Annotated in this window: 101 protein-coding genes and 5 pseudogenes (2 of these 106 running past the window's edge); 61 read left to right on the plus strand and 45 right to left on the minus strand. The window is 63.6% G+C overall.

From position 1 onward, the window contains the following. The 4 genes and pseudogenes from VSR68_RS09735 to VSR68_RS09750 all read left to right on the plus strand — a co-directional run. Window positions 1–7,293 carry the 3' portion of a hemagglutinin repeat-containing protein gene (locus VSR68_RS09735; protein WP_342939632.1) on the plus strand. The gene continues 1,911 nt to the left of window position 1, outside the view, so only the last 7,293 of its 9,204 coding nucleotides appear in the window; the start codon falls outside the window, past its left edge; it ends in the stop codon at window positions 7,291–7,293. 17 nt (window positions 7,294–7,310) lie between these two features. Further along, complete coding sequence (locus VSR68_RS09740) at window positions 7,311–7,640, plus strand: hypothetical protein (protein WP_342939633.1); 330 nt, start codon at window positions 7,311–7,313, stop codon at window positions 7,638–7,640. Window positions 7,641–7,989: 349 nt separating this feature from the next. Further along, a pseudogene (locus VSR68_RS09745) lies at window positions 7,990–9,775 on the plus strand (ShlB/FhaC/HecB family hemolysin secretion/activation protein). A gap of 128 nt (window positions 9,776–9,903) precedes the next feature. Continuing rightward, complete coding sequence (locus VSR68_RS09750; protein WP_342939634.1) at window positions 9,904–11,193, plus strand: MFS transporter; 1,290 nt, start codon at window positions 9,904–9,906, stop codon at window positions 11,191–11,193. A gap of 24 nt (window positions 11,194–11,217) precedes the next feature. Here VSR68_RS09750 and VSR68_RS09755 read toward each other — a convergent pair whose 3' ends face one another. Next, the gene (locus VSR68_RS09755) at window positions 11,218–12,246 is read right to left on the minus strand and encodes an AraC family transcriptional regulator (RefSeq protein ID WP_342939635.1); all 1,029 of its coding nucleotides are present in this window, start codon (window positions 12,244–12,246) and stop codon (window positions 11,218–11,220) included. 267 nt (window positions 12,247–12,513) lie between these two features. Here VSR68_RS09755 and VSR68_RS09760 point away from each other — a divergent pair, with 267 nt between their 5' ends. Together VSR68_RS09760 and VSR68_RS09765 are read left to right on the plus strand one after the other, a co-directional pair. Next, window positions 12,514–12,804: a hypothetical protein gene (locus tag VSR68_RS09760; RefSeq protein ID WP_342939636.1), complete on the plus strand. Its 291-nt coding sequence runs from the start codon at window positions 12,514–12,516 to the stop codon at window positions 12,802–12,804. Between the two features lie 367 nt (window positions 12,805–13,171). Then, on the plus strand, window positions 13,172–14,638 hold the full coding sequence (locus tag VSR68_RS09765; protein ID WP_342939637.1) for an HDOD domain-containing protein: 1,467 nt from the start codon (window positions 13,172–13,174) through the stop codon (window positions 14,636–14,638). Between the two features lie 80 nt (window positions 14,639–14,718). On the opposite strand, the gene VSR68_RS09770 is transcribed toward VSR68_RS09765, so the two are convergent. Together VSR68_RS09770 and VSR68_RS09775 are read right to left on the minus strand one after the other, a co-directional pair. After that, window positions 14,719–15,402, minus strand: coding sequence for an HAD family phosphatase (locus VSR68_RS09770; RefSeq protein WP_342939638.1), 684 nt, complete (start codon window positions 15,400–15,402; stop codon window positions 14,719–14,721). A 106-nt stretch (window positions 15,403–15,508) separates the two neighbouring features. Next, complete coding sequence (locus tag VSR68_RS09775; RefSeq protein WP_342939639.1) at window positions 15,509–16,675, minus strand: porin; 1,167 nt, start codon at window positions 16,673–16,675, stop codon at window positions 15,509–15,511. An 840-nt stretch (window positions 16,676–17,515) separates the two neighbouring features. On the opposite strand from VSR68_RS09775, the gene VSR68_RS09780 reads away from it, so the two are divergent. From VSR68_RS09780 to VSR68_RS09790, 3 genes are all read left to right on the plus strand, one after another. Next, window positions 17,516–19,249, plus strand: coding sequence for a PQQ-dependent dehydrogenase, methanol/ethanol family (locus tag VSR68_RS09780; RefSeq protein WP_342939640.1), 1,734 nt, complete (start codon window positions 17,516–17,518; stop codon window positions 19,247–19,249). 77 nt (window positions 19,250–19,326) lie between these two features. Then, complete coding sequence (locus tag VSR68_RS09785) at window positions 19,327–19,878, plus strand: c-type cytochrome (RefSeq protein WP_342939641.1); 552 nt, start codon at window positions 19,327–19,329, stop codon at window positions 19,876–19,878. Between the two features lie 15 nt (window positions 19,879–19,893). Next, window positions 19,894–20,559, plus strand: a complete 666-nt coding sequence (locus VSR68_RS09790; RefSeq protein WP_342939642.1) for an ankyrin repeat domain-containing protein — start codon at window positions 19,894–19,896, stop codon at window positions 20,557–20,559. 40 nt (window positions 20,560–20,599) lie between these two features. On the opposite strand, the gene VSR68_RS09795 is transcribed toward VSR68_RS09790, so the two are convergent. Continuing rightward, window positions 20,600–21,202 carry a TetR/AcrR family transcriptional regulator gene (locus VSR68_RS09795; RefSeq protein WP_342939643.1) on the minus strand — a complete coding sequence of 201 codons (603 nt, stop codon included), beginning with the start codon at window positions 21,200–21,202 and terminating at the stop codon, window positions 20,600–20,602. Between the two features lie 85 nt (window positions 21,203–21,287). On the opposite strand from VSR68_RS09795, the gene VSR68_RS09800 reads away from it, so the two are divergent. Continuing rightward, window positions 21,288–22,016, plus strand: coding sequence for a hypothetical protein (locus tag VSR68_RS09800; RefSeq protein WP_342939644.1), 729 nt, complete (start codon window positions 21,288–21,290; stop codon window positions 22,014–22,016). A gap of 25 nt (window positions 22,017–22,041) precedes the next feature. On the opposite strand, the gene VSR68_RS09805 is transcribed toward VSR68_RS09800, so the two are convergent. Beyond that, window positions 22,042–22,977 (minus strand): histone deacetylase family protein, encoded by a 936-nt coding sequence (locus tag VSR68_RS09805; protein WP_342939645.1) that lies wholly within the window; start codon window positions 22,975–22,977, stop codon window positions 22,042–22,044. A 296-nt stretch (window positions 22,978–23,273) separates the two neighbouring features. On the opposite strand from VSR68_RS09805, the gene VSR68_RS09810 reads away from it, so the two are divergent. The 3 genes from VSR68_RS09810 to VSR68_RS09820 are packed head-to-tail and all read left to right on the plus strand — an operon-like array spanning window position 23,274 to window position 24,347. Then, window positions 23,274–23,708, plus strand: a complete 435-nt coding sequence (locus VSR68_RS09810) for a YeeE/YedE family protein (RefSeq protein WP_342939646.1) — start codon at window positions 23,274–23,276, stop codon at window positions 23,706–23,708. A gap of 1 nt (window position 23,709) precedes the next feature. Further along, on the plus strand, window positions 23,710–24,141 hold the full coding sequence (locus VSR68_RS09815; RefSeq protein ID WP_342939647.1) for a YeeE/YedE family protein: 432 nt from the start codon (window positions 23,710–23,712) through the stop codon (window positions 24,139–24,141). 29 nt (window positions 24,142–24,170) lie between these two features. Further along, window positions 24,171–24,347, plus strand: a complete 177-nt coding sequence (locus VSR68_RS09820) for a hypothetical protein (RefSeq protein WP_342939648.1) — start codon at window positions 24,171–24,173, stop codon at window positions 24,345–24,347. Between the two features lie 225 nt (window positions 24,348–24,572). Here VSR68_RS09820 and VSR68_RS09825 read toward each other — a convergent pair whose 3' ends face one another. Beyond that, window positions 24,573–25,970: a PLP-dependent aminotransferase family protein gene (locus tag VSR68_RS09825; RefSeq protein WP_342939649.1), complete on the minus strand. Its 1,398-nt coding sequence runs from the start codon at window positions 25,968–25,970 to the stop codon at window positions 24,573–24,575. Window positions 25,971–26,305: 335 nt separating this feature from the next. Between VSR68_RS09825 and cyoA the strand changes: the two genes are divergently transcribed. The 4 genes from cyoA to cyoD are packed head-to-tail and all read left to right on the plus strand — an operon-like array spanning window position 26,306 to window position 30,151. Continuing rightward, window positions 26,306–27,175, plus strand: a complete 870-nt coding sequence (gene cyoA / locus VSR68_RS09830) for a ubiquinol oxidase subunit II (protein WP_428983491.1) — start codon at window positions 26,306–26,308, stop codon at window positions 27,173–27,175. A 5-nt stretch (window positions 27,176–27,180) separates the two neighbouring features. Then, entirely contained in the window at window positions 27,181–29,157 is a 1,977-nt protein-coding gene (gene cyoB / locus VSR68_RS09835) for a cytochrome o ubiquinol oxidase subunit I (protein WP_342939651.1), read from the plus strand. A gap of 2 nt (window positions 29,158–29,159) precedes the next feature. After that, on the plus strand, window positions 29,160–29,771 hold the full coding sequence (cyoC, locus tag VSR68_RS09840; RefSeq protein WP_342939652.1) for a cytochrome o ubiquinol oxidase subunit III: 612 nt from the start codon (window positions 29,160–29,162) through the stop codon (window positions 29,769–29,771). Further along, the gene (cyoD, locus tag VSR68_RS09845) at window positions 29,768–30,151 is read left to right on the plus strand and encodes a cytochrome o ubiquinol oxidase subunit IV (RefSeq protein ID WP_342939653.1); all 384 of its coding nucleotides are present in this window, start codon (window positions 29,768–29,770) and stop codon (window positions 30,149–30,151) included. Before cyoC ends, cyoD begins: the two co-directional genes overlap by 4 nt. 123 nt (window positions 30,152–30,274) lie before the next feature. On the opposite strand, the gene VSR68_RS09850 is transcribed toward cyoD, so the two are convergent. Continuing rightward, window positions 30,275–30,694, minus strand: coding sequence for a DUF934 domain-containing protein (locus VSR68_RS09850; protein ID WP_342939654.1), 420 nt, complete (start codon window positions 30,692–30,694; stop codon window positions 30,275–30,277). Continuing rightward, window positions 30,691–32,481 carry a nitrite/sulfite reductase gene (locus tag VSR68_RS09855; RefSeq protein ID WP_342939858.1) on the minus strand — a complete coding sequence of 597 codons (1,791 nt, stop codon included), beginning with the start codon at window positions 32,479–32,481 and terminating at the stop codon, window positions 30,691–30,693. The genes VSR68_RS09850 and VSR68_RS09855 overlap by 4 nt, the downstream gene beginning before the upstream one ends. Before the next feature lie 272 nt (window positions 32,482–32,753). On the opposite strand from VSR68_RS09855, the gene VSR68_RS09860 reads away from it, so the two are divergent. The 5 genes from VSR68_RS09860 (at window position 32,754) to VSR68_RS09880 (ending at window position 37,596) form a co-directional block, all read left to right on the plus strand. Continuing rightward, a complete protein-coding gene (locus tag VSR68_RS09860) occupies window positions 32,754–33,086 on the plus strand; it encodes a DUF2322 family protein (protein ID WP_342939655.1) in 333 nt (110 codons plus the stop codon). Window positions 33,087–33,413: 327 nt separating this feature from the next. After that, window positions 33,414–34,412, plus strand: a complete 999-nt coding sequence (locus tag VSR68_RS09865) for a 2-keto-3-deoxygluconate permease (protein ID WP_342939656.1) — start codon at window positions 33,414–33,416, stop codon at window positions 34,410–34,412. Continuing rightward, on the plus strand, window positions 34,409–35,680 hold the full coding sequence (locus tag VSR68_RS09870) for a four-carbon acid sugar kinase family protein (protein WP_342939657.1): 1,272 nt from the start codon (window positions 34,409–34,411) through the stop codon (window positions 35,678–35,680). Before VSR68_RS09865 ends, VSR68_RS09870 begins: the two co-directional genes overlap by 4 nt. A gap of 50 nt (window positions 35,681–35,730) precedes the next feature. Then, window positions 35,731–36,729, plus strand: coding sequence for a 4-hydroxythreonine-4-phosphate dehydrogenase PdxA (gene pdxA, locus VSR68_RS09875; protein WP_342939658.1), 999 nt, complete (start codon window positions 35,731–35,733; stop codon window positions 36,727–36,729). A gap of 99 nt (window positions 36,730–36,828) precedes the next feature. Next, window positions 36,829–37,596 (plus strand): DeoR/GlpR family DNA-binding transcription regulator, encoded by a 768-nt coding sequence (locus VSR68_RS09880; protein WP_342939659.1) that lies wholly within the window; start codon window positions 36,829–36,831, stop codon window positions 37,594–37,596. Window positions 37,597–37,650: 54 nt separating this feature from the next. Here VSR68_RS09880 and VSR68_RS09885 read toward each other — a convergent pair whose 3' ends face one another. Continuing rightward, window positions 37,651–38,436: an aldolase gene (locus tag VSR68_RS09885; protein WP_342939660.1), complete on the minus strand. Its 786-nt coding sequence runs from the start codon at window positions 38,434–38,436 to the stop codon at window positions 37,651–37,653. A gap of 41 nt (window positions 38,437–38,477) precedes the next feature. Further along, a complete protein-coding gene (locus tag VSR68_RS09890) occupies window positions 38,478–39,182 on the minus strand; it encodes a haloacid dehalogenase type II (RefSeq protein WP_342939661.1) in 705 nt (234 codons plus the stop codon). A 27-nt stretch (window positions 39,183–39,209) separates the two neighbouring features. Here VSR68_RS09890 and VSR68_RS09895 point away from each other — a divergent pair, with 27 nt between their 5' ends. Further along, window positions 39,210–39,416, plus strand: a complete 207-nt coding sequence (locus VSR68_RS09895) for a hypothetical protein (protein WP_342939662.1) — start codon at window positions 39,210–39,212, stop codon at window positions 39,414–39,416. A gap of 44 nt (window positions 39,417–39,460) precedes the next feature. Here VSR68_RS09895 and VSR68_RS09900 read toward each other — a convergent pair whose 3' ends face one another. Then, complete coding sequence (locus VSR68_RS09900; RefSeq protein WP_342939663.1) at window positions 39,461–39,961, minus strand: hypothetical protein; 501 nt, start codon at window positions 39,959–39,961, stop codon at window positions 39,461–39,463. Window positions 39,962–40,433: 472 nt separating this feature from the next. Here VSR68_RS09900 and VSR68_RS09905 point away from each other — a divergent pair, with 472 nt between their 5' ends. From VSR68_RS09905 to VSR68_RS09920, 4 genes are all read left to right on the plus strand, one after another. Continuing rightward, window positions 40,434–41,027 (plus strand): cytochrome b/b6 domain-containing protein, encoded by a 594-nt coding sequence (locus VSR68_RS09905; RefSeq protein WP_342939664.1) that lies wholly within the window; start codon window positions 40,434–40,436, stop codon window positions 41,025–41,027. A gap of 3 nt (window positions 41,028–41,030) precedes the next feature. Further along, the gene (locus VSR68_RS09910) at window positions 41,031–41,825 is read left to right on the plus strand and encodes a molybdopterin-dependent oxidoreductase (RefSeq protein WP_342939665.1); all 795 of its coding nucleotides are present in this window, start codon (window positions 41,031–41,033) and stop codon (window positions 41,823–41,825) included. A 54-nt stretch (window positions 41,826–41,879) separates the two neighbouring features. After that, window positions 41,880–42,494, plus strand: a complete 615-nt coding sequence (locus tag VSR68_RS09915) for a hypothetical protein (RefSeq protein ID WP_342939666.1) — start codon at window positions 41,880–41,882, stop codon at window positions 42,492–42,494. A gap of 86 nt (window positions 42,495–42,580) precedes the next feature. After that, on the plus strand, window positions 42,581–42,880 hold the full coding sequence (locus tag VSR68_RS09920) for a DUF4148 domain-containing protein (RefSeq protein WP_342939667.1): 300 nt from the start codon (window positions 42,581–42,583) through the stop codon (window positions 42,878–42,880). A gap of 48 nt (window positions 42,881–42,928) precedes the next feature. Here the strand turns inward: VSR68_RS09920 and VSR68_RS09925 are convergent, their stop codons facing one another. The 3 genes from VSR68_RS09925 to VSR68_RS09935 are packed head-to-tail and all read right to left on the minus strand — an operon-like array spanning window position 42,929 to window position 46,058. Next, a complete protein-coding gene (locus tag VSR68_RS09925) occupies window positions 42,929–43,564 on the minus strand; it encodes a PqiC family protein (protein WP_342939668.1) in 636 nt (211 codons plus the stop codon). Continuing rightward, window positions 43,561–44,856, minus strand: coding sequence for an MlaD family protein (locus VSR68_RS09930; RefSeq protein ID WP_342939669.1), 1,296 nt, complete (start codon window positions 44,854–44,856; stop codon window positions 43,561–43,563). Before VSR68_RS09930 ends, VSR68_RS09925 begins: the two co-directional genes overlap by 4 nt. After that, on the minus strand, window positions 44,853–46,058 hold the full coding sequence (locus tag VSR68_RS09935; RefSeq protein ID WP_342939670.1) for a paraquat-inducible protein A: 1,206 nt from the start codon (window positions 46,056–46,058) through the stop codon (window positions 44,853–44,855). The genes VSR68_RS09930 and VSR68_RS09935 overlap by 4 nt, the downstream gene beginning before the upstream one ends. A 411-nt stretch (window positions 46,059–46,469) precedes the next feature. Between VSR68_RS09935 and VSR68_RS09940 the strand changes: the two genes are divergently transcribed. Next, on the plus strand, window positions 46,470–47,495 hold the full coding sequence (locus VSR68_RS09940) for an SGNH/GDSL hydrolase family protein (RefSeq protein WP_342939671.1): 1,026 nt from the start codon (window positions 46,470–46,472) through the stop codon (window positions 47,493–47,495). 104 nt (window positions 47,496–47,599) lie between these two features. Here VSR68_RS09940 and VSR68_RS09945 read toward each other — a convergent pair whose 3' ends face one another. After that, on the minus strand, window positions 47,600–47,941 hold the full coding sequence (locus VSR68_RS09945; protein ID WP_342939859.1) for a BON domain-containing protein: 342 nt from the start codon (window positions 47,939–47,941) through the stop codon (window positions 47,600–47,602). Window positions 47,942–48,274: 333 nt separating this feature from the next. Beyond that, window positions 48,275–48,448 (minus strand): hypothetical protein, encoded by a 174-nt coding sequence (locus tag VSR68_RS09950; RefSeq protein ID WP_342939672.1) that lies wholly within the window; start codon window positions 48,446–48,448, stop codon window positions 48,275–48,277. A 252-nt stretch (window positions 48,449–48,700) separates the two neighbouring features. On the opposite strand from VSR68_RS09950, the gene VSR68_RS09955 reads away from it, so the two are divergent. The 3 genes from VSR68_RS09955 (at window position 48,701) to VSR68_RS09965 (ending at window position 51,292) form a co-directional block, all read left to right on the plus strand. Next, window positions 48,701–49,549 (plus strand): LysR family transcriptional regulator, encoded by an 849-nt coding sequence (locus VSR68_RS09955; protein WP_342939673.1) that lies wholly within the window; start codon window positions 48,701–48,703, stop codon window positions 49,547–49,549. Between the two features lie 88 nt (window positions 49,550–49,637). Beyond that, window positions 49,638–50,612 carry a cysteine synthase A gene (locus VSR68_RS09960; protein ID WP_342939674.1) on the plus strand — a complete coding sequence of 325 codons (975 nt, stop codon included), beginning with the start codon at window positions 49,638–49,640 and terminating at the stop codon, window positions 50,610–50,612. Between the two features lie 194 nt (window positions 50,613–50,806). Next, window positions 50,807–51,292, plus strand: a complete 486-nt coding sequence (locus VSR68_RS09965; RefSeq protein ID WP_342939675.1) for a YbaK/EbsC family protein — start codon at window positions 50,807–50,809, stop codon at window positions 51,290–51,292. 84 nt (window positions 51,293–51,376) lie between these two features. Here the strand turns inward: VSR68_RS09965 and VSR68_RS09970 are convergent, their stop codons facing one another. The 3 genes from VSR68_RS09970 to VSR68_RS09980 form a co-directional block, all read right to left on the minus strand. Then, entirely contained in the window at window positions 51,377–52,057 is a 681-nt protein-coding gene (locus VSR68_RS09970; RefSeq protein ID WP_342939676.1) for a hypothetical protein, read from the minus strand. Between the two features lie 483 nt (window positions 52,058–52,540). Next, the gene (fnr, locus tag VSR68_RS09975; RefSeq protein ID WP_342939860.1) at window positions 52,541–53,278 is read right to left on the minus strand and encodes a fumarate/nitrate reduction transcriptional regulator Fnr; all 738 of its coding nucleotides are present in this window, start codon (window positions 53,276–53,278) and stop codon (window positions 52,541–52,543) included. A 53-nt stretch (window positions 53,279–53,331) separates the two neighbouring features. Then, complete coding sequence (locus VSR68_RS09980; RefSeq protein WP_342939677.1) at window positions 53,332–53,736, minus strand: response regulator transcription factor; 405 nt, start codon at window positions 53,734–53,736, stop codon at window positions 53,332–53,334. Window positions 53,737–54,015: 279 nt separating this feature from the next. On the opposite strand from VSR68_RS09980, the gene VSR68_RS09985 reads away from it, so the two are divergent. From VSR68_RS09985 to VSR68_RS09995, 3 genes are all read left to right on the plus strand, one after another. Further along, window positions 54,016–54,486 (plus strand): universal stress protein, encoded by a 471-nt coding sequence (locus VSR68_RS09985; RefSeq protein ID WP_342939678.1) that lies wholly within the window; start codon window positions 54,016–54,018, stop codon window positions 54,484–54,486. 149 nt (window positions 54,487–54,635) lie between these two features. Then, on the plus strand, window positions 54,636–55,163 hold the full coding sequence (locus VSR68_RS09990; protein WP_342939679.1) for a flavodoxin family protein: 528 nt from the start codon (window positions 54,636–54,638) through the stop codon (window positions 55,161–55,163). Between the two features lie 111 nt (window positions 55,164–55,274). Continuing rightward, window positions 55,275–55,745, plus strand: coding sequence for a universal stress protein (locus tag VSR68_RS09995; RefSeq protein ID WP_342939680.1), 471 nt, complete (start codon window positions 55,275–55,277; stop codon window positions 55,743–55,745). 71 nt (window positions 55,746–55,816) lie between these two features. Here the strand turns inward: VSR68_RS09995 and VSR68_RS10000 are convergent, their stop codons facing one another. Continuing rightward, a complete protein-coding gene (locus tag VSR68_RS10000) occupies window positions 55,817–56,776 on the minus strand; it encodes a universal stress protein (RefSeq protein WP_342939681.1) in 960 nt (319 codons plus the stop codon). A gap of 184 nt (window positions 56,777–56,960) precedes the next feature. On the opposite strand from VSR68_RS10000, the gene VSR68_RS10005 reads away from it, so the two are divergent. The 11 genes from VSR68_RS10005 to VSR68_RS10055 all read left to right on the plus strand — a co-directional run bounded on the left by VSR68_RS10005 (window position 56,961) and on the right by VSR68_RS10055 (window position 70,734). Then, window positions 56,961–57,650, plus strand: coding sequence for a CBS domain-containing protein (locus tag VSR68_RS10005; RefSeq protein ID WP_342939682.1), 690 nt, complete (start codon window positions 56,961–56,963; stop codon window positions 57,648–57,650). A gap of 191 nt (window positions 57,651–57,841) precedes the next feature. Beyond that, window positions 57,842–58,588, plus strand: a complete 747-nt coding sequence (locus VSR68_RS10010; RefSeq protein ID WP_342939683.1) for a glucose 1-dehydrogenase — start codon at window positions 57,842–57,844, stop codon at window positions 58,586–58,588. A gap of 368 nt (window positions 58,589–58,956) precedes the next feature. Next, entirely contained in the window at window positions 58,957–59,406 is a 450-nt protein-coding gene (locus VSR68_RS10015) for an ester cyclase (RefSeq protein WP_342939684.1), read from the plus strand. Between the two features lie 553 nt (window positions 59,407–59,959). Then, window positions 59,960–60,337 (plus strand): DUF2306 domain-containing protein, encoded by a 378-nt coding sequence (locus VSR68_RS10020; protein ID WP_342939685.1) that lies wholly within the window; start codon window positions 59,960–59,962, stop codon window positions 60,335–60,337. Next, complete coding sequence (locus VSR68_RS10025) at window positions 60,334–61,455, plus strand: sensor histidine kinase (RefSeq protein WP_342939686.1); 1,122 nt, start codon at window positions 60,334–60,336, stop codon at window positions 61,453–61,455. The genes VSR68_RS10020 and VSR68_RS10025 overlap by 4 nt, the downstream gene beginning before the upstream one ends. A gap of 3 nt (window positions 61,456–61,458) precedes the next feature. After that, window positions 61,459–62,370, plus strand: a complete 912-nt coding sequence (locus VSR68_RS10030) for a LytTR family DNA-binding domain-containing protein (protein WP_342939687.1) — start codon at window positions 61,459–61,461, stop codon at window positions 62,368–62,370. A 326-nt stretch (window positions 62,371–62,696) separates the two neighbouring features. Beyond that, window positions 62,697–64,796, plus strand: a complete 2,100-nt coding sequence (gene tkt / locus VSR68_RS10035) for a transketolase (RefSeq protein WP_342939688.1) — start codon at window positions 62,697–62,699, stop codon at window positions 64,794–64,796. A 6-nt stretch (window positions 64,797–64,802) separates the two neighbouring features. After that, window positions 64,803–65,783, plus strand: a complete 981-nt coding sequence (gene gnd / locus VSR68_RS10040) for a phosphogluconate dehydrogenase (NAD(+)-dependent, decarboxylating) (protein ID WP_342939689.1) — start codon at window positions 64,803–64,805, stop codon at window positions 65,781–65,783. Between the two features lie 242 nt (window positions 65,784–66,025). Then, a complete protein-coding gene (locus tag VSR68_RS10045) occupies window positions 66,026–68,962 on the plus strand; it encodes a molybdopterin oxidoreductase family protein (protein ID WP_342939690.1) in 2,937 nt (978 codons plus the stop codon). Between the two features lie 43 nt (window positions 68,963–69,005). Then, complete coding sequence (locus VSR68_RS10050) at window positions 69,006–69,740, plus strand: 4Fe-4S dicluster domain-containing protein (protein WP_342939691.1); 735 nt, start codon at window positions 69,006–69,008, stop codon at window positions 69,738–69,740. Window positions 69,741–69,768: 28 nt separating this feature from the next. Beyond that, window positions 69,769–70,734 (plus strand): dimethyl sulfoxide reductase anchor subunit family protein, encoded by a 966-nt coding sequence (locus VSR68_RS10055; protein ID WP_342939692.1) that lies wholly within the window; start codon window positions 69,769–69,771, stop codon window positions 70,732–70,734. Window positions 70,735–70,747: 13 nt separating this feature from the next. Here VSR68_RS10055 and VSR68_RS10060 read toward each other — a convergent pair whose 3' ends face one another. The 3 genes from VSR68_RS10060 to VSR68_RS10070 all read right to left on the minus strand — a co-directional run bounded on the left by VSR68_RS10060 (window position 70,748) and on the right by VSR68_RS10070 (window position 75,361). After that, window positions 70,748–71,803 (minus strand): NAD(P)/FAD-dependent oxidoreductase, encoded by a 1,056-nt coding sequence (locus tag VSR68_RS10060; protein ID WP_342939693.1) that lies wholly within the window; start codon window positions 71,801–71,803, stop codon window positions 70,748–70,750. 177 nt (window positions 71,804–71,980) lie between these two features. Continuing rightward, window positions 71,981–72,532, minus strand: a complete 552-nt coding sequence (locus VSR68_RS10065) for a thioredoxin family protein (protein ID WP_342939694.1) — start codon at window positions 72,530–72,532, stop codon at window positions 71,981–71,983. Window positions 72,533–72,619: 87 nt separating this feature from the next. Continuing rightward, the gene (locus VSR68_RS10070) at window positions 72,620–75,361 is read right to left on the minus strand and encodes an MGH1-like glycoside hydrolase domain-containing protein (protein WP_342939695.1); all 2,742 of its coding nucleotides are present in this window, start codon (window positions 75,359–75,361) and stop codon (window positions 72,620–72,622) included. Between the two features lie 225 nt (window positions 75,362–75,586). On the opposite strand from VSR68_RS10070, the gene VSR68_RS10075 reads away from it, so the two are divergent. Both VSR68_RS10075 and VSR68_RS10080 read left to right on the plus strand, forming a co-directional pair. Then, the gene (locus VSR68_RS10075; protein WP_342939696.1) at window positions 75,587–76,531 is read left to right on the plus strand and encodes a pseudouridine-5'-phosphate glycosidase; all 945 of its coding nucleotides are present in this window, start codon (window positions 75,587–75,589) and stop codon (window positions 76,529–76,531) included. A 375-nt stretch (window positions 76,532–76,906) separates the two neighbouring features. Next, window positions 76,907–78,598 carry a pyrrolo-quinoline quinone gene (locus VSR68_RS10080; protein WP_342939697.1) on the plus strand — a complete coding sequence of 564 codons (1,692 nt, stop codon included), beginning with the start codon at window positions 76,907–76,909 and terminating at the stop codon, window positions 78,596–78,598. A 55-nt stretch (window positions 78,599–78,653) separates the two neighbouring features. On the opposite strand, the gene VSR68_RS10085 is transcribed toward VSR68_RS10080, so the two are convergent. Then, window positions 78,654–79,682 (minus strand): LacI family DNA-binding transcriptional regulator, encoded by a 1,029-nt coding sequence (locus tag VSR68_RS10085; RefSeq protein WP_342939698.1) that lies wholly within the window; start codon window positions 79,680–79,682, stop codon window positions 78,654–78,656. 150 nt (window positions 79,683–79,832) lie between these two features. Here VSR68_RS10085 and VSR68_RS10090 point away from each other — a divergent pair, with 150 nt between their 5' ends. The 3 genes from VSR68_RS10090 to VSR68_RS10100 all read left to right on the plus strand — a co-directional run bounded on the left by VSR68_RS10090 (window position 79,833) and on the right by VSR68_RS10100 (window position 83,135). Beyond that, window positions 79,833–80,375, plus strand: a complete 543-nt coding sequence (locus VSR68_RS10090) for a gluconokinase (protein ID WP_342939699.1) — start codon at window positions 79,833–79,835, stop codon at window positions 80,373–80,375. A 72-nt stretch (window positions 80,376–80,447) separates the two neighbouring features. Further along, window positions 80,448–81,794, plus strand: coding sequence for an MFS transporter (locus VSR68_RS10095; RefSeq protein ID WP_342939700.1), 1,347 nt, complete (start codon window positions 80,448–80,450; stop codon window positions 81,792–81,794). 111 nt (window positions 81,795–81,905) lie between these two features. Beyond that, window positions 81,906–83,135: a porin gene (locus VSR68_RS10100; RefSeq protein WP_342939701.1), complete on the plus strand. Its 1,230-nt coding sequence runs from the start codon at window positions 81,906–81,908 to the stop codon at window positions 83,133–83,135. A 115-nt stretch (window positions 83,136–83,250) separates the two neighbouring features. On the opposite strand, the gene VSR68_RS10105 is transcribed toward VSR68_RS10100, so the two are convergent. Next, window positions 83,251–85,983, minus strand: coding sequence for a UPF0182 family protein (locus VSR68_RS10105; protein WP_342939702.1), 2,733 nt, complete (start codon window positions 85,981–85,983; stop codon window positions 83,251–83,253). Between the two features lie 453 nt (window positions 85,984–86,436). Here VSR68_RS10105 and VSR68_RS10110 point away from each other — a divergent pair, with 453 nt between their 5' ends. From VSR68_RS10110 to VSR68_RS10125, 4 genes are all read left to right on the plus strand, one after another. Beyond that, window positions 86,437–87,702: an ABC transporter substrate-binding protein gene (locus tag VSR68_RS10110; RefSeq protein ID WP_342939703.1), complete on the plus strand. Its 1,266-nt coding sequence runs from the start codon at window positions 86,437–86,439 to the stop codon at window positions 87,700–87,702. Window positions 87,703–87,845: 143 nt separating this feature from the next. Next, the gene (locus tag VSR68_RS10115; protein WP_342939704.1) at window positions 87,846–88,721 is read left to right on the plus strand and encodes a branched-chain amino acid ABC transporter permease; all 876 of its coding nucleotides are present in this window, start codon (window positions 87,846–87,848) and stop codon (window positions 88,719–88,721) included. A gap of 20 nt (window positions 88,722–88,741) precedes the next feature. Next, complete coding sequence (locus VSR68_RS10120) at window positions 88,742–89,665, plus strand: branched-chain amino acid ABC transporter permease (protein ID WP_090874049.1); 924 nt, start codon at window positions 88,742–88,744, stop codon at window positions 89,663–89,665. Next, window positions 89,662–91,194 carry an ATP-binding cassette domain-containing protein gene (locus VSR68_RS10125; protein ID WP_342939705.1) on the plus strand — a complete coding sequence of 511 codons (1,533 nt, stop codon included), beginning with the start codon at window positions 89,662–89,664 and terminating at the stop codon, window positions 91,192–91,194. Before VSR68_RS10120 ends, VSR68_RS10125 begins: the two co-directional genes overlap by 4 nt. Before the next feature lie 21 nt (window positions 91,195–91,215). Here VSR68_RS10125 and VSR68_RS10130 read toward each other — a convergent pair whose 3' ends face one another. The 8 genes and pseudogenes from VSR68_RS10130 to VSR68_RS10165 all read right to left on the minus strand — a co-directional run bounded on the left by VSR68_RS10130 (window position 91,216) and on the right by VSR68_RS10165 (window position 97,194). Then, window positions 91,216–91,395, minus strand: a complete 180-nt coding sequence (locus tag VSR68_RS10130; RefSeq protein WP_342939706.1) for a hypothetical protein — start codon at window positions 91,393–91,395, stop codon at window positions 91,216–91,218. 181 nt (window positions 91,396–91,576) lie between these two features. After that, complete coding sequence (locus VSR68_RS10135; protein ID WP_342939707.1) at window positions 91,577–91,948, minus strand: DUF3564 domain-containing protein; 372 nt, start codon at window positions 91,946–91,948, stop codon at window positions 91,577–91,579. 47 nt (window positions 91,949–91,995) lie between these two features. Beyond that, window positions 91,996–92,340, minus strand: coding sequence for a cytochrome C (locus VSR68_RS10140; protein ID WP_342939708.1), 345 nt, complete (start codon window positions 92,338–92,340; stop codon window positions 91,996–91,998). 327 nt (window positions 92,341–92,667) lie between these two features. Continuing rightward, entirely contained in the window at window positions 92,668–93,315 is a 648-nt protein-coding gene (locus VSR68_RS10145) for a response regulator (RefSeq protein ID WP_152767206.1), read from the minus strand. Beyond that, a pseudogene (locus VSR68_RS10150) lies at window positions 93,312–94,523 on the minus strand (PAS domain-containing sensor histidine kinase); the annotation flags it as partial. The pseudogene VSR68_RS10150 and the gene VSR68_RS10145, both read right to left, overlap by 4 nt. Window positions 94,524–94,985: 462 nt before the next feature. Next, window positions 94,986–95,816 carry a universal stress protein gene (locus VSR68_RS10155; RefSeq protein WP_342939709.1) on the minus strand — a complete coding sequence of 277 codons (831 nt, stop codon included), beginning with the start codon at window positions 95,814–95,816 and terminating at the stop codon, window positions 94,986–94,988. Next, on the minus strand, window positions 95,813–96,334 hold the full coding sequence (locus tag VSR68_RS10160) for a universal stress protein (RefSeq protein ID WP_342939710.1): 522 nt from the start codon (window positions 96,332–96,334) through the stop codon (window positions 95,813–95,815). Before VSR68_RS10160 ends, VSR68_RS10155 begins: the two co-directional genes overlap by 4 nt. Before the next feature lie 20 nt (window positions 96,335–96,354). Next, on the minus strand, window positions 96,355–97,194 hold the full coding sequence (locus VSR68_RS10165) for a universal stress protein (protein ID WP_342939711.1): 840 nt from the start codon (window positions 97,192–97,194) through the stop codon (window positions 96,355–96,357). 231 nt (window positions 97,195–97,425) lie between these two features. Here VSR68_RS10165 and VSR68_RS10170 point away from each other — a divergent pair, with 231 nt between their 5' ends. From VSR68_RS10170 to VSR68_RS10185, 4 genes and pseudogenes are all read left to right on the plus strand, one after another. Then, a complete protein-coding gene (locus tag VSR68_RS10170; protein ID WP_342939712.1) occupies window positions 97,426–97,929 on the plus strand; it encodes a hypothetical protein in 504 nt (167 codons plus the stop codon). A 1-nt stretch (window position 97,930) separates the two neighbouring features. Then, window positions 97,931–98,695 (plus strand): beta-ketoacyl-ACP reductase, encoded by a 765-nt coding sequence (locus VSR68_RS10175; RefSeq protein WP_342939713.1) that lies wholly within the window; start codon window positions 97,931–97,933, stop codon window positions 98,693–98,695. Continuing rightward, window positions 98,692–100,527 (plus strand): annotated as a pseudogene (locus VSR68_RS10180) (alpha/beta fold hydrolase). Before VSR68_RS10175 ends, VSR68_RS10180 begins: the two are co-directional and overlap by 4 nt. 136 nt (window positions 100,528–100,663) lie before the next feature. Beyond that, a complete protein-coding gene (locus tag VSR68_RS10185) occupies window positions 100,664–101,704 on the plus strand; it encodes a zinc-dependent alcohol dehydrogenase family protein (RefSeq protein WP_342939714.1) in 1,041 nt (346 codons plus the stop codon). Window positions 101,705–101,844: 140 nt separating this feature from the next. Here the strand turns inward: VSR68_RS10185 and VSR68_RS10190 are convergent. Further along, window positions 101,845–101,997 (minus strand): annotated as a pseudogene (locus VSR68_RS10190) (zinc-dependent alcohol dehydrogenase); the annotation flags it as partial. 374 nt (window positions 101,998–102,371) lie between these two features. Between VSR68_RS10190 and VSR68_RS10195 the strand changes: the two are divergent. The 3 genes and pseudogenes from VSR68_RS10195 to VSR68_RS10205 all read left to right on the plus strand — a co-directional run. Further along, window positions 102,372–102,920, plus strand: a complete 549-nt coding sequence (locus tag VSR68_RS10195; protein WP_342939715.1) for a hypothetical protein — start codon at window positions 102,372–102,374, stop codon at window positions 102,918–102,920. A 749-nt stretch (window positions 102,921–103,669) separates the two neighbouring features. Next, window positions 103,670–104,572: a hypothetical protein gene (locus VSR68_RS10200; protein ID WP_342939716.1), complete on the plus strand. Its 903-nt coding sequence runs from the start codon at window positions 103,670–103,672 to the stop codon at window positions 104,570–104,572. A gap of 78 nt (window positions 104,573–104,650) precedes the next feature. Next, a pseudogene (locus VSR68_RS10205) lies at window positions 104,651–104,848 on the plus strand (amidohydrolase family protein); the annotation flags it as partial. Window positions 104,849–104,972: 124 nt separating this feature from the next. Here the strand turns inward: VSR68_RS10205 and VSR68_RS10210 are convergent. The 11 genes from VSR68_RS10210 to sctU all read right to left on the minus strand — a co-directional run. Next, window positions 104,973–105,428, minus strand: coding sequence for a CesT family type III secretion system chaperone (locus tag VSR68_RS10210; protein ID WP_342939717.1), 456 nt, complete (start codon window positions 105,426–105,428; stop codon window positions 104,973–104,975). 84 nt (window positions 105,429–105,512) lie between these two features. Further along, window positions 105,513–105,734 carry a hypothetical protein gene (locus VSR68_RS10215; RefSeq protein WP_342939718.1) on the minus strand — a complete coding sequence of 74 codons (222 nt, stop codon included), beginning with the start codon at window positions 105,732–105,734 and terminating at the stop codon, window positions 105,513–105,515. A gap of 80 nt (window positions 105,735–105,814) precedes the next feature. Then, window positions 105,815–106,057: a type III secretion protein gene (locus VSR68_RS10220; RefSeq protein WP_342939719.1), complete on the minus strand. Its 243-nt coding sequence runs from the start codon at window positions 106,055–106,057 to the stop codon at window positions 105,815–105,817. 2 nt (window positions 106,058–106,059) lie between these two features. Then, window positions 106,060–107,397, minus strand: coding sequence for a type III secretion protein (locus tag VSR68_RS10225; RefSeq protein ID WP_342939720.1), 1,338 nt, complete (start codon window positions 107,395–107,397; stop codon window positions 106,060–106,062). A gap of 144 nt (window positions 107,398–107,541) precedes the next feature. Then, window positions 107,542–108,525 (minus strand): hypothetical protein, encoded by a 984-nt coding sequence (locus VSR68_RS10230; RefSeq protein ID WP_342939721.1) that lies wholly within the window; start codon window positions 108,523–108,525, stop codon window positions 107,542–107,544. Beyond that, window positions 108,522–108,785 carry a type III secretion system export apparatus subunit SctS gene (gene sctS, locus VSR68_RS10235; protein WP_342939722.1) on the minus strand — a complete coding sequence of 88 codons (264 nt, stop codon included), beginning with the start codon at window positions 108,783–108,785 and terminating at the stop codon, window positions 108,522–108,524. The genes VSR68_RS10230 and sctS overlap by 4 nt, the downstream gene beginning before the upstream one ends. A gap of 29 nt (window positions 108,786–108,814) precedes the next feature. Beyond that, window positions 108,815–109,471 (minus strand): type III secretion system export apparatus subunit SctR, encoded by a 657-nt coding sequence (gene sctR, locus VSR68_RS10240; protein WP_342939723.1) that lies wholly within the window; start codon window positions 109,469–109,471, stop codon window positions 108,815–108,817. Further along, a complete protein-coding gene (sctQ, locus tag VSR68_RS10245; RefSeq protein ID WP_428983492.1) occupies window positions 109,449–110,657 on the minus strand; it encodes a type III secretion system cytoplasmic ring protein SctQ in 1,209 nt (402 codons plus the stop codon). Before sctQ ends, sctR begins: the two co-directional genes overlap by 23 nt. 89 nt (window positions 110,658–110,746) lie before the next feature. Further along, on the minus strand, window positions 110,747–111,310 hold the full coding sequence (gene sctP, locus VSR68_RS10250) for a type III secretion system protein SctP (protein ID WP_342939725.1): 564 nt from the start codon (window positions 111,308–111,310) through the stop codon (window positions 110,747–110,749). A gap of 8 nt (window positions 111,311–111,318) precedes the next feature. Then, window positions 111,319–113,403, minus strand: coding sequence for a type III secretion system export apparatus subunit SctV (gene sctV, locus VSR68_RS10255; RefSeq protein WP_342939726.1), 2,085 nt, complete (start codon window positions 113,401–113,403; stop codon window positions 111,319–111,321). A 52-nt stretch (window positions 113,404–113,455) separates the two neighbouring features. Further along, window positions 113,456–114,011, minus strand: partial view of a type III secretion system export apparatus subunit SctU gene (sctU, locus tag VSR68_RS10260; protein WP_342939727.1) — the 3' portion only. 533 nt of this gene lie beyond the right edge of the window; 556 of the gene's 1,089 nt are visible here — the last part of the coding sequence; its start codon lies off the right edge, out of view; the stop codon is at window positions 113,456–113,458.

Consider the following 114,011-nt stretch of genomic DNA (forward strand, 5'->3'; position numbering starts at 1 on the left):
ACGTTCGACGACAGCGGTGGCACGACCAGCGCAGACCAGATCGCGCTGCACGCGACGAACCTCGTCAACCATAGCGGCAGCATCACGCAGACGGGCACGGGTGCGACGACGATCGACGTGACTGGTACGCTGGACAACGCCAGCGGAACGCTCCAGACGAATGCCACGGACCTGACGCTCTCGCCCGCTGCACTCGTCAATGACCAGGGCACGATTGCGAGCGCAGGCACAGGCACGCTTGCGGTGAACACAGGCGTACTGTCGAACAACGCCGGTACGATCGCGACGAACGGTGCGCTGAACGTCCATGCGGGCGCGGCATCGAATCGCGGCGGCACGCTCGCGGGGCAGTCGTCGGCCACGCTGAACGTTGCGTCACTCGACAACAGCGCGGGCGGCTACGTCGGCGCGCAGTCGGTATCGGTCACGGGCGCGGGCACGCTGAACAATGCGGGCGGCACGATTCAGGCAAGCAGCACGCTGGGCGTTTCGGCGCAGTCGGTTGCCAACGACGGCGGCACGATCGCCAACGGTGGCACAGGCGCAACGACAGTCGCGGCAAGCGGCGCGATCTCGAACACGAACAGTGGGCTGATCGGCGGCAACGGCGATGCGTCGGTTTCTGGCGGCAATGTCGACAACTCGGGCGGCACGGTCGTCGCGGGCGGTGCGGCTTCCTTGCAGTCAGGCGGCGCGCTCGTCAACCGTGCTGGCCTGATTCAGGGCGCGGGTAACGTAATCGCGTCGGCGCAAGGCGCGATCGACAACACGGGCGGACAGATCGAAGCGGACGGCGCAACGGCGACGCTCGCCGTCGCGGGCGCATCGCTCGACAACACGAACGGACGCATCGCCAACACCGGCACGGGCGCGACGATCATCAGCGCGAGCGCCATCACGAACAGCAATGTGGGCGGAACAGCGGGCGCGGGCACCATCGGCGGCAACGGCGACGTGACGGTGAACGTGCAGACGCTGTTGAACACGAACGGCGCACAGGTGCTGTCGGGCCACGACCTGGCATTGAACGTCGCGCAACTCGCCGACAACACGAACGCGACGCTCTCGGGCGCGAACAACGTCACGCTCAACGCACCGGGCGCGGCTGTCATCAATGCGGGCGGCTCGATCCACGGCAACGGTGCGGTTGCACTCAACACGGCGTCGCTGGACAACACGAGCGGACGCATCGGCAACGACCAGGGCAGCGGCGGTAGCGTCGCGATCAATACGGGCACGCTTGCGAACCAGAACGGCGCGATCGGCAGCGACCAGAACCTGAGCGTCACGACGAATACGCTGTCGGGCGACGGCCGCATCATCGCGGGCAACGACGGCACGGTTACGGTCAACGGCGACTACACGCTCGATGCCGCCAACGTGATTCAGGCGAACCACGACCTGACGTTCACGACGGCGGGCAACTTCACGAACCAGGGCACGCTCGGCGCGGTGAACGCGCTGACGGTGAACGCCGCGAACGTCGACAACCAGGCGGGCGCGGACATCGACTCGTCGAACACGACGGTCAACGCGCAGAACGCGATCACGAACGAAGGCCGCATCGAGGGCGATTCGGTGACGATGCATAGTGCGTCACTGACCAACACCGCGACAGTAATCGGCAATACGGTCACGCTGATCGCCGGTTCGATCGCGAACACGGGCGCAGCGGCGGCGATCGCCGCAGCGACGGCCGTTAATCTGTACGCACCCGGCGACATCACGAACACGGGCGGCGCGACGATCTTCAGCCTCGGCGATATCAACATCGCGGCAGACGGCACGCGCGACGCCAACGGCCTGCTCGCGAACCGTTCGAACTCGCTGACGAACGACCAGTCGACCATCGAGGCGCAAGGCAACATCGAAGTCGCGACGCAAATGCTGACCAACACGCGCCCCGCGCCGCTCGTCACGACGGTGACATCCGATGTAGAAACCGTTCATCAGACCAAGCGCGACAAGTACATGGCCTGCGCGACGACGAACGCCGACAACCACTCGTCCTGTACGCAGGCCGTATGGGATTACGGCTATCAGGCGCCCGTGAACGCCACGTACAGCAGCGCCGACATCGTATCGACCGCGAGCGGCCCCAACGCCACTGACCGAGTGCTGGTCGTGAACATCAACGGTCAGCCGACAACCATCTACTACAACTCGATCACGACCAACGCCGACGGCACGATCACCGTCAGCTATTGGGACGGCTACAACCCGACCGTCAACTACGACCCCGCGACCGAGTACCCGACGCGCAACGACGCGCACCACGGATACCAGCGCGTCGAAGTTGCGCGCGATACGACCACCACCACGCAGCAGGACCAGGCGACGGGGACGCAGGCGCAGCAGGCGCAACTGGTCGCGGGCGGCAACATGATGCTTGCCAACGTCGGCACGGTGAACAACGGCTATAGCGCGATTGCAGCGGGCGGCTCGATCCAGATTGGCAGCAGTGAGCAGAACGGCACGCTCGACAGTGGCAGCAGCGGCACCTATGGTGGGACGACCGTCAACAACACAGGACAGACGCTCTACCAGTACCAGCGACAGGACATCGTCTCGACCTACGCCTGGAACGAGGACATCACGCGCGACGTGGGCCAGGTAGTCGAGCCGTCGATCGTGCTGTCGCCGGTTGCGATCGGCGGCACGGGCGGCACGATCGTCGCGAATAACGCCGTGCGGATCAGCGCGACGACCGTCAACAACACGAACGTCGCGGCAGCGAATTCGGCGACGGGCGCAACGGGCGGCACGCTCGGCGCAAACGGGGCCGTAGGCGGCGTGACAGGCGGCAGCACGCAGACTGTCAATCTCGCGACGGGCCAGACGCAGACCATCAACGCGCCGCAGTCGGTCGCGGGCGCGACTGGCGCGCTGAACATCACGTTGCCGAAGAGCGGCCTGTATACGTTCAACACGGCGCCCGGTGCGTCGTATCTGATCGCAACCGATCCGCGCCTGACCAGCTATACGAACTTCATGTCGAGCGACTACATGCTCGGGCAACTAGGCTGCGATCCGTCGAAGGTGGAGAAGCGCCTGGGCGATGGTCTGTATGAAGAGCAGATGATTCGCAATCAGGTCACGCAACTGACGGGTCGCGTCTATCTTCAAGGCTATACGAACAACGAAGACGAATACCGCGCGCTGATGACCAACGGCGTGAACGTCGCGAAGGCGTTCAATCTCGAACCGGGCATGGCACTGACGGCTGCGCAGATGGATGCGCTTACGAGCGATATCGTGTGGCTCGTCAACCAGACCGTCACGCTGCCGGATGGCACGACGCAACAGGTGCTTGCGCCTGTCGTCTATCTGGCCCATTCACATGCGAATGATCTACAACCGACCGGCGCACTGATCGCGGCCGATGACGTCGAGATTCATGCGACGGGCAGCGCCGTCAATTCTGGCGTCATCAAGGGCGGCTCGCAGACGGTGATCAGCGCGACCGACATCGTGAATCGTGGCGGCAAGATCGGCAGCAGCGGCGCGAACGGGACGACGGTCGTGTCCGCAACGAACGATGTGGTCAACGCATCCGGCCAGATCACGGGCAACCGCGTCGCTGTGCTTGCCGGTCACGACATCACGAACACGACGCTGGTCGACACGGTCGGTGTGAGTTCGTCAGTTGGCAATAGCAACGTCAACCAGACGTTGCTCGGCGCACAGGGCACGATTGCATCGACGGGTGACATGGTCGTATCAGCGGGTCACGACCTGAACGTGCGTGGCGCGAACATCAGCGCGGGCGGCAATGCGCAGATTGCGGCGGGTCACGACATCAACGTCGATACGGTCGAATCGCAGACCTCGCAGTCGGTCACGAAGAACGCGAACCATCATTGGGAAGCGAATAGCACGCTAAATGAAATGAGCGGCATCAGCGCGGGCGGCAGCCTCGCGATGCAGAGCGGCAACGACATGACGTTCAAGGGTGCTGCGGTCAGCGCGGGCGGCGACATGGCGGTTGTGGCGGGCGGCAATCTGACGGCGACGACGGTCACGAATACTGCGTCGTACAACAACGTCGCAACCGATGACAGGACGCGCAAGGAAGTCGACCGGAGTTACGACGAACAGGCTGTTGGCACGTCGTTCAAGGCAGGTGGTAGTGGCACGCTGGCCGCTTTAAGTACCGATGCGAGCAAAGGCAATGTGACGTTTACAGGCTCGTCGCTGTCGACGGATACGGGCGCGGCCAATGTCATCGCGAGCGGCAATGTCGCGATCAACGAGGCGCACGAAGAACACGACAGCTACACGGCGACGGAATCGAAGCGCGGCAGTTTCCTTCACGGTTCGACCACTGACACGATGCAGAGCACCCAGGCCAACATCAGCGTCGGCAGCACTGTATCCGGCGATTCCGTCAACGTCAGCGCCGGGAAGGATCTGACGGTGAAAGGCTCAACCGTCGCGGGCACGAATGACGTGAATCTCGCAGCGGCCGGCAGTGTGAATATCACCACGTCGCAGGATACGCAGACCTCGTCGAGCTACTACCGGAAACACGAGTCGGGCATTGGCACAGGCGGAGGCATCGGTATTTCAGTCGGCAGCAAGACACAGATGGATGCGGCCAATAACGCGCAGGTAACGAACAACGGCAGTCTTGTCGGCAGCATGGACGGCAGCGTCCATATGTCAGCGGGCAAAGACCTTCATGTGACCGGGAGCGATCTGATCGCGGCACAGAATGTCACCGGCACAGGTGCGATCGTCACGATCGACTCGGCCGTCGACACGATGCACCACGACGAGACGCACGAAGTCAAGCAAAGCGGTTTCACGCTTGCGATCAAGGCTCCCGTGATCGATGCGGTATCGAACACTGTCAATCAGGCGCGCGCGGCGAGCCAGAGTCAGGACGATCGCGCGGCGGCGTTGCACGGCATTGCGGCGGCGAGCGGCGCGCTCGACTCCATCGGTGCGGCGGGCGCGGCAATGGGCCAACTTGCCAACGGACAAACGCCATCGGTCAAGATCGAACTGAGCTATGGCAGCAGCCACAGCAAGAGCACGTACACGGAAGACGGCACCACGAACCGGGGTTCGACCGTAACGGCGGGCGGCACTGCCGCGTTTGTCGCGACGGGAAACGGCACGCCAGGCAGCGGGAATGTCACAGTTGCCGGTTCGAGCGTGAACGCTAACGACGTGATACTGGCGGCAAAGAATCAGGTCAATCTCGTCAATACGACTGATTCCGACTCAACGCGTAGCACGAATGAATCCAGCAGCACGAGCGTCGGCGTGTCGTATGGCACGCAGGGCTTTGGTGTCGACGCTTCGATGTCGAAGGCGCACGGCAACGCGAACAGCGATTCGGCGATGCAGAACAACACGCACGTCAATGGCGCAGAGCGCGTGACCATCGTGTCGGGTGGCGATACCAACATCATCGGCGCGAACGTGAACGGCAAACAGGTGTCGACCGACGTTGGCGGCAACCTGAACGTCGCGAGCGTGCAGGACACGATGACGAGCAGCGCGCATCAGCAGAGCGCGGGCGGAGGGTTCAGCGTCAGTCAGGGTGGCGGCAGTGCGAGTTTCAGCGCACAGAACGGCAACGCAAGCGGCAGCTATGCGGGCGTCAACGAACAGGCCGGGCTTCACGCAGGCTCGGGCGGGTTCGACATCAACGTGAAGGGCAACACGGACCTCAAAGGCGCGACGATTGCAAGCGACGCGGACGCATCGAAGAACACGCTGACGACGGGCACGCTAACCTGGTCGGACGTGGAGAACCATTCGGAATACAGCGCACACAGTTCAGGCATCAGCGCAGGCGCGGGCGTGGGTGACGGCGGCAACAACTACACGACGCATGGCCCAACGTGGGGCAAGAACACGGGCGGCGCGCTCCCCGTATTTGCGAACGATAGCGGTAGTGAAAGCGCGACGACGGCAAGCGGCATCACCTCGGGCACGGTCAACGTGACAGACGGCGCGCACCAGACGCAGGACATTGCGAGCCTGAACCGTGACACGTCGGCCACCAACGGTACGGTTGCGAAGACGCCCGATATGAGTAACCTCCTGGCTAACCAGTCCGACCTGATGGATGCGACGACGGCCGCAGGCGAAGCCGTGGCACGACGCATTGGTGACATTGCTGATTCACAGCAGAAGGCGGCGCAGGCGCAGGCCGACGCAGCGAAGAGTGCGGGCGACATGGACGCATACAACAAGTACCAGGCACAGGCGGATTCGTGGGGCGATGGCGGATCGAACCGGATTGCGTTGCATGTCGCTGGTGGCGCGCTCACAGGTGGTCTCAGCGGCATGGGCGCGATTGGCGGCGCTGTCGGCGCAGGCGTTGCGGCAAAGATGGCGGGCCAGCTCGACGAACTGGCGCACACGTTCAGCAACGGACAGGACATTGATCCGGGCCTGGCTGCCGGGAACCTCGCGACCAATGTCGTTGCTGGCGTAGCTGGCGGGCTCGTGGGCGGCGGTGCCGGTGCGGTGACGGCGGCCAATGTGGATCGTTATAACCGGCAACTTCACGAGGACAACAAGGCGCAGGAAAAAGTACTTGCGAAGAAGCTCGCCGATGGGAGTGGCGGTAAGTATACGGAGCAAGCCATTGAGAACCAGATGGCGTTGATGGACCTGACGGTGAACGACCAAACGGAACTCGGAAGCGTTCGCGTAGCGGTGGGCAGTAAGCCCGACGACGGAACTACCTGGGTACTGTATGGCGTGAATCAGGCGGGTCAACAGGTGTGGGGACAATCGCTTCCTTCGGGAGACGCTGACTTACAGAGCTACATTGCGAAGAATGCTAGCAGTATGAGCGGCGGAACACTTAGTTACGAGCCGACAACGCAGGCATATAAGCAATATTCTGCGGGGATTTCCGGGACCGTAATGCTTCCGCTAGTTGGTGCGGGCGGTGGCGTGAATGTGGGTGTCCAAACGGATGGCACGCTCGGGGGAACATCGCCGTATATTCAAGTGCAGGCAAACGGCATGGCGAGCGGTGGCGCGTATGCGGGCGTCGGTGGCGGCGTCGGCATCAGTCGCAGCAACGGGCCAATCACGACAGGCAGCAGCACCGGAGGCTATGCCGAAATGGATGCAGGATTTGGAGCATCGGGCGGCGCCAATCTTGCCATTAACGACGATGGCACTATTGGAGGCATCGGGGGTGCAGCACCCGTGAAGGTTTTCCCAGGAGTCGGTTATGGCGCTGGCATTGGAGCTGGTAAATCGACATCATCAACCTTGGTGCTCCCTTCACTCAACGATATTCTCGGACGTAAGAAATGAGACCACGACTCATATCGATGTTTCGTTACCTTTTGGAGTTTGTCGCCTTTTACGCGCTCGCATTTGTGGTCGAGCATTTTATCGATCCTGCAAAGGCCGCATTTCAAGCAGGTTTGGCAACGTTTTTTCTAACCTGTGCTTGCTTGATAAGTCGTCCTTCCGCACCGCATCAGCTATTTTGGCTGATGACACGTCCGGCGATTCTCCTCGTATCAGTCATCGTGGTGGGATTCGGGGCATTGGGAGGGCGAGAACCGGATCTCAGCGTCCTAGCACCAGGAGTCGGTTTATGTCTTATTGGCGCGGCCTTTGCCGACCGAGTGGAACGCGCACGACGGAATAAGTAGACAAGGCAAACGCAATATTGGGAAATAAGGATGATTCGACTTTTCGGCCTGCTGCTATTTGCTTTTTTTGTCGCTTCTTTGCTTCGCGACAGTTAAGGCATTTGTAGTCGTTGTGACCGTGTTCGTCTACGGCGGTCACTACTCCTGGGGTGTCGAGGATGTCCGGTTCATCCTGATTGTAGGCGCATGTTTGGGTGTAGTTTTTTCGATCTTCGTTGTTATCCAGTACATGCGCACGCGAAAGTAACGGCTAGAAAAACTTAACCTTCGCGTCGAAATAGAACACTACGGCGGCGGTCACACAGACCGCTTGCCGCACGACAAGCAGAATCAGGAACCCAGTTAAACAATGAAACTCAATAAGAGGCTGGCGGCTTTGCCGCTCACAGCCCTGGTATCGCTCGCGTCCAATGCGCAGCAGGCACCGACGCCCGCAGACACGGCCACAGCCGCACGCGCGAACGCCGAGCAGAACCAGCAGCTACAGCAGCAACGCGACGCACAACAGCGCGCGCAGACGGTCAACGCTCCAGCCGTGCGCTCCACGGCACCGAAGGCCGAAGGCTTTCCCGTACTGCCCACTGAGTCACCGTGCTTCCGTATCGACACGTTCGCGCTCGACGTACCGGCGACACTGCCCGATGCGATGCGCAATCGGGGGGCGTCTGCATTACCGCTCGATCCGTTCGCATTCGCGCACGAATGGCTCGATCACTACAAGGGCCAATGCATCGGCAAGGCCGGACTCGACGCGCTCACGAAGGGTCTGCAACAGGTCATTCTCTCGCACGGCTATGTGACGACGCGCGCCCTTCTGCCCGAACAGGACGTATCGACAGGCGCGCTGAAAGTTGCGCTCGTGCCTGGCGTCGCGCGACATCTGCGCTTTGCCGACCCAGACACACGCGGCACATGGAAGTCCGCATTTCCTGCACGCGATGGCGATCTGCTAAACCTGCGCGACCTCGAACAGGGCCTTGAACAGATGAAGCGCGTCGCATCGCAGGACGTGGACATGAAGATCGAGCCAACCGAAGCACCAGGCGAAAGCGACGTCGTGATTACCGTAAAGCGCTCGAAGCCCTGGAACTTCGTCGCGTCAGTCGATAACTCGGGCACGAAAGAAACGGGCAAGTGGCAAGGCAATATCAGTGTTGGGCTCGACAATCCGCTCGGGCTAAACGACGTGCTGACGTTTGGCGCGAACCAGGACCTGTCGTTTGGCAACAAGACGCTCGGTTCGCACGGCTTCAATGGCTCGTATTCCGTGCCGTGGGGCTACTGGACCGCGACACTGTCGGGCAACACGAACACGTACTATCAGAACATCGCCGGCGTGAACCAGACGTTCGTATCGAGCGGCAATGCGCAGACGGCGGCGCTGCGTCTCGCGCGCGTGCTCTCGCGCGGCCAGAACGATGTCTTTGGCGTGGAGTTCCAGCTATCGAAGCGCTTCGGCGAGAGCTTCATCGACGGCACGACCATGCCGATCCAGCACCGCAACAACACGTTCATCGAGGCGGGACTGACTGATCGCCATTACTTCGGCGCATCGCAGTTCGACGGCACGCTCGCGTACCGACAGGGCATTCACGACCTCGGCGCAACGGGCGACCCTGACCCGACGCTGTATTCCGCAACCGACGACAGCAAGCCGCGCCCGACCTACCTGTACAAAATGGTCGTGCTCGACGCAAACCTGTCGGTGCCGTTCGCTATCGCTTCACAGAACTTCCGCTACGTGACGACCTTTCACCGGCCAGTACACGAACGACACGCTGTTTTTCATCGACGACCTGACCATCGGCAGTCGCTACACGGTGCGCGGTTTCGACGGCGATACGATGCTTGCGGCAGAGAAAGGCTTTTACTGGCGCAACGAACTGCAATGGCCGATCGGGCAGACAGGACACGCGCTCTACGCGGGAATCGACTACGGACGCGTATTCGGGCCGAACACAGCATTTCTGGCTGGCTCGCAACTCGCGGGGGCGGTCATCGGCATTCGCGGCAGCGTGCCGGCGAAGTATGCTGCGCTCTCGTACGACCTGTTCGCGGGTACGCCGATCTACAAACCACCCGGCTTCCCCACCGCGCGCGTCACGATCGGAGCCCAGGCGACCGTACAGTTCTGATCCACCGTCGAACGTGATCGAAGGCGCAAGAATGCGCAATCCATCGCGGACACCATAGCGGCTGCTAAAGTCCTGCACAACACAGCCGTTAACGCAGTCACGCATTTCCAGCGCCTGCGACTCCACTCATGCCTCGCCCCGAAGAACAGCCGCCCCGCCAGCCCGCTCACATCGACTCACGGACCATCGCCGCCATCGTGGTCGGCAACGGCTTCGTCGCCTACGACTTCACGGTCTACAGTTTCTCGGCCGCGTTGATCGGCAGTCTGTTCTTTCCATCGGCGAACCCCGCGTCATCGTTTCTGCTGTCGCTTGCGACGTTCGGCGCGGGCTTCGTCATGCGTCCGCTCGGCGCGCTGATGATCGGCCATATCGCCGACAATCGCGGCCGCCGCGCCGGCATGAGCGTGTCGCTCGCTTTGATGACCGTCGGCACGTGGATGATCGCCTGTCTGCCGACGTACGCGACCATCGGGCCCATATCGACCGTGCTGATCGTCGTCGCGCGTCTGATGCAGGGGCTCGCCGCAGGCGGCGAAATCGGACCGGCATCGGCGTCGCTGATGGAGTCGGTTGCCTATCGGCATCGCTGCTTCATGGTGAGCTGGCGCGGCGCGAGCCAGGGCGCGGCGGCATTCGCGGCGGCGCTGATCGGCGCAAGCACCACGGCATTGCTGTCGCACGAGGCGATGCAGGCGTGGGGATGGCGCATCCCGTTCGTGCTGGGCGGCTTCATCGGGCCCGTCGGCTGGTATCTGCGCAGCCGGATGGCCGCCGCCGAAATGCCGGCCGCGCGCGAACCGCTATCAGCGCGCCTCTTCACCGAGCACGCGCGGCCGCTCTTCTGGGGCGTCCTGATGATGGCCGCGCCCACCGTCAGCATCTACGTGACGGTGTTCTACATGCCGTCGTACCTCGTGCGCACGCTGCATCGGCCCGCCGCGATCAGTCTGCTGACGGGCTGCATCTCCGGGCTCGTGATCCTCGTCGTCACGCCGCTCGTCGCGCGCATGGCCGACCGGCTCGCGAGCCGCAAGACGCTGCAATACGTGACGCTCGCGGTGTCGATCGCGGCGGCATGGCCCGTGTTTCGGGCGCTGCTCGACGGTGCAAGCGATATTGCCGCGCTGCTCATCATCACGGCCTTCGTCGCGTTCGCGCTGAACAACGCGGGCGCCGGCTCCGTGCTGATGATGGAGGCCTTTCCGCGCCACCGACGCGCAGCTGGACTCGCTGTGATCTACAGCGTCGGCGTGGTGGTGTTCGGCGGCTTCTCGCCGTTGATCGTCACGTGGCTCATCGACTCGACGGGCAACCCGATGGTGCCCGCGTGGTATCTGATCGCGGCGATGGCGCTCTCGCTAGCCGGGCTGACGCGCTTTCCCGAGCACGCGCAAGCTGCTCCGACACGGCGATGACGGCAGCCGCGCCACGCGCGCCGCTCACTCGCGCTCGCGTTGCAGCGATTGCGCGCGGGCGCGCAAGTCCTGCGGGCTCATGTCGAATGCGCGGCGAAACGCGCGCGTGAAGTCCGACGCGCTGTTGAATCCGAGCCCATACGCGATGTCCATCACCTGAAGCTGCGGGAAGCGCACGAGCTCGTCGGCGGCCTCGCGCAGCCTCTGGTTGCGTATGTACGCGCCCAGTCCGCCTTCGTGCTCGAACCAGCGGTAGATCGTCGCGCGCTTGAGTTGCAGCGTCTGCACGACGCTCGCAGGCGACAGATCGGGCCGATGAAGATTCGCGTCAACGAAGCGCCGCACCCGCGCGAGCACGGCGGCCTGCAGCGCGGCGCGTCCCGCGCCCGTCAGCGTCGCGTCCTGCCGGAACGCGGCGATCAGCAACTGGGCGCCCGTTTCGAGCGCGCGCGCCGCTTCATCGGGCTGGGCGTCACGAATCGTCGCCGCGACGTCCGCGAGATGATCGCGCGCCGCGCGGGCGAGCGGCGCGCCGAACGGCAGGGTCCGGCCGTGGATCGACTCGCCGTCCGCGAGGCCCGCATCGATCGCATGCTGGGGCACGAACAGCGTCAGCACGCGGCACGCGGGGCGCTCGACGTGAAACGGCTGATTCAGGTCCATCGCCACGATCCCATGCACCGAATCGGCCTCGCTGCGTTTTCGGTGCATGCCCGAGATGCGTCCCGTCTCGCCTTCCAGATACAGATGGAACGCATAGTCGCGGCGCGTATCCGTGGAGACGCGCGCGATCGAGCGTTCGAGCACCATTGCGTCGGTTTGCGAATCGGTGAAAAGCGCGCCGCCAACCCGGTAGCGGTCGATGTGCGCGCCGAACCCTTGCGTCAGCTGGTGCCGCGAAGGCGGCACGTCGACTACGTGTCCGACCCGCGTGCGCCAGGCCAGCACCTGTTGATCGGGCGCGAGCGCGTGCGTGCTGAAGCGGTCGATCAGCAGCGACGTATGCGGTTCGGTCTCCGGCGGCGGCCGGTGCGGATCGGGGCGCTGGGTCATGGTTCGGTGCGGCGGGTGCTGCGTTGCAATTCGAGGCGTATAACGAGCCGCCGGAATTTCTGTGGCTGCTGCAGAGAACTGAGACGCATGGTAAAGCCATTCTTAAAAGTCGCGCTATCGTTGAAAGAAAAAAGGCCGGACGGGTCGTGCGGCGTTGCCTTGCATTTCAAGCGAGGCATCGTGGGCGCGGCTGCGCAGCCCCGCTGTCGCCGAGGACAGTCGAGCGCGGCCCGTCTGACGGCTTACGGGGTAACGAGCGGGGGCTCAATGACGATCACGAAAGCGGAAAGCGCGACGGATGTCGCGGCACGACAGTCGGCCAGCCTGGCGGACGCGGAACTGGACCATCTCGAACGGATGGTGCAGTACATCGTTCGCCGCACGGAAGCGGACGACACGGACGACACGTCCCGGCTCGACTACGAATACTGGGGCAAGCGCCTGCGCGCGCTGACGCAGACGCACGATCTGGTGGCGACGCAACGACAGCGGATCATCGGCCTGCTCGATCTGCTGGAGCGCGAAATGCTGTACCGGTCGCGCCAGACGGCCGCGTGAGCGGATCTTCATCGCCGCACGCGATCGACCGCGCCGCATGAACAGGGCCGGTGCCGCCCCTGCGCGCGGGCGCCTTTCAATCTCCTCTCGCCTCGTTTCGCCGCGCCGTCACAGCGTGGCGCGAGTGCGCCATCGCTGATGATTCGAGTGCATCAGCTGCCCGACGGGCATATCGGGCCTAGCGCCTTATTTCGTCGATACGCTCGGGAAAAGCGTGCGAGCAACTGTCAAATGATGCGAAATCGCATCACAAATCGGCGACTTGCGGCGTTTCGCGTCCACGCTGCGCGGTGACGGACGGCGGGTTGTGTTTTAATCACGCCTGCCGCTGCTGTCTTCAACGTATCCGATTTCCAGCTTCCATCCGATGTCCGCTGTCGTCAAATCCGAATTGCTCGAAAAATTGTGGGTCCGCATGAGCGAACGCGGCGATTTCCCGCTGCTGTCGCAGGCGCTGCGCTCGACCGTTTCGGCGATGAGCGACGACGACCTCGACTTCACGTCGCTCGTGCAGGTCGTGCTCTCGGACGTCGGTCTCACGCAAAAGGTGCTGCGCCTCGCCAATTCGGCGATGTATGTCGCGTTCGGCGGCAACATCACGACCGTGACCCGCGCGCTGATGGTGCTCGGCATGGATACCGTCGGACATCTCGTCGTCGGGATGAAGATCGTCGATCACTTTCATCAAAGCGTGCCGCACCGGATCGACGCGAAGCTCGAACTCAACCGCGCGCTGCTGTGCGGGACGGTCGCGCGGTGCATCACGGAGGGCGTCGATCTGCGCATCGCCGAAGAGGCCGTCGTCTGCACGCTGATGCGGCAGATCGGCAGGCTGCTGGTCGCGTTCTATCTGGAAGGCAAGTGGGAGCAGCTGCGCCGCACAGCCGAGAGCGAACGGATCGACGACAGCGAAGCGTGCGTGCGCCAACTGGGCGTGAGTTTCGAGGACATCGGCGCGGAGGCCGCGCGCCGCTGGCGGCTGCCGGAGACGATTTTCGCCGGCATGCAGTCGCTCGGCGCGCCGTCCGACGAGCCTGCGTCGGACCATGTGCGCTGGCTGCGGGCCGTCAACAGCTATTCGACGGAAGCGGCCAACGCGCTTGCCGCCCACCAGTCGGGCGACGGCCTGGAAGCCGTGCTCGCCGAGCTTGCCGTCCGCTATAGCGACGAGCTGAAGGTCGATGCGCCGAGGCTCGAAGCGCTGAGCGCCGCGCTGATCGATGAAGAGAGCAGCGAGGGCCTGATGCAGGAAATCGCCGAGTTGCGCGCGCACGCCGATGCGATCGTGAGCACCGGCAACTCCGCGCATGCGCGGTTGAGCGCGGGTCTCGAAGACCTGCGCGCGCTGCCGTCCAGCAAGACGCTCGCGCCCGTGCTGACGCTCGCTTCCGAGGCGGTTCTGGCGGGGCTTTCGCTGTCGCGCACGCTCGTGTTCGTGCGCCAGGCCGACGCGCGGTATCACGCGCGAATCGGCTTCGGGCACGACATGGAGCGCATGCTGCCGACGCTGAATTTCGGCGCGGGGTTCCAGCCCGATGTGTTTCATCTCGCGATCGCGAACCCGGTGGGCATCTTCATCGAAAACGCGCGCGAACCGCGGATGGAGGCGCGCTTGCCGGACTGGTTCAAGGCGCATCTCGCCGACGCCCGTGCGTTCGTGCTGCTGCCCGTGAAGGCGAAGGACACGACGGTCGCGCTTCTTTACGGCGACTGGACCCAGACACAGCCCCTGCACAAGATCACGCAGACGGAGATGGCCATACTCAACGAGCTGACGCGCGAGTTGAGCCGGTTCTTTTCGGGTGCCAACCTCGAAGCCGTCGACATGCTTTGAGCGCGCGGGCCGCGAATTCAGGGGCCTCGCATCCGTTTGCCGATGCACGCGCGTGGCGTGTGATGAACTGCTAGCGCAAATCAGCGCGCCCAGCCAGCGAGCAGCGCCGGCAATTGCACCATGTCTTCGAACACGTCCGCGACACCGGCCGCGCGCAGCGCTTCCTTCGAGCTGTGGCCTTTCTCGCCCGGGCTGTAGCCGAACACGGTCGCGCCCGCCGCGCGGCCTGCCGTGGCGCCCGTTACCGTGTCTTCGATCACCGCGCAGCGCGACGGATCGACACCCAGACCCGCCGCCGCCGCGAGATACACGTCTGGATGTGGCTTGTTGCGCGGCGTTTCATGGCCGCTGAAGATGCGCCCTTCGAAGTGATCGAGCACACCGATTTTCGCCAGTTGCAGGCGCACCTTGTGGCGATCCGCGCCCGATGCGACGGCGATGCGTCCGTCCAGCCGAGCGTGCAGCGCGCCGACCGTCGCGGCGATGCCGTCTATTGCCGTCACGTCGCGTTCGAGCGCGGCATTGCGCCGTGCGCGGAACGACTCGATCCATGCCGCCGTGATCCTGACGCCCGTTTTCGCTTCGATCAGCGGCGCTTCGTCCATGACCGTCTTGCCGATGAAGATCGCCATCGCTTCGTCGAGGCTCAGATGCCAGCCGAGTTCGCCGAGCATCGTCGCGAGCACGGCGGTGGTAATCGTCTCCGAGTCGACGAGCACGCCGTCGCAGTCGAATAGCACGGCATCAAACGGAAAAGCAGACATCGTTGTCCCTTGTGGTCGGTCGAAACCCGCAAGCGTACCGCGACTCGGGACAGTGTGCTCCGAAAGCGGCCACGCGCCGTGCGGGCGCTGCGGCCGCGTCGAACGATCAGAACTTGTGACGCAGGCCGATGCGCGTCACGAACTGCGTGTTCGCGCCCGCATTGCCGATGAACGACGACGACGAGCCGATCTCCGCCTGCACGGGCACATTGCGGCCCGCAACGGTATTGCTGCCCGATGCCTTCTGATAAATCGCGAGCACGTAGACATCGGTGCGCTTGGACAGCGCGTAGTCGACGGCGCTGTTGATCTGATGCCACTTGCCTTCGAAACGGTCGTCGAGCTTCGAGAACGTATAGCCGAGGCCCGCCGACAACGCCGGCGTGAACGCGTACCGGCCGCCGATCTCATAGTTGTTCAGCTTCGACGATGCGCCCGTGAGCGGCTCGAACTTCGTGTGCGTCCAGTTCGCCCACACGAGGGCCGCTGCGATCGTGTAGCGCGCACCGACGCCGAACGTCTCGAGATCGCGCAGTCCGCCCGTGTTGACGTTCGCGATGCTCACGCTGAACGCGGGCGTTGCGCCGTTCGGATAGCGGATGTTCGTGTAAGCCGCGCCGATGCCGAACGGTCCCTGCGCGTAGTTGGCGCCGAAGCTGTATGCGCTCGACGAGCCTTGCGTGGTCGTCGTGCCGACGGTCGTGGTCGGCGTGCCGGCGAACAGCGTCGAGTTCGAGAAGCCGTACATCGCGCCGAACGTCAGACCCGCGAAGTTCGCGCTGCTGAATTTGACCGAGTTGTTGATGCGGCTCGACACCAGCTGGTCGAGATCGTTGATGTGATACGCGTAGTTGCCGGCAGGCGTCTGGCTGCCCATCGTGTAGTTGCTGCCGATGTACTCTGTCGAGAACGTGTACTGGCGGCCGAACGACAGCGCGCCGATGCTGTCCTTCGATACGCCGACGAACGCTTGCCGGCCGAACAGCGCGCCGCCCTGGCCCGATGTGCCATCGCCGCTGCTGAAGCCGCTTTCGAGCACGAACAGCGCCTTCATTCCGCCGCCCAGGTCTTCCGCGCCGCGCAGGCCCCAGCGGCTGCCCGAAGCGACGCCGTCGCCGTATTTGACGACGCTGTCGTGTCCCGTCGAGGTCGCGACCTTGTTCGCGTAGGTGATACCCGCATCGATCAGCCCGTACAGCGTGACGCTGCTCTGCGCGTGCGCTGCCGTGGCGAAACACCCGAGGGCCGCGACGGCCAGGAGGGTCTTCTTCATTCTTCTTCCTTTTGTTGTGGACGCATGTGTCTCGACTGACGAAACACGCGTGACGTCGGTGATGAAAAACGTGCGGCTGCTTTCATTGCGTTGTCCGCCTTGAATCTTTGACCGCATCGACCACTTACAAAGGCTTGAAACGTCGCGCCATGCGAGGGACTCATGCGCGCGCGATCGTTCGTCTCGATGCCTGTGTGTTCCTGCTGGAGCGGCGCGCCGTAAGACAGCCGCTGACGTAGTCGGCGCCACACATTGTTAGGATGCCGAAGCGCAGACGATAACGACGCATTGCTTCATCGACGTAGGCCGGACGAGGGTATTCCGGTTTTCGTGGAGCAGAGGGATGAATGGAGCGTCGAGCCGACCCGGGGATCTGCCCGTATGGCTTTAGAGCGGCGAATATACCGATTTGTCAGTATGCCGTAAACGCTTACGAGCGACTGTAGTCTTTTGTCAACACAGCCCACAGCGGCCCTACCAAAGAACGGCTTTCCGTGCCTGACGAACTCGCTGCGCGCGAATTCAGTCGGAATCCTCATATGTGAATCGAAGTTCTATTGCAGCGCAACGAAGCGCAAGTTTCATATGCGCCTGGTAAATCCGCATTGCTTGGCCTAGGCTTATTAGAGCCGGCCTCCGGGGCGAGAAAAGGCGTCACGGTTCTCCCCGATTTTGCGCAGCCGACCGTTCCGACGAAGCAAATCAACGCTTTTAATTTTTAAGCTTTTGTTGTTTGAGAAGGGTTGCGCGATTGTGCCTGTGCACGCCGTTTTGGGTGTGGAAGAACGACGAATTTCAGTGCCCGCAATTCTCAAGCAATAAGAAGCGGAGGAGACGCTCATGCCCACATCCCCCCGGTACTTCGCCGTCTTCGTTCCCTTGCTCGTCGCAGCTCTCGCGCCCGCCGCGTCGAACGGCGCCGACGAAGTGCAGAATGCTGCGACCACGACGTCGGCGCCCGTGCCTTCGACGTTCCAGCCCGTCGCCCAGGCGCAGCTCGACGGCGCGGCCAGCAATTCGTCCGACTGGCTGCATTCGAACGGATCGTATGCGCAGACACGCTTCTATCCCGGCACGCAGATCAACAAGTCGAATGTGTCGAAGCTGAGGCCCGTCTTCATCTTCCAGACGGCCGTCAACGAGTCGATGGAAACAGCGCCGATCGTAAAGAACGGCGTGATGTTCATCACGACATCGTTCAATCACGTGTACGCGGTGGATGCCGTCACGGGCAAGGAATTCTGGCACTACAAGCACAAGATGGGCTCCGTGACGACGTTCTGTTGCGGGCCCAACAATCGCGGCGTGGCGATTTCCGGTGACAGGCTCTACATGGGCACGCTCGATTCGAAGCTGGTCGCGCTCGATGCGAAGACGGGCAACGTGCTGTGGCAAAGCCAGATCGCCGATCCCGATCAGGGCTATTCGGAAACGATGGCGCCTGTCGTCGTCGACGGCAAGGTGCTGATCGGCACGAACGGCGGCGAGTACGGCATTCGTGGTTTCGTGAAGGCGTTCGATGCGAACTCCGGTCAACTGCTGTGGACGTTCTACACGATTCCGGACAAAGGACAGGAAGGCGTATGGGCGACGAAGGACGCAACGGGTCGCGACGAGCATCGCGACATCGACGCGGAGAAGAAGCAGCTCGCGGACAAGGGCGGCGACTTCTACAAGACGCTGGGCGGTGGTGTCTGGATGGCGCCCGCCGTCGACCGCAAGACACATACGGTGTACTTCGTCGTCGGCAATCCGTCGCCTGACCTGTATGGCGCGATCCGGCCGGGAGACAACCTGTACACGGATTCGCTCGTCGCGATCGATCTGGAAACGGGCAAATACAAATGGCACTTTCAGTACGTGCCGCACGACGTGTGGGACCTCGACGCCGCCAGTGCGGCGATCCTGGTCGACGTCCGCGATACCAACGGCAAGATGATTCCGGGCGTGATCCACGCGGGCAAGACAGGGCACGTGTATGTGCATGATCGCGCGACGGGTCGCCTGATCCGTTATTCGCAGGCCATGATTCCGCAGGAGAACATGTGGACGCTGCCGACGCCGCAAGGCGCACGGATGCTGCCGGGCGCGAACGGCGGCGTCGAATGGTCGCCGATGGCGTTCGATCCGCAAACGCGTCTGGCGTACGCGGCCAACCTGCATCAGCCGATGACGTATCAGGTCGAAGAAACGCCCTATCCGGGCGGCAGCAAGCTGTGGCTCGGCGGCGCGTTCAAGGTGATTCCGTCCGAAGAGCAATGGGGCAAGCTGTCGGCTGTCAACGTCGACACGGGCAAGGTCGTGTGGGACTTCAAGACGGCGCAACCGCTGATCGGCGGCGTGCTCGCGACGGCGGGCGGCCTCGTGTTCAACGGCGAGGGCAACGGCCTGTTCCGCGCGTTCGATGCATCGACGGGCAAGAAGCTGTGGGAGTTCCAGTGCGGAGCGGGCGTGAATGCGCCAGCCGTGTCCTATAGCGTGCATGGCAAGCAGTACATCGCCGTCGCGGCGGGCGGCAATACGCAACTCGACTACAAGCGCGGGAACGCCGTGCTTGTCTTCGCGCTGCCGTGATGGGGGGCGCGCGGGAGGTTCCATTCGCGCGGCGCGGCGGGTGCCTCGCGCGCCGCGCATGCGCGGCCCTGTTGTGCATGAGCGGCATGCTGTGGCCGCTCACCGATGCGCGTGCGGATGCCGAAGCCGGCAAGACGAAGGCGCAAACGTGCGTCGCGTGTCACGGGCCGATGGGTAATTCGACCGATCCGCAGTATCCCGTTCTCGCGGGGCAGACTGCGCGATATATGTATCTGCAACTGAAGGACTTCAAGGAAGGACGCCGCAAGGACCCGCGCATGTCGCCGATGGCCGCGAACCTGTCGCGCGACGATATGCAGGATCTCGCCGACTATTTCGCCGCGCAAAAGCCCGCGCCGATCGCGTTCAAGGCGGACGGCGCGGCCGTCGCTGCAGGGCAGAAAAAGTCTGCCGACGAGCTCTGCACGTCGTGTCATCTGGGCGGCTTCTCCGGACAGAACGAGATACCGCGCGTCGCGGGTCAGCAGTATCAGTACATCGTCAAGCAGTTGCAGGACTTTCGCTCGCACACCCGCACTAATGACGCGGGCAATATGGCGAGCGTCGCGCGCAATCTGACCGACGACGATATCCGTAACCTCGCCAGTTACATTGCGAATCTCCAGTAGCGCCAGGGAGGCGAGATGAGACAGACGGTCGGATATGTTGCACGTGCATTGCTCGTGTCGTGCGCGCTCGCATCGGCGCCGCCGTCGCCGGCGCTCGCTCAGGATCAGGGTGAAACGAATCGCCAACTGCTTGCTGCCGCGAAAGACGGCGATCGCGCGAGCGTCGATGCGGCGCTCGGACGTGGCGCATCCGTCGATTCGGAAAACCGGATCGGCGATACGGCTCTGATCACCGCGTGCAAGAAGGGCGACGTCGCTATCGCGCGCACATTGATCGAACATGGCGCGAACGTGAAGCATGCCGACGCGCCGGGCATCACAGCGTTGATGGCAGCCGCGTATGGCGGCTATGAAGAGATCGTCGCCTTGCTGCTCGCGCACGGCGCCGATCCGATGGCGACGGACCGCGTCGGCAAGACCGCGATGGAATACGCAGCGGGCCAGGGGCAGACCCAGGTAGTGAAGCAGTTGCTCGACGCCGGTATCGACGTGAACCGGCAGTACAAGAACGAACTCACTGCGTTGATGTGGGCCGCGGGCTACGACCGCGCCGACACCGTGAAGCTGCTGCTCTCGCGCGGCGCGAACGTATCGCTAAAGGACAATCGCGGAATGACGGCAATGGACATTGCCGCGCAGACGAAGTCGAATCAGGTCGCGGGCTTGTTGTCCGTGCACTAGCCGTCGTGTAGCTGTTGCTACTAAGGGCGCTCGACGGTTGCTAACCAGCGCCCTTATCCGCTTTCAACGCGCCTCGCACGAAGCCACGCACGGCGGCCAGAATCTTTCGCGCCTCAGCGGGATCTTCGGTCGCGCGCGCCAGAACCATCCCACCGATCATCGCCGCCAGCGCGCCCGTCGCCTCACGCGTTCGCTCGCCGCGCTGTTCCGCGCGGCTGCGCTGCCCGAGCCAGCGCAAATAGGCTCGCACGTTGTCGCTACACGCGATACGCGCAAGGTCGTCGGCGCGCGCAAGCTCCGTGCCGCACGCGGCAAGCACGCATCCACGGTCGGGATGCTCGCAATGGATGTTGCTGAGATAGGCGTCGGCAATGTCGGCCAATGCGGCTGTCTGCCCATCCTTCGCGGTGGTTGCCGTCCTGTCGAGCCAGGCGAGCGTTTCGTCCGTCGCGTGTGAAAGGGCCTCGGCGATGAGCGCCTCCTTCGATTCGAAATGCGCGTAAAAGCCGCCGTGCGTCAAGCCGACGCTCTTCATGATGGCTGCCACGCTCACGCCGTCCGGTCCGTGTTCGCGAATTGCGCGCGCGGCGGCTTCGACGATCCGGCCCCGCGTCGCCTGTTTGTGGTCTTCACTCCACGGCATGAATGCCTCCCTTTCTTTGGTTGACAAAATATGATGAGCGACATATTTTGTCAATATGATGGTCGTCATATTGTAGGAGGCTGCGATGATCGACGTGATAGGTGCGGTCGTGCTGGGGACAGTGTCAGCGCTCGTGGTATTCGTCTACCTGCATTTTTCTGCGTGGACCGCGAGGCAGCGCGCCGTCGCGGGCGGCGCGTTCGGCGTATGGTTCGCATTGGTCGTGGCATGCGGCGCGACAGGCGTGCTGGGTGCCGCGCGTGGAATAGGGCCGGCGGGACTGGGCATCGCGGTCATCGTTCCATTCGCGGTGCTTTCATACCTGAGCACGCGGCAAGGCGCGTTGCGCGATGCACTCGGCGCGATTCCCTTGCCTGTGCTGATCGGCGTGCATGCAATGCGATTGCTGGGCGTGTTGTTTGTCTTGCTCTTTTGGGAAGGCAGGTTGCCCGCACCGTTCGCACCTGCGGCGGGCTGGGGCGATGTGACGATCGGCGCGTTGGCGTTACCAGTCGCCTATATGGCCGCGACGCGGGCGCCGGCATGGCGCGTTGCAACGCTGATCTGGAGCGCGCTCGGACTGTTCGATCTGGCGGACGCCATTTTTCTGGGCGCGGCTTCGTCGTCGGGCATTCCCTTTGGCTTTGCCAACGGCGGCACGAGCAGCGATCTGATGACGACGTTGCCGTGGATTCTCATTCCGTGCTTCAACGTACCGTTGCTCGCACACCTGCATGTTCTGATTTTTCAACGGCTGTTGCGCTCGCAAAGCGCGAGCGGGCACGGACGGACCCTTGCGCGTCATTCGACATGAGTCGAATCCTCAACGCCGATGCGCGTCACAGACCCAGCAGCGCGCGCACATGCGCGCGTGTGCCGCCCGCAAGCCCCTCTGTGCTGTACCCGCCTTCGAGTATCGACACGATGCGCCCGTCGCATGTTTCGTCGGCGATGCGCGTCAGCTCGCGGGTGATCCAGTGAAAGTCGCCATCGTCGAGACGCAACGCGGCCAGCGGATCGAGCCGATGCGCGTCAAAACCGGCGGAGATGATGATCAGCTCGGGCTCGAAGTGGCGTATGGCCGGCAACATTTCGGCTTCGATGCGCGTGCGAAACAACGCGGAGTCGCAACCGGGCGGCAGCGGCACATTGACGATGTTGTGGCTCACGCCCGTTTCGGCGGCCGCCCCCGTGCCCGGATAAAGCGGCGATTGATGGCTCGACGCATAGAAGAGTTCGGGCCGGTTGTAGAACGCGGCCTGCGTGCCATTGCCGTGATGAACGTCGAAATCGACAACCGCGACGCGCTCCAGCTTGTGCACGTCATAAGCGTATGCGGCCGCAATGGCAGCCTGATTGAAGATGCAAAAGCCCATTGCGCGTGACGGTTCCGCGTGATGCCCGCAAGGACGCGTCGCGCAGAACACGTTGCGCGCTTCTCCGCCGAGCACGGCATCGACGCCCGCGCATGCCGCGCCCACGCAGCGCATCACGGCTTCCCACGAGCCCGGCGACATCACGGTATCGCCGCCATCGAGCGGCATGTAGCCGTGTGTCGGCGCGATGTCCGCAACTTCGTCGATGAAGTCCCGCTCGTGGATGAGTTGCACCTGTTCTAACGTGCCCATCGGCGCGTCGCGCCATTCGAGGGCGGCGAACTCGGGCGCGCGCAAGGTATTCAGGACCGTCTTCAGACGTTCCGGCGACTCCGGATGATGCGGACCCGGTTGATGGTTCAGGCAGGCGGAATGCGTGTAGACGAGGGTCGAAGGCATAGGTGCTGATGTCCGGCGGGACGGGCATCGTCTCCTTGTTCGCTAGGGGTTCGCTAAAGGTTCGCTAAGTGTAAGGTCGCGTCTGTCGCGCGAAACAATAAAAGAAACTTTGGCAGGTCATAGGCTTTAGTTTATGGCGCAAGACCGACGTGAGGACCGACGCATTCAATGACACAGCAAAATCGAAACGCGTCGCGATGCCGCGAGCACCTTCCATTCGCGGCTGACCCAGGAAACAATTGCATTCGTAACCGTGCGCTATAACGGTTCTATGCGAATGCAAATCAGGAGGCGTCGTGTCGATTGACGTGGAGAGCTTCACTCCATTCTTTTCTCTTGCAGGCGGTATCGTCATCGGCGTCGCGGCCGCCGTGCTGGTGCTTTTCAATGGACGAATCGCCGGTATCAGCGGCATTCTCGGCGGCCTGCTGGGTTCGTCGCGCGACGATTCGGGCTGGCGCGCGGCGTTCATCGCGGGACTCATCGGCGCGCCCATTCTGGCGAGCGTGTTCGGCAGGCCGATATCCCCTGACATTCAGGCAGGGTGGGGCGAAATCATCGTCGCCGGTTTTCTCGTGGGCGTCGGCACGCGCTACGCGAGCGGCTGCACGAGCGGCCACGGCGTCTGTGGCATTTCGCGCGGATCGATCCGCTCGCTGGCCGCGACGGCGACGTTCATGGCAATGGGCTTCGTCACGGTGTTCGCGCTGCGGCATCTGGTGGGAGGCTGAGTTGAACGTGCTGACTGCGTTAGTGGCCGGGCTGCTGTTCGGCGTCGGTCTGATGGTGTCGGGCATGGCCAATCCGGCAAAAGTACTCGGCTTTCTCGACATCGCGGGACGATGGGACCCGTCGCTTGCATTCGTGATGATCGGTGCAATCGGTATCGCGTCGGTTGTTTTTCTGCTCGCGAAACGCCGCGCAAGATCGCTGCTCGGCTTGCCGATGCAAATACCCGCTAGCACTGCCGTAACGGCAAGGCTCATTTTCGGAAGCGCGGTCTTTGGCGTAGGCTGGGGCATCGCCGGATTCTGTCCTGGGCCGGCACTGGTCGCGCTCGGCGCTGGGTATCCGAAAGCCTGGGGTTTCGTCGCCGCGATGCTGGGCGGAATGGCCGTGTTCGAACTGATCGAGCGATTGCAGCGTCGCCGGCAGCATGCATGAGCGGGTTCTTGTGAGGCCCCGTCAAGGATATGCTGCGGCAGTACGAGCTGTTCGACAGATTGGGCGGGGCGAGCTTCTTTCCCACACTCGGCGTGGCCGTGGACAAGTATCTGGAGCATCACCACGTGGAGTGGCGCGACTGGGACGACGGTGGCGCGGAGCCCATGCGAGAAAAGGGAGACGATAAAAAAACCCCGGCGCCCTAAGGGGCCGAGGTTTAGTGCCTGCCACGCTCGATATGTTACATAGCTGCAAGCTCTGCGGGTTGAAGGGCGTGGGCCGCGGGCACTCGCGCAGTGATCCCGGCGCGCTTCGAACGATAAAAGGAGTAAGGAAGTGTTCGGAGCAGCGTTGACGGAATTATTCGCGTGCGCCAGACTTTCGTATAGAAGCAGTTCTCTTCAATTCGATCGCAGCAGTTCTTTTTAACGCTATATCAGCAGGCGATCATCGGCAGTCGGCTTGCGTTCCAGCAGTGCGGCGAGCTTTCTCAATGCCGAAGTCAATTCGCTGCGCCGCGTGCAGCCGCCAAGCGAAATACGGATCGCGTTCGGCACATCGCCGCCCAGGCAAAACGCGGAAGCCGGCGCAACGACGAGTCCTTCGGCGCGGGCCGTATCGGCGAGACTCTGCGCGGCCCAGTGCTCCGGCAATGCCTGCCACATGTGAATGCCGCCGCTCGTCTTCGAACCGCTGACGGGCGACAGGATCTGACCGGCCGCGAGCAGGCGTTCGCGCGACTCCTTCCGGATGCCCGCCAGCACGTCCGACGCCGTGCCGTCGACAATCCACTGCGTGACCAGCGATGTGGCAAGCGGCGGCGACATCAACGAAAGCGATCGCAATGCCTTCAGAAACGCGTCCGGTCCTTCGGCCGACGGCAACACGAGAAAGGCGGCACGCAAGCCCGGTGAAATGCACTTCGAAAGCGTGGACAGGTAGTACACCTGTTGCGGCATGAGCGCGGACAGTGGCGCGGGAGGATCGTCGGCCAGCAGCCAATACGGATCGTCCTCGATTACCTTGATGTTCCGGCGCGCGGCCACTGCGAGAATTTCCTTGCGGCGTTTCAGCGGCATCGTCTGCGCGGTCGGGTTGCGCAAAGTGGGATTCAGATAGAGCACGCCACCGTTCGCGCCGTGGCGGGCTTCGTCGAGTGCGTCCGGCCGCATTCCGTGCGCGTCGCACGCAACCGGCTTCAGATGGCGCCCGAGTTGACGCGCGATCAGCGGAAGGCCCGGATAGATCAGTTGCTCGGTGAAGATGGGTTCGCCCGCGTGCGTGAGCGCGAGTATTAGCGCGGCAAGCGTCGAGTGCGCGCCGGGCGTCACGACGACGCGTGACGGCTCCACGCGCCCGAGTATCGGTTCGAGCCATGCGGCGCCTGCCTGTCGATCGGAGTCGCTGCCGCCTCCGAGCTGATAGGTCATCAGCAGGTCGACATCGCTGCGCACCAGCACTTGCGAAAGCCCGCGCCTGAGCAGCACGGCGAGATCCACGTCGGCGGGAGGAGGGGGGATGTTCATGCTCAGATCGACGCGCTGCATGAACGCAGCCTTGGGCGGCGCGATGAACGTGCCCAGCGGACCACGCGATTCGATCAGATTGCGCCGGTGCGCTTCGGAGAAACCGCGCGTGACGGTGGTCAGGTCCACGCCGATCAACTCGGCGAACTTGCGTTGCGGCGGCAGCCGGTCGCCGGGCGCCAGCTTGCCGTCGGCGACAGCGCGCTCGATCAGATCGACGATCTGCAGATAGCGCGCCTTGCCGTTGTCCGCAAATTCGGTAATCCAGTCTGGCCGCTGGGCGGCGCGTTTTCGTGAGGTCATGTGATGTGTGGCATCTTGTCGCGCATGTATGGCATATGTCTTACTCTAGCATGCGCCGGCATAGCCTATGTATGTATCCGCCTGTCATGGCCGATCGGCCAGTATTGGCGCGGATCGCCGTAGTGGGATGCCGCGCGCGCGTGATGGTTGGGGGATACATGTATGGGGCTATGTCACCACGCAACCAACCTTAAAGCATGCGCAACCCACCTACACACGGGGGCCCTCCCCATACAGCGGGACGATGGCCCCGCTCCCATCCATTGCGAAGACATCTCGTGCGGGCAGGCCGGATCGCCGCCGCCGGCGCGCTCAGCCTGCTCGGCGGATGCAGCATGGTCCTCTTCGACCCGAAAGGCTCGATCGGCGAGCAGGAAAAGAATCTGATCCTGATCGCACTCGGATTGATGCTGCTGGTCGTGATACCCGTGATCGTGCTCACGTTGTATTTCGCATGGCGTTACCGCGCGTCGAACACGAAGGCGACGTATGCGCCGACATGGGCGCACTCGAACGCGATCGAAGTCGTCGTATGGACGATTCCGTGTCTGATCGTCGCGACGCTTGCCGTCCTGATCTGGAAGACAACGCACAGTCTCGATCCCTACAAGCCGCTCGAATCGGACGTGAAGCCGGTTCGCGTCGAAGTGGTCGCGTTGAACTGGAAGTGGCTGTTCATCTACCCGGACTATGGCGTCGCTTCCGTCAACCAGCTTGCGCTTCCCGTCGATACGCCCGTCGATTTCAAACTGACGGCCGAATCGTTGATGAACTCGTTCTTCATTCCGCAACTCGGCAGCCAGGTGTATGCGATGTCGGGCATGCAGACACAGCTTCATCTGATCGCGAACAGCGTCGGTACGTACGCGGGCCGGTCGTCGGCGTTCAGCGGACCGGGCTTCTCCGACATGAACTTCAGCGCGGTCGTCACGAGCCGCGGCGACTTCGATGCGTGGATCGCGCGCGCAAAAGCCTCGCGGCAAGCGCTCGATGTGCCCGCCTACGACGTCCTGCAACAGCCCAGCCGAAAAGTCGCCGCGACGCTTTATAGCAGCGTGGCGCCGGGCCTCTTCGACGGCATCGCCAACCAGTACATGCGAGACGCGGCGGGCAATCCCATCTGCACGACAGGCGCGACAGGCATGACGGGCATGTCCGTGAAGCCTGCCGGCATGCCTTCACCTGCAGCTTTGGTATCGGAGTAGTTGATATGTTTGGAAAACTTACGCTCGATGCGATTCCGTATCACGAGCCCATCATCATGGGCACGCTCGGTGTCGTGATAGTGCTGGGACTCGCGTTGCTCGGCGCCGTCACGTATGCCGGCAAGTGGACGTACCTGTGGAAGGAATGGATCACGTCAGTCGATCACAAGCGGATCGGCGTGATGTACATCATTCTCGCGCTCGTGATGCTGCTGCGCGGTTTCGCCGACGCGATCATGATGCGCGCGCAGCAGGCGATCGCATTCAACGACGCCGCGGGCTATCTGCCGCCGCATCACTACGATCAGATCTTCACCGCGCACGGCGTGATCATGATCTTCTTCGTGGCGACGCCGCTGATCCTCGGTCTGATGAATGTCGTCGTGCCGCTGCAACTCGGCGCGCGCGACGTCGCGTATCCGTTCGTCAATTCGCTGAGCTTCTGGCTGTCCGTTGTCGGCGCGGTGCTGGTGATGATCTCGATGTTCGTCGGCGATTTTGCGGCGACGGGCTGGGTTGCCTATCCGCCGTTGTCGGAGCTTGGCTATAGTCCGACAGCGGGCGTCGACTATTACATATGGTCGCTACAGGTCTCAGGCTTAGGCACGACGCTGAGCGGCATCAACTTCATCGTGACGATTCTGCGCATGCGCGCACCGGGTCTGAACCTGATGAAGATGCCCGTCTTCTGCTGGACCGCGTTGATCACGAACATCCTGATCGTCGCCGTGTTCCCCGTGCTCACGGGCACGCTCGCGCTGCTCACGGCCGACCGCTATCTCGACATGCACTTCTTCACGAACGAACTCGGCGGCAACGCGATGATGTACATCAACCTCATCTGGGTATGGGGCCACCCCGAGGTGTACATCCTGATCCTGCCGGCATTCGGCGCGTTCTCGGAGATCATCGCGACGTTCTCCGGCAAGCCGCTGTTCGGCTACAAGTCGATGGTGTATGCGACGTCGTCGATCGGCATCCTGTCGTTCTTCGTATGGCTGCACCACTTCTTCACGATGGGTTCGGGCGCCAACGTCAACGCGTTCTTTGGGATCATGACGTCGATCATTTCGATCCCCACAGGCGTGAAGCTGTTCAACTGGCTCTTCACGATGTATCGCGGCCGCATTCGCTATCACTCGTCAACGCTGTGGACGATCGGCTTCATGGTCACGTTCGCGGTGGGCGGCATGACGGGCGTGCTGCTCGCCGTGCCCGGCGCGGACTTCGTGCTGCACAACAGCCTGTTCCTCGTCGCGCACTTTCACAATGTGATCATCGGCGGCGTCGTGTTCGGCTGTCTCGCGGGCATCAGCTACTGGTTCCCGAAAGTATTTGGCTTCACGCTCGACGAGTTCTGGGGCAAGGTCGCTTTCTGGTGCTGGCTCGTCGGCTACTGGCTCGCGTTCACGCCGCTGTATATCCTCGGCTTCGAGGGCATGACGCGCCGGATGAATCACTACGCGGTTGCCGAGTGGCACCCCTGGCTGATCGTCGCGCTCGTCGGCGCGGTGATCGTCGGCATGGGCATTCTGGCATTGCTGATCCAGTTCGCCGTGAGCATCCGCAACCGCGAGCAGAACCGCGATCTCACAGGCGATCCGTGGGACGGACGCAGCCTCGAATGGTCGACGTCGTCGCCCGCGCCGTTCTACAACTTCGCGATCGTTCCCGTCATCACGTCGCTCGAACAGCACTGGGACAACAAGAAGTCGGGACGCGCACATACAAGGCCCGCCAGGTATGAAGACATCCATATGCCGCGCAACACGGCGGCGGGCGTCATCATCTCCGCGTTCAGCATGCTGTTCTGCTTTGCGATGGTGTGGCACATGTGGGTCTTCGCGATCGTCGGTCTGATCGGCATGATCGCGACGTTCATCGCGCGCACCTACGATCAGGACGTCGACTACTACGTTCCCGCTGCGGAAGTGGCGCGGATCGAGAACGAGCGTTTCGAGAAACTTGCCGAGGCTGCCTGACCATGACCAGTGTTTCAACCTATCGGGCCCGTGATCATCACGACAGTCACGGCCACGACGACGGAACCCGCACGACGCTCGGGTTCTGGATTTACCTGATGAGCGACTGCCTGATCTTCGCGACGCTGTTCGCGACCTTCGGCGTGCTCGTCAACGCAACGGCGGGCGGACCTTCGGGCAGGCAACTGTTCGAATTGCCCTACGTGCTGGGCGAGACCTTGCTGCTGCTTGCGAGCAGCTTCACGTTCGGCATGGGCATGTTGAGCGCGCACGCGAACCGGCGCGGCAAGGTGATTCGCTGGCTTGCCGTGACCTTCGTGTTCGGCGCCGCATTCATCGGCATGGAGGTATATGAATTCGCCAAGCTGGTGAGCGACGGCGCCGGTCCGTCGACGAGCGCGTTCCTGTCGGGCTACTTCACGCTCGTCGGCACGCATGGATTGCACGTGACGAGCGGTCTGCTGTGGATCGTCGTGATGATGCATCAGATCAGCCGCTTCGGGCTCACGCCGGTGACGCGGCGGCGCATCGCGTGCCTGAGTCTCTTCTGGCACTTCCTCGATCTCGTATGGATCTGCGTGTTCAGCCTTGTCTATCTGCGTGAGTTTCTATGAGCCAATCATCTCAATCGAATGTTGCACGCGCGCGCGTTCATCATGCGTCGCACGGCAGCGTGAAGAGCTATGTCGTCGGCATGCTGCTGTCGCTGGTGTTGACCTTTGCGTCGTTTGGCGTCGTCATGATGCATGCCGTTCCGAAGTCGATGGGGCTGACGGCCGTCGTCGTGCTGTGCGTCGTGCAGCTTCTCGTGCAGTTGAAGTACTTCCTGCATCTCGGCTCAGCCGCCGATCAGCGCGCGAATACGGCGATCTTCGTCTGTACAGCGCTCGCGATCGTCATCGTCGTGGCGGGTTCGCTATGGGTCATTCACAACGCGAACATCAATATGATGCCGACGCAGATCACAATCGAGCGCGCGCTCGCGCATGACTGACGTGTGACCAAACATGCCGGGTCGTTGAGTCGTTTCGGCCTGGCATGTGAAGCCGAAGTAAATAAAAAATGCCGCGATGCGTAGATGCGCATCGCGGCAATTTTCTATTCGCGCACCGGATTTTCAGCCGTCCGCTTTCATTTCCTGCTCGTGACGCCGAAACGGCGCATCGCGAACCACATCGCCCTGGTAAAAAGATGCGAAGCGATCGAGTTGCCGTTGCGCGTCGCCTGAATCGACGTCTTCCCTGAGCACCGCGCTCGAAAAGCCCGTTCGCTCCATCTGGATCAACTGATCGGCGAGTACTTCACCCGTTGCGCGCAGGTCTCCGCTAAAGCCGAGCCGCCGCCGTATCAGATACGCCTGACTAAAAGCTCTGCCGTCCGTGAAGCTCGGGAAGTGAAGTTCGACGCGCTGCGCTTGCGCAATCGCGTCGCGGTGATCGAGCGGATCGGCGTCGTTATCGAGCGCGACGATGCGATCGACGGCATCCGCAAGGTGCGCCGCCGCGTCGAGAAGCCGGATACGTGTATTGCCGCTCATGCCGGAAGCTCCATCGGTGTGCGCGCCGCGTTCGCGGCGGCCTTGAACGGATCGAGGCCCATGCGCCGCACGGTTTCGATGAAGGTCTCGCGGCGCAGGCCGTCCGCGCGTCGGTGTTCGACATAGGTTTGCAGCACCGCTTCGATCACGTCGGGAACTTCGTGCGCTGAAAACGATGGGCCGATCACCTTGCCCGGCTGCGCATTGCCGCTTGCGTGCGATCCATCGGACCCGCCCAGGGTGACCTGATACCACTCGGCGCCGTCCTTGTCGACGCCGAGTATGCCAATGTGTCCGCTATGGTGATGCCCGCACGAATTGATGCAGCCGCTGATGTGCAAATCCACTTCGCCGATATCTTCGAGTTCGTCGAGGTCCTGATAGCGCTCCGTGATCGCCTCTGCGATGGGCAGCGAACGCGCATTGGCGAGCGCGCAGAAGTCGCCGCCGGGACACGCGATCATGTCGGTGAGCAAATGCACGTTCGCGCTCGCGAGACCCACGCTGAGTGCGGCTTTCCACAACGCAAGCAGATCGTCTTCATGAACCCACGGAAGCACGATGTTTTGCGTGTGCGTCACGCGCGCTTCTCCCGCCGAATACTGGTCCACGAGATCCGCGACGCGATCGAGCTGATCCGCCGACGCATCGCCCGGTGCCTGTAGCAGACGCTTGAACGACAACGTGACGATCCTTAGCGACGGATCTTTGTGAAGCGCGACGTTGCGTTCCAGCCAGCGCGCGAATTGCGGATTCTGCCGCGCAGTATCGTGCAGTTGCTCGCGTGCATTTGCGTTCGACGGCTCACGGGGCGCTGAAACAGACGGCGGCACGAAATACGCGCTGACGCGCTCCAGTTCCTCCTGCGGAATCGTATGCGGTCCGCCGTCATGCTCGACGATCTGGCGGAACTCTTCTTCCACTTCGTCGATGTACTTCTGGCCTTCCGCTTTCACGAGAATCTTGATGCGCGCCTTGTACTTGTTGTCGCGGCGTCCGTACTGGTTATAGACGCGCACGACAGCCTCGATGTAATTCATGATGTGCTGCCACGGCAAGAACTCGCGTAGCACCGTGCCGATGACGGGCGTGCGTCCCATGCCGCCGCCCACCATCACGCGAAAGCCCAGTTCGCCGTGTTCGTTGTAGCGCAGGCGAAGCCCGACGTCATGCCAGTCCGTCGCCGCGCGGTCGTCGCTTGCACCTGTGATCGCGATCTTGAACTTGCGCGGCAGAAAAGCGAACTCGGGATGCAGCGTCGTCCACTGACGCATGATCTCCGCGAAAGGGCGCGGGTCTGCGATTTCATCGGGCGCGACGCCTGCGCGTTCGTCGCAGGAGATGTTGCGGATGCAGTTGCCGCTCGTCTGAATGCCGTGCATGTTGACGGTCGCGAGCAGGTCCATCACATCGGCCGCTTTCGCGAGCGGAATCCAGTTGAACTGTACGTTGGTGCGCGTCGTGAAGTGCGCATGATGCGTGGGAAGACGAACGGTGCCGAGCTTGCGCTGCGTGTCGAGCGCGCGTCGGTAGACGTCTTCTTCGGGCGCGTCGTATTCGCGCGCGACACGCGCGAGCACGCGAAGCTGCGCGCTCGACAGCTCGCCATAAGGAACGGCCACGCGCAGCATCGGCGCGTGCCGCTGCACATACCAGCCGTTCTGCAGGCGCAATGGACGGAATGCGTCTTCACTCAATCGGCCGTCCTGCCAGCGTTCGATCTGGTCGCGGAACTGGGCGGCGCGATTCAGCAGGAAGGCTCGGTCAAACTCGTTGTACTGATACATGGCTGATGTCGAGGGCATGCGCTTCACGCGCCGCCATCCGGCGATGCGAAACACGACTGTCCCAATGTGAAATGTGCTTTCGAATCTACTGGCCGATGCATTGACGGACAAGACGCAGATGACGCGAAATCGATAGCAGCAGAAGAGAAAAACTGCGCGTCCGTTACGTTATGACTTCTCCGCAGACGATTCGTCTTCGACGCGATCGGATAAAAGCGATCGGATAAAATGCGGGCCCACACGTTATTTCCCGAACCGACGGAGCGTATTCAGTGATTCAGCCGAGCAACGTATTCAAGGACAATCTCGCGCAATTGCCGGGCATCGACGGCATCGAGCGTATCGATCTGATCGACGGCAAGGGTACCGTCGTGGCGAGCATCGAGAACAAGCCGGGCAAACAGGGCTCGTTGGCGGTCTATCACTATCTGCGGCAGGCGTTCGGCGCGCTCGATGCAAAGGCCGCGGAACACGGCCTCGCCGTGTTCGCCGAGCATACGGCCGATGCGCGCAATCGTCCGGGCGCGCACCCGAATGTCGATCGTCTGCTGGACATCGCGGTGGGTGGCGAAGCGCTGCGCATCGACGTGATTGCGGCGGCGTAAGCGCTAATGATGTGAGGGACCACGGGGGCGCGTTTGCAGATTGCGCTTCCGTTTGAATTGACAGGCCGCGAGCCGTTCCGCTGCATGAAGACAGGCGGCCCCGATGACGGGGCCGCCTGTCTTTTTTTGCATTTGCGCTGCGTCGCGCGTGCTCGCGTCTCCTTCCGCTCATCCTGCAAAATGATCGATTCGTTCAAACAGATTGACTGGTTTGCGCAATCATCCAGAACGGGCTACACTGCAAACTGATTATTTCGATCTAACGGTGAGTGTTTCAATCAAAATCGCGGCTTGGACGCGACAAATAAAGCCAGGAAGGAGACTCGCATGGTTCAGATTCCCATCAAGCGCTCGATCGAGCGCGTTCCCGGCGGCATGATGATCGTGCCGTTGCTCATCGGCTCGCTGGTGGCGACGTTCATGCCGAACATGCCGAAATTCTTCGGTTCGTTCACCAGTGCGCTGTTTACGGGCGCGCTGCCGATTCTCGCCGTGTTCTACGTATGCATGGGCGCGGGCATCGACGTCAAGGCGACACCGTATCTGATGAAAAAGGGCGGCGCGCTGCTGGTCACGAAGGTCGGCGCGGCTGTGATCATCGGCGTGATTCTTGGGCACCTGATCGGCGAGCAGCCGGTTTCGGCGGGGCTCTTCGCGGGCATCTCGACGCTGGCCGTCGTCGCCGCGATGAACGACACGAACGGCGGTCTGTACATGGCGCTGATGGGCCAGTACGGCCGCTCGGAAGACGTCGGCGCCTATACGCTGATGTCGCTCGAATCCGGCCCGTTCCTGACGATGGTGACGCTGGGCGTCGCGGGTCTGTCGGCGTTCCCGTGGCAGACGCTGGTCGGCAGCATTCTGCCGCTCGCGCTCGGCATGCTGCTCGGCAATCTGGACCGCGACATGCGCGAATTCCTCGCGAAGGCCGTGCCTGTGATGATCCCGTTCTTCGCGCTCGCGCTCGGCGCCGGCCTCGATCTGCACAAGGTGTGGCAAGCTGGACTGCTGGGCATCGGCCTCGGTATCGCCGTCGTGATCGTGACAGGCATTCCGCTGTATTTCGCCGACCGTCTGACGGGCGGCACGGGCGTCGCCGGCGTGGCCGCGGCTAATACGGCGGGTAACGCAGCCGCCGTGCCGGCGCTCGTCGCCGCGGCGAACCCCGTGTACAACGAAGCCGCGAAGAGCGCGACGCTGCTGGTGGCCGCGTGCGTCGTCGTGACGGCGATCCTGTCGCCGATCCTCACCTCGGCGATCGCGAAGCGCTATCAGCAGCGCAACGAACGCGCACGCACGGAGAATCGCCAAGGGCTGGCACGATGAAGATTCTGATCATTGCGGACGACCTGTCGGGTGCCGCGGACTGCGCGATCGGGTTCGCGAGCGCCGGCCATCGGACGGTCGTCACGCTCGACGCGCAGCGCACGCAGGCACATGACGGCGCCGACACGATCGCCATCGACACCGACACGCGCCGTCTCGCGCCGCACGACGCGGCGGCGCGCACGTCGGCCGCCTATGCGGAAATGAGCGCGCGCGACCAGCGCCTCTACAAGAAGATCGACTCGACATTGCGCGGCAACTGGGCCGCCGAAGTCGCGGGCCTGCAAGCGCTCGCGGGCATGGCGATCGTCGCGCCCGCGTTTCCCGCGACGGGCCGCACGGTGCGCGGCGGCTGCGTCTACGTGTACGGCGAGCCGCTCGAAGAGACGGCCACGTGGAAGCTCGAACACGCGGGACTACCCGCCGATATCGCGACGCAACTCGAGTCGGCGGGGCTTAAAACGGACCGGCTCGACGCCGAAGCGTTGCGTGACGAGCCGGAGACGCTCGCGGTGTGCATCGGCGCGATGGCTGCGAACGGCGTGCAGGCGCTGATCGTCGATACGCAGAGCGAGCAGTCGCTGCGCGCGCTCGCCCAAGCGACACTGCACAGCGACGCGCCGTTCTTCTGGGTCGGCTCGGGCGGTCTTGCGCGCGAGATCGCCGCGCTGAATCCGCGCAACGGCGCAGCGGGCCGCAAGCCGGACGTTGCGCCGTTTCCCGGCGGCCCGATCCTCATTCTCGTCGGCAGCCTGTCGGCTGTCAGCGAGCGTCAGTGCGCGATGCTGCGCGAACGTGGCGGCGTCGAAGAACTGGTCGTGCCGCCTGCCGTGTTGCGAGAGGGCGAGAGCCATCGCGACTGGCGCGCGTTGCAGGAGCAGATCGGCGTGTCGTTGCACGCGGGCGTCGATCTGCTGCTGCGAATCGGCCGCGACGATGCATTCGATCCCGCCGAAGGCGCGCAACTGTCGACGGCGCTCGCGGCGCTCGTCGAGCCGCACTTCACGAAGACGGGCGGCGTGATCGCGACGGGCGGCGAGACGGCGCGCGCGATGCTCACGGCCGCGCAAATCGGCAGTCTGCAATTGCTGGCGGAAGTCGAAGCGGGCGTCGCCGTTGGCCGGCCGCTTGGCGCAGCGCGCACGCATTGCCCCGGCGTCGTGACGAAGGCGGGTGCATTCGGCACCGATCACGCGTTGTACGCCGCGTGGCTCACGCTGCGTAACGAAATCGAACCGGAAACCGAACCGGACGTCGTCCCGCATTGACGTTCGTGCATGAACCAGAATCAAACCTTGAAGCCTGACGAGATCACATCATGAGCAACTATCTTCCTGTAATCGGCATCACGATGGGCGATGCAGCCGGCGTTGGCGCGGAAGTCGTCGTCAAGAGCCTCGCGCATTCGTCCGTCTACGCGCAATGCCGTCCGCTCGTGATCGGCGACGCGAAGCGCCTCGAACGCGCGAATCAGATCGTCGGCGGCGAGATGAAGATTCGCCGCATCGGCGATGCATCGGAAGCACGCTACGAGCAGGGCACGATCGACTGCATCGACCTCGGCCTGATCCCCGACGACCTGCCGTTCGGCCAGCTGTCGGCGCTCGCCGGCGATGCCGCTTACCAGTACATCAAGCGCGCCGTCGAACTCGCGCAGGCGGACAAGATCGACGCGATCTGCACCGCGCCGCTCAACAAGGAAGCGCTGCATGCGGGCGGCCACAAGTATCCGGGCCACACGGAGATGCTCGCGCATCTGACGGGAGTCGAAGAAGTGTCGATGATGCTCGTCGCGCCGCAACTGCGCGTGATTCACGTGACGACGCATATCGGCATCATCGACGCGATCCGCAAGATCGAGCCGGGTCTCGTGCAGCGGACCATCGAACGCGGCCACGCGACGCTCGTGAAGGCGGGCATCGAGAAGCCGCGCATCGGCGTGTGCGGGATCAATCCGCACGCGGGCGAAAACGGTCTGTTCGGCTACGGCGAAGAAGAAGAGAAGATCATTCCCGCGATCAAGGTGTTGCAGGAGCGCGGCCTCGACGTGACGGGCCCGCTGCCCGCGGACACGCTGTTCTTCCGCGCGGGCCGCGGCGACTTCGATCTGGTGGTCGCGATGTATCACGACCAGGGCCACGGTCCCGTGAAGGTGCTCGGCCTCGAAGCGGGCGTGAACGTGACGGTGGGGCTCGAAGTGATCCGCACGTCCGTCGATCACGGCACGGCGTTCGATATCGCGGGCAAGGGCATCGTCGATGAAGGCAGCATGCTCGAAGCACTGCGCCAGGGCGCGGAACTGGCGACGCGCCGTTAACCGAATCGACGCGAAACGAAGCGCGTTACGCGGCACATCCGCGCCATTCGCGCGCATCGCTGGTGTAAGATCGAGACCCTTTCTCACGCTGCTGCCGATGTGAAAAAAACGACTGACCGTCATCAGGCAATTCTGGATTTCGTTCGCACGCGCGATGCCAACGTCGAAGAGTTGTGCTCCGCGCTCGGTGTATCGGAAGCGACGATCCGGCGCGATCTGACCGCGCTCGCGAAACAGCGGCGGCTCGTGCGCACGTATGGCGGCGCGACGGCGCTGGTCGGCGTGCATGAGCCGGAAGCGTCACTCGAAGAACGCGAGGCCGCGCAGAGCGAGCAAAAGGAAGCGATTGCGCAAGCGGCGGCCGCGCATGTCCGCGAGGGCGACACGGTGCTGCTCGACGGCGGAACGACGTGTGCCGCGCTTGCGCGTCATCTGAGCGCGCGCGAGAACCTGCATGTGGTGACGAACAATCTGCTCGCGGTGACGTCGCTCGCGAATGCACCGGGCGTGCGGCTCACGCTGATCGGCGGCGAGTTGCGCGGGTCGAGCATGAGCACGCTCGGGCCGCTCGCCGAACTGATCCTGAGCCGTTTGACCGTCGATCGCGCGTTTCTCGGCGCGGACGGCGTCGTCGCGGGATTCGGCCTGTGCGAGACGACGGCTCAGCAGGCTTACCTGAAAGAGTGCATCGTGGCACGCGCAGCCGAAATCATCGTGCTCGCGGATTCGGCGAAGCTGGGGCGCGCGCGTCAGCAGCATTGGACGCCAATTCAGCGCGACTGGCGGCTCATTACTTCTTCGATGGCGACCGAGGAGCTGTTGGCGCCGTTTCGCGCGCTGCCCGAAGTGACCGTAGAAGTGGCGTGAACGCGATGCCCGCGACGGGCATATGAAAGCAGAACACGCCGCCGTCGCAGGCACTCACAACTCAAACCGGTTCCCCGCCTCGCGCAAGCGACGCATTCCGCTGTCCAGATGCGCACGCGCGCTTTCCTTGTCGCCCAGCCTCATCTGCTCGTACGTGCGTTGCGCGACGTCGTGCGGCACGGCCTTGAGCGGGCGATTGCTCTGCATCGCCTTGAGCTGCACTTCGGCGGCTCGCTCCAGATAGTACAGATCGTCCCACGCTTCGGCGATGCTTGCGCCCGCCACCATCACGCCGTGATTCTTGAGGAACAGAATGTCCGCGTCGCCCATTGCCTTAGCGATGCGATCGCCTTCTGAATTGTCGAGCGCGAGGCCGTTGTACTGCTCGTCGACGGCGGTGCGGCCATAGAACTTCAGCGCCGTTTGTCCGAGCCACAACAGCGGCGGGCCTTCGATCAGACACAGCGCGGTCGCGTTCGGCATATGCGTGTGAAACGCGGCCTTCACGCGCGGCAGCGCGCGATGCAGGCGCGCGTGGATATAGAAGGCAGTCGCTTCGGGCTGGCCTTCGCCGTCGATCACGTTGCCGTCGTAATCGCAGATCAGGAGGCGCGACGCCGTGATCTCCGAAAACGCAAAGCCGTACGGATTGACGAAGAAGAGATCGTCATGCCCCGGCACGACAGCCGAGAAGTGATTGCACACCCCTTCTTCGAAGCCGCATTGCGCGGCCAGTTGAAAGCAGGCCGCGAGTTCGACGCGAGCGGCGCGCACGGCGTCCGAGTCGAGCGTGGCGAGGCGCGAGACAGCCGTGGTCCTGACGTTGAGCGTATGAGCCATGAAGAACGATCCCCTTGCCTTTGATGTTCACCAGCCGATGTTCACCAGCCAGGCGATGAAAAGAGCGGCGGCACGCGGTCGAGCGTCGGCACGATTGCGTCGGGCGTGTAGTCGGGCAAGAGCTTGCGCCCTGTGCCGCGATCGATCCACACACAACGAAAGCCGATATAGCGCGCGGCCGCATGATCCAGATGCGGGCTTGCGCAGATATGCACCACGTCGTCGCGCGATACGCCGAGCTGTTCGTGAGCATAGTCGAAAAGCCGGCGGTCTGGTTTGTACGCGCCCGCTTGCTGCGCGGTGATCACACGATCGATATGGCCGCCGAGTTGCGCGACGTTGCCTGCGATCACGTCATCGTCTGTGTTCGACACGATGCATAGGCGATAGCCCTTTTTCTTCAACGCGCGCAACGACTCGACCGCTTCGGGAAACGGCGGCATCGCGGAGATGTGATCGGTTAGCGTGCCGATATCTTTGCTGTCCACGCGCAGCCCGAATTCGCCGAGCGCGATACGCAGTGCTTCGCCCGCGATTTCGCGAAAGTTGCGATGAGGCGGCGTCTGTTCGAGCGCATGCTCGTGCCTGTCATAGACGGCGATCAGTTCGCGCGGATCGATCGAAGATGCTTGCTTGCTGGCGAGTATTGCCGCGACGGCGGCCTGCAAGCCTTCGTCCCATTGAATCAGCGTGCCGTAGCAGTCGAAGGTCAGCCACGAAGGGCGACGCGTGTTGTCGAGCGACATGATTCGTTCCTTTGCTGAAGCGTCGAGATGAACAAAAGCGATGGACAGCAGGCTAAGCCGCGCGGCCGTTATTGGGAAATTAAATTAAAACGCCACCGTCAGTGGAAACATAAATATGAAGGGTCGTGCCGACGAAATCGAAAAGTCAGCCAGGGCTGCCGGAGGCAACGGCTGGACGGGGTGACAGACGCCATCCAGTTTGACGAGAAGGGCGATATCCCTAACCGGACGTAACAATCCTTCGCGGATAGTCCGTCGATAAGGCAATATGCGAGGACCTATTGCTCGGTTCGGGACAAGCGTCGCAGCCTCAGCGCGAGACGCGGTAACACCACAAAGAGACTTACCAGCACGCCCACAACCATGTTCAGTATCAGTGCGAGCGTTGTGTGCCCCCACATACGGAGCGAATGAGCGGGCAGAACTGTCACTAATGTACCGGCCAGCCCCCAGGTCATCGCTTCGAGCCCGAGTGTAGTCGCATCCTTGAAGCGAAGCCGCATGGGCGCGGAGAACCCATGTATGACAAAGGCTTTCCGGGCCATGTAGCCAGAGACCGGAATAGTGGCGGCAAGAACGGCAACCACTTCTACAAGCAACGGTAATGTTTTCGCTGCCGTCGGGAAGTACCCGGCATGCAATCGGCTGAGCGTCCACACGATGCCGGAGACAGTAGCAACCAGCCAGATTGGCACCCCGACGAGCAGTTGGCGCCAAAGCCACGACCAGTAAACCAGCAACCGTTGGCCCAGTGTCATTGGTTCGCCGAGACTCAACATGACGTATCCCCCGTTGTAATCGACTTATAGCCTTCGATACCGAGCATATCTGCCGGTCTGCGTGGCATCGGTTAGATGCCGCACCTTTTGCTGCGCTCTCGCCAAGGGAACGGGTCTGTTCAGATGAGCACAGATGGTCAGTTTCTTTGAGCGTCGATGCAGCCAGTGCATCGTGCACGGCGTTCGAGTCGACGTCGGCGCTTAGTAAGGTACGCCGTATGCTGCATTTTCTGTGCGGCGCGACGGCCTTCCCGCGCGATGCGCATCGCCATTGAAACTCGATTGCAAGAAGAAAAATCTCCACGACGGAATAACCGCCGATCAATCGCGTTTCGCTTATGTCGCAATGCCAATCTGACGATCGGGGCACGGTTCGTTGTCCGATCCTGCGCGCGCCCTGTGCCGGCGCTGACGGTGTCTGCCTTGAAGGCTCCCGCCGCACTGAAATGAAGGTCCCAGACCTGGAGTGATCTTGAGTCGCAACACGGTTCAACCCGTATGGGTGCGGATTACGCACTGGATCAATGCGATCGCGGTCGTGCTGATGGTAATGAGCGGCTGGCAAATTTACGACGCGTCGCCGATCTTTCCCGGCATTCAGTTTCCGCCTTCGATCACGCTTGGCGGCTGGCTCGCCGGAGCGCTGCAATGGCATTTCGCAGTGATGTGGCTGCTGGGCGCCAATTTCATCGTCTACCTCGCGCTGAATCTGGCGTCTGGACGCTTTCGACGCAAGCTGCTGCCTGTCAGGCCGAAACAGCTGGCCGCCGACCTGGTCGCCGCGCTGCGAGGGCGCCTGAAACACGACGATCTCGCGCACTACAACTCGGTGCAGAAGCTCGCTTATCTCGTCGTGATCGTCGACATCGTGCTGATCGTGTTGTCGGGGCTTGCCGTGTGGAAGTCGGTGCAGTTCCCGCTGCTACGCGAGCTGATGGGCGGATATGACAACGCGCGCGTGGTGCACTTCGTGTGCATGAGCGTACTGGTAGCGTTTTTCGTCATTCACGTCGCGATGGTCGCGCTCGTGCCGCGCTCGCTGTTGCTGATGATACGCGGACGGTAAATCATGACGATCCGGAAACGAACCGCGCAACAAGGCACCTTTCTCGCGACGCATGGTGAATCGATCATCCGCGACGCACAGCGCGAACTCAAATCGCCCGCGCGCCGCCTGTTCGGCCGGCGGCTGCTGACGCTAGGCGGCATCGCGCTGCTGTCCGGTTGCGATCTGACCAACGACAAGGCGGTGAATACCGCGCTGCGCCGCATCTCGTTCTTCAACGACGACGTGCAGGCGCTGCTGTTCGATCCGAACAGGCTGGCGCCCACGTATCCGGAATCGATGATCACGCGACCGTTTCCGTTCAATGCGTTCTATGAAATCGACGATGTGCCCGAGGTCGATGCCGCGAGCTACCGTTTGCAGGTCAGCGGCCTCGCGCACGGCAAGCGTACGTGGTCGCTCGACGAACTGCACGCGCTGCCGCAGGAAAGCCAGATCACGCGTCTTGTCTGCGTCGAAGGATGGAGCGCGATCGGTCGCTGGGGTGGCGTGCGCTTTTCCGAATTCCTGCGCCGCGCGGGCGCGGACACGAGTGCAAAGTACGTGTCGCTGCATTGCGCGGACTACAACTACTGGACGAGCATCGACATGCCGACAGCGCTCCACGCGCAGACGCTGCTCACGCTGACCTACGACGGCGACGTGCTGCCGCCGAAGTATGGCTTCCCGATGAAGCTGCGTGTGCCGACCAAGCTCGGCTTCAAGAATCCCAAGCATATCGTCGCTATCGAAATCACGAACCAGTATCCGGGCGGCTATTGGGAGAACCAGGGCTACAACTGGTTCAGCGGCTCGTGAGGCAACGATGTTGTTGTTCTTCAATCCTTCTTCAATCATCCAGTGGGAGCTTTTATGTCCTTGCGCATCAAACTTGGCGCAGCTTTTATGGCTGCTGCGCTCGCGAGCGCTGCTTTCGCGCAGGCGCCCGCCACGAAGCCCGCGCGCATCCGCGGCGAAATCGTGTCTCACGACGGTGACACGCTCAAGGTCCATCGCCGCAGCGGCGATACTGTGTCGATCGACGTGAAGCCGGCTGCGAACGTTTCGGCCGTGAAGGCGATCCAGCTATCGGATATCAAGCCGGGTACGTTTATCGGCACGGCCGCAACCACGGGCACCGACGGCAAGCTCACGGCAACGGAAGTGGTGGTGTTCCCCGAGTCCGCGCGCGGCACGGGTGAAGGGCACTATGCGTGGGATCTGGGCCCGAAAAGCTCGATGACCAACGCGAACGTCGACACCGTCGTGCAGGGCACGAGCGGCCGGGATCTGAAGCTGTCGTACAAGGGCGGCAGCAACGTGGTGACGGTGCCGCCCAACGTGCCCGTCGTCACGTTCACGCCCGCGGAGCACAGCGACCTGACGCCGGGCAAGAAGGTGTTCATTGTCGCAACGCCTGCGTCGCAGGGGACTTACGTTGCGCAACGTGTCGTGGTCGAAAAGGACGGCGTGCCGCCGCCGATGTGAAGGCCGCCGATGTCACGCGCCACGGGCGGCATCGCACCGCTCGCGTTGCGCCGATCGGACGCGTGGACATCGCGTGGAGATGCGCTATGGCAAACCTTCCGGGAAACCGCTCGACGCTCGCTGTGTTGGTGCTCCTGCTGACTGGATGTGCCGTCGGCGGCGTGCCGCAAAGCGGGCCGCACCTGAGCCCGACGGAGTGCCGCGACCTGGCCGCGCTCAAAAGCAACGCGCCTCCGACGATGGCGCAACACCAAAGCGAGCTTGCGGCTCTCAGGAAGGCAGGCTATGACCCGTCGCCATGGTACGACGACCCATACTACCCAGACGATCTGCAGGAGGCGCAGCGTCTGGTCGACTATTGGTTCGAAACGGAGTGCCCCAGGTGAGGATCGCGAACATAGTTGCGCTCTCTGGTTGCGATTAGCGTCGGCATGTCAATGCGCGACTACCGACGCCGCGATGTGATCGGCCAGTTCGCCGAGCACGCGGCTCATCGCGGCCGCTTGCGTCTCCGCATCGTGGCCTGCGATCGTGGACTCGAACGTCGCCTGCTGTGTCAGCGTGACGTGGGCAGGGTGCCCGGACAACAGCGTCCACGCAGCCTGCAACGTCAATGTCCCGCTGGCATCGGCTTCGCAATCCAGCACCGTGACGACCAGCGTGCGCGTATCGGGCGGCGCCGGCGCGTCAGGAAAGACGAACGAGCCCGTGGGCATTCGCGTCACCAGGTCCTGCGCCAGCGTGCGCCGCATCAATTGGGAAAACGGCGCGCCCCATCGGTCGCTATCGTGGATCGTCAGACGGTTGCGCGACGCCAGCGTGACGACTTCGGGCCGATCGAGCACGGCCGGTATGTGCACCGCGGTCAGTTGCACGGGCGGTATCGGCGTCGCCGCGCGCGGCGTCTCGACGGGGATCGCGTTCAGCGTCACATAACGCACGGGCATGCTATGCCCGCATCCCGTGACGGCAGTCACGACAAGCGATGTGACGAGCGCTGCCGTCCGCACGGTCACGGTGATCGACGCTTCGCGGGGACGGTGGGCCGGGCTTGCACGACCGCGCATCATGGATTCTCCTCACGCCTGCCACGCACGAGCGCCTCGGGATGACGATCCAGATAATCGGCGAGTGCCCGAACGGAACGCGCGGTATCCGTGAGTTCGCGCAAGGCCGCGGGCAGGTCGTTCTGGCTCGATGCATCACCACCGAGCGTGCGGTTTGCTGCGGCGACCGTGTGATCGGCGGCATTGGCCGTCTCGCGCAGCTGCGCGACGAGCGGGCCGATTTGCGGGGACACCTGTTGCAACGTGCGATCGATTTGCGTCACGGCCCGGTCGATATGCGCGAGGCTGTCGCGAATCTGCGGCGACGAGCTCAGCGCGCTGACACGCGCTGCAATACTGCGCACTTCCTCGCCTGTTTCCTTGATCGGAAGCGCGTCGATCTTCCTGATGACATCGTTTGCCCCGGACGCAATCGCGTCGAAGTCCGCGGACGCCACGCTCGGAATCACGGGTACGCCGTTTTCAGCGGCAAGCGTCGCGCTCGATGCGCCTGCCGCGAACTCGAGATCGATCTTGCGAGGACCGACGAGGGGCGGGTCTTGCGAGAGTCGCGCGCGCAATCCTTCGGCGACGAGGCGCTTCATCATCCCGTCGACGAGCGGCCGCCAGTCGCCATTGGCCGGGGGCGGCACGCCGACGATGCCGAGCTGCGACGGGTCGAGCGCGATCTGGACAGGCGTGGTCAACGCGCCCGTGCCGGCATCGTAGCTGAGCCTTACGCTGGTGACGGTGCCCACATGAAAGCCGCGCAGTTCCACGTCGGCGCCGTTCCTGAGTTCACCTGCCGCGCCGTCGAACCGCACGGCATAGGTCACGACAGGGCCGTGCTGGGGCGTGAGCGCAGGACGGCGATCACCTCCGTCGAAACGAGCCTCGGGCTTGCCGGGTCCCGGCTCCATGACGATCTCGGGCCCCGATAGCAGCGCCTTCATCGAAGACGGGTCGCTGAAATCCGCCTGTGCGCCACGCAGGAAGAACTGCGTGCCGCTGCGCAGATACTGCTTTTCGGCGTGATCTATCTTGAGCTTCGCTTCGACGTGCCGGCCATCGGAGGCGAGCGAGATGTCCGAGACGGCACCGACCTTGACGCCGCGCAGCGTGACGATCGTGTCGTCGGGCTTCATTCCATACGCGTTGTCGAAAGTCACCGTGACCGTCTCGCCGTCGTGAACCAGCGCGCGGATGCCGAGCCAGCCGGCCACGCCGAACGCCGCGAGCGGCACCGACCAGATCCATCCCGGCCACGCGCTGCGCCGCACGCCGGCTTGCGTGCGATGTGAACGTCGGCCGTTCATGGCCGTCTCCGGACCCGCACGTCCCACATCATTCGCGGGTCGAACGCGCGCGAAGCGGCCATCGTCAGGAAGACGACGAGCGCAAATGCCGTCGCGCCGATCGCGGGCCGTGCCGAGGCGATGCCGTCGAAGTGGATCAGGGGTACAAAGGCGGCAATCGTAAAGACGTCGACGTTCGACCATCGGCCTAGCTCGTCGATCCACCGATACAAATGCGCCTTGATTCGCAGATGCTTGCGCGAACGGCGCTTCACGGACGCGATGAACCACGCCATGCCCACGATCTTTGCCACGGGTATGACGATGCTCGTGCAGATGATGAGAATGCCGAGCGGCCAGAGGCCGGCATGAAAGAGCTGGTACACGCCGTCGATGATCCGATGCGGTACGTCATGGCCCAGTTGCGTCGAAACGGTCATCGGAAAGAAGTTGGCGGGCACCGTCAGCACGAGCGCGGCAAGCGATAAAGCGGCCGCCCGCACCACGGCGTCGGGCTTGCGCAAGCGCAGCTTCAGCCCGCACCTCGAGCACGGTTGTCCATCGCGGGCGACGGGCTCGACGAGGTCGCACACGGTGCAAGACAGTGCAGGCTCGTCTTTCGCCAGCGTTCGCTCAGCCGCAATCGCGCGCCAGATGGTCCGCCGATCGAGCGATGCACGCGTGAGCATCGACATCAGCGCTGCTGCAATGAAACAGTAGCCGCCCGCGCCGATGGTGCCCGTCAGATTCTGCGTCACGCGTGCATAACCGACGAGGCAGCCGAGGAGGTAGACATCGGGCATCGCCCAGATATCGAGCAGGACGGTCCAGCGAAACAGCGCGCCGATGCCCTTGAACCGCCAGCCGGCACGGACCGCCCCCAGCACGAGTGTAAGGGCGCCGAAACGTATGAACGGCAGCACAATGCCAAAGGCCATCAGCAATGCCGCGAGGATGATCCAGCCTTCGCTCCACATTGCCACGATGCCTGACGCAAGCACCGACGATCGCTCGGCGCCGAACAGGTGTACCGTCATCAGCGGTGCGAGGGTCGCTGGAAACAGAAGCGCGAAGGTTGCCGTCGAGCAGGCCAGCGCCGCGTTCAGGCTGCGGCCGCTGCGCCGCTCCAGAGGGTATTGGCATACACGGCAGCGCGCGAGCATGCGCGCGGTGAGCGGCGGGATGTCTTCGAGCGCGCCGCACTCAGGGCAGCCGATCGTCATGTGAGCGCGTCCATCGGCTGCCTGCCTGTGGGACGACCTTCGTGCTGGAATGGATTGCGGCTGGTCATCGCCTTGACTCCGGAGCGCCGCTCGTTGCACGTCACGCATGCGTGACCGCGACTGCGGACGAGCGGCTCATTTCCGACCCGCATGGCACGTTCCTGTTTCGCGAGTCCAGACCCCGTGGTTATCCGTAGATCCTCTGGCGCGGGCCTTGCTCACGCTAGCGGCATCGCGGCAGTTCAGGCATCGCGACCTCGGCGTCGGTTGGCCTGCGCGAATGTTTGATGTACTTTAAGTTGCCCCGGACGCCTCGCCATGAAGGCATGATTCGTCGAGAGTCATGTCTCGCATATGACGGGCAGCGGGTATTTGGCGCGAGGCAGTTCGAACGCGCAGCGGAGAGGCGCGATGAGACGGATTCGTCAGTGGGCATACGTAGCATTATTTGCCGTACCGATTGCACTGCTTGCCGCGTGCGGCGGAGGCGGCGGTGGCGGCGGTGGCGGCGGCAGTAGTGCGAGCAGCCCGCCAGGCGGGGTCCGTCTTCAAGTCGTCTCGTTTGGCGACAGCCTGTCGGACGTCGGGACTTTTACGCCGATCGCCAGCGCCGTAGGCGGGGGACGTTTCACGACCAACCCGGGGCAGGTGTGGGCTCAGGGTGTCGCGCAATTCTATGGCGACACGCTGAACGCCGCGTTCACGATCGGTGTCGATCATAAGCTGAGTGCGCAAGGCGGCTTGGGCTACGCAGAGGGCGGTGCCACTGTCGCGACGCCGGCCAATTTGAATGATTTTCTCGTCGACGTGATCGGCAACGTTGAAATGCCCGTCAATCAGCAGGTTTCGAGCTATCTCGCGGCTCACAGGAGCTTCAATTCCGGTCAACTGGTACTGGTCTGGGCGGGTGCGAACGACGTGCTTCGCGCGGGCTCGCCGCCCGCCGCCGTGACAACCGTGCAAACGGCGGCGACGACGCTGGCTCAGATCGTGGGGCAAATCGTGCAGAGCGGCGCCACGCATGTGGTCGTTGTCAATGTTCCGAACATCGGTCTCTCGCCCAAAGGCGTTGCCTCGTCAGACGGCGGCGCGAACCTTACGCAGTTGTCGCAACTCTTCAACACGACGTTGAACGCTGCGTTGCAAAGCAATGGCCTGCAAGGCAAGGTGATCCAGATCGATTCGTATAGCTGGGTGAATCAGATCGTCGCGAACTTCAAGGCCAACGGCTTTGCAATCTCCAACACGGCCCAAGCCTGCGATCCGACGAAAACACCCCGTGATACGGCGCTGCTGTGCTCGCCGGCGACGTATGTCGCGCGGGATGCGGATCAGACCTACATGTTTGCCGACGACCTCCATCCGACCACGCATCTGCATGCGCTTTTCGCGCAATTCGTTGAGCAGCAGCTCATCGGCAGCGGCCTCGGCCACTGAGCATCGCAACATTGGAATTGAAAGCGACCGGGTGAACAGACAGTTTCATTGCGTCCGGACCGGCTCCCGGCGGAGCCGGCGGATGAAGAAACTGCCCGGACGTGTCATTGCTGCCTGAGGTGCAGATCGTTGCCGACGGATTGCACGCCCGACACGCCGCGCGTCACGGCAAGCGCTTTCTGAATCTGCGCCTCAGAATCCACGTATCCCGACAACTGCACGGCGCCTCGATACGTCGCGACGCTTATCGGCAACGGTCTCAGCCCCGGGTCCTGGGCGAGCGCCTGCTTCACCCGGATGGCGAGCGTAGCGTCGTCAGGGGCCGTCTCCCCGACGGTCGCGGACGGCGGCGCCGTCGACTTACAGCCGTTGGTGAACGCGAACGTGGGGAATGCGAACACCGCGACGATCAGCAACCGGCGTTTGATGTATGGCGCGTTTCGCATGTCGGCTATGACATAGAGATTCATGCATCAAGCAGGGATCGCGCCATGACGCCGATTTCACGGGCAAGCGCCAGATGGCGAGTCGACAAACCGTCCGAATGGTCCAACGTGGCGCCCAATCGGCTACTTATGATGCACTCAGGCAATCTAAAAGGCGAGCAACGCGATGGTGGCCGACGAGCGGTCGTTGCAACGAGAGTTTGAAACACACTGATCGAGCCCGGGAAAAGCGGTTCGAGGCTTTGCGTATTTCAAGCGGCGGCGATCCTGTCGATCCGCTGACCGTTCAACGTACTCGGGAATCGTAGGAACGGGCAAAGCCTGGCTTGGTATTCAGACGCTATATCCCGAATCTCGCATCAACTGACGCGACACGTCGCTGCCCGGGCCTTCCGCCTCGAATTGCGTGCGAAGTCTCGCGTCCGCCTTGCGGGTCACGCCGCGATGCATCGCCACAATTATTGCGAAAAGGGCTACGAGAAAGAGAAACGTCGGAACGGTAATCATCTGTTGCTCCTCGGTGGACAGACGGGATGCTGACTGGCAACGGTCGAGCGCGATCGCATCGCAAATCACCACGTCGCTCCATTAATCGACGAGTCGCATAGTCCGGGCCCGGACGCGTGTACGGCAATCTGACAGAACAGGGCGCAAGGAGACGCGAGACCGGACCAAGCCGCGCGACTGTTACGCGACCCTTATCGGGCAATTAAATTAAAATCGCACCGTCAGTGGAAACGTAAATATGAGGCGCTCGCCATGCTCGATCTCGATCTGTTGAACACGCTCGTGTGCGTCGTCGACGAAGGCAGCTTCACGCGGGCCGGCGATCGCGTGCATCGCACGCAATCGACCGTCAGCCAGCAGGTGCGGCGTCTCGAAGAGATGGTGGGCCGCACGCTGCTTCTGCGAGACCGCACCGGCAACCAGGTCACGGCAACGGAACACGGCGAACTGCTTGCGCAATACGCGCGGCGTCTGATCGCGCTTTCGCAGGAAGCACAGGACGCGCTCGCGAGCGACGCGTGGCGCACGCCGATCCGCATCGGCGTGCCGGAAGATTTCGACGCGAAGCGTATGGCGTCGATTCTGTCCGGCTTCGTCAGGGAAAGGCCGGAAGCGCGGCTCGAAACCGTCGCGGGCATGAGCGCCGATCTGCATCGCAAGCTGTCGGGCGGCGAGATCGAGATTGCGCTCGTGAAGCGCGAGCCGGGAAGCGGCCAGTGTCTTGCGTCATGGCCCGAGTCGTTGGTGTGGGTGCGCGGCCGAGAGATCGAAGTGCCCGACGAGGGCGGCGAGCCGATTCCGCTCGCGCTCTTTCCGCAAGGCTGCGTGTACCGGCTGCGCGCGATCCGCTGCCTCGACCAGGCGCAGCGCAGCTGGCGCGTGGCGTTCGGCAGTCACAGCCTGACGGGCATTCAGGCCGCGGTGGCATCCGGCCTTGGCATCACCGTGCTGCCGACGACAGCCGTTCTTTCCGATCACAGCGTGTGTTTCGACTTGCCGCGTCTGCCACCGACGGAACTCGCATTGATCGGCGCGGGCGGCACGATGAATGCTACGCAGTCGGCGTTGGTGGATTTCCTGCGCGAAGCGGTGACGATCTAGCCGCTTGCGGCGAAACGACGTCGCGAGCGCTTCGCCTATTCTTTGCGTATGGCGGGTCACGCTGCCGACGACTCGAAAGGGGACGCTCATGGCTGTACGGCAAGGTTTCGTCGGATGCATCGGCAATACGCCGCTCATCAGGCTCGCGGCGCTCAGCAAGGAGACCGGCTGCGAAATTCTCGGCAAGGCCGAATTTCTGAATCCGGGCGGTTCCGTGAAAGACCGCGCTGCGCTCTACATCATCCAGGAGGCCGAGCGGCGCGGCACGCTCAAGCCCGGCGGCACGGTCGTCGAAGGGACGGCGGGCAATACAGGCATCGGCCTCGCGCATATCTGCGCGGCTCGGGGCTATCGCTGCGTGATTGTGATTCCCGACACGCAGTCGCCCGCGAAAATGGAGCTTTTGCGCGTTCTCGGCGCGGAGGTGCGGCCCGTGCCCGCTGCGCCGTACAAAGACCCGAACAACTATCAGAAGATCGCCGGACGTCTCGCGCAGGAAATGGACAACGCGATCTGGGCCAACCAGTTCGACAACGTCGTGAACCGGCAGGCGCACTACGAAACGACGGGCCCGGAAATCTGGCGCGATACGGCGGGTAAGGTCGATGCGTTCGTGTGCTCGACGGGCACAGGCGGCACGCTCGCCGGCGTGAGCCGCTTCCTGAAGGAAAAGAGCCCCGGCGTGCGGATCGTGCTCGCCGATCCGCACGGCAGCGGGCTCTACAGCTTCGTGAAGACGGGCGAAATCAAGGTGGAAGGCAACTCGATCACCGAGGGCATCGGCTCGTCGCGCGTCACGGCGAACCTCGAAGGAGCAGCAATCGACGACGCGTGCCGCATCGACGATTCGTCATGCGTGGCGATGGTGTACCGGTTGCTGCGCGAGGAAGGGCTGTATGTCGGCGGATCGACGGGCATCAACGTTGCGGCGGCCGTATCGCTCGCGCGGCAGATGGGGCCGGGTCATACGATCGTGACGCTGCTGTGCGATCGCGGCGAGCTGTATCGCAGTCGGCTGTTCAATCTCGAATGGCTGAAGGAGAAAGGGCTGACGCCCGGCTGAGCGCTTCGGCGCTACGAGAGGACGCGTGCGTCGCGACACGATGCGACGCGCTGTCGTGCATTGGCTGATGGCGCACGCGCATGCAGCCCCGCGCAACACCGACGCCAACCTGCTTTTCACCCGCGAGCGAACTATCCTGAAAGGATGCAGCCGAACTATTTCCCTCTCTCCGTTTGTTCGAAAGGAGGTGCGCCATGTCAATGTCTACAACGCTCGAGGACTGCCTGCGCAACAAGGGCTCCCGGTACGAAATCCTGCGCCATCCGTACAGCCATTCCAGCATGGAAACGGCGGCGGCCGCCCACATTCCCGGCGATCGTCTCGCGAAGACCGTGCTGTTCGAAGACGAGCAAGGCTATATCGCCGCCGTGCTGCCGTCGACGTATGCGGTGAGGCTATCCGAGCTCTGGTCGAAAACGGGGCGCCGCCTTTCGCTCGCGAAGGAAATCGATCTGCGTGAACTGTTCAAGGACTGCGAATACGGCGCGCTGCCGCCCGTATGCGCCGCCTATGGCATGAAAACCTATCTCGACGAAAGCCTGGCCCGTCAGCCGGACGTCTACTTCGAGGCGGGCAATCACGAGGAACTGGTGCACATGGACACCGAGCAGTTCCTCGCGCTGATGGACAGCGCGGAGCGCGCGCATTTCGGACGCCGGATGCACGGGATGACCGTGTGAGCGCGAGCCCCTCGGGGCCAATGCATGTCCGTTCGCCGATCAGCGGCTGGCTATGGGGAAGGGCGCTGATCGGCGTCTGTCTTTTCATCGCCAGCCGTACCCGTAATAGCGCGGCCGATAGACGGGCCACGTAGCCGCATACTGCGCGGGCATGACCTGCTGCACGACAGGCGGGCTCACATACACGGGCTGATAGACGGGGACGTACTGCACAGGCGGGGGCGGCTGATAAGGCTGAAACACGACGGTGGCCGGTTCTTCGGCGGGTTCGTCGTAGGCGGGCGCCTGAGCGTACATGGGCGCCGGCCGATAGCGCGGCCGCGGTGCAGGCGCGTACTGCACGGGCGCGGCTTCGTCGTCATACGCCGGCTGGTTTTGCAGCGGCTGCTGCGCCACGCGCGGCTGGCTGACGCGCCTCACCTGGGCGGCGTCGTCGCCGGGTGCGCCGGGCGGCAACGGCGGAGGCTGCTGCACCGAGGCTTTCGACGTCTGCTTCAGCTGTTCCTTCAGCGACGCATACGTCTCGGCATCCTCCTTGGCGCGAGCGTTGTAGCCGTTGTGATAGGCATCGCTCAGATCCTTCATGCGCGCCTTGTTTTCGTCGTCGGCAGTCATCTGCTCTTCGCCCGGATCGAGCGATGCATTGCTGACGCCCCCACTGTCATAGGCCGACTTCGGTCCATCGGCCCACGCGGTAGCGGACAGCAGGGCCGGGACCAGGGTCGCGGTCAACGCCGCGGACCCGAGCAATGTCCTGATTCTCATGGTTGTTACCTCGCCTGTGGTCGTACACGGCAAACGCAAGTCAATGCCAATGTCCCGTTATGCTCCCCGATCGCATTCCGCCTCCCTGCGGAAACATCCCGAAACGCTTCATGCTGCGCCTTCGTAGTTGCACTATCAGGGCTTCCACCAGGCGCCGCATCGGGCCAGGCTTCATCCAGACGGTCAGCATGACGTGACTTAACTTGCCAGCATTCGCCCGCGCGAGATGCGCTATAGCACACATAGCGCTTCAGATATTCGGCTGTCGAAAGCGAGGCGGGCGTGAGCGGGAAATGCAGTACGGGCGCGCCGCATTGCGCGGTGCGGAGCGCGAAAGGAACGATGGATGGATGGAGTTTGCCGCGCGTTCGGCATGGCCGTGTCTTCGACAGCCGAGCCATGCCGACGCGCTCGCGCAATCAGTCAATGCGGCAACAGGACGCCGCCGCGAGCGTCAGCGATACACGGAACCGCGCAAGTCGATCAAACCCGCGCGAGCGCCTCGGCGTCGACGATGCGAATCGTCTTGCCGTTCGCGTTGACGAGCCGTTCACGCTGGAACTTCGAGAACATGCGGCTCACGGTTTCGAGCTTCATCCCGAGATAGCAGCCGATTTCTTCGCGCGTCATGCGCAGATGGAATTCGGCAGCCGAGAATCCGCGCGCCTTGAAGCGCCGCGACAGATTGAGGAGGAACGTCGCGACGCGCTGTTCGGCCGTCATGGTGCCGAGCAACATCATCTGGCTCGATTCGCGCACGATCTCGCCGCTCATCATCTGATAGATGTGATGCTGCATCGACTTCATCTCGTGGCAGAGCACTTCGAGTTGCGCGAACGGAATGATGCAGACGACGCTATCTTCGAGTGCGATCGCATCGCAGTTGTGATGACCCGCGCACACGCCGTCGAGACCCAGCGACTCGCCCGCGATCTGGAAGCCCGTCACATGCTCGCGGCCATCGCGATGCATGACGATCGTCTTGAACGAGCCGGCACGCACCGCGTAGATGCTCTGGAACGCATCGCCGGAGCGGTAGAGCGTCTCGCCGCGCTTGACGGAGCGCGTCGAGCAGATGATCGAATCGAGTCTGGCCAGTTCGTCGACGGTCAACTCGGGCGGCATGCAGATGGCCCGCATCGAACAGGCGGAGCAGCGGGTCGCGCGCACGGGGGCCGGCTGCACGGGCCGGATCGGCACGACTTTGGGGATGCGCGTCATCGGGTGGTCGGATACTCGAGCGGTTGCGGCATGCATGGTCAGCTCCTGTTCATTCACGAGTGCGCGCGGCGCGACTGCGCAATGGACTGAATGGCGCGGCAGGCTGCATCGAATTCGGCTGTCTTGTCGAAGAAGAGGTCAGCGCCTGCCGCCGCGCACGCATCGCGAAATGCGCGCGCAGTGTGGTTCGTCAAAACGATCTTGATGATCGAGGGTCGTGCGCGGGAGAGCGCTTCGATGAGCGCGAGGCTGCTTCCCCCAGCGAGGCGCACGTCCATCACGACGACATCCGCGTGCGACTCCAGGATGCCTTCCAGCGCTTCGTCCGCATCTTCGCCTTCGCCCGCGATCTCGACGCCGGCAATCGCGCCGAGCAGGCGCGCCAGGCGTCGCCTGACTTCGATCGCGTCGTCGACGAGATAGATCTTCGATACGGTGGTTGATGTGGCGGCATCCATGGCGATCAGTATCGACGGTCTTATCTCAAAAAAGTATCGGCGGCGCTTTAACCGCACCTAGGGGAATCGGCAGGCGTTATAGGAATATTCCTACAAGCCGGATGACGTGCCCGCTGCGCTGAATCGCGAGTCCGCGCCGTCGCGATGAGCGTATGCTGGTCTGGATGGCGTTGACCTGTATCAACCGGGAATTCGGTCGCCGAAGGGACACTGTCCTCGCACGTGGGCGACATTGCCCATATTGGGCAAGGCGTGCGCATTTCGGGGAGGTTCATCATCATGTATCAACGGATACTGGTTGCGATCGACGGCAGTCCGAGCGCACAACGCGCGCTGGGCGAAGCCGTCAAGCTCGCGAAACTGTCGAACGGCACGATCGAGGCGCTGTGCGTGCTGGATCGCGGCAAATGGCCCGCTGAGGCGAATCCGCTCAACGCCGAACCCGGTCCGTCCGGACTCGCGAACGACGCGGCTGCGGCCGCGCTCGCCGTCGCCGAGCAGATGTTCGAGGAAGCGGGCGTGCGCGGCAGCGTGCGGGCCATCGATGCGTATGCGGAAAACGTGTCCGCCGTGCTCGCGCGCGTCGCGGACGAATACGAAGCCGATCTCATCGTGATGGGCACGCATGGGCGGCGCGGCGTGCAGCGTTTTCTGCTCGGCAGCGTGGCGGAATCGCTGGTCCGCTCGACGGATATACCCGTGCTCATCGTGCGCCACGATTCCTCCGAGCATTCGCCGTCTGAGGCATGAAGCGGACGGGTTGGCGGGCCGCGAAACTCAGTGACACCGCGGCAGTGACACCGCGTGTAAGCGATTGACCTGGATCACGAAGGCATCGGGCGAGGCGCTTAAGCTGAATGCGGATGGCGCCTTCGATTGCGCCTGAACGGAGAACCGCCATGTCCGCGCAATGCAGGGTCCTCGTGGTGTATTACTCGCGCAGCGGCACGACGCAGCGCATCGCAGAACTGCTTTCATCCGATCTGGGCGCCGACCTCGAAGCGATACGCGAGCCGGGCGAGCTTGCGGCGCGTGCCGGGGCGCGCGGCTATGTGCGCTCGCTGATCGATGTGCTGTGCCACCGGCAGGTCAAGGTGATGCCGCGCATACACGATCTGTCCGCATACGATGCCGTCGTCGTCGGCTCTCCCGTGTGGGCGAGCCATGCTTCCGCGCCCGCGCTCGCGTGGCTCAAGGAACATGGCGCGGCGATCCGGCATCTCGCGCTGTTCTGCTCGCTGGGCGGGAGCGGCAACGAGTCCGCGCTGGAGCAGATGGCGAAGGCAGCGGGCAAATCGCCGCTGGCCACTTGCGCGATTACGGCTCGCAATTTGCAGCGGCACATCGACGGCACGAAGCGCCAGGGATTCGGGCAGAAGATCAGGCACAGGCTCGCGAAACTGCACGAGGCCGAATGGATGGCTTAGGCCGCGCACATCAACACACGCTGAATCAGCGATCGGCGCTGTGGGTCGCATCACGTTTCATCAACAGGTCGTTACGTTTCAACGTCCACGAGCACATCAAGGAGGTTCACCATGTACAAGAAGATTCTGGTTGCCGTAGACGGCAGTCACACATCGAAACATGCGCTGCAAGAGGCGGTGAAAATGGCGGCGCTGACGCATGGCACCCTGCATGCCGTCTATGTCGTCGATACGACGCCGCTTTTCAGTTACGCCGGCTATTACGATCCCGTCGCGTTGACGGAGGCATTGCGCAAGGACGGCGCCGCTGCGCTCGACGGCGCCAGGACGGCGTGCAAGCAGTCGGATGTCGAATGCGCGGTCGAACTGATCGAGACGGAACGCCTGAGCGACGACGTTTCGCAGACGCTGCAACATTGCGCCGAGCGCATCGGCGCCGATCTCGTGGTGCTCGGGACGCATGGCCGCCGAGGCGTCAAGCGGATCGTGCTGGGCAGCGTCGCCGAACGCTTCGTGCGGTTCTCGCAGTGTCCCGTGTTGCTCGTTCGCGGCAGCGAAGAAGAAGCCGAGCCCGAGGCGTGAAAGCCCTCGCGACGGATGTGATCGCGCGAGGCTGATCGCCAAAGATAGCGGCGTGCCCGCGCGTTTCCGACTTACGGCGCCTGTTCCACTTCGGGCGCGCGGGCAAGCAGAACGGGCGTATCGGCGAGCCGCAGCGTACGCGCTGCGACGCTGCCCATGAACCAGCGCGCGAGGCCACGCCGTCCATGCGTGCCGACGACGAGCAGATCCGCGTTCCAGCGCTGCGCATCGCGCACGATCGCATGCGGCACATCGTCGTTGGCGCGGTTGGTCTCGATCAGCGCCGTTTTGGCCGACCATTGATGTTCGGCGAAGATGCGCGCGGCCAGTTCCAGCACCGTTTGCCCTTCTTCGAGAAAGGCGTTCTCGAGCATGTCGACGGGCGCGAAATCGAACAGGTGTACCGCGCGGTCGAGCACGTAGACGGCGCGCAGTTCCGTATCCGCTGCGGCAAACTGAAGGCCCATGCGCAACGCAATGAGCGAATGCACGCTGCCGTCCAGCGCGAAGACGATTCGCCCGGGACGTCTGTTGGTCGGCACGCGGCTGTTCTCGGGTACGAGCAGCAGCGAACAATCGGTGCGCTTCGTGACGGGCTCCGACACCGTTCCTTCGACCCAGCGCAACAGCCCATGATGATGCCGCGCGCCCATCACGACGAGATCCACGCGCCAGCGCGACGCGACGTCGAGCAGCGCCTGGACCGTATCGCCATTGCGCTTCGATAGCTCGACGAGTTCGCTTTCCGGCCGCGTGTCTGAAAACATCGCCTCGATTTCATGCAGTGCAGTGCGTGCGTCCTGAAGCAGTTCGTCGCGCGCGGCGGCGAGCACGTTCCGCGCCGTCGCGCCGAGTGGAAATAACGTGTGCGGACTTTGCACGACCGACACGAGCGCGATTTGCGCTTCGCCGGCGAACAGCGCATGCGCATACTCGGCCGCGCGCACGGATGCTTCCGTGCCATCGACGGCCACCAGCACGCGCTGAAACGCACGGCCCGGCATGGGATTCGAAGCAACGGGATCGATCATGGCGCTCTCCACGATGGCCAACGCAATACAGGCCGATTGTGCTACCGATCCGCGTCGCCGGGTTGATCATGTTCGACGCGCTTCCTGTGCGCATCGGGTGCCGCCGCCTGCGGACGGGTTGACGTCAGTCAAGCCGTCGGGCGTCGGGCCGCACATAGTGGAGGCATCTACCAAGGAGAACATCATGTTCGCAATGGATGTCATGACGCCGTCGGTGATCTGCGCGCAACCGGATATGACGGTGCAAGAAGCTGCAAAACGTCTCGTCGAAAACAGGATCAGCGGCATGCCCGTCGTCGACGAAAGCGGCTCGCTGGTCGGGATCGTGAGCGAGGGAGACCTGTTGCACCGCGTTGAAACCGGCACAGAAACGAGGCGGTCGAGCTGGCTCGAACTGTTCTCGTCGACGCGCAATCTCGCCGGCACTTTCGTCAAGGAACACGGACGTCTGGTGAGCGACGTGATGAGCAGCGAGGTGATCGCCATCGATGAAAAGACGCCCGTCGGCGACATTGCAGAGCTGATGGAAAGGCGCCGCATCAAGCGCGTGCCCGTGCTTCGGGACGGCAAGCTCGTCGGCATCGTGAGCCGCGCGAATCTGATCCGCGCGCTTGCGAGCGCCCCTGTGCAGGCACAGGCAGGGCCCGCGAGCAGCGACCGCGAACTCGCCGAAGCGATCGTCGCCGCGTTGCGCGACAAGCGGTGGGCGCTGTCGAAGGAAAACGTGATCGTCAAGGATGGCGTCGCGCATCTGTGGGGCGTGATCCAGTCGGAAGACGAAGAGCGGGCGATCTGCATCGCCGCGCTCGAAGTCGAAGGCGTGAAGGAAGCGCGGGCGCATCTGAGTTATCCGACCGTCATGCCGTTGATGTGACGAGTACGGCCTTCCACGGCTTTGCCACGAAACGCTTCCGCCGATTGTTCGGCGATTCCTGCCAGTCAATTCGTATCGAGCCGCTTTATCGCGGGAGATGGGGTGTTTAGATTTGCTCCATCGCCGGGGCGGACGGTTGTCGAAACCGTTCGTCCTGTCCCTGGGTATGGCACAACTTGAAGGAAGACGATATGAGCAGGCTCGCAGGTAAGGTCGCGGTGGTCACGGGCGCATCGAAGGGTATCGGAGCGGGTATCGCCAAAGCGCTGGCGGCAGAGGGCGCTTCCGTGGTCGTGAATTACGCAAGCAGCAAGGCGGCCGCCGATGCCGTCGTCGCCGGCATCACGGCGGCAAACGGCAAGGCAGTCGCGATTCGCGGCGATGTGTCGAAGGCGGCGGACGCACAAGGCATCGTCGATGCCGCCGTCGAAACGTATGGGCGACTCGATATCCTCGTCAACAATTCAGGCATTTACGAGTTCGCGCCGATCGAAGAGATCACGGAAGAGCATTTCCACAAGCAGTTCAATACCAACGTGCTCGGCGTGCTCCTCACGACGCAGGCGGCCGTGAAGCATCTCGGCGAAGGCGCGAGCATCATCAACGTGAGTTCGGTGGCCAGCAGCATCACGCCTCCCGAAACGGCTGTGTACAGCGGCACGAAAGGCGCCGTCGACGCGATCACGGGTGTGCTTGCGCGCGAGCTGGGTCCGAAGAAGATTCGCGTCAACGCGATCAATCCGGGCTTCGTCGTCACGGAAGGGACACACGAGGCCGGCATCGTCGGCTCGGATTTCGAAGCGATGGCGCTCAGCCAGACGCCGCTCGGCCGTGCCGGCCAGCCCGACGACATCGCCTCGATCGCCGTGTTTCTCGCCTCAGACGACGCGCGCTGGCTGACGGGCGAACATGTGATCGCAAGCGGCGGCATGCGCTGAGCGATCGCCGTCTCATGGCCCGGCCTGGATCGCGATTGCGGTCCGGCCGGGAGGCTGCATCAGCTTTCATTTCACGCAGATCATCGAAGCACCGTCAGGCCAAAGGACTCACACGTCCTTTGGCTTTTTTGCGTTGTGCTCAAACCCGTTGTGTTCAAACCATTTCGCTGCGACGTCAAAGCTGCGACTCCAACGCTGCGATCCTGAACCATCATCAGACCCGCATCCGAACGAGCTAGCGCTGCAAAGAAACGCAACTGAATGTTGCAGCAAGAATCGGATGGCCGCGAGGCAGGGCGCTCGATATGTTCGTATCCAGGCGAAGCAATCCTGCTTCTCCGTGATCCAAGCTCAGCAAGGAGTCGAACATGTCGAATGCAGATGACAACAAGGCGATCGTAGGCCGCTGGTTCACCCGCTTCTGGGGCGAAGAGTGCGATCTCAGCGTCGTCGACGAGCTCGCCGCGCCGGACATGCTGCTCAAGTATTCGCTGCACGAGCCGCGACGTGGCCACGAAGACATCAAGGCGTTCATGACCGGTTTTCGCAACGCGTTCCCGGACCTCAATTTCTGGGGCGCCGCCGATCTCATCGCTGAAGGCGACTTCGTCGTCGGTCGTTGGGAAGGGGGCGGCACGCATACGGGCCCCGCTTTCGGCGACTTCCTCGCGGGAACCTTGCCGCAGGCATCGGGCCGCAAGATGCACTTTACGGGCACGACGGTGCTGCGCCTGAAGGACGGCAAGATCGTCGAAGAAGTCGGCCTCGATGACGGCGTGACTGCGCTCACGCAACTCGGGCTCATCAAGACCGTTTGAACGCGCGTGGCGGGGCGCCGCCGTCGGTGCGGACGGGCGGCGCGCCACCATAAAATCCGCGCGTGAAATGCTTCGATGGGACAGCAAGAAACGGAGTGTGTCTGTCCGTCGGTCGCGAGAGATTTGACATGCCTTCCTGACAGGAGTGAACCATGCTGCCAATTCTCGCGCTTCATGCTCTCGCGGCTCAACGTGGTGACGGATTGCGCCCGGAGCTTCTTGCGTTGCTCGAACGTCACATTGGAAATGAGGCGGGTCTTCGCGCCAGCATCGAACCCGACGACGCCTCCGTGAACAGCGAAGAGCCCGGCGATTGCGCCGCAAGCCCTTCCGATAGCTGACGACCAACGCACGATTCCAGCCTCACCCGGATCGCCGCATCCGCGAACAGCGAGTGCGGCGATTCACTTCCCCGCCGGACGTTCATCCCTCGCGCCGTCCATAGCACCATTCGCGACGCAATCCGCACGGTTCGTCGCATGCCTGTCGATAGCCATCCGTCCTCCGCGCAGACTGCCGTCATCGAGTTCGCCCATCCTGCCGGGGAGCCAGCATGCCTGCCATCATTGCCGTGCATGTCGCCACTGCAATCGTTTCTGTCATACTCGGAACAACCGTGCTTTTCGCCGAAAAGGGGACCGCGCGCCACAGGTGGCTCGGCCGTCTGTGGGCGGCGGCGATGTTCGCGACCGCGCTCAGTTCGTTCGATATCCGCGAACTGAACCCCGGACATTTTTCGTGGGTACATGGGCTGTCGCTGCTGACGTTCGTCAGTGTCGGGCGAGCGATCTGGGCGATACGGCAAGGCAACGTCCGCGGTCATCGGCTCGCGATGCGCGGATCGTTTATCGGCCTCGTCGTGGCGGGACTCGCTGCCGTGGCGACGCCGCATCGTCTGCTGAATGTCATCGTGACGGGATGGTTCGCATGATTCCAGGCAGTAACGTCAAATTCCCCGCTGCGTATGCCGACGCGCCCGCGCCCGCGAAACAGCTGCTGGCCGAATATGCGCGCGAATCCGTGATCGTCGTGATCGGCAACGCGATGATCGCGGCCGGCCTGACCGTCGTCGGCATGGGGAAAGGCCTGGCGGAAAACCTCGTGTTCAGCGAGTCGATAGGGCTGTCGATCATGCTCCTGCTTCATGCCGCGCGCTTTCGTCTCCAGCGCAGGAACGCGCTCACCGCACCGAAGCTCGCCGTGGCGATGGCCGTCTCCATCGTGGCGGGCGCGGCAATCGGGCGGGTGATCGCGAGCGCGCTGCTCGGGCTCGACATCGGCAAGGCATTTGCGACCAAGGAGATCGCGACGACGGGCTGGATCGCGCTCGTCGCGACGCTGCTCGTCACCTGGTACGGCTGGTCGCGTGCGCGCATCGCGGGACTGAGCGAGCAGGTCGCGCGCACGGCATGGCTCCAGGAGGCCGCCGAAAAGACCGCGCTGCGCGCCCGCTTGCAGGCGTTGCAGGCGCAGATCGAGCCGCATTTCCTCTTCAACACGCTGGCGACGCTCGACAGCCTGATCGTGTCCAATCCGCCGCGCGCACGCGAGCTGCTCGGCAGCCTCAACCGGTTCTTGAGGGCGACACTAGAAGCATCGCGCACCGAAAGCGAAACGCTCGCCGATCAGTTCGCGGTGCTCGATTCAATGCTGGCCGTCCACGCGATGCGGCTCGGTCCGCGGCTTGCGTATTCGCTCGATCTGCCCGCCGATTGCGCGGCCCTTTCGGTGCCGCCGATGCTCCTGCAACCGCTCGTCGAAAACGCGTTGAAGCATGGCGTTCAGGTTGCCGTCGAGGGCGGCCGGATCGAGGTACGGGCGAGGCGCGTCGAACCCTGCGTCGAACTCGCCGTGACCGATACGGGTCCGGGCTTCGGCTCGACACCCGCTACGCAGGGCACGGGCATCGGACTTGCGAACGTGCGCGACCGGCTTGCCGTGCTGTATGGCGAACGCGCTTCGCTGACGCTCATCGAAAACGTGCCGCACGGTATCGTTGCGCGCGTGCTGCTTCCGCTCGACGATGCCGAACGACGCGAGAGGGTTTGATCGATGAAGACGCGCCAGCCACGCACAGCCGCATCGAACCCAGACGACGAACGTCATTCGCCGGAGACGCGTCGCGCGCCAACTGCGTTGATCGCCGAGGACGAGCCGCCCATTGCCGCCGCGCTGCAACGGGAACTGGCGGCGGCATGGCCCGCGCTGCGGATCGTCGCGACAGTCGATAACGGCCGCGATGCAATCGAGCGTATCGGCGCATTGCAGCCGGACATCGCGTTTCTCGACATTTCGATGCCGGGCGCAACGGGCCTCGATGTCGCGCGTGCCTGCGCGAACCTCGCGTCGCCGCCGCAGATCGTATTCGTGACGGCATACGATCAGTACGCGCTGGACGCGTTCGATGCGGCCGCCATCGACTATCTGCTGAAACCCGTCGATGCGTCGCGGCTCGCGCGCACGGTCGAGCGTCTGCGCGCGCCGCTTGCGCGTTCACCGGTCGACGCCGCGCCCGCCGCCGACGTGCACGCCGATCTGCAACGCGTGCTCGGCCAGCTGGAGCAGATCACGCGCAGCGTCCGGCTCGACAGCCGCTCGCAGGACAGCGCGCGGAGTGCGCCAACCGCCGCGCCAACCGCGCCGCTGCGCTATCTGCGCGCATCGAGCGGCAGCGACATCCGCATCGTGCCGGTGGAAGACGTGTTGTACTTCGAAGCCGCCGACAAATACGTCGTCGTCACGACGCGCACGGGCGAGCTGCTTATTCGCACGAGCCTCAAGGAATTGTGCGCGCAACTCGATCCGTCGCGTTTCTGGCAAGTGCATCGAAGCACGGTTGTGAACGTCGATCAGGTGGAAAGCGCGACCGTCAGCACATTGGGAAAAATGTCGCTGAAGCTGCGCGGTTACGCTCACGCAGTTGCGGTGAGCAAGCAATATGCACATCTGTTCCGGCAGATGTGATGCATCGGGCGCCACCGAAGTCGCGGCCCGCTTCATGCTAAGGCGACGCGATCGCACCTGAAAATAAGGCATCTTCACGCACATCGGAAAGTCGTGCAGCAACCGTCGTAAGCTGGTTGCAAAGTCTCGCACGCATCCGCTCGTGCTCGCATCGGCGACGAAAGCACATCGAAACGCTTCCCGCCGCGCCGCCCGCCATCGTGCTCCGTCGACCGCGACGCTCACCTGCAGCGCCGCGCGGGAGGCACTACACTTGCTCAATTGACCTGGTTGCCCGCTGCGGCACCTGTCGTGCCACAGCACACTCTGCAAAGGAGTCGTCGCTCATGTCACAAGTCACACCGAAGTCCACGACCGATCTCGACCGCCTTGCGATCGACACGATCCGCACGCTATCGATGGACGCCGTGCAGAAGGCCAATTCCGGCCACCCCGGCACGCCGATGGCGCTCGCGCCCGTCGCATTCCATCTCTGGCAGAACCATCTTCGCTACGACCCCGACGCGCCGTTATGGCCCAATCGCGACCGCTTCGTGCTGTCGGTGGGGCATGCGTCGATGCTGCTGTATTCGCTGCTGCATCTCGCGGGCGTGAAGGCCGTCGACGAAGACGGCAAACCGATGGACAAGCCCGCCGTCTCGCTCGACGACATCAAGCAGTTTCGCCAGCTCGACAGCGTGACGCCCGGACACCCGGAGTACCGGATGACGACGGGCGTCGAGACGACCACGGGGCCGCTCGGACAGGGGCTCGGCAACAGCGTCGGCATGGCGATGGCCGCGCGTTGGCACGAGGCGCACTTCAACAAGCCGGACGCGCCGCTCTTCGATTACCGCGTGTACGCGCTGTGCGGCGACGGCGACATGATGGAAGGCGTATCGCATGAAGCCGCTTCGCTGGCGGGGCATTTGCGGCTCTCGAACCTGATCTGGATTTACGACAGCAACCGCGTGACGATCGAGGGCCACACCGATCTCGCGTATAGCGACGACGTCGAATCGCGGTTTCGCGGCTATAACTGGCACACGCTGCACGTCGACGACGCCAACGATCCGAACGCGCTCGAAGCCGCGATCAACGAAGCGAAGGCCGTGACCGACAGGCCGACGCTGATCGTCGTGAAGAGCATCATCGGCTGGGGCGCGCCGAACAAGCAGGATACGGCGTCGGCGCACGGCGAGCCGCTCGGCGAAGAGGAGATCAAGCTGGCGAAGCGCGCGTATGGCTGGCCCGAGGACGCGCAATTCCTTGTGCCCAACGGCGTGCGCGAGCACTTCGCGCAAGGCCTGGGCGCGCGCGGCAAGGCGGCGCACGACGTATGGAAGCAGCGCTTCGACGAGTACGCGCGAAAGTATCCGCAGCTTGCGAGGGAGTTCGACCAGATGCAGTCGTCCACGCTGCCGGATGACTGGGACGCGGACATCCCCGTGTTCGATGCGGACGCAAAGGGCATGGCCACGCGCGAGTCGTCGGGCAAGGTGCTCAATGCGATTGCGCAGCGCGTTCCGTGGATGATCGGCGGCGCGGCGGATCTTGCGCCGTCGACCAAGACGAACCTGAAATTCGAAGGCGCGTGCAGCTTCGAGCACGACAACTATGGCGGGCGCAATCTGCATTTCGGCATCCGCGAGCACGGCATGGGCGCGGTGGCGAACGGTCTCGCGCTGTCGGGCTTGAGGCCGTTCGCGTCGACGTTCCTGATCTTCAGCGACTACATGAAGCCGCCGATCCGCCTCTCGGCGATCATGGAAGTGCCCGTCGTTTACGTGTTCACGCACGATTCGATCGGCGTCGGCGAAGACGGTCCCACGCACCAGCCGATCGAGCAGCTTGCGTCGCTGCGCGGCGTTCCCGGCTTGACGACGCTGCGTCCCGCCGATGCGAACGAAGTCGCCGAGGCGTGGCGCGTCGCGCTCTCGCATCCGCACGTGCCCGCGTGCATCGTCGTGACGCGCCAGCCGCTGCCGACATTCGACCGCAAGAAGTATGCACCCGCCGAAGGCGTGCGCCGCGGCGCCTACGTGCTCGCCGATGTGCCCGCCGGCAAGAAGCCCGACGTGCTGCTGCTCGCGACGGGCAGCGAAGTGTCGCTGTGCGTCGATGCCTACGAGGCGCTGAAGGGCGAGGGCGTCAATGCGCGCGTGGTGTCGATGCCGTCGTGGGACGTGTTCGAGCAGCAGGACCACGCATACAAGGACTCGGTGCTGCCGCCCGACGTGCACGCGCGCGTGGCCGTCGAGCAGGCCGCGACGCTCGGCTGGGACCGCTATGTCGGCCGGCTCGGCTCGCAGATCGTGATGCATACGTTCGGCGCGTCGGCGCCCCTCAAGGCGCTGAAGACGAAGTTCGGCTTCACGCCGGAGCGCGTCGTCGACGAAGCCAGGAAGCAGATCGCGCGCTGCAAGTCCGGCAACGTCAAGGAGTGACACATCATGCAGATCGGCATCGTGGGACTGGGCCGCATGGGCGGCAACATCGGCAGGCGGCTGATGCGCGGCGGCCATCAGTGCGTCGTCTACGACCACAATCCACAAGCGACGGAAGCGCTCGCGAAGGAAGGCGCAACGGGCGCGCGCGATCTGGCCGATCTCGTCGCGAAGCTCGGTGCGCCGCGCGTCGTGTGGCTGATGCTGCCGGCGGGCAAGATCACCGAGGACACGCTTGCGGACCTGCAGCGCATCCTCACGGCCGACGACGTCGTGATCGACGGCGGCAACAGCTTCTACAAGGACGATATCCGCCGCGCCGCGCAGCTTCGCGAGACGGGCGTGCATTACGTGGACGTGGGCACGTCGGGCGGCGTCTGGGGACTGGAGCGCGGCTATTGCATGATGATCGGCGGCGACGACGCGATCGTGCGGCGCATCGATCCGATCCTCTCCGTGCTGGCGCCGGGGCGCGGCGAGATTCCCGCCACGCCCCATCGCGACGGACGCGACGCGCGCGTCGAGAACGGCTACATGCATACGGGCCCCGTCGGCTCAGGGCACTTCGTGAAGATGGTGCACAACGGCATCGAGTACGGGCTGATGCAGGCGTATGCCGAAGGGTTTCATATTCTGAAGCACAAGGATCTGCCCGAGTTGCCCGACAGCGAGCGCTACGCGCTCGATCTCGCCGATGTCGCCGAAGTGTGGCGGCGCGGCAGCGTGGTGTCGTCGTGGCTGCTCGACCTCACGGCGGGCGCGCTCGCGCAGGACGGCCAGCTCGACGGCTTCTCGACGGAAGTCGCGGACAGCGGAGAAGGGCGCTGGACCATCGAGGCCGCAATCGAAGAAGCGGTGCCCGCGCAGGTGTTGTCGGCGGCGCTCTATACGCGCTTCCGCTCGCGCGACGCCGAGTCGTTCCCCGAACGCATGCTGTCCGCGATGAGATTCGGATTTGGCGGACACAAGGAGTTTCCCGTGAAATAAGTGGCAGCGGCAGGTGAGTGTGAAGCTGTGAAGCAAAGTTGTGAAGCGAAGCCCGCGATATCCGTCGCGGGCTTTTCTATCGGCTGCCGCGATGATTCGAATTCGAAATCGCGATTTTTATTTCGCGCCACGCGCTCTTAGCATTGACAGGGTAGTGAATCCGGCAACGGGTACAGAGCTGTCATTGCGCGTGCATCCTGGTGTTCGCGCCGTTGCCACCGAGCAATTACAGGGAGGCATCGATGGAGCACAAAGCTCGCACCCAAAACGAAAAGCTCGAAGTCAAGACGACGACCTGCTACATGTGCGCATGCCGATGCGGCATCCGCGTGCATCTGCGCGATGGCGAGGTGCGCTACATCGACGGCAACCCGGAGCATCCGCTCAACCAGGGCGTGATCTGCGCGAAGGGCTCGTCGGGCATCATGAAGCAGTACTCGCCCGCGCGCCTTACGCAACCGCTGCTGCGCAAACAGGATGCGCCACGCGGCAGCGCGCAGTTCGAGCCCGTCTCGTGGGACGTCGCGTTCGACATGCTCGAAAAGCGTCTCACCCATCTGCGCGCGACGGACCCCAAAAAATTCGCGCTCTTCACCGGACGCGATCAGATGCAGGCGCTGACGGGCCTGTTCGCGAAGCAGTTCGGCACGCCGAACTATGCGGCGCACGGCGGCTTCTGCTCGGCGAACATGGCGGCGGGCATGATCTACACAATGGGCGGCTCGTTCTGGGAGTTCGGCGGCCCCGATCTGGATCGCTCGAAGCTGTTCTTCATGATCGGCACGGCCGAGGACCATCACTCGAATCCGCTGAAGATCGCGATCTCGAAGTTCAAGCGTGCGGGCGGCCGCTTCGTTGCGATCAATCCGATCCGCACCGGCTATGCGGCGATTGCCGACGAGTGGGTGCCGATCCGCCCTGGCACGGATGGCGCGCTCTTCATGGCGCTGATGCGCGAGCTGATCGAAAGCAATGCATATGATCGCGAGTTTGTCGAGCGCTACACGAATGCGGGCGAACTGCTGGACATGCGCGCCGACAGCGACACGTATGGTCTTTTCGTGCGCGACGAAGCGGCCGACGTGAGCAATCCTCTCTTTCCGCAGAATCATATGTGGTGGGACCCCGCGAGCCAGCGCGCGGTGCTGCATCACACGCCGGGCGTGCGGCCCGCGCTCGAAGGACGCTACACGCTCGCGGACGGCACGCCCGTCGCGCCGTCGTTCGAGCTGCTGCGCGAGCAGGTGGCCGATTGCACCCCGGAATGGGCGTCGCAGATCACGGGCATTCCCGCCGACACGATTCGCCGGCTTGCACGCGAAATGGCCGATGTCGCGCGCGATCACAAGATCACGCTGCCGATCCAATGGACCGATGCGTGGGGCGAAACGCACGACACCGTGACGGGCGCGCCGATCGCCTTTCACGCGATGCGCGGGCTCGCCGCGCACTCGAACGGCTTTCAGTCAATACGCGCATTGGCCGTGCTGATGTCGCTGCTCGGCACGATCGACAGGCCGGGCGGCTTTCGGCACAAGTCGCCGTATCCGCGCGCGGTGCCGCCGTCGGCGAAACCGCCGAACAGTCCCGACGACGTAAAGCCGAACACGCCGCTTGCGAACGGTCCGCTCGGCTGGCCGGCCGCGCCCGAAGACCTGTTCATCGACGACAGCGGCGAACCCGTGCGAATCGACAAGGCGTTCTCGTGGGAATATCCGCTCGCCGTGCACGGCCTGATGCATAGCGTGATCACGAACGCGTGGCGCGGCGATCCGTATCCGATCGACACGCTGTTGATCTTCATGGCCAATATGGCATGGAACTCGTCGATGAATACCGTCGAAGTCCGCAAGATGCTCGCGGACAAGCACGACAACGGCGACTACAAGATTCCGTTCATCGTCGTGTGCGATGCGTTCCAGTCGGAGATGACGGCGTTCGCCGATCTGATCCTGCCCGATACGACATACCTTGAACGCCACGACGCGATGTCGATGCTCGACAGGCCGATTTCCGAATTCGATGGCCCCGTCGATTCCGTGCGCGTGCCCGTCGTGCCGCCGACGGGCGAATGCAAGCCGTTCCAGGAAGTGCTCGTCGAACTGGCGAGCCGCCTCAAGTTCCCCGCTTTCACGACGCCGGAAGGCAAGCGCAAGTATCGCGACTATCCGGAGTTCATCGTCAATCACCAGACGGCGCCGGGCTCGGGCGTGGGCTTTCTGATCGGCTGGCGCGGCAAGGACGGCGACAAGGCGCTCGTCGGCGAGCCGAATCCGCGCCAGTGGGAAGAGTACGCGAAGCACAACTGCGTCTATCACTACACGCTGCCCGAGTCGTTGCAGTACATGCGCAACTGCAACGGGCCGTATCTGGCGTTCGCGGTCGAGAAGGGCTTTCGCAAGTTCAACGAGCCGATCGTGATCGCGCTCTACTCGGACGTGATGCAGAAGTTCCGGCTCGCCGCGCAGGGCAAGACGAAGGGACGCCGGCCGCCGGAGCATTTGCGCGCGCGCATCGAGCAGTATTTCGATCCGCTGCCGTTCTGGTATCCGCCGCTCGAACACGAAACGACCGATCACGCGCAGTATCCGCTCGCGGCCGTCACGCAGCGGCCGATGGCGATGTATCACTCGTGGGACTCGCAGAACGCGTGGCTGCGTCAGATACATGGCGAGAACTATCTGTACATGAATCCGCGCACGGCAGCGGCGCAAGGCATCGACGACGGCGGCTGGATCTACGTCGAGTCGCAATGGGGCAAGGTGCGCTGCCTTGCGCGCTACAGCGAAGCCGTCGAGCCGGGGACCGTGTGGACATGGAATGCGATCGGCAAGTCGGCGGGCGCGTGGAATCTCGGGCCCGACGCGAACGAATCGCAGCGCGGCTTTCTGCTGAATCATCTGATCGCAGATGAGATTCCCGTCAACAGTGCGAATCACCCGCGCACGTCGAACTCCGATCCCATCACGGGCCAGGCCGCCTGGTACGACGTGCGCGTGCGCATCTATCCGGCCGAAGCGGACGCCGATCATACGCTGCCGCAGTTCGCGCCGATGCCTGCGCTGCCGGGCGTCGCCGGCGGGGCGGCGGGCGGCATGATTCATCGCATCGTGCAGACGTATTTCGCGGGACGCGGCGAGTTCGCCGCGCGTCTGCGCAAGGCGGCCGAGCGTAGCTGATGGAACTGAGTGGAACTGGGTGCAACTGCAACGGAGAGCATCGATGACACAGATGGCGCTCGTAATCGATCTGAACGTCTGCGTGGGCTGCCACGCATGCGTGACGAGCTGCAAGGAGTGGAACACGTCGGGCGAGGCGGGCAGTCTGTCCGATCATCGTCCTTACGACGCCGATCCGTCCGGCACGTTCTTCAACCGCGTGCAAACGTTCGAAGCCGGCGAGTTTCCGCTCGCCGACACCATTCATTTTCCGAAGTCGTGCCTGCATTGCGAGGACCCGCCGTGCGTGCCCGTCTGTCCGACCGGGGCGAGCTACAAGCGCAAGGAGGACGGCCTCGTGCTGGTCGATTACGACCGCTGCATCGGCTGCAAGTACTGCGCGTGGGCGTGCCCTTACGGCGCGCGCGAAATCGATGAAGAGCGCAAGGAGATGACGAAGTGCACGCTGTGCGCGGATCGCATCTACAACGAAGCACTGCCCGAGCGCGACCGCAAGCCCGCGTGCGTGCTCGCGTGCCCGACCTCGGCGCGGCTCTTCGGCGACATTCACGATCCGGAGTCCGTCGTGTCGAAGGCGATTCGCGAGCGCGGCGGCTATCAGCTGATGCCCGAATGGGACACGCGGCCGTCGAATCACTATCTGCCGCGCCAGAAAGTGACGTCGTGCGGCAGCGGCGCGTGTTCGTGCAAGACGTCCGATGGCGACGAAGCGGTGTCCGTCGAAACGCAGGTGGAACGCGGCGACCTTCATCTTGCGTCGATTGCGACGCGCGTGTGAGTGAACGGATCGAAAACGGGAGAACGAAATGAATCCGGCATTTTCAGTGGTGTTCCTCACGACGCTGAGCGGCGCGGGCCAGGGGCTGCTGATCGCGCTCGTCGGCGTGGAAGCGGCGTCGCGGCTCGGCTTCGGTCTCGGCTTCGGCGATGCGGCTGCCGTGCCGCAGATGTTCTATGTCGTCGGCGCCGCTCTTTCATGCGTGCTCGGCGCGCTGGGGCTGCTTGCGTCGTTCTTTCATCTGGGGCATCCCGAGCGCGCGTGGCGCGCGATCGCAATGTGGCGCACGTCGTGGCTGTCGAGAGAATGTCTGTGCCTGCCCGCGTTTCTCGCGTGTACGTTCGCTTATGGTGTCGCGCATGCGTTCGCGACGCCTTATACGCTTTATGTCGGCGTGATCGCGGTGGTGGCGAGCGGCCTGCTGTTCATCTGCACGGGGATGATCTATGCGTGTCTGCGTTTCCTGCAGGAATGGGCGACGCCGCTGACGCTCGTCAATTTCGTGCTGCTGGGCTGTGCATCGGGCTTTACGCTCGCAACCGCGTGTGCCGCATGGTTTGCTCCTGCGCTGATCGGGCCGCTCGCCGTGGGCGCGTGCGGATTGACGGTTGCGGGATGCGCGTCGCGCGTCGCATCGTTGATGCGCAATGCGCGGCTCAGACCGAAATCGACGGTGCAAAGCGCAACAGGCATTCGCGGCGCGCACGTCGAGCAGAAATCGCGCGGCTTCACGGCGGGCGCGTTCAATCTGCGCGAGTTCTTCCATGGGAAGACGCCGCAGACGTTGAAGCGGATCAAGTGGACGTTTCTGATCGCCGCGTTCGTCGTGCCGTTCTGCCTGATCGTGTCGGGCGGAAGCGTGCGCTCGATCGGGCTTTCGTTCGTGCTGCTGTGCGCGGCGTCGGTGATCCAGTACGCGGGGCTCGTGGCCGAGCGGTGGTTTTTCTTCGCGGAAGCGCGGCATCCGCAAAATCTTTATTATCGGCAGGCGTGACGTCTTTAAGGCTCTACACGTGGCTTGCCTGCACCCGCTCGGCCAGCTTGGCGTCGTAGCTCGAATGAACGTGCACGCGCTTCTTGTCCGGGAACGCGTAGTTGTACGCCTTGCGAAGCGCGAGCGATGCCTCGTGGAATCCGGAGAGGATCAGCTTCTGTTTGTTCGGATAGCCCGCGATATCGCCAGCAGCGAAGATGCCGGGGCACGAGCTTTCGTAGTTCGACGTATCGACGACGATGCGCCCCGCCTGTATGTCGATGCCCCACTTTGCAATCGGGCCGAGATCGGCGACGAGTCCGTATAGCACGAGCAACTGGTCCGCATCGAGTTGCATCGAACTGCCGACCTGGCGAATCTCGATCGATTCGAGCGACCCGCCGGGCGCATTCAACGCCGCAATCGATCCGACGATGAAGTCCATATCGCCTGCCTCGACCGACTGGCGCATTTTGGTCACGCTCGAATCCGTCGCGCTGAAGCCGTTGCGACGATGCACGAGCGTCACGCGCTTCGCGACGGAGCGCAACGCGAGCGCCCAGTCGAGCGCCGAGTCGCCTCCACCTGCAACCACCACGTTCTTGCCTGCGAAATCGCTCTGCTTGCGAACGCTGTAATGCACGTGACGATCTTCGAGCGGCACCGCTTCGTCGAGTGTCAACCGTTGCGGCACGAACGAGCCATTGCCGGCCGCGATCAGAATAGCGGCGGCGTCGAACGTGAGTCCCTTGTCCGTGCGTGCGCGCCAGCGTCCGTTGTCGAGGCGCTCGACCGATTCGATGCACTGGCCGAGATGCATCGGCGGATCGAACGGGCGGCATTGCTCGATAAGCCGATCGACGAGATCGCGAGCAGTGCAGATGGGTATCGCCGGGATGTCGTAGATCGGCTTGTCGGGATACAGTTCGATGCACTGTCCGCCGATGCGTTCGATTGTGTCCACGATGCGGCACGAAAGGCCGATCACGCCTGCCTCGAATGCAGCGAAGAGGCCGACAGGGCCCGCGCCGACGATCAGTACATCGGTGCTCAAGGGTGCGGCGGCGGGGGCGTCTGCTTGCGATGTCATGCGTGCTCCTCATGCGTGTCGTCGGCCATTCATACTTTCACGATACAGACAGGAGCACGCCTCGGCAACGAAGTCATCACGGCGGGAATGGATAAACGCACTCTGCCATGCATGCTCTCGAAGGTCGCTGCCGTTCAGGCGATCATGCCTCCCATGCGCGCCGCTAATGCAATCGCGCTACTCGATCTTCCACTTGATCGAGCATCCGAACGCGGGATTCTGCGTGTCGGGGCCGACGCCTGTCTGCGCGATCTGCTGCATCGCTTCGAACAGTTCGCGGCGCGCGCCCGCGACGGGCTCCTTGCGCGAAGCGTCGAGCCTGCCGCGATAGCGCAACACCAGATTGGCGTCGAAGCCGTAAAACTCCGGCGTGCAGACGGCGTCATAGGCACGCGCGACCTGCTGCGTCTCGTCGTACAGGTACGGGAAAGGCAACTGCAACTGGGACGCGAGTTCGCCCATGCGCTCGAACGAATCTTCCGGATACGCGGCGCCGTCGTTCGAGTTGATACCTACAGTGCCGATACCCAGTGCCGCCAGTTCGCGCGCTTCGCTCACGATGCGCGGCAACACGGCCTTAACATACGGACAATGGTTGCACATGAAGATCACGACAAGTCCCTTCGTGCCGCGCACGTCGTCGAGCGTGTAAGTCTTGCCGTCTGTTGCGGGCAGCGAGAACGCGGGCGCGGCAACGCCGAGTTCGCCTGCGGGAGATTCGGTAGCCATCGGTTACTCCTTGAATGATGAGGTCCAGTACATGTTCGTGCATTCTTCGTGATTCGGCTTGCGGCGGTCGAAACAGGCAATCAAGCGCTAACGCGCGATCACGGCCGCTATATCTTCGACGACGCTCGCGGCCACAGGTTCTTCATCGGGCGCCACGTGCGAGAGCTTCATCAGGCGCGGTTGCAGCAGCAGCGCGACGAGTCCGCTCCACCCCGTTTGATGCGAAGCGCCGACGCCGCGACCGTTGTCGCCGTGAAAGTACTCATGGAACAGGATGAGATCGCGCGAATGCGGATCGGCTTGCAGCATCGGATAGGCCGCCATCACGGGCCGCACGCCTTGTGCATTTTTCAGAAAGAGCGTGGCGATGCGGCGTGCGAGATCGTCGGCGATCTCGCTCAGCGAAAGATGGCGGCCCGAGCCCGTCGGATATTCGATTCGAAACTCATCGCCGTAGTAGCGGTGAAACTCGTACAGCGATTCGATCAGCAGATAGTTGACGGGCATCCATATCGGGCCGCGCCAGTTCGAATTGCCGCCGAATACGCGCGAATCCGATTCGCCCGGCTGGTACTGGATGCAGACGCACACGCCGTCGCGATCGAACAGGTACGGCTCGTCGAGATGAAAGCGCGACAGCGCCCGCACGCCGTGATCGGAAAGAAACTCGGCTTCGTCGAGCGCGCGGCGCAGCAGCGCTTTCATTCGATGTCCGCGCAACAACGACAGCAGCGTCGTGTTGCCCTTGCCGGGTTCCGTCCAGCGCGATACGAGCTTCGCGAGATTCGGCCGGTGATCGAGAAACCATGCAAGCCGTTCGCGCAGTCCGGGCAAATGACCATGCACGCGTTCTTCGAGCACGTGAACGGCGAAGAGCGGAATCAGCCCGACGATCGAACGGATGCGCATCGGCACGCGGGTTCCGTCCGGAAGGTGCAGCACGTCATAGAAGAATTCGTCCTCGTTGTCCCATAGCCCCGTGTTGCATCCTTCGTTGCAACTGACGGCTTCCGCGATATACAGAAAGTGCTCGAAGAACTTCACCGCGATCTCGACGTATGAATCGTTCGTCATCGCGAGTTCGAGTCCGATCTGCATCAGGTCGAGCGCATACGAGGCCATCCATGCGGTGCCGTCGGCCTGATCGATGCGGCCGCCTGTCGGCAGCGGCGAAGAGCGGTCGAAGATGCCGATGTTGTCGAGTCCGAGAAAGCCGCCCTGAAAGATGTTGCGGTCGTCGGCGTCCTTGCGGTTGACCCACCACGAGAAATTCAGCAGCAGCTTGTGGAACATCACTTCGAGAAACGCGTGATCGCCGACGCCCGTCAACTCGCGGTCGAGTTCATACACGCGCCACGTCGCCCACGCGTGGACGGGCGGATTCGCGTCGCCGAACGCCCACTCGTAGGCGGGCAACTGCCCGTTCGGATGCATGTAGCGCTCTTTCACGAGCAGCAGCAATTGCTTCTTCGCGAAGTCGGGGTCGATCATCGCGAACGCGGCGGCATGAAACGCGAGATCCCACGATGCGTACCACGGATACTCCCACTTGTCGGGCATCGACACGATGTCGCCGTTGCACATGTGCCGCCAGTCCGCATTGCGGCCGTGCCTGCGCGGTTTCGGCGGCGTCGGCTGGCCGGGGTCGCCGTCGTGCCAGCGCGTCACGTCGAACTGGTAGTACTGCTTGGTCCACAACATGCCGGCCAGCGCCTGACGCTGCACGAGCCGCGCATCGTCGTCGTCGATGTCGTGCTGAAGCGCCGCATAGAACTCGTCGGCCTCCGCTTGCCGGCGCGCGAAGAGGGCGTCCATGTCGAGCGGCACGGTGTCGCGCGCGGTTTCGGGACGCCAGCGCAGATACAGCATCGAGCGCTCGTGAGGCTCGAATTGCAGATACACGTGCGCCGCGGCGCGCGTGCCTTTTTCGCGGCTGATCGCCTGTTCGTCGCCCGCTACGAGATAGTCGTTGAAGCCGTCCTTGAACGGTCCCGCGCCATCGATGCCGAAGATGCGGCGCACATTCGTTTCGTTTTCGCAGAAGAGCCATTCGATGGGCTGCTGAGCAGAAGCCGTCACGAACATCGTGCCCGTCGACGGGTTGTGCGCGACGACGCGCGCGCGTTCGTCGGCATCCGGCTGCAGCACGAGCGACGGCTTGCCGGATTTGCCGGACCATGCCCATCGGTTGCGCGCCCAGAACTGCGGCAGCACATGAAGCGCCGCGCGCCGCGATGCGCGATTCTCGACGGTCACGCGCATCACGATATCGTCGGGCGTGTGCTTCGCGTATTCGACGACTACGTCGAAGTAGCGGTTATCGTCGAACACGCCCGTATCGAGGATTTCATATTCGGGCTGGTCGGCGTCGCGACGCGCGTTTTCGTCGATCAGATCCTGATACGGGTACGCGTCGTGAGGGTACTTGTACAGCATCTTCATGTACGAATGCGTCGGCGTGCCGTCGAGATAGAAGTAAAGCTCCTTCACGTCCTCGCCGTGATTGCCTTGCGCGTTCGTCAATCCGAACAGGCGTTCCTTGATGATGGGATCGTGCCCGTTCCACAGCGCAAGCGAGATGCACCAGTCGAGCGGATCGTTGCCGAATCCCGCGATGCCGTCCTCGCCCCAGCGGTACATGCGGCTGCGCGCATGATCGTGCGGAAAGTAGTCCCACGCGGTGCCGTAATCGCTGTAGTCCTCGCGGACCGTGCCCCATTGACGCTCGCTCAGATACGGTCCCCAGCGGCGCCATCGGTCGAGGTCCGGGCCGTGCAGACGCGAGCCTTCCTTCGATTGCAGCAGATTGATTGCGCGTAGCGGTGGCATGGAACCTCCCGGCCCGACATCGACCCTGCGGATACGATCAGTGCGTGAACGTCAGTGCTTTTGCGTCGTGAGCGGCGTCTGCGAGGCGGGCGTCTTCAGAGGCGCGCAACGGACGGCCGCCGGACGGCAACCTTGATGATAGGCGTCCCGCGCCTGCATGGCGACCCAACGGGCGGTCTGGTGCGGCATACTTGAGCGATTCTCCACAGTGCGGAAAACGTCGACATGGCCGCTGACCTTGCACACGCCTGGCTGACCTTCAGCGCGCGCGTCGCCGCTGCGCGGGCCGCGCGCCGCCCGCTCGTGGCGCTGGAATCGACGATCATCGCGCACGGCATGCCGTATCCCGAGAACGTGCGCACCGCGCGCGAAGTCGAGGCCCTGATTCGCGAGCTGGGCGCCGAGCCCGCGACGATCGCCGTCATGGGCGGACGAATCCGCATTGGCCTTTCAGACGACGAGCTGGAACGGCTCGGCCGCTCGGACGGCGTGCACAAGGTCAGCCGCCGCGATCTGCCTGCCGTGCTCGCGAGCGGCGAAACGGGCGCGACGACGGTAGCGGGCACGATGATCTGCGCGGCGCTCGCGGGCATCGAGGTGTTCGTCACGGGCGGCATCGGCGGCGTGCATCGCGGCGCGTCCGAGACCTTCGACATTTCCGCCGATCTGCAAGAACTGGCGAAGACCTCGGTGGCGGTCGTGTGCGCGGGCGCAAAGTCGATCCTCGATATCGGGCTCACGCTCGAATATCTGGAAACGCACGGCGTGCCCGTGCTCAGTTGCGAGCAGGACAATTTCGCGGCGTTCTACACACGCGACAGCGGCTTTCGCGCGGACTACAGGCTCGACGATGCGCGCGAGCAGGCACGCTTCATCCGCGCGAAATGGGACCTGGGCCTGGCGGGCGGCGTCGTGTTGAGCACGCCCGTGCCGGAAGCGGCGGCGATGCCGTCCGAAGAGATCGACGCAATCACGCGCCAGGCGCTTGCGGATGCCGCCGCGCAAGGCGTTAGCGGCAAGGCCGTGACGCCTTTTCTGCTCGCGCGCATCAAGGCGCTCACGGGCGGACGCAGCCTCGCGACGAACATCGCGCTCGTGAAGCACAACGCGGAAGTGGGAGCGAGACTGGCGTTGGCGCTGTCGCGCGCGGACCCGGGCCCGTACGCATAGTCGCTCGCCCTTGTCGCGATCGACCTTCGCTTCGCTCGCGCGGCCATTTGCGCCCGTCCTGGCTCGCGCAACGGTTTTGCCCACTGCGCAATGCCATCGCTCATCGACTTCGTTTCACTGCGCTTTAGCCGCGAATCGCAACAGCGGTATACGTGCGTCACGGAGCGGGCACGCGCATTGCTCAGCAACGACGGCGGATGCATGACGAAAATGTCTGTATAGAACGGGGACATGGGCCGCGCCGGATCGGCGATATGTCGAATGACGCGGCCTGCTTCCCTTAGTGGCCTTATATGGCGATTGCCGTGACGCGGGCGGATAATCGTCGGACAGCCCCGATACATAGCGGGGCTTGCTTGATTGTGGGGTGGACACATGAAAGCTCACGGTCGCAATAGCCTGATTTGCGCGGTGCTGATCGCCGTACTTTACGTCGGTTGCAGCGGTGGTGGTGGTGGAGACAGCAACAACGCCAGCACCGGCGGCGGTTCGGGATCGAGCCCAGGTTCGGGATCGGGCACAGCGGGAAATCCGCCGGCGACCGCGGCTCCAACGGTGGATGTCGTCACCTATCACAACGACATCGCGCGCACCGGCCAGCAATTGCACGAAACGAGGCTCACGCCTGCGAACGTGAATGCGTCGACCTTCGGCAAGATCAACAACTATCCCGTCGATGGCAAGGTCGACGCCGAGCCGCTCTATCTGGCCAACGTATCGATTGCGGGCGGCACGCACAACGTGCTGTATGTCGCGACGGAGAACGACAGCGTCTATGCGTTCGACGCCGACACGGGCGCACAGCTATGGAAAGTCTCGGCGCTCGGCAACGGCGAAACGCCAAGCGATTCCCTGGGTTGCTTCCAGATCTCGCCGATCATCGGCATTACGTCGACGCCCGTGATCGATCGCGCGCGCGGGCCGCATGGTGCGATCTATCTGGTGGCGATGTCGAAGGATGCGTCGGGCAACTATCATCAGCGCATTCACGCGCTCGACCTCACGACGGGCGCCGAACTGTTCGGCGGCCCGACGGCGATCAGCGCGTCGGTCCCCGGCGGCGGGCCGAACAGTTCGGGCGGCACGCTCACATTCGATCCGAGGCAGTATGCGGAGCGTCAGTCGCTGCTGCTGCTCAACGGCAATGTCTACACGGGCTGGACGTCCCACTGCGATATCGCGCCGTACAACGGCTGGGTGATCGCCTATAACGCGGACACGCTGCAGCAAACGGGTGTGCTGAACCTCACGCCGAACGGCACGGGAGGCGCGATCTGGATGAGCGGCGCAGGCATGGCGTCGGACGGGCAGTCGATCTATTTCCTCGACGCGAACGGCACGTTCGATACGACGCTCGACGCGAACGGATTCCCGGTGAACGGCAACTTCGGCAACGCGTTCATCAAGCTGGACGCGGCCCTTCCCCCGAAGGTCGTGGACTATTTCGTCATGTCGGACACGTTGACGGAGTCGCAAGCCGACGAGGACCTGGGCTCGGGCGGCGCGCTCGTGCTGCCGGATCTGACTGACGCGAGCGGCGTCGTCCGTCACCTCGCGCTCGGGGCCGGCAAGGACGCGATCATCTATGTGGTCAATCGCGATTCGATGGGCAAGTTCAACCCAAACGCCAACAACCTTTTTCAGCAGATCAGCGGACAACTGACGGGACCCGAGTTCGGCATGCCCGCGTATTTCAACAATACGGTGTACTTCGGCTCGATCGGCGACAGCATCAAGGCGTTCGGCGTGAGCGCCGCAGGGTTGACGACGACGCCGACCAGCCGCACGCCGACGAGCTTCTTCACACCCGGCGCGACGCCGAGCATTTCCGCGAACGGCAACGCAAGCGGAATCGTGTGGGCGCTCGAAAACGGCGATATCGCGGTGCTGCACGCGTACGACGCGACGAATCTCGCCGTCGAGCTGTACAACAGCAATCAGGCCGCGAGCGCGCGCGACCAGTTCGGCGCAGGCAACAAATTCATCACGCCGATGATCGCGAACGGCAAGGTGTATGTGGGCACGCAAAACAGCGTGGCAGTGTTCGGCTTGCTAGGCGGGAGCTAAACGCAGGCCAGGCGCAGGCCAGGCGCGGGTCAGGCGACCGCGCCGGCGACGGGCATCACGCGCTTTCGCGCACGACCAGCTCGAAGCCGAGATCGACGACAGGCGATGCAACCGGCTCGTTGCCGATCATCGACAGCAGCAGGTTGGACGCGATGCGTCCGACTTCCACTCGCGGCGTGCGTACCGTGGTCAGGCGCGGCACGCAATCCGCGGCGCCCGCCAGATCGTTGAAGCCGACGATCGCCACGCGGTTCGGAATCTCGATGCCCTGGCGTCGCGCTTCGAACAGCGCGCCTTGCGCAAGGTCGTCGTTGCCGAAGAAGATGCCGTCGACGTCCGGCCGCCGTTGCAGCAACTGGCGGAACAGATCGCATCCAAGCCCGATCGACGACGGCGACGGCGTCAGCACTTCGAGGTCGGAATCATAGAGCCCCTTGCGCTGCAGCGTCTCGCGAAAGCCCTCTCCGCGCTGCATCATCCGCGAGTCGAGCTGCGCGGCGACAAACGCATTGTGGCGACAGCCGCGCGCAATCAGATGCTCCGCGACGGCTTCACCCGCACGCGCCTGCGAGAAGCCGACGCAATGCACGCCCTCGGCCTCTTCGAGTTCCATGATGTGCACGCAAGGCACGCCGCTCGCGTCGATCAGACGGCGCGCGCTCTCCGTCCGGTCGAAGCCGGTCACGATCAGGCCGCTCGGCGGCGACGCGAGGTAGTGGCGGATCAGGTCTTCCTCGGCGTTGCGCGAGTAGTGCGAATTGCCGATCAGGATTTCGTAGCCGCGCGGACGCAACACCGTGTGGATCGATTCGAGCACGTCGACGAACACCGCGTTCGACAGCGACGGAATCACGACGGCGACGGCATCGCTGCGCGACGACGCGAGCGCGCGGGCGGCGGGATTGGTGACGTAGTTCAGTTCGGCGGCGGCGGCTTTGACCCGCTCCACATAATCGGGTCCGACCGAGCCCAGGCCGCGCAGCACGCGCGACGCCGTAATCGTGCTGACGCCCGCAAGCCGGGCAACCGCCTCGAGGGTCGGCCGGCCTGTGCTTCGGGTTTTCCTGAGTGTCGATGTCGCCATGATCGATTTAGGATAGCGCTGTCTTGCATCCCGCGCAACAGCGTTCAACGACGGCTTCCAGCCGCCGGGCAACGCGAGCGCCAAGGGTCGCAGGACATAATTTTTGTCTGTGCGAGATAGCGCAATCTCGAATGCTGAAAGGAGTCGCATATGATCGGACACGTTTCATCGCTCGTTGTCATGGGTGTCGCCGGATGCGGCAAAAGCAGCGTCGCACAGGCGCTTGCGGCGAGTCTCGGCGGGGTGCTGATCGAAGGCGATGCGTTTCATCCGCAAGCGAACGTCGACAAGATGAAGCGCGGCATTCCGCTCACCGACGACGACCGCGCGGGCTGGCTCGATCGCCTCGCGGAAGAACTCGAACGCGTCGCGAGCCGTGGAGAGCGTGCCGTGCTCGCGTGCTCGGCGCTGAAAGCGCGCTATCGCAACCGGCTGCGCAACGCGACATCGTCGCTGGGCTTCGTGTTTCTCGATCTGCCGCAACGCGAGGCCTTGCGGCGCGTCGCGCAGCGTGACAGCCACTTCATGCCGGCGTCGCTCGTCGAGAGCCAGTTCGCCACGCTCGAGCGCCCCGTTGCGGAGCCGTTGACGCTGACGCTCGACGGCACCCGTTCGCTTCCCAGTCTCGTCACCGAGGCGGTCGCGTGGTGCGGCCACTCGCAGTCGCCATCTGCCGTTATGCAGGCTGCGTGAGATAGCGCTGTCTCACATTTGTTCCTCGCGGGCCGGCTCACAAGGCCAAAACGATAACTTTTCAAGGAGACCATGATGGCAATCGCATCAGGGCAACGTGTTCAGAACCGGCGCTGGGTCATCGGCCTGTTGCTGGGCATCGGCGTGCTTATCAATTACTTCGACCGGATCAACCTGTCGGTGGCGGCGCCGCAGATGAAAGAGGCGTTCAATCTGTCGCCCGCCGATATGGGCCTGCTGTTCAGCGCGTTTTTCTGGCCGTACGCGTTGCTGCAAGTGCCGGCGGGGCTCTTTCTCGACCGCTTCGGCGTGACGCGCGTCGGCCGTTGGGGCGCGTTCCTGTGGGGCCTGGCATCGGCCATCACCGTTTTCGCGAGCGGATTCGGCGGCGTGTTCGCGGCGCGCGCGGTGCTCGGCATCGCCGAAGCGCCCGGCTTTCCCGTCAGTTCGAAGGCCACGGGCTACTGGTTCCCGCGCAAGGAACGCGCGCTCGCGACGGCCATCTTCGATGCGGCGGCCAAGTTCTCGAATGTGATCGGCGTGCCGCTCGTCGCCGTCGTCGTCGTGAATGCGGGCTGGCGATGGGGATTCGGCGTCACGGCGCTGCTGAGCCTCGCGTATTTCATCGCTTTCTTCGTGATCTATCGCGATCCGAGCAAGGACAGCAAGCTCTCTCCCGCCGAGCTCGACTACATCCAGAAGGGCGGTGCGACGCCCGAAGGCACGTCGAGCGCAAGCGTGTTCGGCATGCTCGGCTACCTGCTGACCAAGACCAAGGTCTGGGGCCTGACGATCGGTTTTGCCGCCTACGGCTACTCGTTCTATCTGTTCCTCACGTGGCTGCCGGGCTATCTCGTCCAGACGATGCACATGAGCATCCTCAAGTCGGCGGGCTTCGCGGCGATTCCGTGGGCCGTGGCGACGGTGACGGACCTGGTCGTCGGCGGCTGGCTCATCGACCATCTGATCGCGCGCGGCAAGGACGAGACGCGCGTGCGCAAGGCGGTGCTCGTGACGGGCATGCTGTTCGGCCTCGCCGTCTTCGGCGCCACGCAGACGACGAATCCCGGATGGGCGATCTTGTGGATCTCGATTGCGCTCGGCGGTCTCGCGGCGGCTGCGCCCGTCGGCTGGTCGCTGCCGTCGCTGATTGCGCCGAAGGGCGGCGTCGGCACCGTCGGCGGCATCATGAATTTCGCCAACAACCTGATGGGCGTCGCCGCGCCGATCGTCACGGGCTTTATCGTCGGCGCGACGAACTCCTTCACCAACGCGTTCCTCGTCGCGGGCGTCATCCTGGCGGTCGGGATCGTGTCGTTCGTGTTCGTGATGGGACGCATCGAAGCGATTCCGGAACCGGACGATACCGACGAAGCAACGGGCCGCACCGTGACGAAAACGTCGACGCCGGCAGGCTGAGCCGCGCAAAACAGCGGCGCGAAATTACATCGGTTTGAAAGCCTGATCGACTGGCAGGCACAGAACAACGAATCAATAACAGCCTCGATGAGGCCTCTGGAGAAAAACGCAATGAAAAAGAACCGTCAACGGCGCCTGATTGGTCTGGCGGCAGTCGCTTCCGTTGCCACGGCAGCAACTGCACCCGCGTTCGCGCAAAGCAGCGTGACGCTGTACGGCATCGTCGATAACGGCATCGGCTATCAGTCGAGCTCGACGACGCTCGGTTCCACGTCGGGCGGCCACTCGGCGTTCAAGATGATTACGGGCGTGTGGGCGGGCAGCCGCTTCGGCCTGAAGGGCGCGGAAGACCTGGGCGGCGGCACGAAAGCGATCTTCACACTGGAAGAAGGCTTTAGCGCGAACAGCGGCGCCATGTCGACGACCAACCTGATGTTCAGCCGTCAGGCCTTCGTCGGCGTGACGAACGCCACGTATGGTTCGCTGACGGCAGGCCGTCAATACGCGTCGTACTACCAGTTGCTTGCACCGTACAGCCCGACCACATGGCTCACGGGTTTCTACGGCGCGCACCCCGGCGACGTCGATGGCCTCGACACGATCTATCGCGCGAACAACACGCTGCTGTACATGTCGCCGACGCTCTACGGCTTCAAGTTCAGCGGCTCGTATTCGTTTGCGGGTGTACCGGGCAGCGTGAACCAGGGCTCGACGTGGAGCACGGCGATCCAGTATTCGCAGGGGCCTGTCGGCGTTGCAGTCGGCTTCTCGCGGATCAACAACTCGACGGTCGGCGGCGGCGCATTCGGCGCAGACTCGACGACGTCGAACGCGGGCGCGCAGACGGGCGTCTCGGCCGTGACCAACGGCTACCGCACGGCGCAGGCGCAACAGCGCTTCGCGGTCGGCGCGGGTTACACGTTCAACAGCCAGTTCGACATCACGGCGACGTACACGAACGTGCAGTACATTCCCGGCACCGGCTCGGCGTTCCACAGCGAGGCAATCTGGAACACGGGCGGCATCGTGCTGCACTGGAAGCCGACGGCCGCATGGGACTTCGCGACGGGCTACAGCTACACGCGCGCGACGAAGGCCAACGGCATCACGAGCAGCGCGCAGTATCAGCAGTTCAACCTGTCCGAGTACTACTCGCTGTCGAAGCGCACGGGACTGTATGCATTGCAGGCGTATCAGCGCGCCAATGGCCAGACCCTCGGCAACAACGGCGCGGGCAACATCATCAACGCGACGGCGACGCTCGGCGACGGCTTCAACTCGTCGCCTTCGTCATCGCGCAGCATGGTCGGCGTGGGCGTGGGCATGGTGCATCGTTTCTGACGCCACGGGTTGTATTTGACGTCGCACAGAGCGCCGCGTGAGCGGCGCTTTGCATTTCATGCACGCATCATTCGATACGCGGAGCCGGGCGCATATTCGAGAGCGAACACGTTCGTCAACGATGCTCCGGACGCCCGCCGCCAAGCGATTCGAGAAGCGGCCTGAGCGCATCGAGTTCCGAGCCGAAGCCGCTCCAGTCTCCTGCTCTTAGCCGTTCGAGCGCGCGGTTATAGTGCGCGAGCGCTTCGCGGGCGCGCTCGTCCGCTGTGCCCGGAGGCCGCGCTGCCGTTGACGCGGTTTGCTCGAAGAGCGCCGCGAGGGCTTGCGCGAGCGTCTCCTGCATCACGACACGGTCTCCGTATGCGGCGATGACCCGCTTCAGTTCCGGCAACTGCCCCGACGCTGCGCGCAGATAGAGCGGCGACACGTAGAGGATCGAATTCTCAATCGGCACGACGACGAGATGTCCGCGAATGACGCGCGAGCCCATCTGGTTCCACAGTGAAATCTGCTGCGAAATCTCGGTGTTCTGCTGGATGCGCGCCTCGATCTGGAACGGCCCGTACACCAGCTTGTCCTTCGGAAACGTGTAGACGATGAGCTTGCCGTACTCGGGCGGATCGCAACGCGCCGCGAGCCACGCAATCATGTTTTCGCGCTGACTGGGCACCATCGGCAGCAGCAGGACGAACTCGGCGCGCGCCTCGCCGGGCAGCCGCATGATCATGTAGTACGGCGCCATCCGCGCGCCCTGGGCGTTGCCCGCATCGATGCCGCCTGGTTCGCGCGGAAATTGCCACAGGTCCTCGCGGTTGTAGAAGACTTCCGGCGCTTCCATATGGTAGGTGCGGTAAAGCTGCGCCTGAATCAGAAAGAGATCTTCCGGGTAGCGGATATGTTGCCGCAGGTCTTGCGGCATCGCATCGAGCGGCTTGAAGAGTCCGGGAAAGATGCGCTGCCAGGTCTGCAAGATGGGATCGGCGGGATCGCTGACATAGAAATCGACCGTGCCGTGATAGGCGTCCACGACCACCTTGACCGCATTGCGGATGTAGTTGGTGCCGTCGCCGGCGGCAGGCTGCGAATACGGATACCAGCGGCTGACCGTGTACGCATCCAGTATCCAGAAGAGCCGCCCGCCGCTCACGACGATATACGGATCGTGATCGAAGCTCAGAAACGGCGCGATCGTGCGCACGCGGTCCAGAATGTTGCGGTGGAAAAGAATCCGGCTTTTGTCCGTGATGTAGCTGGTCAGCAGAATGTTGGGATCGGCGAACTGCCACGCAAAGAGAAAGCGTCGCGCGCTATTGCCGATGCCGACTCCGTCGCGCCCGCCATAAGCCGCGTACACGTTTTCCTTCCCATGAGGGAAGTCGAATTCCGGCACGCTGCCTTGCACGATCACATAGTCCTGATCGCCTTGACCGAAATAGAGGCGCGGCTCGCGAACCGAGGGGCCGCCATTGGCAACAGGCGGAATGTCCTGCAGATAGAACGACGGCAAGCCTTCGGTCGATTTCTCGGTGACGGGCGACATCACGACGCCATTGCCATGCGTGAACAGCAGGTGCAGGTTCACCCAGGTTTGCGCGTTGGCCGGAAGCATCGACGCATCGAGTTCGCGCGCGGAGAGCATCACCTGTCTGTAGCCGGCGTCGAGCGCGTAGCGGTCGATGTCGACGGAGAGAAACCGGTAGTACGTCCTGATCTCCTGCAATTGCGCGTAGGTATCCATCAACGGCTGCACATCCCACAGGCGGATGTTGTCGATGGTTGGGCGATTGGCTTGCAGTTCGGTGAGATTCAATCCCTGTTCCGCGGCAAAAGGCCTGGCCGTGATGCGTGTGAGCGCATAGGCCTGTCGGGTCAGCGCGATATTGTGCTTGATATAGGGCGTCTCCAGCCTGAGTTCGCTCGGCTTCACATAGAACCGTTGATAGAGCGCCGGATAGATCGCGGCGAACACGAACGAGCCGCCGAACACCAGCAGCGCCGATGCAATGGCAATGCGATAGCTGCGCCGGCGCATGTTGGCCCACGAAGCGATGGATGCGGCGGCGGCAAGCCCCATCAGCAGCCACAGCACGGGCAACCCGACGTGAATGTCGGTATAGCCCGCGCCGACGACGACGCCGTTGTCGTCATAGAGCAGCAGAAACCGGTCGAGCCAATAAGACCCGGCTTTTACCGCGAAGAACAGCGCGAGCAGTGCTGAGCCATGCATGGCGGCGGCGCGCGAGAGGCCGCGCGGCGGCTGTTCGACTGCGATGTCGCCGCGCACGCCATAGATCACGCCCGCAACGATGGCGCTGCAAAAGAGCACGCGCAGCAGCCAGTTCTTGAGCGCCACATAGACGGGCAGCGAGAAGACATAGAAGCCGATGTCATAGCCGAAGATAGGATCGCGTTCGCCAAACGGCACTTGACGAAGATAGCGAAGCACGAGGTCCCAGTTCGACGCTTCGAAGGCTGCAAGCAGCAGCCCGAGCAGTGCGGCCGCGCCGGCGATGGCCCAGCGCCAGCCAATGCGGGGCATGACGCGGCCCGTGCGCTCGTCGATGATTTCGAGCGTGGCCGCTGACGGATCGAAGCGCCTTGCATGACGATGCGCGAGCAACCCGGACAGTCCGATCGCTGCCGTCGAGACGACGAACACGGCGGCGAACAGGAGCACTCTGGCGTCGAGGATTGTCCAGAAGACGCGGGCGTAGCCGATCGAAGCAAACCACATCCAGTCGACCAGAATCCGCGTGATGCGCCCGATGACGATCAGGCCGACGATGACAGCGGCAACGGTGATCGCGGCGCGTCGGATGCGCACGCGTGGAGTCACTTGCGAGGGCATCGTCCCTCCTTTGCCGGCTTATATGCACGACCCAGTGCACGACCAGTAGTGCATGATCCGCTCGATTGCACAGTGGCTCTATGTTGTCGACCGCACATTCCCGCGCGTCGTGCACGGTCCGATTGTAGACCGCTCGCCACGCGGCCGCTGCGCGCCATGCGAGTGCATCGCAAAGCAGTGCAGCATGAATGGCGGCATCTGTCCCGTTGTTACGGACATGCGCAACTGTTCTGGCGTTTCAGCAGCAATCTTGACAGCGCTGTCGTGAATGCGGGGCGCGCTTTTTTCGCTTTGCACCATCGCATCCGCAGCGCCGCCCTAATCGTAACTACCGATGTAGTGCGCCGAATGCCGATGGTACTGTTGTGCGCGCACCCTTAATAGCTGCAATTAATAGCTGCAACGTGTCTGGCAGATGTCGCTCCCCGATCGTAAAGAATTGGAGAAGAGAACATGTCCAAGAACAAGATGTGGCGGGACCTGTATCGCGTCGTCGCGACGGGTACGGTGGTAGCGGGACTTGGCCTCGCGGCCACGGCGTATGCAGCAGCAGACCCGATCAGGATCGGGGTCATCAGCGAGGAGTCCGCGGTGGCGGGCGCTTCGATCAGCAAGTCCGCGCAACTCGCGGCGGACGAGATCAACGCCCACGGCGGCGTCGACGGCAGACCCATCCAGATCATCGCCTACGACGATCACTCGTCGGCCTCCGACGGCGTGCGCGCGTTCCAGCGCGCCGCGAATCAGGACAAGGTGGTGGCCGTGATCGGCAGCTACATCAGCGAGGTGGCGCTCGCGATGGAGCCCTGGTCCGCGCGTCTGAAGATGCCGTTCATCACGCCGGGCGCGGCGAGCAACGACATCTCGAAGCAGGTCCACAACGACTACGACCACTACAAGTACACGTTCCATGGCTGGATGACGTCGGCGTTCATCGCGCAGTCGATCTGCGATTTCTCGCACGACATACTGGTCGGCCAGTTCAAGATGAAGACGACGGTCGTGATGAGCGAGGACGCCGCGTGGACCAAGCCGCTCGACGATCGCTACCTCGAATGCCTGCCGAAAGCGGGGCTTCAGGTGCTCGATCACATCCGCTTCAATCCTGACACGTCAGACTTCACGCCGATCTTCAACCAGATCGAGAGCAAGCATCCCGACACGATCACGACGGGCATCAGCCACGTCGGCGTGCAGCCCACCGTGCAATGGCACGATCAGCAGGTGCCCATTCCGATGACGGGACAAAGCTCGCAGGCCACGACCACGAGCTTCTGGAAGGACACGAACGGCGCGACGGAAGGCGTCATCACGGCGTCGGCAGCGGCGCCCGGTGTCGCGATGACGCCGAAGACCGTGCCGTTCGTCGATGCGTATCAGAAGAAATTCGGCGTGTCGCCTGCGTATTGCGGCTTCACGAGCTATGACCTCGTCTACATCCTCGCGGATGCGATCAAGCGCAACAAGGGCTCGACCGATCCCGACAAGATGGTCGACGCGCTCGAGCAAACGGACTACGTCGGCACGATCGGCCGCTGGCAGTTCTACGGCAAGAACGACCAGTTCACTCACGCGCTGAAGTACGGGCCGGGCTATATCACGGGCATCAACCTGCAATGGCAGGACGGCAAGCAGGTGGCGATCTGGCCGAAGTCGGTGGCGAACGGCAAGGTCAGGTTCCCGGCCTTCGTCAAGGTGCAGCAGGCGTCCGCGAACTAGCCGCGCGACGCTCATGCAGGCTGCGGTGCTCCGGCGCCGCAGCGGCGGTTCACGCGTTCGGCGACGCAAGCGCGATCCGTCACGACAGATAGTGCATCCGTACCTTATCGACAATCAAGGTCATCGACAATCAAAGGCCGGGCATGCTGCCACTGCAGATTCTTATCGACGGCTTTGCAATCAGTTCTCTCTATGCGTTGGGCGCAATCGGCTTCACGCTGATCTTCGGCGTGTCCGGCGTGCTCAATCTTGCGCATGGCGGCGTGATGCTGGTGGCCGCGCTGATGGGCTGGATGTTCGCGGGCGAAGCGGGCCTCGGCACGTATCTCGGTACGCTGCTCGGCGTGCTGGCGGGCATGGTCGCCGCGTACATCACGTATCTGATGGTCGTGCGCCCGATCCAGCGGTCGGGCGCGATTCCGCGCGAGGAGAAGGAGATCTTCGTGCTGACGGGCACGCTGCTGTGGGGCATCATGATCCAGCAGGGCATGGCGTGGCTCTTCACCGACAACCCCGTGACGATGCGCCCGCTCATCGGCGGCGTGGCGAACATCGCGGGCGTGCGCACGCCGTTCAACGAGATCATGATCGCCGTCGTGTGCTGGGTCGTGATCGGCTTGCTCTGGCTGTTCGTGAACCGCACGCGGATGGGCAAGGCGCTGCTCGCGGCGTCGATGAATCCGCGCGGCCTGACGCTGCTCGGCTTCGAGCTTTCGCACATCTATCTGCTTGCATGGACCATCTACGGCGTGCTGGCGGGCATCGCGGGCGTGCTGCTCGCGTCGTTCCTCGGCGTGAGCACGAACAACACGGGACAACTGACGGCGAGCGCGTTTTCGATCGTCGTGCTCGGCGGGCTCGGCAGCGTGTCGGGTTCGCTGATGGCCGCGTATGTCGTCGGCTATCTGGAGACGATCACCGCCTATCTCGTCGCGCCGACGCTGCGGCCGTTGCCCGCGCTCATTCTTCTGGTGCTCGTCGTGTACGTCAGACCGCAAGGCTTCCTCGGACGGCGCTAACCGCACAGATCCCGACCATCATGACCGCTCCTTTCCGTTCGCGCGCAGTGTGGGCCATCGTGCTCGTCGCCATCGCGGCGACGCTGCCCTGGTGGCTCTCGGGCTACATACTCGGCGTGCTCACCGTCGGGTTCTATTTCGGTGTGTTCGCGATGTCGTGGGACCTGCTGTTCGGCTTCGCGGGCGAAGTCAACTTCGGCCCTACGTTCCTGATCGGTCTGGGCGCTTACACGGCAGCGATACTCGATGCGAAGTGGGGCGCGCCCATCGCCGTCTGCGTCGCGGCGGGCGGGCTCGTCGCGCTGATCGGCGGGTTGCTGCTCGCAGTGCCCGCGCTGCGTTTGCGCGGACCGTACTTCGGCCTCGTCACGCTGGTCGCGGTGCTCCTGTTGCAGAACTCGATCGTGATTTTCGCGGGCGTGACGGGCGGCGAGATCGGCATGATGGTGCCCGACGTGATGTCGGTGGACGCCTCGCATAACTACTGGATCGCGCTCGCCTTCCTGATCGTCTGCGCGATCATGCTGTTCGGGCTGTCGCGTTCCGCGATCGGCCTGATCCTGCAGGCGAGCGGTCAGGACACGATCGGCGCGCAGGCGCTCGGCTTCAACGTGACCAAGCACAAGCTCGCGGCGTTCTGCATCAGCGCGGTGTTCTCCGGCGTCGCGGGCGCGATGCTCGTGTTCTACCAGGGCACCGCATCTGTCAGCACGGTGGTGGATATCGGCATCGGCGTGCAGATCATCATTGCAGCCGTGCTCGGCGGCCGGCGCACGATACTCGGCGCCGTGCTCGGCTCGATCTTCCTGATCGTCGCGGGCGAATTCCTGCGTCCGCTTGGCCAGATCAACACCTTCGTGGTCGCCGCCGTCGCACTCGCCGTGATTCTGTTCTTCCCGGACGGGCTGCTCGGCAACGTGCTGCGCGTGAGGGAGCGAGAATGAGCGATTCACCCCGTCTCGCTGTACGCGGGCTCACCAAGCGCTTTGGCGGGCTCGTCGCGGTGAAGGACATCGGCTTCGACATCCGGCCCGGCGAAATTCTCGGCCTGATCGGCCCGAACGGCTCGGGCAAGTCGACCGTGATGAAACTGATCATGGGCATCGAGCGGCCCAATGCGGGATCGGTGAAGATCGACGGCGTGGAGATGGCGGGCTGGGCGCCGCACCGGATCGCGCGCGCGGGCGTGGGCATCGTGTTCCAGCACTCGCGGCCGCTGCACCGTCAAACGGTGCTCGAGCACATCAAGCTCGCGCTGCTGCCCGATTCGCTGATGAAGCTCGCCGCCGATCCGCACGTGAACCGCCGCGCGCGGGAGATCGCCGAGCGCGTCGGCCTCGGCGCCGTGATGCAGCGTCATCCGGCGACGCTGCCCTTCGCCGATTTGCGCCGCATGGAGATGGCGAAGGCGATTGCGCGCGATCCGAAAGTCGTGCTCGTCGACGAGCCGTTCGCTGGTCTGACGGCGGCGGAATCGGTGGCGTTCTCCGAGCTGATTCGCGGCTTTCGCGCCGAAGGGCGCGCGGTGCTGCTCGTCGATCACAACGTGAAGAGTCTGGCGGCGCTCGCCGATCGCGTGCTCGCGATGTACCTCGGCGAGCACGTCGCCGAGGGCACGGCCGACGAGGTCATGCAGAACGAAACGGTGCGCCGTGTCTATCTGGGCGGCAAGATCGAGACGCGCGAGAGGCCGCCCGGCGACATGAGCGCGAGGCCGCAGGTGCTTCAGGCCGATGACGTCGGCGTGCTGTACGGCAAGGCGCGCGCGCTCGACAGCGTGAGCCTTCATGTGCACGAGGGCGAGTTCGTGTCGATCGTGGGGCTCAACGGCGCGGGCAAGACCACGCTCTTCAACGCGATCTCGGGGCTCGTGCCTTATCAGGGGACGATCCGTTTCGGCGGACAGGATCTGAAAGGGATGAGCGGCGCGGCGATCGCGCGCGCAGGCGTCGTGCAATGCCCGGAGACGCGCGAGCTGTTCAGCGACATGACCGTGCGCGAGAACCTCGACCTGGGCGGCTACCATCTCGCCGACGCGGTGCGCGCGGAACAGCTCGCATGGCTTTTCGACCTGTTCCCGATCCTCAAGTCGCGCCAGGGACAAACGGCGCGCACGCTGTCGGGCGGCGAGCAGCAGATGCTTGCGATCGCGCGTGCGCTGATGATGCAGCCGAAGCTGCTGATTCTCGACGAGCCGACGCTCGGCCTCGCGCCCGTGATTCTGGAGCAGTTGTCGCGTGCGATGGAGAAGCTGCAGAAGACGACGCCCATCACGGTGCTGCTGGGCGAGCAGAACGTGACGTTCGCGTTGCCTCACGCGGATCGCGTGTATGTGCTGGAGCATGCGCGCATCGTATGGGAAGGCACGCCGTCGCGCTTCGAGCGCGAAATGGGCCGCGGCTTTCTCGAAGCGGTTCCCGCCGAAGCTCCGCAAATGGGCGCATACGGCGCAAGGGTGAAGATCAGCGGGTGATTCGAGCCGTCGGTTCTGCGGCTATTCGAGCGCGTCGATGGGCATTCGTATCGAGATCCGGAAGCCGCTGCCCGGCGCAACGGCAGATTCGCGCATGTCTTCGCGAGTCACGAGACGTTTTCCACCGAGCGCGAAGCGATGCTCGCGGGCCTGCGCGAGGGAATGATCTGGATCGAACTCAAGCGCTCGCGGACATTCCATGTCGAAGCGTCCGCGACGGATGGAACGGACCTTCGCGCATCGGAGTAGGGAATCCGAGTAAAGAATCGAAGTAGAGCGTCGAGACGGGCGATCGGCGCGTGCTTGCCGGAACTGGAGCACTCGCCGCAATCGAATCGCATCGGCCGGTCATGCATATCCGGCCAATGCTGAAGCTACTTCCTCAAACCTCGTCATCCGCGAACACGCCGTTCTCGGGTTCCGCATCCGTTTCGTCGACGCACTGCACATGCCATTGGCCGACGACGGGCGCATGATGCGCATGCCGATACCAGAGCGCGTGGCCCGATTCGCCTTCGAACGGACCTTCCGCCGAATTCAGGTCGAGCCCCGACAGCTCGCAGAACGGATGCGCGCCCGCAGCGTCGTAGACCCGCGTGCTGCCCTTCGAAGAGACCAGCGTCCCCCATTGCGGAACATCGATCACGGCATGTCCCTCGCGCGACCATTTACGCGTTTCGCGGTCGAGCCAGAGAATTGCGTAGACGGCGGGATCGGGGCATTCGAATGTATCGAGGTGGATGGTGATTCTCATCGATGGCTCCTTCACGGGCAGGATTCAGGACTCTTGCAACGCTCGCATCATTGGGACATGATCCAGTCGATCAGCGTATGTGCGTCTTGCGCGGATAGCGGGCCGCCGCGCCCGGCGGGTAACGGCATCGCCATGTCACCCCAGTGCGCGCGACCGCCCATTCGCAGCTTGTGTTCGAGCATGGCCGTCGCGTTCGGCACGCCGCGATAGCGGTCGGCGATCTGATGAAACGACGGCGCAAGGAACGGCGCATCCGACGTATGGCAGAACATGCAATGCTGCTGATCGACCCGTTCCGTCGGTTCGTTGCGCTGAGCGAGCGCGGTTTGCGATGCCGCCAGCAACACGCTGCACGCGCAAACGGGCGACACGGATAAACGCGCAAGGATCACGTTGAAGCGTCCCGGTTGGCTGACAGCTTCAATTTATCGCGCGACGCATCGATGCCCTTGAGCCAGGTCAACGGATGCCGTGAGCGCCCGACGATGGCAAGCGGCCACGAGCGCGTCAAAACACCACGTCGGACAGGGGTCGTCTTGGTGCATGACCGATCTGCGGGCTTGCGCAGCGTGCGTCATGTCGAAGCCTCCTCTGGAACGATGCCCGCAGACATGCGGTGCCTGCAGCAATCGTGTCACTTCGAATCGCGGCACGCTTGAGGCGGGTCAACGTTCCAGATGGGCCGTCGAGTGGAGATGAACGGGCGCTGTCGCGCGACGCTAGATGTCGTTTTCGTCGTCGAACAGCTTGTGGCGGATGGCGTAACGCACGAGTCCGTTCTCGTTCGGCATCTGCATCTTTTCGAGCACGCGTGTCTTGTGCGTGCTCACGGTCTTGACGCTCACGCAGAGTTCATTCGCGATTTCGGTGAGGCTCTGTCCCGCGACGATACGCCGGAACACGTCGAACTCGCGGTCCGACAGGCGCTGATGAGGCAGCGCTTCAGCGGGCTCGTTGAGATTCTGCGCGAAGCGCTCGGCCATCGCGAGGCTCACGTAGACACCGCCCGACGCCACTTTCGTGACCGCGCCGACCAGTTCCGCGCTCGCGCTTTCCTTCGTCAGATAGCCGGATGCGCCCGCCTTGAACGCGCGCACCGCATATTGCTGCTCGGCGTGCATCGTCAGCACGAGGATGCGCAGCGCGGGCTTCTCGTCCTTGATCTGCTTGATGAGCTCGATGCCGTTTCGCCCCGGCATCGACAGATCGAGCACGAGCACCTGCGCATCCGTCGAGCGCACCAGCGCGATCGTCGTGACGCTGTCCCAGGCTTCGCCCGCGACTTCGAATCCGCTGGCTTGCTGGAGGATATGGCGCAGCCCGTCTCGAACGAGCGTGTGGTCATCGGCGAGTAGTACTTTGATCATGAGTGGGTCTCTTCCTGTTGCACGGACTGCAAGGGAAAAGTGACGGTGATGGCGAAGCCTTCGTTTTGTGCCGTGTCGATCTGCACCGAACCGCCCAGCATGTGCGCGCGTTCCCTCACGCCGATCAGCCCGAACGAGCGGTCCTGACGATTGTCGGCGGCGGCTTTCCAGTCGGCGCCCCGGCCGTTGTCGGCGATCCGCAGCATGCAGTGCGAGCCCGTCGTATGCAGCGCGACCTCGACGGCGGTTGCATCCGCGTGACGGGCGACGTTGTTGAGCGCTTCCTGCACGATACGGAAGAGGGCCGTCGCTCCCTCCTTTGAAAACGCTGCATTGCCGGGCTCGATCCTGTGCGTGATGTCGATGCCATAGCGGTTCGTGAAATCGTTCGCGAGCCATTCTATCGCGGGCACGAGGCCCAGATCGTCGAGCATGACGGGCCGCAGATCGGCCGCGATCCGCCGCACCGATGCCACCGTCGAATCGATCATCCGGCGCATGCGGCGCAACGGGTCCGATACGTTCGCGTCGAGCGAGCCGTCGACGGACAAGACCTGTTCGAGCGCCGAAAGATCCATTTTCAACGCCGTCAACTGCTGTCCGAGATCGTCGTGCAGCTCGCGCGCGATCCGCGTCTTTTCCTCTTCGCGCACGTTCTGTAGATTGGCCGATAGCTGGCGCAGTTCCTCTCTCGACTGCTTCAGCGCGTTTTCCGATTTGACCCGCTCGGTGATGTCCCGCAGCATCACCGTGTAGAGCTTGCCCGAATCTTCCTCAATCTGCGAAATCGACGCTTCGAGCGGAAATTCCTCGCCGTTCGCGCGTAAGCCGTACAGCACGCGCTGATGGCCCATCTTCCGCTCGGAGATGCCCGTTGCGCCGAACTTCGCGACGTGCTGCGCGTGCGCGCTGCGAAAGCGCTGCGGAATGAAGCGCGAAAGGGGCGTGCCGATCGCATCCATCGCGGTGACACCGAAGACCCGTTCCGCAGTCGGATTGAAGATCACGATGTTCTGGGCGTCGTCGATCGTGATGATCGCCTCCATCGACGAGCGGATGATGCCCATCATTCTCGCTTCGTTGCGTCGCGCTTCGTCCGAGAGCGGCGAGGCCGTGGTGTGCGAGGCCGCGATCAGCCACACAAGCACGGCAAAAAGCGCCGAAGCCGCCATGCCGGCGACGAGCACGACGGTCGCCGCGCGGGCCGCAACGGCGGGGTTCGTCTCGACCCATTGCTGCATGACGAAATGCGATACCGCGAGTGTGATGGCGGCTGCCACCGCGAACGTCACGAGGCTCAGCGCGGCCGGCCCGACGAACCACGGCGCTCGGGACGGCTCGCGCGATGCGGCGGCGCGGTTGGCATACGGTTCTTTTTTCATGTGAGCCTTCAGGCAGGAACGGGCGTTCGCGCGGAAAGCGGATTTCGCGGCCGCAATGCAGCCGACACCCGACACGTATTGTGGTGCCGCCATTTTGCGTGATTTGGCAGGCTCAGCCAACGTTCGCGACGACTGGATCGCGGGAGCGGGGCTTCCCGCTAGTGAACCGCCGGTGAATTTGACGGTTCGCCGTCTCTGTCCCGACCCGATTGAGCGGACCGCCGTTTGTTCCTGCGATGCAAGGGCGGCGCCGTCTGCGCGGCGCCGTTCATCCGTTGCGCTTGTCCGTCAATGCGCCATCAGCACGGGCACGGTCATCGATTCGAGCATCGTCCGCGTGACGCCGCCAAACACGCGCTCGCGCGTGCGCGAGTGCCCGTATGCGCCCATCACGAGCAGATCGACGTGAAGGTCCGACACGCGATTGAGCAGCGTCGCGCCCGTGCCGACGCTGACGTGCTTCGGCGTCGTCGAAAACGACGCACGCACTCCATGCGCATCGAGCCACGCGGCGACGTCGATGCCCTCGGGCACATACGCGTGCTGCCCGGCGTGCTGCACGATATCGACGCGGACAAAGCGCGCGCGTTTCAGCAGAGGCAGCGCGTCGGCCATCGCGCGGGCGGCTTCGCGGCTGCCGTCCCACGCGATCAGGATGTTCTCGCCGAGCGTGCGGACCGCGCCCGCATACGGAATCACGAGCGCGGGGCGGCCGGCGCCCAGCACGAGATTGCCGACGAAATTCCGCTCGATATACGCGGCGGGGTCCTTCGGGTCTTCCTGGCCGAGCACCAGCAGATCCGCGTGGCGCGCGTGAAGCGTCGCCGCGTCGAGCGCCGGCCCCGACGGCGCCCGCCATTCGACGCTGCGTCCCGCGCGTTCGGCAGCAGCGAGAAAAGCGTCCCTGGCCTTTCGCTCGCGCTCGACGGCCTGCGCCTCGGCCTGCGCGAGACGCAGGCTTTCGTCTTCGTTGAAGATCGGCCGGAACATGTCCTGGCACACGACATACAGTCCGATCAGATGCGCGTCCCAGCGCTGCGCGAGTTCCAGGGCGATCTCGACGCGCGCGCTGCTGCGACGGCTGTCGTCGATATGAACGAGCAGGGTCTTGTAGTTCATGACAGTTCCTTTTCGGCGGAAGCGGTGACGGCGGGATCGGCGGATGTTCCCTTCGCGCCCTTCGCGTCATTCACGCGGGCGGGAATCATCAGCACGGGGCAGGCGGCGCTGCGCAGCACGCGCTCGGCGACGCTGCCGAGCATCAGCCGCCGGAATCCACGGCGCCCGTGCGTGCCCATCACGATCACGTCGGCATGCCAGTCGTTTGCAATCGCGACGATCCGGTGCGCCACGTCTTCTCCCGGCGACACGACTTCGACGGTGCGCGCCGTGCCCGTCACGCCGCGTTGGTTCATCCGGCTTTGCGCATCGGTTGTGATGCGCTGGCCTTCCTCGACAAGCGCATCGCGGACGATGGACGGATCGAAGCCGGGCACGTCGTACGCGATGACGGGCACGTCGATCACGTAGAGCGGCAGCAGTTGCGCGCCGGAGTCGGCGGCGAGCTTCAGCGCGCCATCGAGTGCCAGGGAGGCGGTGTCGTTGCCGTCGAGCGCGACGAGTATGCGGCGGTACATGGCGATCCTCTCGAAGGCGTTCAATGCGACAGCAGCACGGGGACAGTCATCGACTTGAGGATCGTGCGCGTGGCGCCGCCGAGCACGACCTCATGCACGCGCGAATGCGCGTACGCGCCCATCACGATCATGTCGCAGCCCGACTCGGCTGCTTGCGACAACAGCACGTCGCCGATGGACGTATCGCTGTCGGCCGACATCTCGCGCACGTCGACCTTCACGCCGTGACGCGCGACCGTCAGCGCGATGTCGGCGCCGGGAATCCGGTAGCGCGGCGGTTCGGCGCGCGTGGCGTTGATCGTCAGCAGCGTCACGTTCGACGCCAGCGACAGAAACGGCATCGCATCGTGTATCGCGCGCGTGGCTTCGCGGCTGCCGTCCCACGCGATCAATACGTGCTTGCCGGGCTTCGGGAACGAGCCCGCGGACGGCACGATCAGAGCGGGCCGTCCCGCCGACAGCACGATGTGCTCGACGAACTGCTCGGAGACAAACGATTCGGGATCGGACGGGTCCGTCTGCCCGAGGACGATCAGATCGGCGAGGCGGGCATACGGAGGCACGACATCGTTCGCATAGCCGTTCGCCGCGATCCATTGGCCCTCGACCTTCGCGCGCGCAAGCTCGGCATGAAACAGGCGCTCCAGCGCGGCGCAGCGCTCGTGACGCTGGCGCTCGTGCTCCTCGTAGTACTCGGCCGTGCCGGCCATCACGAAGAACGCGTGCGGCGCGGGAATGTACGTCGAGAAAACGCCCGTCAGCCGCGCGTGAAACTGATGCGCGAGCTGCAACGCCATTTCGAGGCGCGGATGCGCGCGAGCGCTCGTATCGAGGTGAACGAGGATGCTTTTGTAGCTCATCGCCATAGCTCCGTGACAGAACGAGATGAACGGGCGAGCGCCCGATGCTGAAATCGAGTCTATGAGCCGGACACGCGCCGCCGTTGACGCAGATCAACCGCGTCCGTGTTGGGGCGCCCGTTGATACAGGTCAACCGGCAGCCGCTGCGCGCCAATACAGTGGGACCAGCGAAGGACGCCATGCAGCCTGTTTCGACAGTCGATCGTCTTGTGCTCCGGAGGGCACCCACCATGAATCGTGAACCCAATGCTCCATTCGAGCTGTGCCGCGCGGAACTCACTGCGCCCGTGCGGCTCGGCCGCCTCGCCGAGGACTGGCGGCGCGATCTGAACACGCTCGAGGCCCATCGGATCAGGCGCGATCGCGACGCGATGCAGCGCGTCGAGGCAGCGCTCGCCGGCTCCGGCGACTGGTTCGGGTTTGCGTCGGCGGTTCAGGCGGCGACCCACGACTACGCGAATGAAAGTCTCGCGATCTGGGGCGAGGCCATCTCGCTGACGGCGCAGCACCAGGGCGAATGGCTCGCCGAACTCGACAGCGTGTTCGGCGCGTGGCGAACCCTGTGGCATGCGCCATTGCAAAAGCTGCCCGGCATCGAGCCGGCTGTCGGCAGCTTCAGCGGATGGATGCGGACATGGCAGGACGCGATGCCGCACCTGGGCGTCTGGCCGAAGCACGAGCCCGCATCGACGGCCCACGCGCAAGCGGTTCCGGATACTGCAACAGGAGGCTGACATGCAAACGGGCCAAGCGCACCAAGCGGGCCGTGTCGCATTTGTCACGGGCGGAATGGGCGGACTCGGCGCGGCAATCAGCCGGGCGCTTCACGATGCGGGCATGACGGTCGCGATGTCGTACTCGACGCGCAACGATCACGCCGCGACCTGGCTCACGCGCGAGCGCGAGTCGGGGCGCAATTTCCATGCATACGAAGCCGACGTGACCGACTTCGATTCGTGCGAGCGTTGTGCGCAACGCGTGCTCGCCGAACTCGGCAAGGTCGACGTGCTCGTCAACAACGCGGGCATCACGCGCGACAAGTCGTTCGTGCGCATGAGCAAGGCGGATTGGGACGCCGTCATCCGCACCGATCTCGACGGGCTCTTCAACATGACGAAGCCGTTCCTTTCAGCCATGGTCGAGCGGAGCTTCGGACGGATCGTGAACATCGGCTCCGTCAACGGTTCGCGCGGCGCGTATGGACAGGCCAACTATTCGGCGGCCAAGTCCGGCGTGCATGGCTTCACGAAGGCGCTCGCGCTCGAAACGGCGAAGCATGCCGTGACGGTGAACACGGTGTCGCCGGGGTATCTGGCGACGGCGATGGTCGAAGCCGTGCCGCACGACATCCTGGAGACGAAGATTCTTCCGCAGATTCCCGTCGGCCGGCTCGGGCGTCCCGAAGAAGTGGCCGCGCTCATTGCCTTTCTCTGTTCGGATGCAGCGGCGTTCATCACGGGCGCCGATATCGCGATCAACGGCGGCATGCACATGCGATGAGCGCCCCTCAACTGCTTCGAAAAAAGGCGCCCGCGCCGGCTCCTGCGAGCACCTTGCCCGCCAATACCACTGATACCGCCGATATCGCCAATGCTGTCGTGACCGCGTCGACGCGCAGCGCTGCGGATTCTGCCTGCGCTCCGGCGCGCGGGACGGCCAGCGACGATCTCGACCGCGCAGCGCATGCGGCTGTCGCGGCGTGGACGGGAGGACTGTCGCCGGCATCGACGGTGCTCGCGTGGCTCGACTGGACAATGCACCTAACGGTCTCGCCCGGCAAGCAACTCGATCTCGCGGCCGAGGCGCTGGTTGCGCCCGCAATGCAAGCAGGCGGCACGCCGCCGGCGCCGCGTCAGACAACGCCGGACCCGCGCTTCGCAGCCGCCGAGTGGGATGCGTGGCCGTTTCGCTTGTACCGTGATGCGTTCCTGCTGGCGCAGCAGTGGTGGGAGCACGCGTCGACGGGCGTTCGCGGCGTCGAAGCGCATCACGAAGAACTGGTCCGTTTCTGGGCGCGGCAGTGGCTCGACGCATGCTCGCCGGGCAATTTCTTCGCGACGAATCCTTCCGCGCAGAAAGCGCTGATCGATTCGGGCGGCGGCATCGCGATCCGGGGCGCGCAACACTGGCTCGAAGATTTCGCCGACATGGCGAGCCGGCTGCGAAGCGGCCGTCCCGTTCATCCGCCCGCATGGCGTCCGGGCCACGAGGTTGCGTGCACGCGAGGCCGCGTGATCTGGCGCAACGAGCTTTGCGAACTGCTCCAGTAGGAGTCGGCGACATCGCAGGTGACGCGCGAGCCCGTGCTGATCGTGCCGTCGTGGATCATGAAGTACTACATCCTCGATCTTCAGCCGAAGGATTCGCTCGTCAAATATCTGGTCGACGAGGGCCATACCGTCTTCATGGTGTCGTGGCGCAATCCCGGCGCGGCCGATCGCGATCTCGCGCTCGACGACTATCTGAAGCGGGGCCTGCTGGCCGCGCTGTTCGAGGTGCACGCGCGATGCGGCGAGGCCGTTCACGCGACGGGCTATTGCCTCGGCGGCACGCTGCTCGCGATCGCGGCGGCAGCGCTCGCGCGCGACGGGAAAGCCGATCTGATGCGCACTGTCACGCTGCTCGCCGCGCAGACGGATTTCAGCGAACCGGGCGAGCTCGGGCTTTTCATCGACGCGAGCGAGCTTGCCGCGCTCGATGCGCTGATGTGGCAGCAAGGCTATCTGGACGGCTCGCAGATGGCGGCGACGTTCCAGTTGCTCAACGCACGCGACCTGATCTGGTCGCGCATGATGAGCGAATACATGCTGGGCCGCCGCTCGAACCCGAACGATCTGATGGCATGGAATGCCGATACGACGCGCATGCCGTATCGGATGCACTCGGAGTACCTGACGAAGCTCTTTCTCAACAACGATCTCGCGGAAGGCCACTATTGCGTGGACGGCCAGCCCGTTGCGCTGCCCGACATCGACACGCCCGCTTTCGTCGTGGGGACCGAGCGCGACCATGTGTCGCCGTGGCCGTCCGTCTACAAGCTGCACCTGTTCACGCACAACGCACTAACCTTCGTATTGACGTCGGGCGGGCACAACGCGGGCATCGTTTCCGAGCCGGGACATCCTGGGCGCCATTACCGCTGCGCGACGCGCGAGCCCGACGCGCCTTTTCGCAGCCGCCAGGAATTCTTCGAGCAGACGCGGGCCGTCGACGGTTCGTGGTGGCCTTGCTGGTCCGCGTGGCTGCGCGCCCATTCGACTGGCCAGGTGGGCGCGCGGCAACTGGACCCGGCACTCGAACGGGCGCCCGGCCGCTATGTTCTGGAATCTTGACGAAAGCATTGCGTGAAGGCGTCGCGTGAGCGGCGCCCTGATTGTTCGGAGTCAAGCGCGAAGTCAAGCCTGTCCGGCCGCGCATGTCTGGACTGGACAGCGTGCAACCGTTGCATGGTCACAGGAGAAATGCGACATGAAAGCACTCGTTTATCACGGTCTCGGCGAGAAGTCGCTCGACGAGCGTCCGATGCCCGAACTCTCGGCGCCCACCGATGCGATCGTGAAAGTCACGCGCACCACCATCTGCGGCACCGACCTTCACATCCTGAAGGGCGACGTGCCGACCTGCGAGCCGGGCCGCATTCTCGGGCATGAAGGCGTGGGCGTCGTTCATAGCGTGGGCAGCGCGGTGAGCGGACTGTCGGTGGGCGATCACGTGCTGATTTCGTGCATCTCGTCGTGCGGACAATGCGAGTACTGCCGGCGCGGCATGTACTCGCATTGCACGACGGGCGGCTGGATTCTCGGCCACCGGATCGACGGAACGCAGGCCGAATACGTGCGCATCCCGCATGCGCAGACGAGTCTTTACCGCATTCCGCCGGGCCTCGACGAAGAGGCGCTCGTGATGCTGTCCGACATCCTGCCGACGGGCTTCGAATGCGGCGTGCTCAACGGCAAGGTTCAGCCGGGCAGCACGGTCGCCATCGTCGGCGCGGGACCGATCGGACTTGCGTCGCTGCTGACGGCGCAGTTCTACTCGCCCGCGCAGATCATCATGATCGACCCCGACGCCAATCGCCTGGAAGTCGCGCGGCGTTTCGGCGCGACGGCTTGCGTCGACAACGCGCACGCCGATGCCGTCGCGCAAGTGCTGAAGCTGACGGATTCCGTGGGCGTCGATTGCGTGATCGAAGCAGTCGGCATTCCTGCGACGTTCGAGCTGTGCCAGGGACTGGTCGCGCCGGGCGGCACGATTGCGAATGTCGGCGTGCACGGGGTCAAGTGCGATTTGCATCTGGAAAAGCTGTGGGATCGCAACATCGCGATCACGACGCGTCTCGTCGATACCGTCAGCACGCCGATGTTGCTGAAGACGGTCAAAGCGGGACGCCTCGATCCCGCGCAGCTGATCACGCATCGCTTTCAGCTCGTCGACATTCTCGCCGCGTACGAGACGTTTGCGCACGCCGCCGACACGCATGCGCTCAAGGTGCTGATCGAGGCATCGTAGAGCGTGCCGGCCGCGCTGGCGCTTGCGATCGACGATGGCCGCAAGCGACGGGCATCGGGCGCCGCTGGTCTTGTAGCCATCGGCGGCGCCTCGATGCCTGGCGTTCTTGTCAGCGTCTGAACCATCCGTTTTCGATCCATCGACACCACGACACGCCCGTCGACGGTTCTCTCGCGCGGCGCGCCAAACACCGCATCGATGTTCTCGATAAGGTCGCGATGGATATGCGCGCGGTCGCTGCCTTGCGCGGCAACGTCGAGCGATTCCCGCAAGTCGCGCCGCGCGCCGACGATTCTTCGCCAGCCGTGGGGAGCTTCGCGTATCCGCTCGGCGCTTCGCCACCGTGAAGTTCGTGAAATCAACATACCGGTAATGTAGGACTGTGCCGTTTCTTTGTTGGAGGGAGTCTCCTGTCATGTCCGGTTTCGATTCCACATTTCCCCGTACCCCGTTTGCCAATCAGGGACCGAGCTATCCGAGCCCGCAAGGGTCGTCTCATTCGCAGCCTCATCACCCGCACTCATACGCCGCGCCCACGCAGCAGCATGTACCGCCTGCACTCGGCGGCCTGCAGCCGCGCCGCCCGCGCACGCACGACTTAAGCTATTACTTGTCGTGTGGCCCTTGCCGCCCGTCGCCGTCGCCGCCCGCGATCCCGCTGCAGCCGATGGGAGGACATCCCCCGATCTCCACGCAACCCACGGGCGTGGCGCCGCTTGGACAGGCGCATCAGCTGGCATTCAAGCACCACGACCCAATGCTGTCCGCGCAGATGTGCTGGGATGCAATCGCCACGTATGGCAAACGTGCCGGCATGCTGCACAGTTCCATCAATGGCCAACACGATCTGGTCGACCGGCATGACACGCAGGTCGCGGGACCGGCTCAGATGCAGTCGCTGCCCGCCAATCATTCGATCGGCTTCTACGATGGCGACCGTCTGGCTCATGTGATGGTCAGTACCGGCCACGGCTACGCGTCCGGCAACAAAAACGATTGCGTCGGCGTCGCGGGTGGGACGATGGTCGGATGGCAAAATCTCGATCTGGTGAATGGACTGCAGTGGGATCACAACGGTCAAGTGGTCGCACAGAATCGCGTGCTGACCGTCGTCCATCGTCCGCTGGCTGAAGCCGGACAACGGGCGCAGCCTGCATCCGCGATGAACAACCCATACGGCGGTGGTGGCGGAGGCTTTATCCCTCCGGGCTACTGAGCGGGTTGCACGCACCAGGTCTGGCTCATCGCGCCGGACTCACTCGGGCAGCACCATCCGCAAAGGACGCTGCCTGACTCATTGCCTCAATGCATCGACCCAGTCGCGAGCGCTTCGCCATACACCGACGCGACGCGCTGTGCGATCGCCGGGTTATCGAAATGCTCGCGCGCTGTATTGGCGGCACGCATCGGCATCCGGCAGCTTCAATGTGCCGTTACCCGTTACCAGGTCCTGCAACAGCCACCCACCGCCTCCACAGCGCGCCGGTCGGTGTCACCGGCATGCCCGACGCAAGCGATTCAATCGACCAGGGCGACACCCACGAGCGCGACGGTTGGCACCACGCCGAGCGTCGCCGCCGGGTCTAGCGCGACTGGATGCGGGTCCGCCGCGAAGCCGGGCACCGCACGTTATCGGTCGTCCCCGCGTCGCCGATGCGCTTCAACATGCTGCCGAGGCCGCCGGCACGCTCGAAACCAGTGCATGCCGATTCGCAGCGATTTGATTGTTTGCGTTGTCATTGCGTCCAGTTGCGTCGGTATCCGCAGTGCGTCGCGCGGTGGTTGCGCGTGCATCTGTGCTGTGCTTCGAAGATATGTGGCAGCGGGCGGTGAAGACCACCATGCCTTCCCTGAGCTGATAAGGAACTGCACTGTCTTCGTATGGCAGGACCGACGTTCGTGTCGAAATCGTCGTTGACAACGGGTTGCGCCTACGATGAATGAAATCCTTCGGAGGTGCGCGATATGAAGATTAGCAGTCATCCGACGTTCAAGGCCGCGGTCGCGGACCCAGAGACAGATCCGACTAAACGCATGCGCAAGTTTGGCGACGTTAAGTACGCGGTCAATAACGCTCAGGAGGTTTCGCAAGCGCTACATCAAAGCAGAGTAAGTGCGCAAGCCGCAGCCGGGAAGCTCGCCGGATTGCAGGAGCAACAACGGGAGGCGCGTGGCAGGCCAACTTTCGCGAAGTCGGCAGGCAGGAAGGTCGACCACGAGATCGCGAAGCTGGAAAAGCAGCAAAAGGACGCAACGGCCGAGAGCAACAGGTTGGAGCCGATGCATGAGGGGACGCAGCTTCTAAAGGCCGACTGGAACAGGGCAGCCGTATCGAAGGCCCGCAACGAATGGGGGCCGAGCGGTGCGATGCACCAGAACAATCCCATGAGGGCGCTCGGCGCCGGCAAGGACGTCTCCGCGTGGAGCGAGCGGAACGCGGCAGGAGGTGCGGAAAACAAGCCTCGACCGGTTCGGCATGGTGAAATGCTCGACGTCAAGGATGGCTGGACGGATTACATCAATCAAGGCTGGATGCAGGGCGGCTACGACAACAAGGCCGCGTTCCGTTTGCTGACGCCATTGGGAGAGGCGAGCGTCAAGCAACATAACGCGGCCGCCGACAAGGGCACTTGGAATGGTTACGAAGATCACCTGAAGCGGGAGGGGCAAAAGATCGGGCCGTCGAAGAACAACTTCTTGTTCAAGAGCGACGTGGGTCGTCCGACGTGGTATGCGCATGAACTCGCCGATCTCGCGAAGAACGGGTACGCGATTCGCAAAGATGAAAACGGGAGGCAGGTTGCGATGCCAAAAGAGAAGGCGAATGTGCTGAATGAGATCACGAGGGAAGTACCGAAGGTCGACTAGTCCGGCAGGGGCAATCGCGCGCGGAATCCGGAAGAGCCTTCTTCCGGATGTTTCTTCGCGGACCAGCAATTTGAAGGCATTCCGCATGGCGGCGGCATGGCGCCTTATCACCGAGGGCGTTGTCGCGGGCTAGCGCAGGTAATGAAGAAGCCTCCGCTGCTGGAACATCCGCTCAACAACATCATCTTGAACATCCGCGCCTATCATCAGCCGGGAGTCGGCCTGCTCACGCGCGTGTTTCCCGTCGACAACATTCTGTTCGCAAGCGAAATGATCAGGCAGTCGTGACCGCGTCGCTAACATACGACGACGTAGCGGTTCGGAATTCACGCCGCGAAAGCGACCGGCCCCAATGCGAAACCGTGGAGCCAAATGGATAGCCGTTTTTTGTACACGGATGTCATGCACGGATCCACGAGAAGTTGCCCGTCGCGATCGCTTCGAACGACTCGTCGCTCGCTTCGAGAATGCATTGTTTCCAGTACGTGCCATGCTCGGAATAATGCGCGAGCAGGTCGGCGAGCGTCTCGCCCGACGGCGCGTCGGCAAACGGCACGCGCACCTGCAGCACGACATTGCCGTAGTCGGAATCGAGCCCGAGTTGCGCCTGGTCCTGCGCGTATACGAGCAAGTTCGCTTCGAGCATCAGCCGATAAACCGTCAAGACGCGTCCTGCCGTCACTGCGCCGAAATCGAAGCTTAGATAGATAGCGTATGGATCTTCACCGAAGCAGTCGAGGCGCACATCGAGCCCGCCGACTTCGATCGAACGGGTCTCCAGCACGTGCTCGACATCCGGCAAGCCAACTGTCTCGCACAGCGACGCGACGAGTTCCACGTAACGGTCTTCACTCACGGTGCGATTACCCGTTCAAACAAGAGAATTTAATGCAGATGACAGAAGCGGCCGGCCGCCATGCAGACGGCCGGCCAGCCCGCATTACGATGCCTGCGCGGCCTTCTGGATGCTCGACGCACCCGACTTCATCGCTTCGCCGAGCGCTTGCAGCAGGCTCGCATTGGATTGCGCTTGCGCGATCTGCAGCTGTTGCTGCGCGTTGTTGTTGATGGTGGATTCCGCTGCTGCCGTTGCGCCACCCGAATTGATGCCACTGGTGACGCCGCTCAGTACGGCTTGTCCTGCTGTTGCGATACCTGGCATGGTTACTCTCCTGGAAGGATCCGGCCAACAGGATGTCGGACCGGTGGTTGAAATAGAGTCGATGCGCAGCGCAATGCGCATCAGCCGCGCAATGCATCCTCGCGCAACTGGCCGACGATCCGGCTCGCGGCGACGAGGCCGCGATAGATGCGGGCGCGCGCGTCGCGGTCGGCGGCCGTGCCGTCGGCGGCATGATTCAGTTGCTCGGCGCTGTCTTCGAGCGCCTTGCGCAGTTCCGTGACGCGCGTATCGGCATCCGAGGCTGTCACGACTTTCTGCAACTCCATGAAGTACTGCGCGTGGCGTTCAATGGCTTCGTACATGGTCATCTCCGAAACGTGTCGGCCGTCTGCGGGACGGACGTGTGAGGTTGGTCGAGGGCGTGCCCCGGCGACGCAGGCCCGGCAAACTGCCCGGCGATCGATGTGCGCGACGCGGGCGTCGTTTTCGAAGCGTCGTCTGCTGAAGGGGACGAGGCGGACGAGGGAGACGAAGCGGATGAAGCGGATGAAGCGGACGAAGCGGACGGCGCTGCATCGCTCGCGGGTTGCGGTGCGGCTGTATCGCCGGCGACATCGGCCGCGCTGGCGTCGCTGGCCGCCGTCTCCTTGTCGAGTATGAAAATGTGCTTCACGCCATCGGGCGTTTGCGCATAACGCACCGTGTCCGACGACACGATGGCGGTGTAGCTCGCGCCCGCCGGTGCGTCCGCCTGCTCGGCGCCCGTCGCAACGATGCGAATGTCCTTCACGTTCGCGGGCAGATCGGGGCGGATGCGCTTGACGCCCTGTTGCAATGCGTCCATATCGACGTTCGTGCCCGCAATCGAGAACACGCCTCTGCCGTCGTAACGTACGCTGATCCCCGCAACAGGCAGGCTTTCGCCGATGCTGCGCCGGATCACTTCCGCGATACCGTACTGCGTCTGCACGCGCGGCGACGTGATCGCGGCAAGCAGACGCCGCGCGGCGAGATTCTCCGATTCGTTCGCGACGAGGCCGCGCACCAGCACGCCGCCATGTCCGTCGAGCGACGCACGCAGTTCGTTCAGATGCGCGCTCGCGAACTCGCGGTTCACGTCTTCCATCGCGGCGACGTCGCTGGGCAGCATCGAAGCCCTGGCGCGCGACGTCAGCGACAGCGCGCTGACACAAGCGATCACCGCCAGCGCGACGCACGCGGCGCCGAGCGCAACGAACGTGCGGCGCCGCGCGCGAACGCTGCCACTTTCGGCGTCATCGGACTGGCCGGGTTTGAGCAGCGTCGACAGCAACGCGAGATCGCTCGGCCATTCGACGTCTTCGGGACCGATGCAGATCACACTCTGGTCGAACTGCATCGGCAGAAAATCGAGCATGAAGACGGGTGCGGTGTCTTCGACGGTTTCATTCGCTGGCGCGAGCGCTTCCGTCTCTTTGTCTTCGACCTGCTGCGCGTCCGCGTCGCCACGCGCTTCATCGCCAGCGCGCACATCAGTTTCTTGCGCGGCGAGCCGCCGAACGGTCACGACATCGTTCTCGCCCACTTCGACGATCGCGGACGAACCGCTCCAGTCGGTGATGCGGATGTCTGCGTCGTCGTCCGCGTCGATCCGGTGTGGACCGGGACCGAGCGGGGCGGTTGCGCCAGCATGAATACCCGTCAGGATGCGCAGTTGTTTCATGAGTTCGGTCGATCAGGCGAGGAAGCGGGTGCAGGCGTCGCGCTGTTCGGTTTCCTTCGATGAGTCGCAGATTAATCGACGCATGGAACGCGATCTCTCAAGTTTGCGAAGGCATTCGCACGAACGCGAAGCGACCTCAGATGCCTAGCCGGGAGGACGAGGAGAAGACGGCGCGGACGGATCGGCGGAACGCGTACTGCGTGCGCGCGCGATGCCGTCGAGCGCCGCATTCGCGCTTGCCGCCCGGCCTTCGCGCGCTGGCAGCATCGGTCCGCCGGCGACGAGCGCGAGCAATGGCGCAAGCACGTTGCGGGCTTCTTTCGCCGTGTTCAGACGAGGCGCGGCGTGCTGCGTGGATGGCGCTTCAGACGCCGGCAACGCCTGACGCGCCTGACGAAGCGCAGCCGAACGGACCGTCGCATCCATCAACGCTTGCCGGACTTGCGCAAGGGTCGCGAGCGGCAGCGCGTCTTCGTGATGACGAAGCGTGCGCAGCTGCTTCATCGCGTCGTGCAGCGAGCGATCGGGTGTGAGCAACGCATCGCACCACGCGCGGGCCAACGCATCGCGGCGCGGCGCGCCTTGCAACGCAAGCGCAGGCGAGCCCGCGAACATCGGCAACGCGGCAACTGCGCGACCCGCGCTGTCCGCGCTGAAGAGCGCCGGTTCGTCGTTCCGTGTGTCGTGCTTGTGCTGGCGCTGCCGCTGTTGCTGGCCGCCTTGCTGCTCGCCACTACCACCACCTTTCGAGCCGCCGTTACCACCGTCGCGCGTTACACGTAGCGGCGAATTGCGCTGACGATCGGTGCTTCTCGCGTTCTGCGCGGCGCGCGCATTGCTGGCCGTGCGAGCCGTGGTCGGCCGGCGTGTCGCCGCGAAACGCGCAGTCGCTGCCTTGCCCTGGCGCTTCTTCGCCAGCGCTTTCGCAAGACGCCGCGCGTTGGCCGAGCGCGCCTGACCTTGCAGATGCGCATGATGCGCGTGCGCGAACCGCACGTTGTTGCGCAGCGTCGTGGCGAAGCGCGCGCGGTTCTGCTGCGCTGCGGGTTCGACGCCGCCGCGTTGCGTCTGCGCAGTCTCTTTCGTAGCCGAAGTGCCAGCTGTCGGGCGCGAGTGGATCGGGTTCATCGCTGCACGGCCGTCAGGAGCAACTGGTTTGCGAAGCGCAGAATCGCCGACGCGCCGATCGGCGCAACGACGACGAGCGCCACCACCACGGCAATCAGCTTGATGCCGAACGAGAGCGTCTGATCCTGCAGCGACGTGATCGCCTGGAGGAACGACACGAGCAGCCCGACGCCGGCCGCGACGACGACGATCGGCAGCGACACATACAGGCACAGCAGCAGCCCTTGCGTCGCGAGTCCGACGAGCGTATCGATAGTCATGACAAGTCCATCGTGGATAAACGCGGGGCCTATCGGTAGCCGAGAATGAGACCGTGCATCAGCGCAGACCAGCCGTCCATCGCGACGAACAGCAGCAGCTTGAACGGAATTGCGACGTTGGTCGGCTGCACCTGATTCAAGCCCATCGCCATCAGCACGTTCGCGATCACCAGATCGACGACGATGAAGCCGATGTACAGCAGAAAGCCGATCTTGAAAGCGTCGGTCAGTTCAGTCAGCGTGAACGCCGGGGCGAGCACGATCAGATCGGTGTCCTTGAGCGCCTTCGCTTCCTGTGCGGGCCATAGCGTCGTCGCCGAACGCAGGAAGAACTGGCGCTCGCGCGATTGCGCATGTGCTTCGAGGAACGTGCGGAACGGTTCGCGCGCGGCGGCGATGCCCGCCGTGACGTTCTGCGTGACGTTGCCGGGCGCCTGGTTTGCCTGCATGCCCTGCATCGCGGAGAATGCTACGGGCGCCATGATGTACACCGAGACGATGATCGCGATGCCGTTCAGCACCATGTTCGGCGGCACCTGCTGGACGCCGAGCGCATTGCGCAGCAGCCCGAGCACGACGACGATCTTCATGTACGACGTCACCACCATCGCGATGAACGGGATCACGCTGATCGCCAGCACGACGATCAGCAGCCCGGTGATGTCACCTGTCTGAATCGCCGGCATAAGCCATCCTCGTGATCCGCACGCCCAGATGTTCGCCGACGCAGACGATCTCGCCGTAGCCGACCGTTTGCCCATGCGTGACGAGCCGCACGGGCGTATCGAGCACGGGCGCGGCCAGTTCGATCACATAGCCGGGCCGCAGCGCGGCGAGTTGCGCAAGCGGCAGCGCGACGCTGTCGATTTCGAACTGCACGGGCAGATCGAGCAGGCCGATATCGAGCGGGGCGTCGAACGATTCCGCTTCGGCATCGGCTTGCCGGTTGCCGTGCGCATCGTCGGTTTCGGCTGTTTCATCCCGTCGGACATCGTGCATTTCAGCTTCGCTGTCATTCAGCGTCTCGCCGTCGCCAGGCAGCGTGTCCGGCGATTCGGCCTGCAAGGGTTCTTCGTTCATCGTGGGTTTCTCTTCTACAGTGACCTGCGTGCCGTCGATCGCGACACGCGTGTGGATTCGCCGCATGCCGGCTGCCGTTGCGCCCCACGCCGCGCGCGCGGCAAAGGCTGCGCCGCTGTGCATTGCCTGCGCGACTCCGGGTGCGAAGGTGCGCAACAAGACGTCGCCGGGACGCAACGACTGCAAGGCCGCAAGCGGCACACGCCGCGCGCCGAGCGCAATCGCGCCGGAAACGCTCAGCGCAGACGCGATAGCGAACGCTTCCGTGGCGTGACGCGACGGCAATGCGGCGAGCCGTTTATGCAGCACGTCGAGCGTCGCGCCGGAAGCGCCGATCGAAAATCGATGCACGACGCCCTCATGCAGCAACGCAACGTCGAAGCGTTCGCCATGTGTGACAGCGGCTATGCGTTCGACCGCTGTCACGCGCCAGCGCCCGAGCCCTGCTGCCTGAAAACGCTGCACGAGCGGCGCGAGCAGTGCGTTGGCGAGCGTGCTGCGCAGTGCGTGACGCGTGCTGTCGCCCGCACTGGACGCGACGATCTGCAGTGCGGGATAGCGCGCGAGATCGAGATCGATGTCGAGCGTGCCTTCCAGATGCGCGATGACGATGCGGCCGGGTTCGTCGAACGTGTTCGCTGCGCAAGCAGCGGGCGAGATTTCGAGGGCGTCGATCGCGCCGAGATAGCGCAATGCATCGAGATGACGCGCATCGCAGAGAAAGCGCGCGGCGTGCGCCGCATCGGGCGTGACGTGGCGCAAGTGCTCTGCATACGGACGTTCGGTGGACACAGTGGACATACGGGCTGCGTGATTAGCGTGTCGTAAAGCCGGCCGGGGCATTCTCGGCCGCGCTGCAAATGAACGGCGCCAGCCCGCGGCTAGTGAACCGTCAATTCGAGCGTGCGCGCTTCGCCTCGTGACGCGAGCAACTGGCGCAGTTCGCGTTCGAGCAGGCCGGCATGCTGCAAGAGTAGTTCGCGTGTGTGAGTGCTCTCGACGTCGAAGCGAAGCAAGAGAACAGCGGGCGAAAGCATCAGATGCAACTGGGTGCCGGGCAGCCGCTGCGGATCGATGCGCAACGTCACTTCCCAGTGACCGGCCAGGCGGATCGCAGGATTCGACGCGAACTCGGCGACATGCCGCGCAAGCACATGCGCAAGTTCGAGCATCTGTTGCTCGCAGCGCAGTATGGCGGCCACGACGCGCTGGCTCGCGCTGCCGATGCGTTGCGCGAGCGACGGCTCTGCTTGGCGTTCGGGCTCACGCTCATCGTCGGGCGTAGCGGCGGGAAGATCGTCGTCAGGCGGGGCCTTGCCGTCGCGGCGCAAGAGCGCGGCGAAGTCCGCATGCCGCGCCCGCCGAACGCGCGCGCCCGCCGAAGCGTTCGACGCCTGCACAGGCGCTGCGATTACGCGCACGGGGCGCGATGTGATTCTCGACATGCGCGGCCTCAGGCGGTGACGTGGCCGATCGGCTGCAGTTCGAGATGTCCGCCGAGTTCCTGATACGAATAGACGGAGAGCCAGCCCAGCCTGCCTTCGATCATGCGCCGCACGTAGCGCCGGATATCCATCGACGTGACGAGCGCGATGCCCGGACGCTGCGTGAGTCCCGCGAACGATTCGATGCTGTCCACGAGAAAGCTGATCTGATCGGGCGGCAACGCGAGGTAGTTGCCCGTCGGCGTTTGCTTGATCGCCTGGCGGATATGCTGCTCGACGGGGCCATCGAGCAGGATCGCAGGCAGGATGCGAGCGCCGAGTGCGGCCCGATGCGCGAGAAAGCGCGCAAGATCCCCGCGCACATACTCGGTCAGCATCAGGACGTCTTTCTCTTTTGGTCCCCACGCGATGAGGCTTTCCATGATGTTGCGGATATTGCGGATTGGAATCTGTTCTTCGAGCAGACGCCGCAGCACGTCAGCGATACGCTGCGGCGGCAGCACTTTTTGCACTTCGGCGAGCAGGCCCGGATATTCGATGCCGAGCTGTTCCTGAATCCACTGTACTTCGTTCACGCCGAGAAACAGCGATGCATTGCGCCTGAGCAATTGCACGCTGACATGCGCGATCACCTGTTCGGCTCGCCAGCCGGATGTCTTGCCGGCGAGCGTCGCTTCGTCGTGCCAGTAGCTCGGCTGGCCGCCGCCGTCGATCGAGTCGCGCTGCTCGCAGCGTTCGGCGAGCGCCTTCGTTTCCGCATCGTCGGGCTGGACTGCGAGCCGTTGCGGAAGGTCGACGAGCAGTACCTTGCCTTGCGGCAGTTCGAGCGTGAACGACGGCACATCGTGCATCAGAAACTCGCAAGTGGACGGCGCGAGCTTTTCGCTGATCCACATATGGATGCCGGGAAACGGCAAGCCGAGTTCTTCTTGCAGCGAAGCGCGCTCGGCTTCGAATGCCTGATTGAGCCGGTCGACGGCGAGGCGACCCCGGAGATCGGATGAGAGCCGCACGCCCAGCGCGCACGAAAACGCGGGCGGCACGCAGGAAATCGCAGGCGTTTCGCTCTTGGCGCCTGCACGCTGCATCGAACGCACGGCTTCGAGGTCTTCGAATGCGCGCGACGGTCCGCGCTTTTTCAGCTTCCATGCTGTGAAGCCGAGAATGCCGCTCAACACGAGAAAGAGCGGCCACGGAAAACCCGGCACGGCCGCGAACGCGACCAGCAGCAACGCCGCAAAACCGAGTGCGGGCGCGCTGCCCATCAACTGCTTGCCGATTTCGGCGCCCAGCGAGCGCGGTTTCTCGTCGCGGTCGTCGGCGACGCGCGTGATCATCACGCCCGCCGCGACGGACAGCAGCAGCGCGGGCAACTGCGCGACCATCGCATCGCCGACGGAGAGAATCGAGAACCGGTTCGCCGCTTCGCCCGCCGTCATGCCGTGATACAGCACGCCGACGGCGAGGCCTGCGACGATGTTGATCATCGTGATGATGAGACCCGCGACGGCGTCGCCTTTCACGAACTTCATCGCGCCGTCCATGCCCCCGTGCAGCGCGCTTTCGAGCGCGAGGGTCGCGCGCTTGTGACGCGCTTCGTCGGCGCTCAGCAGGTTGGCGCGCAAGTCGGCGTCGATGCTCATCTGCTTGCCGGGCATCGCGTCGAGCGTGAAGCGCGCGCCGACTTCCGCGACGCGCTCCGAGCCTTTCGCGATCACGATGAACTGCACGAGCGTGATGATGATGAACACCACCATGCCGACCACGAGATTGCCGCCTACCACGAGCTTGCCGAAGCTGTCGATGATGTCGCCCGCTTCCGCATGCAGCAGGATCGATTTCGTCGACGCGATGCTGAGCGACAGACGGTAGAGCGTCGTGAACAGCAGGATCGACGGGAACGCGGACAGCGACACGACGCTCGGCACATAGAGCGTGATCATCAGCAGCGTGACGGCCGTTGCGATATTCAGGCCGACGAGTATGTCGATCATGAAGAACGGCAGCGGCAGGATCATCAGCGAAACGATCGCGACGATCATCACGAGGATGCCGATCTCGCCGCCAGCGGGCAGTTTGAGTGTCTTGAACATGAGCGTGGTGGTTGAGCGAAGCAAATGGCGTTGATGGACGCGACGCGTGCGTTCAGCCGGACAGCGTCGGCGCGGCAGAGGCCGTCGAGTCTGCGGAGTCGCGCGGCAGGGCGAGCGAATCGACCCAGCGCAGGATCGCAGCGACGGCTTCGAACAGTTCGTCGGGGATCGGCTCGTCGAGATCGACCTTGTAGAGCGCGCGCGCAACGGGCGGATGGCCGACGATGGCGACGCCCGCGAACTGCGCGTCGCGACGCATCTGCAGCGCTGCTTCGTCCATGCCCTTGGCGATCACGACAGGCAGCGGATATTCGTCGGGCGCGTAACGCACGGCCACCGCGTAGTGCGTCGGATTGACGACCACCATGCTCGCCGTCGCGATCTTGCGCGGCGCCGTCGTCGCGAGTTCCTGCGCGAGACGCCTTCGCTCGCCCTTGATGATGGGATCGCCTTCGTCCTGCTTGAACTCGCGCTTGATCTCGTCCTTGCTCATCTTCTTGCCGCGTATGAACAGGAACTTCTGCAGCTTGAAGTCGACGCCGCCGAACACGACATACAGCGCGGCCGCCACCGCGAGCAAGCGGATCACGACGAAGCTCGCGAGCTTC

The sequence above is a fragment of the Paraburkholderia phymatum genome, assembly GCF_038900715.1.
GTDB lineage: Bacteria > Pseudomonadota > Gammaproteobacteria > Burkholderiales > Burkholderiaceae > Paraburkholderia > Paraburkholderia phymatum_A.

Excerpts from the sequence above, each read along its gene's own strand:
- VSR68_RS09740 (WP_342939633.1), top strand. The coding sequence starts at position 7,311 with ATGTTTCGTTACCTTTTGGAGTTTGTCGCCTTTTACGCGCTCGCATTT.
- VSR68_RS09750 (WP_342939634.1), top strand. The coding sequence starts at position 9,904 with ATGCCTCGCCCCGAAGAACAGCCGCCCCGCCAGCCCGCTCACATCGAC.
- VSR68_RS09755 (WP_342939635.1), bottom strand. The coding sequence starts at position 12,246 with ATGACCCAGCGCCCCGATCCGCACCGGCCGCCGCCGGAGACCGAACCG.
- VSR68_RS09760 (WP_342939636.1), top strand. The coding sequence starts at position 12,514 with ATGACGATCACGAAAGCGGAAAGCGCGACGGATGTCGCGGCACGACAG.
- VSR68_RS09765 (WP_342939637.1), top strand. The coding sequence starts at position 13,172 with ATGTCCGCTGTCGTCAAATCCGAATTGCTCGAAAAATTGTGGGTCCGC.
- VSR68_RS09770 (WP_342939638.1), bottom strand. The coding sequence starts at position 15,402 with ATGTCTGCTTTTCCGTTTGATGCCGTGCTATTCGACTGCGACGGCGTG.
- VSR68_RS09775 (WP_342939639.1), bottom strand. The coding sequence starts at position 16,675 with ATGAAGAAGACCCTCCTGGCCGTCGCGGCCCTCGGGTGTTTCGCCACG.
- VSR68_RS09780 (WP_342939640.1), top strand. The coding sequence starts at position 17,516 with ATGCCCACATCCCCCCGGTACTTCGCCGTCTTCGTTCCCTTGCTCGTC.
- VSR68_RS09785 (WP_342939641.1), top strand. The coding sequence starts at position 19,327 with ATGAGCGGCATGCTGTGGCCGCTCACCGATGCGCGTGCGGATGCCGAA.
- VSR68_RS09790 (WP_342939642.1), top strand. The coding sequence starts at position 19,894 with ATGAGACAGACGGTCGGATATGTTGCACGTGCATTGCTCGTGTCGTGC.
- VSR68_RS09795 (WP_342939643.1), bottom strand. The coding sequence starts at position 21,202 with ATGCCGTGGAGTGAAGACCACAAACAGGCGACGCGGGGCCGGATCGTC.
- VSR68_RS09800 (WP_342939644.1), top strand. The coding sequence starts at position 21,288 with ATGATCGACGTGATAGGTGCGGTCGTGCTGGGGACAGTGTCAGCGCTC.
- VSR68_RS09805 (WP_342939645.1), bottom strand. The coding sequence starts at position 22,977 with ATGCCTTCGACCCTCGTCTACACGCATTCCGCCTGCCTGAACCATCAA.
- VSR68_RS09820 (WP_342939648.1), top strand. The coding sequence starts at position 24,171 with ATGCTGCGGCAGTACGAGCTGTTCGACAGATTGGGCGGGGCGAGCTTC.
- VSR68_RS09825 (WP_342939649.1), bottom strand. The coding sequence starts at position 25,970 with ATGACCTCACGAAAACGCGCCGCCCAGCGGCCAGACTGGATTACCGAA.
- cyoA (WP_428983491.1), top strand. The coding sequence starts at position 26,306 with ATGGTCCTCTTCGACCCGAAAGGCTCGATCGGCGAGCAGGAAAAGAAT.
- cyoB (WP_342939651.1), top strand. The coding sequence starts at position 27,181 with ATGTTTGGAAAACTTACGCTCGATGCGATTCCGTATCACGAGCCCATC.
- cyoC (WP_342939652.1), top strand. The coding sequence starts at position 29,160 with ATGACCAGTGTTTCAACCTATCGGGCCCGTGATCATCACGACAGTCAC.
- cyoD (WP_342939653.1), top strand. The coding sequence starts at position 29,768 with ATGAGCCAATCATCTCAATCGAATGTTGCACGCGCGCGCGTTCATCAT.
- VSR68_RS09850 (WP_342939654.1), bottom strand. The coding sequence starts at position 30,694 with ATGAGCGGCAATACACGTATCCGGCTTCTCGACGCGGCGGCGCACCTT.
- VSR68_RS09855 (WP_342939858.1), bottom strand. The coding sequence starts at position 32,481 with ATGTATCAGTACAACGAGTTTGACCGAGCCTTCCTGCTGAATCGCGCC.
- VSR68_RS09865 (WP_342939656.1), top strand. The coding sequence starts at position 33,414 with ATGGTTCAGATTCCCATCAAGCGCTCGATCGAGCGCGTTCCCGGCGGC.
- VSR68_RS09870 (WP_342939657.1), top strand. The coding sequence starts at position 34,409 with ATGAAGATTCTGATCATTGCGGACGACCTGTCGGGTGCCGCGGACTGC.
- pdxA (WP_342939658.1), top strand. The coding sequence starts at position 35,731 with ATGAGCAACTATCTTCCTGTAATCGGCATCACGATGGGCGATGCAGCC.
- VSR68_RS09885 (WP_342939660.1), bottom strand. The coding sequence starts at position 38,436 with ATGGCTCATACGCTCAACGTCAGGACCACGGCTGTCTCGCGCCTCGCC.
- VSR68_RS09890 (WP_342939661.1), bottom strand. The coding sequence starts at position 39,182 with ATGTCGCTCGACAACACGCGTCGCCCTTCGTGGCTGACCTTCGACTGC.
- VSR68_RS09895 (WP_342939662.1), top strand. The coding sequence starts at position 39,210 with ATGAACAAAAGCGATGGACAGCAGGCTAAGCCGCGCGGCCGTTATTGG.
- VSR68_RS09900 (WP_342939663.1), bottom strand. The coding sequence starts at position 39,961 with ATGTTGAGTCTCGGCGAACCAATGACACTGGGCCAACGGTTGCTGGTT.
- VSR68_RS09910 (WP_342939665.1), top strand. The coding sequence starts at position 41,031 with ATGACGATCCGGAAACGAACCGCGCAACAAGGCACCTTTCTCGCGACG.
- VSR68_RS09915 (WP_342939666.1), top strand. The coding sequence starts at position 41,880 with ATGTCCTTGCGCATCAAACTTGGCGCAGCTTTTATGGCTGCTGCGCTC.
- VSR68_RS09920 (WP_342939667.1), top strand. The coding sequence starts at position 42,581 with ATGGCAAACCTTCCGGGAAACCGCTCGACGCTCGCTGTGTTGGTGCTC.
- VSR68_RS09925 (WP_342939668.1), bottom strand. The coding sequence starts at position 43,564 with ATGATGCGCGGTCGTGCAAGCCCGGCCCACCGTCCCCGCGAAGCGTCG.
- VSR68_RS09930 (WP_342939669.1), bottom strand. The coding sequence starts at position 44,856 with ATGAACGGCCGACGTTCACATCGCACGCAAGCCGGCGTGCGGCGCAGC.
- VSR68_RS09935 (WP_342939670.1), bottom strand. The coding sequence starts at position 46,058 with ATGACGATCGGCTGCCCTGAGTGCGGCGCGCTCGAAGACATCCCGCCG.
- VSR68_RS09940 (WP_342939671.1), top strand. The coding sequence starts at position 46,470 with ATGAGACGGATTCGTCAGTGGGCATACGTAGCATTATTTGCCGTACCG.
- VSR68_RS09945 (WP_342939859.1), bottom strand. The coding sequence starts at position 47,941 with ATGCGAAACGCGCCATACATCAAACGCCGGTTGCTGATCGTCGCGGTG.
- VSR68_RS09950 (WP_342939672.1), bottom strand. The coding sequence starts at position 48,448 with ATGATTACCGTTCCGACGTTTCTCTTTCTCGTAGCCCTTTTCGCAATA.
- VSR68_RS09955 (WP_342939673.1), top strand. The coding sequence starts at position 48,701 with ATGCTCGATCTCGATCTGTTGAACACGCTCGTGTGCGTCGTCGACGAA.
- VSR68_RS09960 (WP_342939674.1), top strand. The coding sequence starts at position 49,638 with ATGGCTGTACGGCAAGGTTTCGTCGGATGCATCGGCAATACGCCGCTC.
- VSR68_RS09965 (WP_342939675.1), top strand. The coding sequence starts at position 50,807 with ATGTCAATGTCTACAACGCTCGAGGACTGCCTGCGCAACAAGGGCTCC.
- VSR68_RS09970 (WP_342939676.1), bottom strand. The coding sequence starts at position 52,057 with ATGAGAATCAGGACATTGCTCGGGTCCGCGGCGTTGACCGCGACCCTG.
- fnr (WP_342939860.1), bottom strand. The coding sequence starts at position 53,278 with ATGACGCGCATCCCCAAAGTCGTGCCGATCCGGCCCGTGCAGCCGGCC.
- VSR68_RS09980 (WP_342939677.1), bottom strand. The coding sequence starts at position 53,736 with ATGGATGCCGCCACATCAACCACCGTATCGAAGATCTATCTCGTCGAC.
- VSR68_RS09985 (WP_342939678.1), top strand. The coding sequence starts at position 54,016 with ATGTATCAACGGATACTGGTTGCGATCGACGGCAGTCCGAGCGCACAA.
- VSR68_RS09990 (WP_342939679.1), top strand. The coding sequence starts at position 54,636 with ATGTCCGCGCAATGCAGGGTCCTCGTGGTGTATTACTCGCGCAGCGGC.
- VSR68_RS09995 (WP_342939680.1), top strand. The coding sequence starts at position 55,275 with ATGTACAAGAAGATTCTGGTTGCCGTAGACGGCAGTCACACATCGAAA.
- VSR68_RS10000 (WP_342939681.1), bottom strand. The coding sequence starts at position 56,776 with ATGATCGATCCCGTTGCTTCGAATCCCATGCCGGGCCGTGCGTTTCAG.
- VSR68_RS10005 (WP_342939682.1), top strand. The coding sequence starts at position 56,961 with ATGTTCGCAATGGATGTCATGACGCCGTCGGTGATCTGCGCGCAACCG.
- VSR68_RS10010 (WP_342939683.1), top strand. The coding sequence starts at position 57,842 with ATGAGCAGGCTCGCAGGTAAGGTCGCGGTGGTCACGGGCGCATCGAAG.
- VSR68_RS10015 (WP_342939684.1), top strand. The coding sequence starts at position 58,957 with ATGTCGAATGCAGATGACAACAAGGCGATCGTAGGCCGCTGGTTCACC.
- VSR68_RS10020 (WP_342939685.1), top strand. The coding sequence starts at position 59,960 with ATGCCTGCCATCATTGCCGTGCATGTCGCCACTGCAATCGTTTCTGTC.
- VSR68_RS10025 (WP_342939686.1), top strand. The coding sequence starts at position 60,334 with ATGATTCCAGGCAGTAACGTCAAATTCCCCGCTGCGTATGCCGACGCG.
- VSR68_RS10030 (WP_342939687.1), top strand. The coding sequence starts at position 61,459 with ATGAAGACGCGCCAGCCACGCACAGCCGCATCGAACCCAGACGACGAA.
- tkt (WP_342939688.1), top strand. The coding sequence starts at position 62,697 with ATGTCACAAGTCACACCGAAGTCCACGACCGATCTCGACCGCCTTGCG.
- gnd (WP_342939689.1), top strand. The coding sequence starts at position 64,803 with ATGCAGATCGGCATCGTGGGACTGGGCCGCATGGGCGGCAACATCGGC.
- VSR68_RS10045 (WP_342939690.1), top strand. The coding sequence starts at position 66,026 with ATGGAGCACAAAGCTCGCACCCAAAACGAAAAGCTCGAAGTCAAGACG.
- VSR68_RS10050 (WP_342939691.1), top strand. The coding sequence starts at position 69,006 with ATGACACAGATGGCGCTCGTAATCGATCTGAACGTCTGCGTGGGCTGC.
- VSR68_RS10055 (WP_342939692.1), top strand. The coding sequence starts at position 69,769 with ATGAATCCGGCATTTTCAGTGGTGTTCCTCACGACGCTGAGCGGCGCG.
- VSR68_RS10060 (WP_342939693.1), bottom strand. The coding sequence starts at position 71,803 with ATGACATCGCAAGCAGACGCCCCCGCCGCCGCACCCTTGAGCACCGAT.
- VSR68_RS10065 (WP_342939694.1), bottom strand. The coding sequence starts at position 72,532 with ATGGCTACCGAATCTCCCGCAGGCGAACTCGGCGTTGCCGCGCCCGCG.
- VSR68_RS10070 (WP_342939695.1), bottom strand. The coding sequence starts at position 75,361 with ATGCCACCGCTACGCGCAATCAATCTGCTGCAATCGAAGGAAGGCTCG.
- VSR68_RS10075 (WP_342939696.1), top strand. The coding sequence starts at position 75,587 with ATGGCCGCTGACCTTGCACACGCCTGGCTGACCTTCAGCGCGCGCGTC.
- VSR68_RS10080 (WP_342939697.1), top strand. The coding sequence starts at position 76,907 with ATGAAAGCTCACGGTCGCAATAGCCTGATTTGCGCGGTGCTGATCGCC.
- VSR68_RS10085 (WP_342939698.1), bottom strand. The coding sequence starts at position 79,682 with ATGGCGACATCGACACTCAGGAAAACCCGAAGCACAGGCCGGCCGACC.
- VSR68_RS10090 (WP_342939699.1), top strand. The coding sequence starts at position 79,833 with ATGATCGGACACGTTTCATCGCTCGTTGTCATGGGTGTCGCCGGATGC.
- VSR68_RS10095 (WP_342939700.1), top strand. The coding sequence starts at position 80,448 with ATGATGGCAATCGCATCAGGGCAACGTGTTCAGAACCGGCGCTGGGTC.
- VSR68_RS10100 (WP_342939701.1), top strand. The coding sequence starts at position 81,906 with ATGAAAAAGAACCGTCAACGGCGCCTGATTGGTCTGGCGGCAGTCGCT.
- VSR68_RS10105 (WP_342939702.1), bottom strand. The coding sequence starts at position 85,983 with ATGCCCTCGCAAGTGACTCCACGCGTGCGCATCCGACGCGCCGCGATC.
- VSR68_RS10110 (WP_342939703.1), top strand. The coding sequence starts at position 86,437 with ATGTCCAAGAACAAGATGTGGCGGGACCTGTATCGCGTCGTCGCGACG.
- VSR68_RS10115 (WP_342939704.1), top strand. The coding sequence starts at position 87,846 with ATGCTGCCACTGCAGATTCTTATCGACGGCTTTGCAATCAGTTCTCTC.
- VSR68_RS10120 (WP_090874049.1), top strand. The coding sequence starts at position 88,742 with ATGACCGCTCCTTTCCGTTCGCGCGCAGTGTGGGCCATCGTGCTCGTC.
- VSR68_RS10125 (WP_342939705.1), top strand. The coding sequence starts at position 89,662 with ATGAGCGATTCACCCCGTCTCGCTGTACGCGGGCTCACCAAGCGCTTT.
- VSR68_RS10130 (WP_342939706.1), bottom strand. The coding sequence starts at position 91,395 with ATGGAATGTCCGCGAGCGCTTGAGTTCGATCCAGATCATTCCCTCGCG.
- VSR68_RS10135 (WP_342939707.1), bottom strand. The coding sequence starts at position 91,948 with ATGAGAATCACCATCCACCTCGATACATTCGAATGCCCCGATCCCGCC.
- VSR68_RS10145 (WP_152767206.1), bottom strand. The coding sequence starts at position 93,315 with ATGATCAAAGTACTACTCGCCGATGACCACACGCTCGTTCGAGACGGG.
- VSR68_RS10155 (WP_342939709.1), bottom strand. The coding sequence starts at position 95,816 with ATGAACTACAAGACCCTGCTCGTTCATATCGACGACAGCCGTCGCAGC.
- VSR68_RS10160 (WP_342939710.1), bottom strand. The coding sequence starts at position 96,334 with ATGTACCGCCGCATACTCGTCGCGCTCGACGGCAACGACACCGCCTCC.
- VSR68_RS10165 (WP_342939711.1), bottom strand. The coding sequence starts at position 97,194 with ATGAGCTACAAAAGCATCCTCGTTCACCTCGATACGAGCGCTCGCGCG.
- VSR68_RS10170 (WP_342939712.1), top strand. The coding sequence starts at position 97,426 with ATGAATCGTGAACCCAATGCTCCATTCGAGCTGTGCCGCGCGGAACTC.
- VSR68_RS10175 (WP_342939713.1), top strand. The coding sequence starts at position 97,931 with ATGCAAACGGGCCAAGCGCACCAAGCGGGCCGTGTCGCATTTGTCACG.
- VSR68_RS10185 (WP_342939714.1), top strand. The coding sequence starts at position 100,664 with ATGAAAGCACTCGTTTATCACGGTCTCGGCGAGAAGTCGCTCGACGAG.
- VSR68_RS10195 (WP_342939715.1), top strand. The coding sequence starts at position 102,372 with ATGGGAGGACATCCCCCGATCTCCACGCAACCCACGGGCGTGGCGCCG.
- VSR68_RS10200 (WP_342939716.1), top strand. The coding sequence starts at position 103,670 with ATGAAGATTAGCAGTCATCCGACGTTCAAGGCCGCGGTCGCGGACCCA.
- VSR68_RS10215 (WP_342939718.1), bottom strand. The coding sequence starts at position 105,734 with ATGCCAGGTATCGCAACAGCAGGACAAGCCGTACTGAGCGGCGTCACC.
- VSR68_RS10220 (WP_342939719.1), bottom strand. The coding sequence starts at position 106,057 with ATGTACGAAGCCATTGAACGCCACGCGCAGTACTTCATGGAGTTGCAG.
- VSR68_RS10225 (WP_342939720.1), bottom strand. The coding sequence starts at position 107,397 with ATGAAACAACTGCGCATCCTGACGGGTATTCATGCTGGCGCAACCGCC.
- VSR68_RS10230 (WP_342939721.1), bottom strand. The coding sequence starts at position 108,525 with ATGAACCCGATCCACTCGCGCCCGACAGCTGGCACTTCGGCTACGAAA.
- sctS (WP_342939722.1), bottom strand. The coding sequence starts at position 108,785 with ATGACTATCGATACGCTCGTCGGACTCGCGACGCAAGGGCTGCTGCTG.
- sctR (WP_342939723.1), bottom strand. The coding sequence starts at position 109,471 with ATGCCGGCGATTCAGACAGGTGACATCACCGGGCTGCTGATCGTCGTG.
- sctP (WP_342939725.1), bottom strand. The coding sequence starts at position 111,310 with ATGTCGAGAATCACATCGCGCCCCGTGCGCGTAATCGCAGCGCCTGTG.
- sctV (WP_342939726.1), bottom strand. The coding sequence starts at position 113,403 with ATGTTCAAGACACTCAAACTGCCCGCTGGCGGCGAGATCGGCATCCTC.